The sequence below is a fragment of the Desulfovibrio litoralis DSM 11393 genome (assembly GCF_900143255.1).
Lineage (GTDB): Bacteria > Desulfobacterota > Desulfovibrionia > Desulfovibrionales > Desulfovibrionaceae > Frigididesulfovibrio_A > Frigididesulfovibrio_A litoralis.
In genome coordinates this window covers 1-115,343 of record NZ_FRDI01000007.1, presented here as the reverse complement: position 1 = coordinate 115,343, position 115,343 = coordinate 1, and the positions used below count along the sequence as shown (strand labels likewise).

At 37.1% G+C, this 115,343-nt stretch carries 89 protein-coding genes, 3 tRNA genes and 1 pseudogene (1 of these 93 running past the window's edge); 63 read left to right on the top strand and 30 right to left on the bottom strand.

The genetic code is table 11. The annotated features are described in order from the left end of the window. The 4 genes in view from BT999_RS08380 to BT999_RS08365 are tightly spaced (at most 9 nt apart) and all read left to right on the top strand, a layout consistent with a single transcriptional unit that may run on beyond the window. Positions 1-1,302 carry the 3' portion of a class I SAM-dependent DNA methyltransferase gene (locus tag BT999_RS08380; RefSeq protein ID WP_072697336.1) on the top strand. It extends 189 nt beyond the left edge of the window, so 1,302 of the gene's 1,491 nt are visible here — the last part of the coding sequence; the start codon falls outside the window, past its left edge; its stop codon occupies positions 1,300-1,302. After that, the gene (locus BT999_RS08375) at positions 1,302-3,065 is read left to right on the top strand and encodes a restriction endonuclease subunit S (protein WP_072697335.1); all 1,764 of its coding nucleotides are present in this window, start codon (positions 1,302-1,304) and stop codon (positions 3,063-3,065) included. Before BT999_RS08380 ends, BT999_RS08375 begins: the two co-directional genes overlap by 1 nt. A gap of 9 nt (positions 3,066-3,074) precedes the next feature. Next, entirely contained in the window at positions 3,075-4,643 is a 1,569-nt protein-coding gene (locus BT999_RS08370; RefSeq protein WP_072697334.1) for an AAA family ATPase, read from the top strand. Then, positions 4,643-5,452, top strand: coding sequence for an HNH endonuclease family protein (locus tag BT999_RS08365; RefSeq protein ID WP_072697333.1), 810 nt, complete (start codon positions 4,643-4,645; stop codon positions 5,450-5,452). Before BT999_RS08370 ends, BT999_RS08365 begins: the two co-directional genes overlap by 1 nt. 447 nt (positions 5,453-5,899) lie before the next feature. On the opposite strand, the gene BT999_RS08360 is transcribed toward BT999_RS08365, so the two are convergent. The 9 genes and pseudogenes from BT999_RS08360 to BT999_RS08320 form a co-directional block, all read right to left on the bottom strand. Then, positions 5,900-5,976, bottom strand: a tRNA-Arg gene (locus BT999_RS08360). A gap of 167 nt (positions 5,977-6,143) precedes the next feature. After that, positions 6,144-6,530 carry a RidA family protein gene (locus BT999_RS08355; protein WP_072697332.1) on the bottom strand — a complete coding sequence of 129 codons (387 nt, stop codon included), beginning with the start codon at positions 6,528-6,530 and terminating at the stop codon, positions 6,144-6,146. Between the two features lie 317 nt (positions 6,531-6,847). After that, positions 6,848-6,913: pseudogene (locus BT999_RS12740) on the bottom strand ((Fe-S)-binding protein); the annotation flags it as partial. Between the two features lie 80 nt (positions 6,914-6,993). Continuing rightward, positions 6,994-7,773, bottom strand: coding sequence for a molybdopterin-guanine dinucleotide biosynthesis protein B (gene mobB / locus BT999_RS08345; protein WP_072697331.1), 780 nt, complete (start codon positions 7,771-7,773; stop codon positions 6,994-6,996). 1,006 nt (positions 7,774-8,779) lie between these two features. Further along, entirely contained in the window at positions 8,780-9,622 is an 843-nt protein-coding gene (locus BT999_RS08340; protein ID WP_072697330.1) for a DUF6544 family protein, read from the bottom strand. Between the two features lie 51 nt (positions 9,623-9,673). Then, positions 9,674-10,912, bottom strand: coding sequence for a heme b synthase (ahbD, locus tag BT999_RS08335; protein ID WP_084650659.1), 1,239 nt, complete (start codon positions 10,910-10,912; stop codon positions 9,674-9,676). 3 nt (positions 10,913-10,915) lie between these two features. Beyond that, positions 10,916-11,899: a porphobilinogen synthase gene (gene hemB / locus BT999_RS08330; RefSeq protein WP_072697329.1), complete on the bottom strand. Its 984-nt coding sequence runs from the start codon at positions 11,897-11,899 to the stop codon at positions 10,916-10,918. Positions 11,900-12,075: 176 nt separating this feature from the next. After that, the gene (locus BT999_RS08325; RefSeq protein WP_072697328.1) at positions 12,076-12,885 is read right to left on the bottom strand and encodes an AMIN domain-containing protein; all 810 of its coding nucleotides are present in this window, start codon (positions 12,883-12,885) and stop codon (positions 12,076-12,078) included. 111 nt (positions 12,886-12,996) lie between these two features. Further along, complete coding sequence (locus tag BT999_RS08320; protein WP_072697327.1) at positions 12,997-13,524, bottom strand: nitroreductase family protein; 528 nt, start codon at positions 13,522-13,524, stop codon at positions 12,997-12,999. Between the two features lie 159 nt (positions 13,525-13,683). Between BT999_RS08320 and BT999_RS08315 the strand changes: the two genes are divergently transcribed. Beyond that, positions 13,684-14,286 carry a DedA family protein gene (locus BT999_RS08315; protein ID WP_072697326.1) on the top strand — a complete coding sequence of 201 codons (603 nt, stop codon included), beginning with the start codon at positions 13,684-13,686 and terminating at the stop codon, positions 14,284-14,286. A 234-nt stretch (positions 14,287-14,520) separates the two neighbouring features. Here BT999_RS08315 and lolA read toward each other — a convergent pair whose 3' ends face one another. After that, on the bottom strand, positions 14,521-15,210 hold the full coding sequence (gene lolA / locus BT999_RS08310; protein WP_072697325.1) for an outer membrane lipoprotein periplasmic chaperone LolA: 690 nt from the start codon (positions 15,208-15,210) through the stop codon (positions 14,521-14,523). Between the two features lie 505 nt (positions 15,211-15,715). On the opposite strand from lolA, the gene BT999_RS08305 reads away from it, so the two are divergent. The 10 genes from BT999_RS08305 to BT999_RS12530 all read left to right on the top strand — a co-directional run bounded on the left by BT999_RS08305 (position 15,716) and on the right by BT999_RS12530 (position 26,332). Then, complete coding sequence (locus tag BT999_RS08305) at positions 15,716-17,233, top strand: TolC family protein (RefSeq protein WP_072697324.1); 1,518 nt, start codon at positions 15,716-15,718, stop codon at positions 17,231-17,233. 13 nt (positions 17,234-17,246) lie between these two features. Continuing rightward, entirely contained in the window at positions 17,247-17,882 is a 636-nt protein-coding gene (locus tag BT999_RS08300) for an L-threonylcarbamoyladenylate synthase (RefSeq protein ID WP_072697323.1), read from the top strand. A gap of 292 nt (positions 17,883-18,174) precedes the next feature. Continuing rightward, positions 18,175-19,008: an amino acid ABC transporter permease gene (locus BT999_RS08295; protein WP_072697322.1), complete on the top strand. Its 834-nt coding sequence runs from the start codon at positions 18,175-18,177 to the stop codon at positions 19,006-19,008. 271 nt (positions 19,009-19,279) lie between these two features. After that, positions 19,280-20,647 (top strand): amidophosphoribosyltransferase, encoded by a 1,368-nt coding sequence (gene purF / locus BT999_RS08290; RefSeq protein WP_342741879.1) that lies wholly within the window; start codon positions 19,280-19,282, stop codon positions 20,645-20,647. A gap of 2 nt (positions 20,648-20,649) precedes the next feature. Beyond that, on the top strand, positions 20,650-21,651 hold the full coding sequence (locus BT999_RS08285) for a KpsF/GutQ family sugar-phosphate isomerase (protein WP_072697320.1): 1,002 nt from the start codon (positions 20,650-20,652) through the stop codon (positions 21,649-21,651). Between the two features lie 235 nt (positions 21,652-21,886). Then, positions 21,887-22,276, top strand: coding sequence for a PDDEXK family nuclease (locus tag BT999_RS08280; RefSeq protein ID WP_072697319.1), 390 nt, complete (start codon positions 21,887-21,889; stop codon positions 22,274-22,276). A 34-nt stretch (positions 22,277-22,310) separates the two neighbouring features. After that, entirely contained in the window at positions 22,311-22,943 is a 633-nt protein-coding gene (gene tmk / locus BT999_RS08275) for a dTMP kinase (RefSeq protein ID WP_072697318.1), read from the top strand. Continuing rightward, positions 22,943-24,220, top strand: a complete 1,278-nt coding sequence (locus BT999_RS08270; RefSeq protein ID WP_072697317.1) for a radical SAM family protein — start codon at positions 22,943-22,945, stop codon at positions 24,218-24,220. Before tmk ends, BT999_RS08270 begins: the two co-directional genes overlap by 1 nt. A gap of 351 nt (positions 24,221-24,571) precedes the next feature. Continuing rightward, on the top strand, positions 24,572-25,111 hold the full coding sequence (locus BT999_RS08265) for a hypothetical protein (RefSeq protein WP_072697316.1): 540 nt from the start codon (positions 24,572-24,574) through the stop codon (positions 25,109-25,111). Between the two features lie 468 nt (positions 25,112-25,579). Continuing rightward, positions 25,580-26,332: an Sbal_3080 family lipoprotein gene (locus BT999_RS12530; RefSeq protein WP_072697315.1), complete on the top strand. Its 753-nt coding sequence runs from the start codon at positions 25,580-25,582 to the stop codon at positions 26,330-26,332. Between the two features lie 106 nt (positions 26,333-26,438). On the opposite strand, the gene BT999_RS08255 is transcribed toward BT999_RS12530, so the two are convergent. The 3 genes from BT999_RS08255 to BT999_RS08245 all read right to left on the bottom strand — a co-directional run bounded on the left by BT999_RS08255 (position 26,439) and on the right by BT999_RS08245 (position 31,326). After that, positions 26,439-29,540, bottom strand: coding sequence for a hypothetical protein (locus BT999_RS08255; RefSeq protein WP_072697314.1), 3,102 nt, complete (start codon positions 29,538-29,540; stop codon positions 26,439-26,441). Between the two features lie 9 nt (positions 29,541-29,549). Then, the gene (locus tag BT999_RS08250; RefSeq protein WP_072697313.1) at positions 29,550-29,990 is read right to left on the bottom strand and encodes a hypothetical protein; all 441 of its coding nucleotides are present in this window, start codon (positions 29,988-29,990) and stop codon (positions 29,550-29,552) included. Positions 29,991-30,144: 154 nt separating this feature from the next. Further along, positions 30,145-31,326, bottom strand: coding sequence for an efflux RND transporter periplasmic adaptor subunit (locus BT999_RS08245; RefSeq protein WP_072697312.1), 1,182 nt, complete (start codon positions 31,324-31,326; stop codon positions 30,145-30,147). Between the two features lie 473 nt (positions 31,327-31,799). Between BT999_RS08245 and BT999_RS08240 the strand changes: the two genes are divergently transcribed. From BT999_RS08240 to rlmD, 12 genes are all read left to right on the top strand, one after another. After that, on the top strand, positions 31,800-33,257 hold the full coding sequence (locus tag BT999_RS08240) for a sigma-54-dependent transcriptional regulator (RefSeq protein ID WP_072697311.1): 1,458 nt from the start codon (positions 31,800-31,802) through the stop codon (positions 33,255-33,257). A 110-nt stretch (positions 33,258-33,367) separates the two neighbouring features. After that, positions 33,368-33,586 carry a translation initiation factor IF-1 gene (gene infA, locus BT999_RS08235; protein WP_072697310.1) on the top strand — a complete coding sequence of 73 codons (219 nt, stop codon included), beginning with the start codon at positions 33,368-33,370 and terminating at the stop codon, positions 33,584-33,586. A gap of 175 nt (positions 33,587-33,761) precedes the next feature. Further along, positions 33,762-34,262, top strand: a complete 501-nt coding sequence (locus tag BT999_RS08230) for a DUF456 family protein (protein WP_072697309.1) — start codon at positions 33,762-33,764, stop codon at positions 34,260-34,262. 52 nt (positions 34,263-34,314) lie between these two features. Next, complete coding sequence (locus BT999_RS08225) at positions 34,315-35,415, top strand: adenine nucleotide alpha hydrolase family protein (RefSeq protein WP_072697308.1); 1,101 nt, start codon at positions 34,315-34,317, stop codon at positions 35,413-35,415. A gap of 112 nt (positions 35,416-35,527) precedes the next feature. After that, a complete protein-coding gene (gene cobM / locus BT999_RS08220; RefSeq protein WP_072697307.1) occupies positions 35,528-36,289 on the top strand; it encodes a precorrin-4 C(11)-methyltransferase in 762 nt (253 codons plus the stop codon). A 126-nt stretch (positions 36,290-36,415) separates the two neighbouring features. Beyond that, complete coding sequence (locus BT999_RS08215; protein ID WP_072697306.1) at positions 36,416-37,777, top strand: bifunctional cobalt-precorrin-7 (C(5))-methyltransferase/cobalt-precorrin-6B (C(15))-methyltransferase; 1,362 nt, start codon at positions 36,416-36,418, stop codon at positions 37,775-37,777. Positions 37,778-38,295: 518 nt separating this feature from the next. Continuing rightward, positions 38,296-38,538 carry a carbon storage regulator CsrA gene (gene csrA / locus BT999_RS08210; protein WP_072697305.1) on the top strand — a complete coding sequence of 81 codons (243 nt, stop codon included), beginning with the start codon at positions 38,296-38,298 and terminating at the stop codon, positions 38,536-38,538. Beyond that, on the top strand, positions 38,511-38,969 hold the full coding sequence (gene fliW / locus BT999_RS08205; RefSeq protein ID WP_072697304.1) for a flagellar assembly protein FliW: 459 nt from the start codon (positions 38,511-38,513) through the stop codon (positions 38,967-38,969). Before csrA ends, fliW begins: the two co-directional genes overlap by 28 nt. Positions 38,970-39,026: 57 nt before the next feature. Further along, positions 39,027-39,653, top strand: a complete 627-nt coding sequence (locus BT999_RS08200) for a UbiX family flavin prenyltransferase (RefSeq protein WP_072697303.1) — start codon at positions 39,027-39,029, stop codon at positions 39,651-39,653. Positions 39,654-39,695: 42 nt separating this feature from the next. Then, a complete protein-coding gene (locus tag BT999_RS08195; protein WP_072697302.1) occupies positions 39,696-40,079 on the top strand; it encodes a hypothetical protein in 384 nt (127 codons plus the stop codon). Between the two features lie 208 nt (positions 40,080-40,287). Beyond that, positions 40,288-40,363: transfer RNA gene (locus tag BT999_RS08185), tRNA-His, on the top strand. Positions 40,364-40,562: 199 nt separating this feature from the next. Further along, a complete protein-coding gene (gene rlmD / locus BT999_RS08180) occupies positions 40,563-42,152 on the top strand; it encodes a 23S rRNA (uracil(1939)-C(5))-methyltransferase RlmD (RefSeq protein ID WP_084650656.1) in 1,590 nt (529 codons plus the stop codon). A gap of 104 nt (positions 42,153-42,256) precedes the next feature. Here the strand turns inward: rlmD and BT999_RS08175 are convergent, their stop codons facing one another. After that, entirely contained in the window at positions 42,257-42,889 is a 633-nt protein-coding gene (locus BT999_RS08175; RefSeq protein ID WP_072697299.1) for a hypothetical protein, read from the bottom strand. Between the two features lie 114 nt (positions 42,890-43,003). Between BT999_RS08175 and BT999_RS08170 the strand changes: the two genes are divergently transcribed. Both BT999_RS08170 and cbiD read left to right on the top strand, forming a co-directional pair. Then, positions 43,004-44,308, top strand: coding sequence for a BPL-N domain-containing protein (locus BT999_RS08170; protein ID WP_084650655.1), 1,305 nt, complete (start codon positions 43,004-43,006; stop codon positions 44,306-44,308). Positions 44,309-44,313: 5 nt separating this feature from the next. Next, on the top strand, positions 44,314-45,732 hold the full coding sequence (gene cbiD / locus BT999_RS08165) for a cobalt-precorrin-5B (C(1))-methyltransferase CbiD (RefSeq protein ID WP_072697297.1): 1,419 nt from the start codon (positions 44,314-44,316) through the stop codon (positions 45,730-45,732). 62 nt (positions 45,733-45,794) lie between these two features. Here the strand turns inward: cbiD and BT999_RS08160 are convergent, their stop codons facing one another. The 5 genes from BT999_RS08160 to BT999_RS08140 all read right to left on the bottom strand — a co-directional run bounded on the left by BT999_RS08160 (position 45,795) and on the right by BT999_RS08140 (position 48,796). Further along, positions 45,795-46,478 (bottom strand): FlgO family outer membrane protein, encoded by a 684-nt coding sequence (locus BT999_RS08160; RefSeq protein ID WP_072697296.1) that lies wholly within the window; start codon positions 46,476-46,478, stop codon positions 45,795-45,797. A gap of 59 nt (positions 46,479-46,537) precedes the next feature. Then, on the bottom strand, positions 46,538-46,810 hold the full coding sequence (locus BT999_RS08155) for a hypothetical protein (protein WP_072697295.1): 273 nt from the start codon (positions 46,808-46,810) through the stop codon (positions 46,538-46,540). 11 nt (positions 46,811-46,821) lie between these two features. Beyond that, a complete protein-coding gene (locus BT999_RS08150; protein WP_072697294.1) occupies positions 46,822-47,685 on the bottom strand; it encodes a FlgO family outer membrane protein in 864 nt (287 codons plus the stop codon). A 289-nt stretch (positions 47,686-47,974) separates the two neighbouring features. Next, complete coding sequence (flgM, locus tag BT999_RS08145) at positions 47,975-48,280, bottom strand: flagellar biosynthesis anti-sigma factor FlgM (RefSeq protein WP_072697293.1); 306 nt, start codon at positions 48,278-48,280, stop codon at positions 47,975-47,977. A gap of 102 nt (positions 48,281-48,382) precedes the next feature. After that, on the bottom strand, positions 48,383-48,796 hold the full coding sequence (locus BT999_RS08140; protein WP_143145516.1) for a DVU0524 family FlgM-associated protein: 414 nt from the start codon (positions 48,794-48,796) through the stop codon (positions 48,383-48,385). A 527-nt stretch (positions 48,797-49,323) separates the two neighbouring features. Between BT999_RS08140 and BT999_RS08135 the strand changes: the two genes are divergently transcribed. From BT999_RS08135 to BT999_RS08110, 6 genes are all read left to right on the top strand, one after another. Beyond that, complete coding sequence (locus BT999_RS08135) at positions 49,324-49,956, top strand: Maf family nucleotide pyrophosphatase (protein ID WP_072697292.1); 633 nt, start codon at positions 49,324-49,326, stop codon at positions 49,954-49,956. A 210-nt stretch (positions 49,957-50,166) separates the two neighbouring features. Then, positions 50,167-51,156: a UDP-N-acetylglucosamine 4,6-dehydratase (inverting) gene (pseB, locus tag BT999_RS08130; RefSeq protein ID WP_072697291.1), complete on the top strand. Its 990-nt coding sequence runs from the start codon at positions 50,167-50,169 to the stop codon at positions 51,154-51,156. A gap of 2 nt (positions 51,157-51,158) precedes the next feature. Further along, positions 51,159-52,301, top strand: a complete 1,143-nt coding sequence (gene pseC, locus BT999_RS08125) for a UDP-4-amino-4,6-dideoxy-N-acetyl-beta-L-altrosamine transaminase (RefSeq protein WP_072697290.1) — start codon at positions 51,159-51,161, stop codon at positions 52,299-52,301. Between the two features lie 56 nt (positions 52,302-52,357). Beyond that, complete coding sequence (locus tag BT999_RS08120; protein ID WP_072697289.1) at positions 52,358-53,338, top strand: nucleoside recognition domain-containing protein; 981 nt, start codon at positions 52,358-52,360, stop codon at positions 53,336-53,338. 3 nt (positions 53,339-53,341) lie between these two features. Continuing rightward, positions 53,342-54,523, top strand: coding sequence for a lipid-A-disaccharide synthase (lpxB, locus tag BT999_RS08115; RefSeq protein WP_072697288.1), 1,182 nt, complete (start codon positions 53,342-53,344; stop codon positions 54,521-54,523). A 95-nt stretch (positions 54,524-54,618) separates the two neighbouring features. Next, the gene (locus BT999_RS08110) at positions 54,619-55,857 is read left to right on the top strand and encodes a glycosyltransferase family 2 protein (protein ID WP_072697287.1); all 1,239 of its coding nucleotides are present in this window, start codon (positions 54,619-54,621) and stop codon (positions 55,855-55,857) included. Between the two features lie 68 nt (positions 55,858-55,925). Here BT999_RS08110 and BT999_RS08105 read toward each other — a convergent pair whose 3' ends face one another. Beyond that, a complete protein-coding gene (locus BT999_RS08105; RefSeq protein ID WP_072697286.1) occupies positions 55,926-56,741 on the bottom strand; it encodes an SPOR domain-containing protein in 816 nt (271 codons plus the stop codon). A gap of 70 nt (positions 56,742-56,811) precedes the next feature. Further along, entirely contained in the window at positions 56,812-58,476 is a 1,665-nt protein-coding gene (argS, locus tag BT999_RS08100) for an arginine--tRNA ligase (protein ID WP_072697342.1), read from the bottom strand. 571 nt (positions 58,477-59,047) lie between these two features. Here argS and rplM point away from each other — a divergent pair. The 12 genes from rplM to BT999_RS08040 all read left to right on the top strand — a co-directional run bounded on the left by rplM (position 59,048) and on the right by BT999_RS08040 (position 73,393). After that, on the top strand, positions 59,048-59,482 hold the full coding sequence (gene rplM / locus BT999_RS08095; RefSeq protein WP_072697285.1) for a 50S ribosomal protein L13: 435 nt from the start codon (positions 59,048-59,050) through the stop codon (positions 59,480-59,482). A 41-nt stretch (positions 59,483-59,523) separates the two neighbouring features. Continuing rightward, a complete protein-coding gene (rpsI, locus tag BT999_RS08090; RefSeq protein WP_072697284.1) occupies positions 59,524-59,916 on the top strand; it encodes a 30S ribosomal protein S9 in 393 nt (130 codons plus the stop codon). A gap of 360 nt (positions 59,917-60,276) precedes the next feature. Further along, a complete protein-coding gene (locus tag BT999_RS08085) occupies positions 60,277-61,467 on the top strand; it encodes a branched-chain amino acid ABC transporter substrate-binding protein (protein ID WP_084650654.1) in 1,191 nt (396 codons plus the stop codon). 155 nt (positions 61,468-61,622) lie between these two features. Then, positions 61,623-62,528, top strand: a complete 906-nt coding sequence (locus BT999_RS08080) for a branched-chain amino acid ABC transporter permease (protein ID WP_072697283.1) — start codon at positions 61,623-61,625, stop codon at positions 62,526-62,528. Next, positions 62,525-63,565 (top strand): branched-chain amino acid ABC transporter permease, encoded by a 1,041-nt coding sequence (locus BT999_RS08075; protein ID WP_072697282.1) that lies wholly within the window; start codon positions 62,525-62,527, stop codon positions 63,563-63,565. The genes BT999_RS08080 and BT999_RS08075 overlap by 4 nt, the downstream gene beginning before the upstream one ends. A gap of 2 nt (positions 63,566-63,567) precedes the next feature. After that, on the top strand, positions 63,568-64,332 hold the full coding sequence (locus BT999_RS08070) for an ABC transporter ATP-binding protein (RefSeq protein ID WP_072697281.1): 765 nt from the start codon (positions 63,568-63,570) through the stop codon (positions 64,330-64,332). 65 nt (positions 64,333-64,397) lie between these two features. Then, positions 64,398-65,114: an ABC transporter ATP-binding protein gene (locus BT999_RS08065; protein ID WP_072697280.1), complete on the top strand. Its 717-nt coding sequence runs from the start codon at positions 64,398-64,400 to the stop codon at positions 65,112-65,114. Positions 65,115-65,155: 41 nt separating this feature from the next. After that, complete coding sequence (locus tag BT999_RS08060; RefSeq protein WP_072697279.1) at positions 65,156-66,607, top strand: sigma-54-dependent transcriptional regulator; 1,452 nt, start codon at positions 65,156-65,158, stop codon at positions 66,605-66,607. A gap of 413 nt (positions 66,608-67,020) precedes the next feature. Beyond that, positions 67,021-69,234, top strand: coding sequence for a diguanylate cyclase domain-containing protein (locus BT999_RS08055; RefSeq protein ID WP_072697278.1), 2,214 nt, complete (start codon positions 67,021-67,023; stop codon positions 69,232-69,234). A 168-nt stretch (positions 69,235-69,402) separates the two neighbouring features. Further along, on the top strand, positions 69,403-70,689 hold the full coding sequence (locus BT999_RS08050; protein ID WP_072697277.1) for a transglycosylase SLT domain-containing protein: 1,287 nt from the start codon (positions 69,403-69,405) through the stop codon (positions 70,687-70,689). A gap of 50 nt (positions 70,690-70,739) precedes the next feature. Next, on the top strand, positions 70,740-71,357 hold the full coding sequence (locus BT999_RS08045; RefSeq protein ID WP_072697276.1) for an OmpH/Skp family outer membrane protein: 618 nt from the start codon (positions 70,740-70,742) through the stop codon (positions 71,355-71,357). A 308-nt stretch (positions 71,358-71,665) separates the two neighbouring features. Beyond that, the gene (locus tag BT999_RS08040; RefSeq protein WP_072697275.1) at positions 71,666-73,393 is read left to right on the top strand and encodes an L-lactate permease; all 1,728 of its coding nucleotides are present in this window, start codon (positions 71,666-71,668) and stop codon (positions 73,391-73,393) included. A gap of 377 nt (positions 73,394-73,770) precedes the next feature. On the opposite strand, the gene BT999_RS08035 is transcribed toward BT999_RS08040, so the two are convergent. Further along, positions 73,771-75,600: a peptide-binding protein gene (locus BT999_RS08035; protein WP_072697274.1), complete on the bottom strand. Its 1,830-nt coding sequence runs from the start codon at positions 75,598-75,600 to the stop codon at positions 73,771-73,773. 202 nt (positions 75,601-75,802) lie between these two features. Here BT999_RS08035 and BT999_RS08030 point away from each other — a divergent pair, with 202 nt between their 5' ends. The 5 genes from BT999_RS08030 to BT999_RS08010 all read left to right on the top strand — a co-directional run bounded on the left by BT999_RS08030 (position 75,803) and on the right by BT999_RS08010 (position 88,066). Further along, complete coding sequence (locus tag BT999_RS08030) at positions 75,803-79,021, top strand: DEAD/DEAH box helicase (RefSeq protein ID WP_425429661.1); 3,219 nt, start codon at positions 75,803-75,805, stop codon at positions 79,019-79,021. 389 nt (positions 79,022-79,410) lie between these two features. Then, on the top strand, positions 79,411-83,013 hold the full coding sequence (locus tag BT999_RS08025; protein WP_072697272.1) for an AsmA family protein: 3,603 nt from the start codon (positions 79,411-79,413) through the stop codon (positions 83,011-83,013). Positions 83,014-83,173: 160 nt separating this feature from the next. Continuing rightward, entirely contained in the window at positions 83,174-83,530 is a 357-nt protein-coding gene (locus BT999_RS08020) for a response regulator (RefSeq protein ID WP_072697271.1), read from the top strand. An 11-nt stretch (positions 83,531-83,541) separates the two neighbouring features. Continuing rightward, entirely contained in the window at positions 83,542-86,304 is a 2,763-nt protein-coding gene (locus BT999_RS08015; protein WP_072697270.1) for a PEP/pyruvate-binding domain-containing protein, read from the top strand. Then, positions 86,294-88,066, top strand: a complete 1,773-nt coding sequence (locus BT999_RS08010) for a dephospho-CoA kinase (protein WP_072697269.1) — start codon at positions 86,294-86,296, stop codon at positions 88,064-88,066. The genes BT999_RS08015 and BT999_RS08010 overlap by 11 nt, the downstream gene beginning before the upstream one ends. A gap of 1,461 nt (positions 88,067-89,527) precedes the next feature. Here BT999_RS08010 and BT999_RS07995 read toward each other — a convergent pair. Next, positions 89,528-89,617: transfer RNA gene (locus BT999_RS07995), tRNA-Ser, on the bottom strand. 129 nt (positions 89,618-89,746) lie between these two features. Between BT999_RS07995 and rfbC the strand changes: the two genes are divergently transcribed. From rfbC to BT999_RS07980, 3 genes are all read left to right on the top strand, one after another. After that, positions 89,747-90,307 (top strand): dTDP-4-dehydrorhamnose 3,5-epimerase, encoded by a 561-nt coding sequence (rfbC, locus tag BT999_RS07990; protein WP_072697266.1) that lies wholly within the window; start codon positions 89,747-89,749, stop codon positions 90,305-90,307. A 20-nt stretch (positions 90,308-90,327) separates the two neighbouring features. Next, the gene (locus tag BT999_RS07985; protein ID WP_072697265.1) at positions 90,328-91,098 is read left to right on the top strand and encodes a UPF0280 family protein; all 771 of its coding nucleotides are present in this window, start codon (positions 90,328-90,330) and stop codon (positions 91,096-91,098) included. An 89-nt stretch (positions 91,099-91,187) separates the two neighbouring features. After that, entirely contained in the window at positions 91,188-91,520 is a 333-nt protein-coding gene (locus tag BT999_RS07980; RefSeq protein WP_072697264.1) for a hypothetical protein, read from the top strand. A 226-nt stretch (positions 91,521-91,746) separates the two neighbouring features. On the opposite strand, the gene BT999_RS07975 is transcribed toward BT999_RS07980, so the two are convergent. After that, positions 91,747-91,977 carry a hypothetical protein gene (locus BT999_RS07975; protein ID WP_072697263.1) on the bottom strand — a complete coding sequence of 77 codons (231 nt, stop codon included), beginning with the start codon at positions 91,975-91,977 and terminating at the stop codon, positions 91,747-91,749. A gap of 314 nt (positions 91,978-92,291) precedes the next feature. Here BT999_RS07975 and priA point away from each other — a divergent pair, with 314 nt between their 5' ends. Continuing rightward, positions 92,292-94,703, top strand: coding sequence for a replication restart helicase PriA (gene priA / locus BT999_RS07970; RefSeq protein WP_072697262.1), 2,412 nt, complete (start codon positions 92,292-92,294; stop codon positions 94,701-94,703). A 157-nt stretch (positions 94,704-94,860) separates the two neighbouring features. Here the strand turns inward: priA and BT999_RS07965 are convergent, their stop codons facing one another. The 6 genes from BT999_RS07965 to BT999_RS07940 form a co-directional block, all read right to left on the bottom strand. Then, on the bottom strand, positions 94,861-95,097 hold the full coding sequence (locus tag BT999_RS07965) for an FmdB family zinc ribbon protein (protein ID WP_072697261.1): 237 nt from the start codon (positions 95,095-95,097) through the stop codon (positions 94,861-94,863). A gap of 34 nt (positions 95,098-95,131) precedes the next feature. Further along, on the bottom strand, positions 95,132-95,746 hold the full coding sequence (locus BT999_RS07960; RefSeq protein ID WP_072697260.1) for a D-sedoheptulose 7-phosphate isomerase: 615 nt from the start codon (positions 95,744-95,746) through the stop codon (positions 95,132-95,134). Between the two features lie 101 nt (positions 95,747-95,847). Beyond that, the gene (locus BT999_RS07955) at positions 95,848-97,779 is read right to left on the bottom strand and encodes a PAS domain-containing sensor histidine kinase (protein WP_072697259.1); all 1,932 of its coding nucleotides are present in this window, start codon (positions 97,777-97,779) and stop codon (positions 95,848-95,850) included. 185 nt (positions 97,780-97,964) lie between these two features. Continuing rightward, a complete protein-coding gene (locus BT999_RS07950) occupies positions 97,965-98,888 on the bottom strand; it encodes a D-alanine--D-alanine ligase family protein (RefSeq protein WP_072697258.1) in 924 nt (307 codons plus the stop codon). Then, positions 98,854-99,513: an HD domain-containing protein gene (locus BT999_RS07945; RefSeq protein ID WP_072697340.1), complete on the bottom strand. Its 660-nt coding sequence runs from the start codon at positions 99,511-99,513 to the stop codon at positions 98,854-98,856. The genes BT999_RS07950 and BT999_RS07945 overlap by 35 nt, the downstream gene beginning before the upstream one ends. Positions 99,514-99,568: 55 nt before the next feature. Then, complete coding sequence (locus BT999_RS07940) at positions 99,569-102,619, bottom strand: ATP-binding protein (protein WP_072697257.1); 3,051 nt, start codon at positions 102,617-102,619, stop codon at positions 99,569-99,571. Positions 102,620-102,979: 360 nt separating this feature from the next. Here BT999_RS07940 and BT999_RS07935 point away from each other — a divergent pair, with 360 nt between their 5' ends. The 7 genes from BT999_RS07935 (at position 102,980) to BT999_RS07905 (ending at position 115,281) form a co-directional block, all read left to right on the top strand. Next, complete coding sequence (locus BT999_RS07935; protein ID WP_084650652.1) at positions 102,980-104,368, top strand: sigma-70 family RNA polymerase sigma factor; 1,389 nt, start codon at positions 102,980-102,982, stop codon at positions 104,366-104,368. A 28-nt stretch (positions 104,369-104,396) separates the two neighbouring features. Continuing rightward, complete coding sequence (locus BT999_RS07930) at positions 104,397-106,313, top strand: tetratricopeptide repeat protein (RefSeq protein WP_072697256.1); 1,917 nt, start codon at positions 104,397-104,399, stop codon at positions 106,311-106,313. Positions 106,314-106,469: 156 nt separating this feature from the next. Next, positions 106,470-107,570, top strand: a complete 1,101-nt coding sequence (locus tag BT999_RS07925; protein ID WP_072697255.1) for a zinc-ribbon domain-containing protein — start codon at positions 106,470-106,472, stop codon at positions 107,568-107,570. 31 nt (positions 107,571-107,601) lie between these two features. Then, on the top strand, positions 107,602-111,024 hold the full coding sequence (locus BT999_RS07920; protein ID WP_072697254.1) for a DUF2339 domain-containing protein: 3,423 nt from the start codon (positions 107,602-107,604) through the stop codon (positions 111,022-111,024). 26 nt (positions 111,025-111,050) lie between these two features. Beyond that, positions 111,051-112,649, top strand: a complete 1,599-nt coding sequence (locus tag BT999_RS07915; RefSeq protein ID WP_072697253.1) for a DUF3999 family protein — start codon at positions 111,051-111,053, stop codon at positions 112,647-112,649. 188 nt (positions 112,650-112,837) lie between these two features. Further along, positions 112,838-113,044, top strand: coding sequence for a hypothetical protein (locus BT999_RS07910; protein ID WP_072697252.1), 207 nt, complete (start codon positions 112,838-112,840; stop codon positions 113,042-113,044). Between the two features lie 191 nt (positions 113,045-113,235). Next, positions 113,236-115,281: a methyl-accepting chemotaxis protein gene (locus tag BT999_RS07905; protein ID WP_072697251.1), complete on the top strand. Its 2,046-nt coding sequence runs from the start codon at positions 113,236-113,238 to the stop codon at positions 115,279-115,281. Positions 115,282-115,343: the final 62 nt, after the last annotated feature.

Here is a 115,343-nt window from a genome sequence, read left to right as displayed (position 1 = left end):
GATGGACTACTTGGATTTTATCAGGAGATGCTTACTCACTTGGGTGCATCCGTTGAAAATGAAGTTATCAAAGCAATTTATGCATTTCCAACGACTGTTTTCTCACACTCTGAAAATCTAAAGGCGGTAATAGAGGGCATTTCAAAAATAGAATGGCATCAGGTGGGTAAAGATGGCTTTGGTGATCTTTACAGTGGCCTGATTGACAAAAGTGCTCAGGATACACGTTCTGGCGCAGGACAATATTTTACCCCCCGCCCACTAGTTGAATCGATTACAAGATTAATTCAACCAACCGTGGGAGAACTGATTCAAGACCCAGCAACAGGTAGTGGTGGTTTCTTAGTTGCTGCTGATGATTATATTAGGCGAACGGTTTCTCAAAGTGCATACCAGAAAAACGTTCCTAGGTACCAAGGGGTGGAAATTGAAAAAAATACTCGTCGGATTTGTTTGATGAATACGTTTTTGCATGGTCTGGATGCAAATATTATTTACGGAGATGCACTGACAGATGATGCCACTGAATTGGATCTTGCTGACGTGATAATGGCGAACCCGCCATTTGGTAATAAAGCAGGAAGTAAGCGCCCTTTGCGTAAGGATATTCCGTTTCCCAGCACAAATAAGCAGCTCGCATTTTTGCAGCATATTTATTTAGGACTTAAGCCTGGTGGCCGAGCTGCCGTTGTACTACCAGATAACGTGTTATTTGAATCAGGTATTGGAACCGATATACGTCGCGATTTGATGAACAAATGCGACTTGCATACGATTTTACGATTACCAACAGGTATTTTTTCCGCTCAAGGTGTAAAAACTAACGTATTGTTTTTTACAAAAGGCAGTGTAATTGATAAATTTCAACGAGAAAGCTGTACCAAAAATGTTTGGGTATACGATCTGCGTAGCAATATGCCAAGCTTCGGCAAGCGCACACCGTTTGATGATGAGCATTTACTGCCGTTTGAGAACGTGTATGGTGAAAGCCGAAATGGTCAAAGCTTGCGCCAAGAAGGCGAATATAGCTTTAACGCAGAGCAAGTAGAAGTGGCTCAGGCCGATGAGAACCAAGGTATAGACGATCGTTTAGCCCATAGCCGTTGGCGTAAGTTTTCACGAGAGTGGATCCATGCTCATAAAGGCGACTCACTCGATATTAGTTGGCTGAAAGATGAGGATAGGTTAGAATCCAACAACCTGCCAGAGCCAGAAGTATTAGCCCGTGAAGCTAAAGACGAATTGGAAATGGCATTAAGTGAGCTAGAAGAATTATTAACTGTGCTAGAAGGTGTGCATTGATGAGAGCATTGTACCCAATCGAATGGATAAAAGTTACTTGCGAAGATATTGTTGTAGACCCTAAGTCTGATATTGTGGATGGCCCATTTGGCTCAAATTTAAAAGCATCAGAGTATGCTAATGTTGGCGTGCCTATAGCTCGTATTCAAAACGTAAAAAGATTTAATTTTGTAGATAAAAACATAAGCTTTGTCACTCCTAAAAAAGCTTATGAATTGAAGAGGCATAGCTTTTTTAGTGGCGATATTCTTATTACCAAATTAGGGTCTCCGCTAGGCCTTGCTTGCGAGGTGCCCCAACATTTTAAGTCCGGCATAATCGTCGCTGATATTGTTCGTCTACGACACAACAAAAAAATTTGCTTAACATCTTATTTAGTTTACTTAATAAACTCAGAAGTTGTAATAAAACAGATCGAAAAGCATGTGAAAGGTACAACTCGCCCAAGAATTAATTTGGGGGTAATCCGTGGTTTAGATTTACCACTCCCACCTCTAGCCGAACAAAAAGTCATTGCTGATAAACTTGATACTCTGCTGTCTCTGGTGAAAGATATCCAAATCCGCCTTGCACGCATTTCATTCATCATAAAACGCTTCCGCCAATCGGTGTTAGCTGCTGCTATGAGTGGGAAGTTGACGGAAGAGTGGCGAAAGAATCACAGTTACCATAGTGCTTCAAATGATTTCACAAAAATAAAGGAACAAAGAGACTCGATAGTTGTGGGCAAAAGCAAAATGCCTCAAAGTCATTTGTTTTATGAAGAGTATCAAGTTCCTCCCAGTTGGATTTGGGTGTCACTTGATTCTTTAACTTACCAAATAGTGGATGGAACTCATCATACGCCGAAGTATACGGAGAGTGGCATACCATTTATCTCGGTAAAAGATATAAAGAAAGGGAAAATCGATTTTTCAGATACGAAATTTATTGATAAAAGAGAGCATATTGAGCTGTCAAAACGTTGCCCTGTAAAAAAAGGTGATTTATTATTCACCAAAAGCGGAACGATTGGGCGCACTGCAATAGTTAATACGGACAAAGAATTTTCGTTATTTGTCAGTGTAGCCTTGCTCAAGCCAGCCTCTAGCTCAGTGAATATGAGATTTATTGATATGGCACTGCAAAAATGGACTAATGAGATTGATGTGTCTAGCAGAATAGTAGGTTCAGCCATAAAAAATTTACATCTTCGAGATATGAGAGTTTTAGCAATCCCATTTGCCCCTCTGGAAGAACAGGCAGAAATAGTTCGCTGTGTTGAAGAACTCTTTGCCTTTATCGATAATATTGAACAAAAAAATAATGCAGTACTAGGCCGTGTCAACAACCTCACTCAGTCAATTCTAGCTAAAGCCTTTCGCGGTGAACTTACTGCTGACTGGCGAGCCGCCAACCCTGATCTAATTAGTGGTGCAAATAGTGCCAAAGCGTTACTAGAAAAAATAAAATTTGAGCGAGAGGAATTAAAAAAACAACCCAAGCTAAAACGCATTACAGCAAAAAAACAGGTAGGTGAGAGCATGAGCAAACAAATTATTGAAGTCGCTGTGGCATTAAAAAAAGCTGGTAAGCCACTAAGTGGACAGCAACTTTTAGCTGCATCAGGTTACCCAAGTGACAGCAACACCGAAGAGTTAGAGCGATTTTTTTTAGATATTCGTAAAGCTTTAATGTATGATAGGTCTATAGTAAAGCTAGAGCGTAATGTCGATGATAAACAGGATTGGTTTTCACTCGCTAAGACATCCACACAAAGTTAAGGATAACCTATGAAAGTTGATAAACTGCATATTCGTTCACGTTTTAAAAACCTTGAAGACGTTGTGGTACACTTTGATGAAAAGAACCTAATGACTGTTTTGGTCGGGTGTAATGGCTCTGGTAAATCCAATGTGCTAGAGGCTCTGGTGGCGATATTTCGCAATCTTGATTTGGGCGAGGCTCCTCCGTTTTCTTATGAATTGGTTTATCAACTTGGGCAATCCTGCGAATCCAATTTACATTCTAACGAAAGCTGGCTGGAGATAACGGTTGACGCTGATCCGAATCGCGAGAGTTTGGCTAAACAGTATATAATAACTGTTCGTGACCTGCTAGCCAAACAATCAGGCGACTTGTTAAACGAAAAACCAGAAACTCAAACGGTACCTTTCTCCAAGGTAAAACGAGATAAAGATGGCAATGCACTCTACTTACCAAAATATGTATTTGCATATTATTCTGGGCCAAGTGATCGACTAGAAAAATATTTCAAAAAACACCGCACTGATTTCTACCGTCGTCTACTTGACGGGGATTTGGATTTAAAAGGCGATATACGCCCCTTGTTTTATGCAAAACCCCATCATAGCCAGTTTGTTTTATTAGCATTTTTCTTGAACGAGCAAGATAGCGATGAAAAAGACTTTTTGCGGAAATATTTGGGTATTGAAGGTTTAGATAGTATTCATTTTGTAATGCGCCAACCGGGTTGGGCTAAAGAAAAAAGTGAACTATTCTGGGGTGCTCGTGGCGTTGTTCGACGTTTTCTAGATGAACTTATTAAATGTAGCTTGTCCCCTGTGAAAGTTACACGCCCAGAAGATATCTCGTTAACCGGCAACAGCATACGCAATGAATTTTTCCATTTATTTTTACCAAATGTAGATGCCTTGCGTGAGTTCGCTAAAGGTCTAAGAGCTGATGAACTATTCAAAATGTTGGAAAGCACGCTACTTTCTGAGATCATTTCTGAAGTTAACATTAGAGTGAAGGTTTTAAGTAGCGAAGAGCCTCTCACCTTCCGAGAGCTTAGTGAAGGGGAACAACAATTGCTTACCGTACTTGGCCTCCTCAAATTTACAGGTGGCAAAGACTCATTATTTTTACTCGATGAGCCAGATACCCACTTAAATCCAGCATGGGCAGTTAAGTACCTAAAATTTTTAGATGATTTTGTGCCTAGCCCTAAAGTCAGCCATTTGTTAATGGTTACTCACCATCCTCTGGCTATTGCTGCACTGGAAAAAGAGCAGATACAAGTTATGAAGAGGGATGATAAATTTCAAATTCACGCAAGCAAGCCAGAGGAAAGCCCTAGAGGAATGGGAATTAATCTCATACTGCGTAGTGATATGTTTAATCTACAAACGACACTTGATGATAATACTAATCAAGATCTCATCAATAGAAATAAACTGGCTGCAAAAGAAGAAAAATTGACTGAAGAAGAAAACATAGAACTTGCTCTGCTTAATAAAAAATTGAGCCCGTTAGGTTTCAACTTTGCAACTGATGATCCAGATTACCAAGATTTTTTACTCAAAAAGTATTACTCAAAATCAAAAGAGGATGCCTAATGCGCTGGATCTGCAAAGCTGATATTGAGGAATGTTTAACTCAGGATTGGCGCGATAAGGCCGAACAAGCAAAAGCAGAGCTACTTGCTACGCCGGATAAGGAAGAGAGAAAAAAAATATTAAAGAGTCCAACCTCATCTGATATTTGGCGTGAATTCTACAAGTTAGTACCTGCAACATTAAAGAATAAATGTTGGTATTGCGAAGCAGAGGAAATCCGATCAGACATGCCCGTTGACCACTTCAGACCCAAAAATAAGGTTGAGGGTGAAAATCAGCACGAAGGATACTGGTGGCTAGCGTTTGAGTGGGAAAACTATCGTTGTGCCTGTACATTCTGTAACAGTCGTAGAAATTTTGATGAAACTCAAGGAGGTAAAGGATGCCTATTTCCTCTTGAAAATCCTGAGCAGCGAGCGTTTACTCCCACGGATCAAGCTAAACTAAACATAGAGCGCCCTAGTTTTTTAGATCCGTTTAATCCATACGATGAAAAACTACTTTGGTTTGATAACGATGGATTTCCAGTGTCAAAGCCCGAGGCGAATGAAGAACAAAAAACAAAAGTTAACAACTCGATCGACATATTTCATTTACATGAAGCACGCATAGTGCGAGCACGAAATATAATACGCTTGGAAGTAGACAAGCAGGTTAGAAGAATTAAGAATAAGGACGGTATCACAGAAGCTACAATGCAACTTAAGCGCATGGTACGAGATACTGAAATGCTCTCTCGAGCTGCAGTTGTTTATTTGCGTGCTCACAGAGATCTGCAAGAAGTAAGGGATATTTTAGAATTGGATTAAGTGGTTTCCAGGGAAGATAGGCAACCAAAAGACTACCTTTGCCATTGTTACAATGCCGATATTTATAGTAAAGTGCTTTTTAAAGAAGTTTTATATCCCGCATACATTAACTCATCTGTACATCTTTTGTAAACAAATCCAGAATGTTGCATTTATATCTTGGCAACTGACTATATAGTATCACTTTATTACGGTAATCCTCCCCCCATTAGTATCTTTTAAAAGTAGAATTTTCGACCAGGTTATAAAAATGGTTAGGAATGCATTCATCTAGCCTTTAAAAACGCATAAATATAAATAAAACACCATTAGACATTTTTATCTTGTAGTGAGAAATAGATTAGAAAAAGGGTTTTTATAAGTCCATATATCCCATCTGGTGTTGGGAATGGTGTTGGGAAGAAAAAATAGCTTACCAGAGATAATCTGGTAAGCTATTGATTTAATTGGTGTGCTCGCCGCGAATCGAACGCGGGGCCTACAGCTTAGGAGGCTATCGCTCTATCCTTCTGAGCTACGAGCACATGAACAAAATATTTTATTCTCAAGTATCATGATTGTCAATTTAAAAAGTTTTGTTTTGAAGAAGATAAGTTAGTTAAACAAATCTTTTAGTTATAACCATTGTTAAGGGCGTAAAAAAAGAGTGGCGATAAAACCACTCTTTTTTATTTTTTAAAGTTTTAACTAATTAGCAACATTTAGTCGCAGCAGTTACTTCAATTTCAACAGTTCCACCTAAAGGTAAAGCCGCAACCGCAACGCAAGAGCGAGCAGGATAAGGAGCGGAAAAATACTTAGCATAAACAGCGTTAACCGCCGCAAAATCACTCATATCAGTAAGATATACGGTAACTTTAACAACATCAGAAAAACCTAAACCAGCTTCTTCTAAAATTGCTTTAACGTTTTCAAGACAACGAGTTGCTTTAGCGGAAATATCGCCTTCTTCAAGCTTCCCAGTTTGAGCATTTAAAGGTAGTTGACCTGAGGCAAATAAAATTCCATTTGCCAAAATTGCTTGTGAATATGGACCAACAGCAGCCGGAGCCGCTTTGCTTTCGATAACTTTTTTCATATGAATCTCCTGTTTTTCGCAAATCAATAAAACTTATAAATGTGCGTTATATTCTGTTTAGGTATATTAACATTTTTTATAAACTTGTCTAGTTACCTTAAGGTGTGTTATATTAAATGGTTATCCAGAGAAACATCTTTTTATAAGGTTTTGTTTAAGCGAATAACTAAATCAGCGTTTGGGTCATAGCCTTTTAGCTCTACGGCTACCGATTTGAGCATTCCGCCCACTAAGCGAGCCATAAATGGGTTGAGGGCGATTTTTTGATCATTGGCATATATTTCTACGCTTTCAGTATTTAAACTGGGACAGTCTTTTGTTGTTTTAACGCCTTTAACAATTTGAGAGGCAAAAGTGGCACAAGACTCAAAGCCACAAGCGCCACAGTTTAACCCCTTTTATAAACTTGTCTAGTTATCTAAAAGCCTGTTATATCAGTATATTGGACTGGAGGAAACTTTGTTTATAATGGTTTATTTAAGCGAATAACTAAATCAGCGTTTGGGTCATAGCCTTTTAGCTCTACGGCTACCGCTTTGAGCATTCCGCCCACTAAGCGAGCCATAAATGGGTTAAGGGCGATTTTTTGATCATTGGCGTATATTTCTACGCTTTCAGTATTTAAACTGGGGCAATCTTTTGTGGTTTTAACGCCTTTAACAATTTGTGAGGCAAAAGTGGCACAAGACTCAAAGCCGCAAGCCCCACAGTTTAACCCCGGCAAGATAAAAGATTTTTCCCAAACTAAATCCGCTAGTTGTTCAAAGTCTTTCGCTTCGCTTTGTGGAGTAAGCTCAAAATGAGCTACTTTTTCAAAGCAGTTTAATAAAGGTTTTTTTCGTAAAGTAGCGATAGTTTGTCTGGTTGAATTTGTACTTTCATCAGTTTTTGCACCTGACAATTCATTAATTTCTTCGGCTTCTCTTAAACAGACTATTCTAGGTAGCCAAGTAGCATTTTTGTTACCTTCGACTAAAAGAATATCGGCTTTTATAAAAGGGATAAGTTTTAATAAAGGTAAAAACTCACCATAAAAAATGGCACTTTCATCTGCTCCAATTCCAATAACATCTCGCCCCGAAGCTTGAAAGCGGGCAGTATCAGTATTTTCTTTATCGAAATTATGGTGCGTATGTTTAGCAATAGCTACTTTTAAGCCTTTTTTTTCTAAAGCTTCGGCGAGTTTTAGAGTGGTAGTGGTTTTGCCTGAATTTTTATAACCGACAATGGCGATGGCTTTCATTTGGGTATCCTTTGAATCGAGTACATTAGTTTGACTTTTAACAAGATATTTTTTTAGATTATTCTGTTATAATTATTTTAGCAATAAATAAGGGATAAAAACTAAAGTTAATGTTAGTGAAGAACATTATAATTATATTTAAAGTTTATGCTCCCACGAAATCAGCCTTTGTTTGAGCAGTCTCCAACTATATGTAATAATTATACTTAATTATTAAAATCTATTTAAAATTCTATGCTCCCACGAAATTTATTTTAGTGGTCGCCTCCGGCGGGCAAGGGCTTTATGTGAAGCCCTTTGCAAACCCCACAACAGGGCTTTCGCCCTGTACCCTCAAACGCATCACGCATTAGTTGATGCCTGTCGGCATCAAAAGTTTGAACGCACCATAGTCCCTTTTAACGGCAATTATAATTCCAAGTTTTTTGTGAAAATTAAGATAATTTCTTGTATTTATTTTTGATATTACAATTTTTTTAAAGTAATACTCTCTATTACCTTTATGATGTTTTAACTACTAAAAGGAATATGGTAGCCAAAGCGGAACTGGTTATTGTAAGATGCCAAAACGAAGTTGCCAATAAAATAAACCAAGATGCGTACCCACTTTTGATGCCGACAGGCATCAACTAATGCGTGATGCGTTTGCGGGGTTAAGGGGCGACTAGCCCCTTATGGCGGGAATGCAAAGGGGAAAACATTTTCCCCGTGCCCGTCGGAGGCGACCAATAAAATTAATTTCGTGGGAGCATGGGGTTTAAATAATAAAGTTATAATAAAAATGTAATTTTATTATAGGAATTGGAGACGACCGAAGTAAGGTTTATTTCGTGGGAGCATAGAGTATAAATATAATTGAATAATAAAAATGTAATTTTATTATAGGAATTGGAAGCGACCAAACGAAGTTAATTTCGTGGGAACATTGGATTTTTTTAATAAAATAGATTATAATAAAAATGAATTGTAGACACCAAACGAGGTATATTTCGTAGAAGCGTAGATTTTAAATATTATCATCATAATGAACGGTAATTTTATTTGCATCAAAATACACTAAATCACCATCTTTATAATGCCAAATCGCTTTTATGGTGTTTGGGAAATATATACCAGGATTTTCGCTAAAGTTTTCGTAAATAGCAGACCATTTGACCCGTTGAACACTGCCATCTGTTCCGATATTTGTTCTATCGTCTGTTGTAAAAGATTCAATAAATCCTTTATCATTAAATGTAAAAATACCACTCGCCGAAAGGTCTTTATAGTTTATTGTCGCTTCAACTTGAGTATTACTTATTGGCTTCCACGTGATGTATTCGCTCAGCATAGAAGATGGAATGAAAAAACATTCTGCCAAATAGGTTAAGAGTTGGCTTTTATCCATTTCTCTTCCCGTTTGGTTAAATAAAACAACTACTTTTCCCATAACACCTTTCATAAAACCTATGCCATTTTGGGTGCTGTCATAAACTTCAAAGGGAATTCCAAAAACAGAGGTTTTTATATATGCGAGCCTTACCGGTTCATCAGCAAAACTCCAAAGCGTATAACTAACCTTCATCGGCGGTTTGTTTATTGAGCTTTGTAACGAGGCGGCGGGCATGTCTATTCTCACAGATGACATCTTAGTTTTTCCTAAGTATCCACAAACTCTAAAGTAATTTTGAACGAGTGTAGGCAAATGTGCTATATCTTGTTCTGTAATACTTTCTGTTTTTAGCTTGAATTTATTAGAATAAATATCGATGTCATTGTGAAAATTGTTTTTTGTTTTAGAATATGGAATATTAAAAAAGATAAGAATACCTATTATTAATAATATAATAAAGTATAGAGTCCAGATCATTTTTCGTTTTCCTTGAGAAGATGAAAAAAATAATAAATTAATAGATGTTACCTACAACTTATGTCTTGGAGGAACATAAGTGCATAAAGGTTCGGCGGCGAGATGATCGCCCGACATGGAATACGCTCTCGCACGGCAACCACCGCAGACTCTGTGGTATCCGCATACACCGCATTTACCTTTGTAATCAGCAGGGGTACGAAACTCTTTAAAGTGTTTTGAATTACGCCAGATTTCAGGGAATGGTGTTTTTCTGACATTTCCACAATCTAACTCAAGATAACCACAAGGTTGTACTTGACCAGTATGACTAATAAAACAAAAGCCCGTTCCACCCAGACAGCCACGAGTAAAAGCGTCCATGCCGAAGTTTTCGGCGTTTACTTCAACATCTTCTTCTTTAGCACGCTGACGCATAATGCGATAATAATGCGGTGCACAAGTGGCTTTAAGGTGCATTTTAGTTTGTTTTCTAAAATCATAAAACCAATTTAAAACAGATTCATATTCTGTTGGCGTAATTACTTGGTCAGCTAATCCGGCCGCACGCCCCATCGGAACAAGCAAGAAAATATGCCAAGCGACGGCACCTAATTTATCCGCTAGATGAAAAATATCTTTAAAATTAGCGAGGTTATTTTTGGTTACAGTCGAGTTAATTTGAAACTCAATACCCGCTTCTTTTAAATAGCTAATACCTCTTAAAGCTTGTTCAAATGCACCTTTTTCGCCTCTAAATTCGTCATGGCTTTGAGCATCAGGGCCGTCGATAGAAATAGAACAACGCTGCACCCCGGCGGCTTTCATTTTTTGAGCCGTTTCTGGGGTAATTAAAGTACCGTTTGGTGCCATAACGCAACGTAACCCTTGGTTGTTGGCGTAGCTTATTAATTCATAAATATCAGGGCGTAACATAGGTTCGCCGCCCGTAAAGATAATAATAGGATTACCCACTTGTTTAAACGTATCAATCAGGGCTTTGGCTTCGGCAGTATCAAATTCGCCGGGATATGGTTCTCTATGAGCTTCCGCACGACAATGTTTACAAGCGAGGTTACAAGAACGAGTTACTTCCCAAGCGATAAGGCGTAAAGCGGGAGTACCGTCTTCTAACGTTTTAGCTTGAGAACCGGCTAAATGGCTATGTTGTGCGTGAGGGTGTGCTTGTCCATGTGGGTGAGAGTTATGTGCTTGATTCCCATGAGCATGTGGACATTTTGGGCTGTCCTGAGTTTTTTCTGAGTGATCTTGTGTATTGATTGGGTGGTGAGGAGATGAAGGGTGAGACATTTTTTATTTAACCAAGCCTTTTAAGAGTAATTCTTCGGTAAAGTAGTTTAAAATTAAGCTTGCTCCGGCTCTTTTTATGCCGATAAGCGATTCTAATATAACAGCTTCTTCGTTAATCCAGCCTTTTTCTGCGGCCGCTTTAATCATGGAGTATTCTCCGCTGACTTGATACGCCGCTAGGGGCAGGCTAAAATTATCGTGCAACAAGCGCAATATGTCAAGGTAAGCACCAATGGGCTTAACCATCAATATATCGGCGCCCTCATTCACATCAGCTTCCGCCTCTAATAATGCTTGGCTGGAATTTGCAAAATCCATTTGGTAGCTTTTGCGGTCGCCTGATTGTGGTGCTGATTCGGCGGCTTCTCTGAATGGGCCATAAAAAGAAGAGGCATATTTTACGGCATAAGACATAATCGCTAAGTTTTCAAAACCCTGTTGGTCTAGTGCGTGGCGAATAGCGGCGACTCTGCCGTCCATCATATCAGAAGGTGCTACAATATCCGCTCCTGCTATTGCGTGTGATAAAGCGACTTTACTTAACAACTCAAGAGTCGGGTCGTTTAAAACTTCACCATTAGGAGAAAGAACGCCACAATGCCCATGAGCAGTATATTCACACAAACAAACATCAGTAACTACAATCAGGTTAGGAAACTCGCTTTTAAGTGCTTTAACCGCACGTTGAACTATGCCTGTTTCTAACCAGCCTTGACTACCACAACTGTCTTTAGTTGAGGGAATGCCAAAAAGAATACAAGCTTTTAGTCCGGCTTTAACCGCTTTTTCAACACGTTTGAGCAGAGAATGAATGCTGTATTGTGCCTGCCCCGGCATTGAATTAATGGGCTTATAAAATTCTTTTTCGGCTACATCAGCAACAAAATAAGGCATTATTAAATCATTTGAACTTAAGCTGACATCTTGCATCAGCGTTCTTAAAGCTTGGTTGCGTCTTAAACGACGACCACGATAAAAGGTATTCATAAAATTATCCTGTTGAGATTAAGAGAGTATACTTAAAGCATTATGATTAACCTTAATTATTTTTATTTCAAGAGAAAATATTGGAAGAATTAAAGATAATTTTTTGCTTTTTGTATATTCAAAATATCAGGATAAAAGTTTGAATGTTTTCAAGTTGTTAATAGAAAAATTAAAAGTTATTTTTCTTCTATGTATATTTCCAATAATCCGGCTTTATTATTTTTTGCCTGTACTTTAACGGCAGCATTTAAGTCTAAAACGAGGCGATAACCTTTTTGTTGTTTGCCTATTCTCGCACTTTTAATAATGCGGTTATTGGGAACAGACGGTACTGTTAAATTTTTAACAGGTTCGGGAAAATCAACAACTAAACGGTCGGGAGCGGTTAAAGTAAACCATTTTGTTTCAAAGCCACTGTCGGCAACAACTTTTAACAACATTCTTTTATCGGCAAAGTGTATTCCAATTTTTTCAATTTGAGCCGGTCCGCTGTTGCGAGTATTTTTAGTGGCGTTGTCTTCTTTTTCTGTCTTTGCTTTATCGGGTTCTTTAACTTTTATCGGCTCTGTTTTTTCAGGTTCTTTATAAACTGGGGCTGTTTCTGTTTTTTGAGGTTGAGTTGTTTGAGCTTGTGTTTGAACCTGTGTTTGAACCGGTGGAGTAGTCGTTTGAGCTGTTTGAGTTTGGGGTTGCGAGGTAAGGCTATTTTGATTTGTGCTATTATAGGCGGTATTAAGTGTGCTTGTCATATTTGCCGGCGGAGTGGTTTCAGCGCTATGAATAGTGGAAGGCGAAACCGTAGAGTTTGTATTTGTATCAGCCGGGGTCAAAGGAATAGAATCAAGCGACGTTGTCAAAGCGGTTGTATTTTGTTGAGTAACGAGTGTTGGCTCAGGAGAACCGGAGTAAAGTATTTGATTTACCACAACTAAAATCATGGCTAAAAACAAGACTGATAAAATTAAAACTACAGCATTTTTATTCATAATCATCCATCCAAAAAATATTTAACTAGCAATATATTGATACACTAAATAACTTTATTTTTCAATAAAATTTAGAAAAAATCTAAAAATAATTTTATGTGTGTTATCTTGCTAAAATATAATAAATTTCTTTTTCTTTCTTTGGATATTACCAAACCTTTTGGCGGGTTGCCAAACTCTGGCCTCGGTGTTGGCGATAGTGAAAAAACTAAGCGGAAGAAGGTGGTGAGGCAGTGAAAAATTTTCTATATACCCCCTACATCTTTCTATATTTGGATATATTCCCGTCCAAAGCATTCCAAAGGGGCTGTGTTCGGTTTTGTGTATAAAGTTTTGAGCGACTATTTGATAATCTTCTTCAAGTTTCTCAAAATTTTTTGTTGTGCGAGCGTCAAAACAAACAAGCACAGACAAAGGGTCATATTTTGCCAAAGGAAGATAAGGGTTGAAACCGGGTATTCTTATTAATTGTTTTTTATTATAAATTGTAATATAATACCAATCAGCTTGATTGCTTTGAAGGGTAAGCTCCTTTACTTGAGAGATTAAGTTTTCTACAAAGTTGCAAAGTTCAAAATTGATTTCTTCCGTTGCTTCTTTGCTTGAGTAAGGTTGGTGAGCGTTTTTTTCTTTTAACATATTGACTCTTAGCTTATGGTTGTGATGTGGTTATTGTTATTAACTTATTTTTTAATAGGTTGCTAGAGTTTTCATAAGATAAATTGAGTTGTTTTATTTATCGAGTTAAAGGAAAGAAATAATTTACCTTATTGTTAATTGTAATAAAGGGGAAGTTTAATGACAAATATAGAAGAAGTTTTAAAAGCGTTAAATACCTATGGCTATTGGGTGATTTTAGGTGGAACTTTTTTAGAAGGCGAAACTATAGTGATTATTGCCGGTTTTTTGTCGCAACAATATCCCGATATTTTTAAGTGGTACTGGGTCGCTTTAGCGGCTTTTATCGGAAGCGGAATCAGCGATCAACTGATGTTCAGTCTTGGGAAATTTAAAGGACCTTGGTTGTTGCAACGCTTTTCTTGGATTAACAAAGGTGCGGAAAAAGTTTTGCCTATTATGATTAAACATGAAACTCTTTTGGCTTTTGGTTTTCGCTTTGTTTACGGGGTAAGAAACGTAACTCCTATTTGTTTGGGAACGGGCGGAATGCGTTATCTTAAATTCCTGCTTTTAAATATTACCGGCGGAATAGTTTGGGCCTTGTCTTTTGTAGGTATCGGCTATTTTTTCGGTGAAGTCATCAGTCAGTTTTTAGAAGAGAATAAACACGCCGGAATAATTGCCGCTTCTGCTTTAGTTGGATTATTTATGTTAATTTGGGGTGTGCGTAAAATTATGGCACATAAAAAGAAGAAAAAAGCCCCAAAAGCGAGCCAATAAAATAATAGATTCAATTAAGTAAAATCAATAAAATATAAAAAGCCCCCTAACTATAAAATTAGAGGGCTTTTATTTTTTATTATTTTAAGACCATTGCAAAACTCCGTTTTGCGTACTTTGCATAAAAAGTCTTAAGCCACAAAAACCACTCATTTTACAGGGAAATTATTTGTGGTTTTTGGAGTGTCTTTCTAGTGAAAGCCACTTTGAGCCTATTGTGCAATAGTCTCATTTCTACTGCATTAATGGTTTTTGAGTTGTTTTTGCGTCTGTTCTGTCTTCTATGTGAGCATCTTTTGGCGGAGAAAATTGAAACTCTTTGTCTTTAATACTTGGGTTTATTTCTTGGTCTGTAAAAGAAATATCATTTTCATTCGCATAAAAGTCCATTATTCTAAAGCGGCGAATTATCGAAGAGCTTTTGTCGACCCAGATAACGCCTTCGACAAATGCTTGAACCGGTTCATGTGGATAAAGTCTTAACTTAACCAAACCGTTTTCCATTCCTTCGTCTTTAATCTCAAAGTCTTGATCCAGTCTTGCCAAACCTGTAATAACTCGAACTATGCTTTTAGGGTCTTTAACGAGGTCTAAAGAATATTTATAAGCAACCTCTTCATCAGGAAAGAAATTCCAAATTTCTTTGTCTGTTACCAATAAAAGTTCAGGAGACGGCATAAAAGTTTCCCAACGTACAAGCAAAGGCTTTTTAAATTCTATAATACCGGTACGTTCTTCTTTGTTTCCGCTTTCTTTATGGAAAAGAACCTGTTTAAAGCTTGCCTTCATACTTTTCATGGAATCATATTTTTTTTGAACGTCTATTGCGATTTGTTCCGCCCCAAAAGAGTTTTGAGGATAAATCGCAAAGCTAAATAAAAAAACAGCCAAACAACAAGATAATACTTTATATAGATTGTACATATCGGCTCCGTTGAGATTATTGAATAAAACACAATAAAATGTTTTCTACTTTAAGACCATTGCAAAACTCAGTTTTGCGTGCTTTTATCATCGTTCTATGCTCTGTATGCACATAGCATAAAACGTCTTAAGTCACAAAACCCACTCATTTTACAGGAAAATTATTTGTGGTTTTTGGAGCGTCTTTCTCGCGAAAGCCACTTTGAGCCTATTGTGCAATAGTCTCACTTTGTTTTCTTAAGCCATAGTTTTTTTGCGGTCAACAAGTTTAATTAAGTTAAAATTCAGATTTATTGTTTTTCTTTTTATCTCTTTGATTTATCTTGTCTATTTAGTTTAAATATTATTACTCCGATTTGTTGTGTTGTCTTTTATAATAAAGTTATATACACTATTTAAAATTTTAAAACAATTTATTGTGGATATAGCATTGTCTTTTACGATAAAATTATATATTGATATATTTTATATGTGTTTTTTGTTTAATATTAAGGAGTTCGTTCGTATGTTGTTGATTAATAAAAAGAATATTACAAAATTTTTGTTGTCTTTTGTCATAGTATATACAAGTCTTTTTTTGTTTTCATTTTTTTCAGTCGCTTATGCCAATGAACCCTTGATTAATTATGAAGACGCCGAACTTGGCGAAAAAGAATACGAAGCCGAATATAAACAGAAAAAAAACAAACGAAAAAATTTTACTCCTGTAACGCCTCCGTCAAGTACAAAAGTTTCGTCTCTTGGCGTTGATGAATATGATATGGAAAGGGCGGTTTTAAGAGCCTTAAAAGAAAACCCCAGTGTAAAAGCCAAAGAATCAGCGGCTCTTTCATCAGAACAGGCGAGAAAGGCGGCACGCAGTGCCTTTGGCCCGGTTTTTTCAACATCTTACGGATATACTCAAGTTCAACACCCCCAGCGTATCGGCGGAATGGAAAGAGATGATGCGGTTTTTACTTATTCTGCTACGGTTAGCCAAAACCTTTTTGCCGGTTTAGCGACCTTATCGGGTTATAGAAAATCAGAATTACTTAAAGAGAGTGCGGAAGCCGATAAAAATAGAAATGATATTCAACTTATTCTTGATGTGCAACAGAACTTTCTTAACCTTTTTAAAACTCGTGAAAATATTCGTAGTGCTCAAGACTCTCTCGAACGCTTACAGTCTCAGCTTAAAGTTTCGGAAGCCTTTTATGACGTCGGTTTACGCCCTCGCTTAGACGTTTTGCAATCAGAAGTCGATGTTGCGGCTGCCGAAGATATTCTTTTACAAGCTAAACAAGCCGAAGAAACCATAATTGCCAGACTTGATACTTTGCTTAATATTAATATTAAAAATCAGGTAAACTATGTTGGTTCATTAGCCAAAGTGCCTTTTCCTTTTTCTTTGGAAGAGTGTTTGGAAAGAGCCTATAGACAACGCCCTGATGTTTATATCGCACAAAAAGCGGTTCAGATTTCAGGCGAAGATACAAGACTTGCGGCGAGTGGTTTTTATCCACAAGTTAATACAAGTTGGAGTTGGCAAACAGAAGGAACGGGCATGGCGGCGGCCGGTTCGGCAAAAAATCCCAATCGTTACAGTAATTGGCAACTTGGCATTCAGGCCGACTGGAATGTTTTTGAATGGGGCAGAACTTATTACACTTTTCGCCAACAAAAATATTTAGAAGGTAAAGCCGGAGCAGAACAGGCAAGCCTTCATAATGAAGTTGCTTTTGAAATTAAATCAAAGTTATTACAATTAAATCAAGCCAGTAAGCGAATAGATGTTTCTCGCAAGGGGCTAACTCAGGCCAGAGAAGCTTATCGCATGGCGGACGCAAGACACCAAGCTCAAGTTGCAACGATTACCGACGTACTTGATGCACAGTCTAAATTGAGTGCGGCTGAGGCGTCTTATACCTCTGCCTTGGCTGATTACGCTATTGCTGTTGCCAATCTGTATGCGGCTATGGGCGAAAAACACCCTGATCTTTCTGTTGCGACACAAGCAATTTTGCCGCTTAAGTATCAAGATTAGTTAGATTAACTTTATGTCTAAAGCTCTTGATTTGGATACAGCTATCACAGCAATGCGTTCGGGCGAACTTGTGGTATATCCGACTGAAACTTATTTTGCTTTGGGTTGTATGTTCAATAATGTAAAGGCGTTGGAAAAAGTTTTTGCATTAAAAAAACGCCCCTCAACTTCTGCCTTGCCTCTGATTATTGGAGATATGAACCAGTTAGAAACGCTTACAACCAAGCTTCCTTCTGCTTTTGACTCTTTTTTAATGAAGTTGGAACTCTTCTTTTGGCCGGGAGCCTTGACCGTCTTGTTCCCTGCTCATGCAAGGGTATCTTCATTAATTACGGCAGACAGCGGCGAGGTTGGCGTTCGCCTTAGCTCTCATCCACAAGCAAAAGAATTGGCAAAACGCCTTGGTCCTTTAGTGGCATCAAGTGCAAATTTTAGCGGAGAAAGTCCGGTGATTGATCCGGAAACTTTAGCTCCGGAACTTTTAAATGCCACAGCCGGATATATAATTCCCAGGCCAAAACCTGCGGGTTTAGCCCCTTCTACAATTATTCGTCCAAATGGCGATGCAAGCGAATTTGAAATTGTACGTTGCGGAGTTGTTACGCCTCAGCGTTTAAAAGCCGCCGGTTTTATTGTTAAAGACTATTGAACAATAGCTTCATAGTAGCTTTTGTTAGAGAAATACTTAAAAACACTAATTATTACTTGTAGTTGCTTTGTCTGTCAGTGTGAAACAAAGGGGAAATTTAATTTTCCTGTAAAATTAATAGTTTCGTGGCGTGAGGCATTTTATGCTATCAGGTACAGAATCATAAAATGATAAAAAAGCATGCAAAACGAAGCTCTGCAATGGTCTTTGTTCGAGTAAAATAATCCGAAATCTTATCGGTTGAGCGTAAAAAATACTTGCTATCTTATCTGCTATACCTCACAATATTGAAATGGATTTTTTTAATAACTCAAAAAATGTTAGACGGCGAAATAAAGCCTCTTTTCTTGATTGGCTTTTATATTGTCTCATGTTGTTTTTATCCGGTTATCTCTTTATTTACGGAGCCTTGGAAAGCGGATATCGATGGCACTGGCAAAAAGCGTTTGGCTATCTTGCGGAATATAATTTTTCAACAGATGAGTTTTATTTTAAATTTGGTCTGTTGTTTGATGGTTTGTTTGTTACTTTTGAACTTTCGTTTTGGGCGTTTTTGATTGCTTTTGGAATAGGGATTTCAAGTGCTTTACTGCGTTCTTTTGCCGGTCCGCTTTGTCGCTTGAGCGTTTTTTTGTATGTTGAATTAATTAGAAATACCCCTTTGTTGGTTCAACTTTATTTAGCTTATATGGCATCTTATTATTTTAATGTTTCGGGTTTTACCGCGGCGGTTGTGGCTCTTGGTCTTTTTGAAGGGGCTTATATTTCTGAAATTATGCGGGCCGGTTTGGGTGCTGTTTCTAATAGCCAGCGAGAGGCCGCCTATAGCCTTGGATTAAACAAGGTACAAACCGAACTTTTAATCGTGTTTCCACAGGCGTTTAAAATTTCTCGTCCTGCTTTATTAAATCAGGCGATTACCTTAATTAAAGACAGCTCTCTGGCTAGTGCCATTGCTGTTATGGAATTAACTAAAACAGCACAAATTATTGTTTCTGATACTTATCTGGTTTTTGAAATTTGGCTTTTAACCGCTTTTTTATATTTGTGTGTTGCTTTTCTTTTAGAACAAGGTTTAAAGCTGAAATTACGAGAGCCTTTTACAAAGAAGTTTTCTGTTATGTGAATGCAGAATCTAAAACTATGAGAAAAAAATATGGTTTTGCAATAATCTTAATTACAGAGCTAAAGACCAACAAAAAATTTTATTGCCAATCAGGTCATAGAACAGTATAAAAACAAGGTGCAAAGAAAAAAAAGAACTCTAAACAGAGTTTTGTAATGGTCTTAATTTGGACGAAGTGGCATTTTTTAATGCAAGTGTTGTTAACTACATCACTCTTTGAAATACTCAAAGTTTTCATGTGAGTCAGATGGTATAAATATAGGGGCTGATGATGAAAGAATATTGTGGCATAATGGGTGTATATAATCATACAGAGGCAACAAAGTTAGTTTATTTCGGGCTTTATGCACAACAACACAGAGGGCAGGAAAGTGCCGGAATAACTGCATGGGACGGAACCAAAATCAGCGATAAACGTGTTTTTGGTTTGGCATCAAGCAATTTTACCGAAAATGATTTTATTTCCAACCTTAAAGGTCATATCGCCATCGGACACGTTAGTTCCAAACCTGAAAAACAGGCGTTTTTAAGCTGTGTAGACCCCTTTATTATTAAGTATAAAGGAACGACCATGGTGGCGGCTCTTAACGGGGGGTTAACTAACTCTCAAGAGTTGCGTGATCTGCTTGAAAATGACGGCGGTGTTTTGCGAAGTGATTCTGATAGTGAATTATTCCTACACCTTATTGTGCGAAATTTGCATACAATGTCTGAGGAACAAGCTGTTTTAGCGGCGGCTCGCCAATTAAAAGGTGCGTTTAGTTTTCTTTTAATGATAAAAAACAGAATTTATGTTGTGCGTGATACTTTTGGATTTAAACCCTTAGCCTTGGCACAATATGGAGAGAGCATCATTATTGCGTCAGAAACTTGTGCTTTTGACTTGATAGAAGCTAAATATATCCGTGATGTTGAACCCGGCGAAGTCTTGATTATTGATGAAAAAAATATGCGAAGCCTTTGGATTGATGAAGATATTCCGACTGAACAACGCAAAAGAGCCCATTGTATTTTTGAGTTTGTTTATTCCGCACGCCCTGATTCCCTAATTTTCGGGCAAAATGTTTATATGGTAAGACAGGCGTTGGGCATGAAATTAGCCCAAGAACACCCTGTTGATGCTGATTTGGTTTTACCGTTTCCGGATTCGGGAATTTATAGTGCCGTCGGTTTCGCCAAAGGTTCGGGCTTGCCTTATGAACATGCAATGATTCGTAACCACTATGTTGGGCGTACTTTTATTCAGCCAACTCAAAATATGCGTGATTTTAGCGTTAGGATTAAAATTAACCCCGTGCGTGAAGTAATAGAAGGCAAACGTATTGTTATTGTTGACGATTCAATTGTGCGTGGAACAACTATGGATACTAGGGTTAAAAAACTGCGTGAGCTTGGTGCAAAAGAAATTCATTGTCGCATAAGTAGCCCGAAAGTAATTGCGTCTTGTCCTTATGGTGTTGATTTTGCTTCTAAAGGTGAACTAATCGCTTCAAAATATTCAACAGATGAAATTAGACAAAAACTTGGGCTTGATTCTTTAGGTTATCTTTCTATTCCCGGCATGTTAGAAACTTTAAATAGACCTAAAGATTACTGCACTGCCTGTTTTGATGCAAATTATCCTTTGAAATGGAGTTAATTATGAATGATATAATAAAAAAAATTGATGATGAAGAAATAATTTCTATCGGAAAAGAAGTTTTACAAGCGGAAATAGACGGTATAAGCCTAATGCGTCAACGTTTGGGGCGTTCTTTTGCTGATGCTGTTAATTTATTAGCCTCTTGTGAAGGGCGTGTTGCTATTACCGGTCTTGGAAAATCAGGTTTGGTCGGGCGAAAAATAGCCGCAACCTTGAGTTCAACAGGTACACCCGCTTATTTTATGCACCCGGTTGAAGGGGCTCATGGTGATTTAGGTTCTATTTTAGATAAAGATGTTGTTGTTGCTATCTCTAACTCCGGTAAAACTGCGGAATTATTGGCGATAATGTCTCCTTTGCGACAAATTGGCGCAAAAATCATTGCCTTGGTGGGTAACCCTCGTTCTCCTTTGGCTGATTGTGCGGATATTTTTATTGATGTCAGTGTTGCTAAAGAAGCTTGTTCTTTAAACCTCGCTCCGACGACCAGCACAACAGTTACTTTGGCGGTTGGTGATGCCTTGGCGGTTAGTCTTATGAAAACAAAAGATTTTACCGATGCTGATTTTAAACGCTTTCACCCGGGTGGTGCGTTAGGTCAACGTTTAAAAATGCACGCCCGTGAAATTATGAATACGGAAAAATTACCTATTGCCAGTGAAGACAGCTCGCTTGGTGAGGCTCTTGCCGTGCTTGATCGTGGTAATATGGGGGCTGTTTTTATTCTTGACGGAAGTCGACGTTTGGTTGGTATTTTGACCGACGGCGATGTTAGAAAAAAAATGGTGCATGATGGTTTAAATTTATTAGCACCAATCAGCAGTATGATGACTCAAAACCCTCGTGTTGCCAAAGAGACTGATTTTGCTGCCGAACTTTTAGACCTTATGGAACAAAAAGCCATTACCGTTTTACCCGTTGTTGATGATGCTCACCGCTTGATCGGCATGTTGCATATTCATGATATTTTGGGTAAAGGGCAATTTAAGTTTGCCGGTTAATTTTATTTAAGGCTATATTTTGTTTATATCAATATGATTTGGTATAAATAAAGTATAGCCTTAATTGTTTTATCTTGAGACTATTGCCCAATAGGTTCAAAAAAATATGAGTATAAAAGCCACAGGCGGGCTTCGGGGTATCCCTTGAAACAAGGGGAAATTTAATTTTTCTGTGAAATGAGTGGTTTTTTTGCCTTAAGATGTTTTATACTATGTGTATACAGCACCTAAAGCGATGAAAAAAGAACGCAACAAAGACAATATTAAAGACAAAAGAAGAATGTTTGCTACTGAATTAGCAGAAAATGAGCAAGCTCTCATTTTAGACTTTTTAGAACAAAATAAAACTTTGATTGTAGCAGATATTTTAAAAGGGCGTGGAAAATTTGCTGCTGAATGGATGTTGGTAATATTCTCTAAGGACATTAATAAATGGGCATTATTGCCAATAAATATAGTTATCAATCATTATATCTCAGACGAAGTATCAATCACCCAAAAAGGTAATTTCAAAATAGGAAAAATTACTATACAAAGAAAAGGCGGCGATAGTGGTCGTGAGACTGCAAAAATGTTGCAATTTAAAATGAACCCGGCAGAACTTTTTAACCTTTCTTTTAACTAAATATTTTTTATTCTTTAACGTTTATAGGTGTGATATGTTTATTACTTTTGAAGGCATTGAAGGAGCGGGAAAAAGCACGGCTTTAAAGCTTTTGTCCGCATACTTTGTAGATAATGATTACGAATATGTCTTAACCAAAGAGCCGGGTGGTTCTGAGCTTGGAAAAGAGTTAAGGCGTATTTTGCTTGACCCTAAAACAGGTAAACTTTCTTCGAATACCGAATTGTTTTTATATTTGGCGGATAGATCCGAACATGTCGCCAGTTTGATTACTCCTGCGTTAGAGGCGGGCGTAATTGTGCTTTGTGATCGTTATGTTGATTCGACTTTGGCTTATCAAGGTTTTGGACGTGGTTTATGTGTTACGGAACTCAAAGAATTAAACAAAAAAGCCACAAATAATCTTGTGCCTGATTTGACTTTTTTATTTGATTTAGAACCTGAAATCGGTTTAAAACGTGCAAGACAACGCAATCAACTAGAAAATACCGAACATGAAGGACGCTTTGAAGCCGAAGAACTCGCCTTTCACAAGGCTGTGCGTAATGGCTTTTTAACTCTTGCCTCAGAAGAGCCAAAGCGTTGGCGTGTGCTTGATGCGACTAAAACTCCGGGTCAACTTGAAAATGAAATTATTCAGCATTTAGAAACAGCAGGTATTATATAATGGCAGCTTCTTCAATCCTTCCACGTTTAGTTGTGGCTGATGCCCGTGGTAATATTTATGACCACCCTGATTTATTGATGATGGTTCGGCGAGGTAATGAATTTGCCATTCCTCGTCCTAATGAGCTTATGCCCTTGCCTGATGAGAGCGAATTATTTCTTTTACCTAAACGTCGCCCGCTTGGTTTAAACCCCGATACAGGCGAAATGGTCAGTTTATTTGAAGACGGCGAGTTGGCAGTAGCGGCTTTTGCTGCCCCTGCACATACGTTTAATGGCTTAGCCGCCTATAAAAGCGAAAAAGATGCACCGACCTTGCCTTTATTCGCTTATGGGGCTGTTGGTTTTGATAATGATCGTTTTTATGTTGCCGCAAAAAAGACTGATGAGAGTAAACGCCAAGTCTTTGCCGGGGTAAAATATGAAACCATAAAAAAACGTGCCAAGGCTTTAGTTGAAAAATATCCGCAAAATCGCTTGATTCAACATTTAATGGAAAAATGTGCTTTGACTTATGCCTGTCCTGCGGCTCGTAACTTGGCGTTAGGGCGTTATGAAGCTCCTTTACCGACGTCTAAGGTGTGTAATGCTCGTTGTGTTGGCTGTATTTCTCAACAAGAAAGCGGTTCAAAAATTTGTGCAACCCCTCAAAATCGTTTGCAATTTACCCCAACAGCTTTAGAGCTCGTTGAAGTTATGGAACATCATTCCAGCCAAGAAAAGAAAGAACCTATATTTTCTTTTGGTCAGGGGTGTGAGGGTGAACCCTTAACCGAAGCCCCTTTGTTAGAAGAAGCTATTAAACTCTTTCGTTCAAAAGGCGGAAGAGGCACAATTAATGTCAATACCAATGCGTCTATACCAATGGCGGTTGAAAGATTAGCAAAGGTCGGATTAAGCTCGATAAGAGTGAGCATAAATAGTTTAAGACCCACAACTTATGAGCGTTATTATCGCCCAAATGGCTATACTTTAGATGATGTTTGTCAAAGTATCAAAGTTGCCAAAGAACATAAGCTTTTTGTTTCTTTAAACTTATTGTTTTTTCCGGGAATTACTGACACCGAATTGGAATTTGAAGCTTTATTGGCGTTAGTGGAAAGAGAAAAAATTGACCTTATTCAAATGCGTAACTTAAATATTGACCCGGAACTTTTCTTAAATTTATTGTCAGGGTTAGAATTTGGTCCTTGTATGGGTTTAAATAATTTTTGTAAACGCTTAAAGAAGTTTGTTCCTGACTTAAGTTTTGGATATTTTAATCCTTATGTTGGTTAGCGTGGAAAAAGTAACTTATTGAGACTATTGTATAATGGTCTCCTTGTGGCTTTCGTCAAAAAGACACTCCAAAAGATAGGAATAAGTACACTAGGTTGGCGTTGCCAGCCAGCACGAAACAAAGGTAAACAAGGTAAACAAAGGTAAAATTTAATTTTCCTGTAAAATGAGTGGTTTTTGTTACTTAAGACTTTTTATGTGATGCACTTACAGAACATAAAACGATAAAAAAAGCACGCAAAACTAAGTTTTGCAATGGTCTTACATTGATATTTATTTTTGCATATGTTAGCATTAATATTCAATGATGTATTTTTTTTGAGTAAAAATCAACTTTTAACGGGAGTTTGTATGTTAAAACATTTTCGTCTTTTAAGCCTTTTGTTTTGTTTGGCGTTAACAGCTTGTGTTACTACAGCACCAAAATCAGCGAATTATTCCCAACTGCAAGCTTCTTTTGCTGACTCTGCATGGAATGGAGCTACAATTCCGTCTGGTGAAGTTTGTAACAAATTTAACTCAAGACCGGGTAACGCCCCTTCTATAAAAGTATCAAATATTCCTAATACAACAGTACGTCTTGAACTTAAATTTAGTGATGAAACGGCAAGAGCTGCTTTCAGAAACGGTGGACATGGCATAATAAGTTATACATTACCAACGGCTGGAATGTCTGAAGTAGTAATACCTTCATTCCCGGGTCAAGTAAGCAATTTACCTCCTAACTTTCAGATTGTACGCAATTTTACCTCAGAAGCATGGGATTCCGGAACAGGCTATCTTCCTCCATGTAGCGGAGGGAAGGGCAACCTTTATACCGTTGTAATCTCAGGGTTTGACGCTCAAGGTTCGTTGACCGGTGAAGTAAAGCTTAAAATGGGACGCTATTAAAAAAATCGCACTATAGTTTGTATATAACATATTGTAATTTAAACAAAAAAATAAAACACTATTCTTTATGGGTAGTGTTTTATTTTTGGGAAAAAAGAGAGTTTATATCTTGAATTAATTAGATAAAATCCAATAAAAAACTTTATCTGGCGTTTTAGATAACTATTATTTATTATGAAATGTGTTGTTTAAATTTAAAAAATATAGAAAATGAAAATAATGCAATTATTAAAAATACACTCAATCTACCTCTAAAAAAATACTTATAATTGTTTTGGTCTTAGGTTTGGGCTTTTCAATCCAACAATTTTTTCACTCTAATACCCAGACAGAAGGTAAAGCTATAACAAGTATTGCAAAATGTATTTGAATTAAATATATTAGAGGTATCTATACTCTCTCAACACTATACAACTTAGTTTAAGAAATTAAAAATGGCGTAATTTAGCCGTTTAAGGAGTACAAACAATGTCTAAAGCTTTTAAATTGAGTTTTCTTGTATGCCTTTTATTTCTTACTGCTTGCAGTATTAAACAAACTGTTGAACCCATTACAGTGCAGACTGATAAAACTATTTGTATAGTAGAAGACCCAGACGTAAAAGAGGGGTTTTTACAAACATACCAACAGGTTTTACGTGAACGAGGTTATTTTTTTAAAGTAGTTCACCAAGGAGATAGCCTGCAGAATTGTGCAATCACCTCAACATATACAGGGTTATGGCGTTGGGACTTAGCGCTTTACCTTGCTTATGCACGAATAGAAGTACTCCAAGATGGACGACGTATTGGCCTTGCGGAATATGATTCGCTCAGTGCTGGTGTTAATATGGGCAAATTTGTTAGGGGTGAGACAAAAATTAGAGAGCTTGTAGAAAAACTCTTTCCTCCTCTTCACACCTTACAAACAACAGCTAACCCAGAACCGTCAACTATAAACAAGGCTGAACTAGTTGTAGGCGGATATTCAGCGGAACGCAATTTAGTTGCTGATGACCAACGTGTTTTTGACCAAGTCTTACAATCGGCTGCTGCTGTAGAATATACACCATTGAAAGTTTCCACTCAAGTTGTTGCCGGTACAAACTATAAGTTTTACACCAAAGCTAAGACGATTACGCCAGAACAGAAAACATCTTATGTTTATATCTATGTTTTTAAACCCTTAGGCGAAGATAAGCCGATACTCACAAAAATTGAGCCAGTTGAACTTAAACAATAGAAATTTTTATTTATAAGGCACAAAACCATTGATTTTAAAGAAAAAGTAAATTTTTTATCTGTTTTTCTCTAAAAAATACACTAAAAATTTTTGGTCTGGACAATTTTTATATAATATTCAGTTTTGTTTTTAAGTGTAAATTAATACCGGTTAGTTTTTCCATATCTTCTAAATATTCTTTATAAAAGCCTAGATAAAATGATAACGCTTTGGAAAAGTTTTTTCCTACCAAACCGTCAACAAAAAGCCTTGAAATCTCTTTTTCTCTGATTAAAACAAGCTGACTTCCGGCAAAAGTCGTACGTTCTTCATCAGTCATTTCTTCCACCAGTTTAGCCAACATTGTTCTGGCTCTAGGTTGGTACATCCAAAAATACATTAAATCTAGGGCATTAACGATAATTATTTTTTCAAGCCCCGAAGCTTCCGTGCCAAGAGAGTGCATTAACTCTTTAGGTTTTAACAACAAAGCAAAAACTTCTTTATCCGGGAAAAGTAGCTCTAACTTTGCCATACACTTAAACAACTCTTTTAGTTTGGCATTATAATCCCAACGTCTTAAACGCAAGTTGTTGACAGCATCGGCAAAACCTTCTACTCCGCCGGCGATAGTATCGGAAGCGGCTTTTGAAATAACCGCCGACCCATAGTTAACCACCAAAACAGCCTCATTAAACTGTATTAAAACCAAAAAGTTATAGATGATAAAGTTATACAACATTGCGACCGGAACAGCCAAAACACTACGAAAAATATTGCCGTATATTGCTTCTTTCGGAAGCCCTCGATAAATATTATGGGCTGTAATATAAGCACCATTAGCCGCCGAAATAATACTAAAAACCAAAATCGGGTTATTGCTGACCGTTAGGTTAAAGTTATCTTGAAGAATATAACTGCGGATTACAAGCTCTAATAAAGGAACGGAAAGACCGCTATAAAAAAGAGAATCACAAATTCTGTTCCAACTGACATAATCATTCCAACGCAATAAAGGAGAGCGTTTAATTCCTCCGCCGCCAAGAACAGATTGCAAAATATTTCTGAAAACAGTAATCGCAAAAAACATGGGGGCACCAAGCCAAGCAATTACCCACCAGTCTTGAGTATATAAAAAACTAAATAAAGCCGCCAAAAACCCAACTGATACTTTGATTATATTTGCCAAAAAAGTATTTGTATATTGGAAATCAGTTTCAAATTTTTTTAGTTCAGGCTCTTTAAAATAAATACCGTTTTCAACAAGAGTGGGGTTTCCGCCAAGAGTGGCAATATTACCCTTGTCTTTAACATAGTGTGCCGTTTCGAGTTTTGATTTCCATTCGTGTATTTTACGGTACGCAAAAAAAGAAAAACCCGGTAACTTTCTCAACAAGCTCGTTAAAAAAACACCAAAAGGTAAAATATTTGCAGGAAAATATTTAAAGATAAAATAGACTTGGGCTTTAATTGGTAGTAAGGAACGTGTATTCTTTTTTATGCTGTTAACAATATATTTTTGAGAGCGTTTGGGTAAAGTTTCCGGAAAGACTAAGCCCATTCCGTGGTTCTCTCTACCCCTTCCTATAGAGTCTGTTCCCATTGTTGTCATAAGCGGAGCATCTCTATAATAGTCTTGCAATTTTGGGATATTTCTTAAAATACTGTTAAAGTGTTGGCAGCGTGAGTTTTGTTTTTCATCAAGACAATCCCCTTGCGTTTGAAGAATAAAACGAGTTAAACGCTTAATCGCAACGGCACTACCCGTATTAATTGCTTGTTGTAAATCGCTAACGGCTTGAAGCCTTGGTAAATCAGCCTCTTTATATTCCTTAAGATTAAAAAGCTCAAGATGGGTAATCATTCCCTCACAATCATAAAGCAACTCTAAAACATCAGCATCATTTAAACTACAAAGGTTTAAGATAATGTTTGTTTTTCCGTTGATGTTGTTGATCCAACCGGCTAATTTTTTAGGACTTAAACTTAATAGTTCGGGAACGTCATCACCGGTTTTCGGCAAAGTCGGATTAGGCAAATCGCTGTTTTTTTGCGTACACAGCCAATTTTGAATAATATCGTTTGTACTTAATCTATTTATTTCATCACAAAGTTTTCTTAATCTGCGATTTTCTTCTTGGCTGTTGTGGGAAATTTTATTACGCAACTCGGGCAATTTATTGCTGAACGCCGTCAAGATTTTTTGTTTAATCAATTCGCTGAGATGTAATAACGAGGCTTGTCCGCCGCCAATAAACTCAAGAAACTCTTGAGGGCTAATAAGCTCTAAGTTTATTCCGTAACACTTTTCTATTTCTGCCTTATGTTGAACATTATAGCGGTTAAGCAACATCAAAGTATGATCGGTATAATATCTTGAGGCGGCTTTTCCTTCCTGCATGATATGCCGCACCGGCGGATTATTTAAAAATTCGATTAAGTCTCGCTCTTCCGAGATATGTCCAAGTTCCCAGATCAGACTTATATATCTTTTATAAAATACGGCACGATACTCTATTCCTATCCGCACATTAATATTTATAATTTTAGCGGCTCTAAGCAATTCTTGAGCGGCCGCCACTTCGATATAATTATAATATATAACCGTGAGCGTTCTAATCCCTTTGATCCATGCGTCCATTATCAGGTGGGTCGGGGTTTTTCGTCCTTTACTGTTAGAGTCGTGTACATGATGATCAAAGGTAATTTGATCCCAAGTTTCAGGCATTTCCACTAAGTGATAATAAGACAACAAAGCTCTAATTTCTCGCCTGCGTCCTGAAACAGCCTTTCTAAAGTTGTTTGCCAAACGCAATAGTTTTTCGCTATAAATATTTTGATCTTGGTCGCTTATATCATCAAACGAACGCACCAAATCTTTCATGATTTGAATTAAGACTCGCCCGGTATTATAGCGAAAATTTGTAGAATCGCTGTATAATACTTCATCATGAAGTTCTTTTAACGCCGTTAACCTATCTTTTATTTTCCCTTGTTCCAAAGAATAAAGTAGCTGTATAACCGAGTTGGCTATACGAATTTCACGAGATAACGCCAGTTCTTTGATACCGTGAGGGTGCAAACCGCTTTCAAGCAGTTTTGGCGTTTTCTTTATTCTGTTTATATCGTTATCAAAAAACTTTTTTTGTTTTTTTTGTGCCAATACTTGTTGAACCATTTGTAATAGTTCATAATCTTGAGCGTCATAAAAAAATACTGATTTTGACATGGCGATATTTTATTGTTTTGGGTTTAAAGTAGAAAGCTGAGCTTGCATATAAGCACTGATTGCGGCAGTTAGCTCCGGGTTATTATTGGGCAATTGTTGTTCGGATAAATCTTTTTTTATTTCTTTTTCCATGCGTGCTGATTCCATAAACATTAAATAAACGAGAATGATCGCAGCCTCATTGTCTTTTGTAGGTTGACAAAGTTCAATAAGCTGTTGTTTGGAAACGGTTTCAAGCATTCTCTCGGCACATTGTTTTGACCATTTCAGGTATAAAGCTTGAGAGAGTTGAGGAATAAGAGAGCTAAGTTGTTTAAGTTGGTCTTCGCTGATATTGGGCATACTTAAAGCCAAAAAGTCATATAGGGCTTCCGTTCTCTGTTTTTCTTCTTTATAAACGGTTTTTAAAATAACTTCTTGAATATGTTGGCTTATTTCTGTTTCTGTCATATTACCCTCATTCCAGCCTATCTGTTAAAAACAATGACACACACCGTAACTTGTTTTTGGGCGAGTGTCATTATTTTTTCACATATTAATATCAAAATCAAACTGAGATAAAATTAAAGTTTGTTGCTGTTCTTAAAAAACGTAGCGGTCATAGTTATTTTTTTTGCATGGCTTTATATACCGCATCAGACGCCGGAACCGCTATGGCTTTCGCTCCGGGTCTTACTTTTTGAAAACCTTCGACAATAAGTTGGTCTCCATCATTTAACCCCTCGGAAACAACAGAGCGATTTCCGATATTCTTTAAAATTTTAAGCATGCGAGCCTCAACCACGCCTTGTTTATTAACGACCAGAGCGATTGAGTTTCCTTTATTATCTCGGTTTATACCTTGTTGAGGGGCTAAAATTGCTTTTTCGTCCGTTCCTTCTTCTAAAATCGCCCTGACATACATACCGGGGAGCAAGTCTTGATTGGGGTTTGGAAAGATCGCCCTTAAAGTAATTGCCGAAGAAGCCGGGTCAACCGTTACATCGGAAAATTGCAAGGTTCCTTCATGTTCATAAGGCGTTCCGTCTTCGTATAAAAGGCGAACTTTTGCTTTTTGGGCATTATCGGCAACACTAACCAGTTTTCCCGAAGCCAAGGCTCTTTTAAGGCGTAACATGGCTGTGCTTGCCTGTGTAATATCAACATAAATCGGGTCAATTTTTTGAATTGTTACCAATGCATTAGTTTGATTTGCCGTAACCAAAGCCCCGGCGGTTACTTCCGACTTACCTGTGCGTCCGCTGATTGGTGCGGTTATTTTCGTATAGCTTAAATTGATTTTGGCACTTTCCAAAGCGGCTTTAGCAACCCCAACTTCCGCTTCGCTTTGATTATAAGCCGACATAACATCATCATAATCTTGATTGCTGATTGCCTTGCTTTGTAAAAGTTCTTTATAGCGTTTGGCTTTTGGCTTTGCGGCGTTAAGGTTAGCAACCGCTCTCGCCAGATTTGCCTTTGCACTATCATAAACGGCTTGATAGCTTGCGGGGTCTATTTGATATAAAACTTGTCCTGCCTTAACTTCACTACCTTCGGTATAAAGTCTTGCCTGAACTATTCCGCTAACTTGTGGTCTAACCTCGGCAATCAAAAAGGCGGAAGTACGCCCGGGAAGTTCGGTCGTAAGAATAAGCGGTTCTTGGCGAACAACGTAAACCCCAACTTCAACAGGTGGTCTTTCTTCTTGTCCAAAAGCCAGTTGTGAATTTGCATTTACAAAAACGATTGTACATAAAAAAATCGCAAATAAAATCAGTGTTGATCTATTAAAAAAGTATATCATAAAAAACCTTTCAGTGAGTAATTTTTTGTTATTGTGTAATTTTAATTGTCTTGTGTCAAGTTTGAAGGCTGTTTATCGCAAACAGAAAGATATTTGAACAAAATTATTCTTAAACCTTATATTGCCATATATCAATATATATTGTAGCATAATATAGTTTTTTATACTAAAATAAGACCATTACAAGGCTTTGTTTTACGTTCTTTTTCGTCTTCATATACTCTGCTGATCCAAAATGTAAAAGGTCTTAAGACACAAAAAACAAGCAATTTTACGAAAAAAAATAATTTGATTTTATATTTTAAAGGGTTATATCCATGAAAAACCTCAAACGTTTATTGCCAGGCAAAGCCGAACTAGCCTCTTTATTTTGTTTTTTGAGTGGATTCATGGCAAAATCCACTTAGAAACTATTGTGTAATAGTCTCTAAGTCAATTTAAGTTTAACAACCAATTTTTAACGCATAAAAAAGATGAAAATATTAATTGTTGACGATAACGAAGCTAGTTTAACGAGCTTAAAACTTGTCTTGAGCGACCTCGGGCACACTATTGTTGCTATGGACAAACCCGTTGAGGCGTTGGCTCACGCCACCTCTGAGTTTTATCCTCTGATCATTACCGATATAAGAATGCCTGAGATGGACGGTTTGGAGTTATTGACCGCTTTAAAAGAACACCCGGTGAGTAAAGACAGCGACATTGTTCTTATGACCGGTTATGCTGATACTGAAACGGCTATTGAAGCCTTACGCAGAGGGGCATATAATTACCTGCACAAGCCGATAAATCTTCAAGAATTGATGGTTGTTACCGAAAAAGTTGCGGAACATCAAACCTTACGCTTTGAAAATAAAGATTTGAAACAGAATATGGAGCAAAGGGTAAGCGAAGCTACCGCCAGTCTACGTCAAGAATATGCCAAAATCAAATCAAGGCTTCAAGCGGTTGAAGGTATCGGAGATATTATTGTTGCTTCACAAGCAATGAAAGATATTTATGACCAGACTCAAGTTTTTCATCAAAATCCTAGCGTTCCCGTCTTAATCGAAGGGGAAACAGGCACGGGAAAAGAAATTATTGCCAGACTGATTCATTATGGACAAAATGGCTCAACCAAACCTTTTATTGCGTTAAACTGTTCCGCCATGCCCCATGAACTTTTTGAAAGCGAGCTTTTCGGATATGAAACGGGAGCTTTTACCGGCAGTCGTGTGGGCGGAATGGTTGGAAAGCTTGAACTAGCGGAAGACGGAACTTTGTTTTTAGATGAAATTGCCGAAATGCCTTTGAGTTTACAGCCAAAACTTTTGAGAGTCTTGCAAGAACGTAGTTTTTATCGTTTGGGCGGCGTAAAAAAACGAGAGTTTAAAGCCCGAGTTATTTGTGCCGGAAACAGAGATATGGCAAAACTTGTGGAAAAAGGTACGTTTAGAAGAGACTTGTATCATAGGTTGCGGGTCGGGCATATTGTTTTACCTTCTTTAAAAGAGCGCCCCGAAGACCTTTTTGTTTTAACAAACTTTTTTTTAGAACGTGAAAATAAAAGAAAAAGAAAAAATTTTAAAGGTATAAGTCAAAACGCAAGAGAGCTTATTTCCTCTTATCCTTGGCAAGGTAACATTAGAGAGCTTGAAAACGCTATAGAAAGAGCCGTTTTGTTAAACGACGCTTCTTTATTGGAAGCAGAACACCTTGATTTTTTAGAAAACACACAAAGCGAAAAGCAAAACAAAAAGCAAATAGATTCAAATAATGATCAAATATTATTAAATAATAAACTTGAACTTCCCGAAACCTCGTTTAACCTCGAAGCTCATATTAACGAAATTATTCAAGCCGCCTTGGACAAATTTGAGGGAAATAAATCAAAAGCCGCCGCTTATCTTGGAATTTCTCGTTACGCTTTAATGCGTAAATTGCAAAAATAAACGGCTTATTATAGTTTGACAAAATAATAATAATCCCTATAATTCAGAGATTAATAAAAATATAAATTGATTATTTAATACATTACTTAATTGATAAAACAGGAGTTTACATGGCGAAAGAAGATGCCATTGAAGTTGACGGCGTTGTACAGGAAGCATTACCAAACGCAATGTTCAGAGTTGAGCTTGATAACGGGCATGTGGTTTTAGCACATATCTCAGGAAAAATGCGTAAGTTTTATATTCGTATTTTACCCGGAGATAGAGTGAAAGTTGACCTATCGCCTTATGATTTAACTCGCGGACGTATTACTTATCGCTTAAAATAGACAAGGCTTTGAGTTTTTATAAGTGGCTTATTATCAATATTTTTTATGGTAAAAGGCTTTTCTCCTTTTTTAGTTTCTCAATAAAAAATAATATGTTAATTACAACGTAATAGCAGGCACTTTTAAAATAAAATTTGCTTGTTGTGATGTTGTATTTTTCGTTTGGAAGATTATTATGAGCGTTTTTTTTGCGACTATCTTTTTTGTTATCTTGATTATCGCTTATTTGCTAAATATTTTAAGCTTGCCCGGTAACTGGGTTGTTATCGCCCTGATGTTATTATGGTTTAGCTTAACATCTTGGACGTTGAGTACAAACTTTTTTATTGCAACAATAATTGCTGCCACTATCGGTGAAGTATTAGAATTTATTACTCAATATTTTGCTTCAAAGCGATATGGAAGCTCTGGTTCGGGGTCTCTCGGTGGTTTTATCGGCTCTATAGTCGGTGCTGTTTTGGGTGCCGGATTTTTACTCGGTTTTGGAGCTTTATTAGGAGGCTTGGCGGGTGCTTATCTTGGCTGTCTGGCTGTGGAAATGTTTAAAGACCGCCCTATACACGAAGCTCGCGAGGCTGCCTTTGGAAACTTTTTGGGTAAATTCTTCGGGCTTTCTCTAAAACTTGCTTGCGGAGTTTTTATTTTACAACGTTCTTTTCAAGTATTGTTTGCTTAAACTCCCCAAAAACATCCTTGAAATTATCGCAACTTAATTTTCTTTTTTTATCATGACAAAAACACAAAAATATCACGCTGTCTCTCTGTTTTCAGGAGGCTTAGACAGTATTGTCGCAACAAGAACCATCATGGAACAGGGCTTATCGGTTCTTTGTCTGCATTTTTATAGCCCATTTTTCGGTAAACCACATAAAATTAAAGAGTGGGAACGCCTCTATAAGCTGAAAATTAAAACCATTGATGTCGGCGATGAATATGTCGAAATGCTTTTAAATCAGCCCAAACACGGCTTTGGTAGCGGGCTAAACCCTTGTGTTGATTGTAAAATATTGATGCTTTCCAAGGCAAAAGAAATTATGGAAAACTTGGGCGCAGAGTTTATTATTTCAGGAGAGGTGGTCGGACAACGCCCGATGTCTCAACGCAGTGATACCTTGCATATAATTCGTAGAGACGCAGAGGTTGAAAATATACTCTTGCGTCCTTTATGTGTTCAAGCTTATAAACCAATAGCCGCCGAAGAAAGCGGGCTAGTTAACCGCGACCTTTTACATAAATTTTATGGTAGGGGGCGCAGTGATCAAATAGCCTTGGCGAAAAAGCTCGAAATTACAACAATTCCTAATGCTGCCGGCGGTTGTTTGTTGACGGAAAAAGAAAATGTTAAACGTTACAGATATTTAATATCTCGCTTAGGAAAACCCCAAAGCAGTGATTTTTATCTGGCGAACCTCGGTCGCCAATATTGGTATGATAAAGCTAAAAGCCATGAAGAGAATCAACTTTTGGACTATAAATTTCCGGTTTCGCTCACGTTTGAGACCGATCAATGGTTTTGTGTCGGGCGTAATCAATATGATAATCAAGATATTTTAAAATATCTGACTGATGCTGATCTTTTGTTTAAAATAGTGGGTTTTGCCGCTCCGTTAAGTGTATGTCGACTTCTTGGCGAAGAAAACTTAAGCGACCTGCAAAAATTAGCGAGTTTTGCCCTAACTTTTTCACCAAAAGCCACAGCTTGGTCAAAAGAACATAATAGCCCGATAACAGTTCGTATTTTAACTAAAAAAGAAGTAGAAGAGGCAAGGAAAATTTCCGAACACATGCCCGGCGGACGTGAATTTTTGGTTTATCCTTTGGGTAATTAATTTTTCTGGTAAAATTAGAGTTTTTTTATGGTCTTAATGAGGTATGCGAATTATATTTTAACGCTTACTTTTTGCAAAACAATTTATTATCTTCAAAGCTAAGTATAGAGAGATGTTAAACAATAAAGTTTATTTTATCGGAGCCGGTCCCGGAGACCCCGAACTCATTACCGTAAAAGGGCAACGCCTAATTCAACAGGCTGATTTAATTATATATACAGGTTCGTTGGTTCCTAAAGAAGTTTTAATGTGGGCTTCGCCGAAAGCAACGGTTATTAATTCCGCCTCGCTTGATTTAAACGAACTTTGCAAGCTTATGATAAACGGAGTCAAAGAGGGCAAACTTGTCGCCAGAGTGCAAACGGGCGACCCAAGTTTATATGGTGCAATTCAAGAACAAATTAGTGAACTTAATCGGGCAGATATTCGATGGGAAATTGTTCCGGGTGTAAGTTCGGCTTTTGCCGCCGCCGCAGCAGCAGGTATTTCTTTTACCTTACCCGAATTAACTCAAAGCCTTATTTTTACACGTTTGGAAGGACGCACTCCAAGCCCTGAATCTGAACAGTTACACCTGCTTGCACAACATAAAACCAGTATGGCAATTTATCTTTCGGCGGGGCATCAAAAAAGATTGAAAGAAGAGCTAAAAAAAGCCAAACTTCCCGACGAAACGCCAATTATTGCGGTTTATTGTGCGAGTCAACCAGAACAAAAAATAATTTATACCACGCTCTTAAACTTGGAAGAAGACACAAAAGATTTGGTTAAACAAACTATCTTTTTAATACTTCCCGCTCATTTAAAAGAAAAAGAGGCCGCCCTTTCTCGCTTGTATGCCACCGAATTTCAACACGCTTTTCGGCAAAAATAAGCATTTTTAACGTCTTAAGCTCGCCCTTATTCTAATTATAAATATTATTTGTTGTAAAAGCTTGATATTCTATAATAAATTTATTATAATATCTTACTTTAATCGCCTTGTAGCAGTAAATAATATATGGAAAAAAATTATATTTGTGTTGTCGGACTGGGGGTCAAAAATTCTAAATTGGGTTGCCACCCCGATTTCTCCGCCGTTGCGTCAAAAATTATTGCGGAAGCAGATATTTTGGCGGGCGGACGTGAACAGCTAAGTTATTTTGCAAATCACAGTGCCGAACAAGTTGTCATGACAAAAAATTTAAACGGTTTTTTTTCAACTTTAGAAGAACACTATAAACAAAACAAAAAAGTTGTCGTATTGGCAGACGGCGACCCTTTGTGTTTTGGGATAGGCACACGCATTAAAGAATATTTTGGTCTTGAAATGGTAAAATTTTTTCCAAATATTTCAAGTATCCAAGCTTTGATGGCGTTTTTAGGGTTAAACTTACCTGATTTAACTTTTGTCAGTTTACACGGACGCAACAGTTGGAACGAATTTGATATTGCTTTAAATACCAATAAAACCATAGTGCTTTTTACCGATAGATTTTCTACACCTAAAGTTGTGGCAAATTATATGCTTGAACGTGGTGCAGACTGTTTTATTTGTCATGTTTGCGAAGAGCTTGAAGAAACAGCTCAAGGTTTTATACCCAAAAAATATTTTAAGGCATCAGTCATTGAAACCGCACAAAACAACGATTTTTTGCACGTGGAAAGTATAACGGGTTATGCATGTAAACGTATTTTGGTTTTTGAACCAACACCGAGACAGGAGCTTCGCCCTACTTTGATTCCGGGGCAGCCAAGCTATATGTTTGCATCATATAAGACAGCCGTTATGTCAGGTTTTATGACCCGTAACGTTGCTTGTTCCATTTTAAGACCGGAACCGCAACATCTGGTTTGGGACTTGGGAGCCGGTTCGGGCGGTATGTCTATTGAAATTGCCGCTCATGTTCCACGCGGTCGGGTTATTTCCGTTGAGAAAAAAACCGAACAGCTGGCAAACCTTTATGAAAACCGAAAAAAGTTTACGGCAACCAACCTTGAAATTATAGAGGGAACTTTTCCCGAGTGTTTAGTTTTGCCTACTTTTCTAAACCAACCCGATAGAATTTTTATCGGCGGTGGTTTTGGTCCAAACAATTGCAAAAACAAAGAAAACGCTTTCGTTTTATTTCGTAAAATTTGGGATTGCTTAAAAGACAATGGAAGGCTGGTTGCTACTTGTGTTTTGCTTGAAACTCTGATTTTATTGCAAGAATGCTTTAACGAAATTAATGTAATCCCCGATGTTTTTAATATAAACACGAGCCAAGCTTTGGCCCTTGCCGGGGGTATGCGTTTTGTTGCCGATAACCCCGTGTTTATTGTCGCCTCAACTAAAATATCAACCCAACAAGACGACCCTTTATCTCATAGGGCATATTAAGAGCCAAGGTTATTACAAAGTATTTTTGAAATAAGAGTATTGTAAGGCTCCGTTTTGCGTACTTTTATCATCGTTTTATGCTTTGTATGTGCATAATATAAAACGTCTTAAGCCGTAAAAACACTCATTTTACAGTTTTTTCTTTTTTTGGGAATATTCCCGAACCACGCCCCGCAAGCTTCTTTCTGGCACTAGCAGGCAAAGCCAGCCTAGTGTCATATTATTTCGAGGGTTTCACCCCCGAACCCCCAAATCCACAGGCAGGCAAAGCCTACCTGTGTCTTTATCTCTCGTATTTTTTTTGCTGAGACTATTGTGCAATAGTCTAAAAATATAAAAACCGAATGTAATGCTGTTTTATTTCAACAAAAAACTCTTTTTACTTGATAAAATCTGTAAAACGGCTATCTTATTCAAGAACAATAAAATGTTTCATAACGGTCAAAAAATCAAAATAGTTTAACTATCTTATTAAACTTATATTGTCGTTAATTTTATAAATCAAGGCTAAGCTAATAATGTTGATTCTAACCCGTCGTGCAGGAGAGAGTATTTTTATCGGTGATGATGTTCATATCACCATTCTCAGCGTGCATGGCAAACAAGTAAAGCTCGGTTTAGAACTGCCCCGTGATATGATTGTATATCGCGAAGAATTATATCAAAAAATTAAAGAAGAAAACCGTTCAGCACTTGAATTTAACCCTTCTGACCTTTTGGAAGCTCCCGAATTATGGCAAACAGCAACAAAAAAGAAATAGAAACCAGATTAGGCAAAAGAACTATTACCTTAGATAAAATAATTACCTTTCCGCGTGGTATTATCGGGTATGAGGAAAAAAGAGAATTTACTCTTTTACAACTTAAAGAAGATGCACCTTTCTTGCTTTTACAAAGCACGGAAGACTCACAGCTTGGTTTTTTGGTCTGTGATCCTTTTAGCTTTTTTAACGATTATCAAATAAAAGTCGGTGATGCAGAACAACTTTTATTACAAATAGAAAGAGTTGACCAAGTCGCCGTACTTTGTACGGTTACTATTCCCTTAGGTAAACCCGAAGATATTTCAATTAATTTAAGCGGCCCGATTTTAATTAACCACGAAGCCCATATCGGGTTGCAAGTTCCACAGGTAGAAACTAAATATCAATCAAGAATTTACCTGAATAAACTAAATAAACTAACAGATTAATCGGCTTAACAACCGCTAATCAACAATATTCTTAATCTGACGCAAATTGGGTTTGCCATGCAAAAAATCATAGTCGGTGTAAGCGGTGCAAGCGGAATGCCTTTTGCTTTTTCCTTGTTAACCTCTTTAAAAAAACTTGATATCCAAATCCACTTAATTGTCTCTGACTCTGCGAAACAAGTTTTAGCTCTTGAACACGACCAAGATTATACCGAAGACAAACTAAAACAACTGGCAGATTGCGTTTACTCAATTAATAATATGGGGGCGGCGATTGCTAGCGGATCATGGGGATATTCCAATAAAGCAAAAAATCAAGGCTCTTGTTTGGGAATGGTGATTTGCCCTTGCTCAATGAGTTCTCTGGCAAGTATCGCCCACGGAATAAACTCAAACCTTTTACACAGAGCCGCCGACGTAACCTTGAAAGAAAGACGTAAATTGGTTCTTGTTCCGAGAGAAACCCCTTTTTCTAGCCTTCATTTAGAAAATATGTTAAAATTAAGTGGGCTTGGTGCTGTAATTATGCCACCTTGTTTGGCTTTTTATACCCAAAAACCTCAAAGCGAAAAGCAAAAATCAGATAATAATCAAGAGCTTAATGACTTGATACAAAACTTTTCCGGGCGTGTTTTAGATCAATTTGGCATTGAACACGACCTTTGTTCTCGTTGGGGTTTATAAAAATCAAAAAACAATTAAGTATGATTGACAGGAGGCGAAAAAATGTCTCAAACAGCTTCTGAAATGATTTTAAGCTTTATTTATAGTCCTGAGTTGAGTTATAGCGAGCTTTTAGAAACCGAAAGCGTTTTAAAAGAAGAGTTGGCGGAATTATTGTCTAAATATAATGCCTTTCACCTGCTTTATGAAACAAGCGGTGATACTTTTAAGGTGCAATGTTCGTTTAATGAATACAACACAGAGTTTTGCAGAGAGTTTGCCCGTGAACTTTTAGAAATTTTACACCAACAAATAGAAGCAAAAATAATTTTTGTCGATAAAGAAGCTCATAGCGTTATTGCTTTTACGCTCTTTAATCATAATTGTGAGGAATTACAGCTAAATATTCCGCACAGCAAGAGTTTTGAGGCTTTATTGGTAAAATAGCCAATTTTTTGTTATTATTAATAAAAAGAGTATTTCAAGACTAGGTTTTATGTCCTTTTGCATCTTTTTATGCGTAGCATAAAACGTCTTAAGCCACAAAAAAACTAATTTTACAGGAAAATTAATTTTTCCCTTGTTTATTTGCCAAAAAAATATCCGAAAAAAGTTTGACATTAATTTTATTATTGTGTAAAAGATGTCTCTTATGGCGGATGTAGCTCAGTTGGTAGAGCACCTGGTTGTGGCCCTGGTTGCCGTGGGTTCAATCCCCATCATTCGCCCCATATTTTACCCCTACATTGTTTAAACGTTGTGTAAAAACAAGCGTTTATAAAAATGTAGGGGTTTCGTTATATTTATAATGCAATTCAAAAGACAAAAATAAACTTTATTAGAGTTGAATAAATATACTATAATTAACACTTAAATTTTTTTTAATTTTAATTCCCTTTAAACCTTGTTTCCCAAACCGCAAAGAGCAATATGATGAATATAACTACTGAAAATAAAACAACAACGCTTCAAATAAACGATATGATAGAACTTGATATTACCGCTTTGGCAGTAGGCGGACGTGGCGTTGCCAGATATAACGGCATGGTTTTTTTCGTTGAGCAAGCTCTTCCGGGTCAAAAAGTTTTGGCAAAAATCACCGTTCTTAAACCCAGAATGGGCGAAGCAGAGCTTATGCAGGTTATTAAACCAAGCCAACATGAAAGCGCTCCTTTATGCAAGCATTTTGGAGCTTGCGGTGGTTGCGACTGGCAAACACTTGAATATAATCAACAATTATTCTGGAAGAAACAAATATTTATTGACTGCTTAACTCGTATTGGTAAATACACCAACCAAGAAATAGACAAGCTTAATCTACAACTACCTTTGGCTTCTCCAAAGCGTGAATTTTTTCGTAACAAAATGGAATTTGCCTTTTCCGAAGCTTCCAACAACACACAGAATGAACAGGGCGAACAAGATGAAAAGAAATCACGCCCTTTAGTCGGTTTAAAACAAAGATTTTCACACAACGTGGAAGAAATTACCGATTGCAAACTCCAAACGCCTTTGACCATGAGAATTTTGGAATTAACCAGAGAATGGCTTGATGAAGAAGTTAAAAAAGGGCACAGATTAAACGCTTGGGTAGAAAATTTTGATAAAAAAAATAATTCAAAACATTACCCTAAACAAGATCATGCCAAGGCTCAAGCCTTGTTGCGCCATTTGGTCGTGCGTGAACCCGAGTTATGTTTGCAAACAGAACAAGCTGAACAAAAACAATGTTTGGTCGAATTAATCACAACTCCGTTTCATCTTAGAGAAGCAAGTTTATTTAAACGCTTAGGGCTTAAATTGCTTAATGTTTTAGCCCAAGAATATGGCGATAGTTTAAGCTTTGGCTTTATCCATTCCGTGCGTGCCGACAAAGCCTCTGTTGCCCAAGGTGAAAAAATCGTCCAAAGTTTTGGGACTTTGCTTTTAAAAGAAAAACTCGGTGATATAACTTTACAGTTTGACGCTCGTTCTTTTATGCAAACCAATACAGGTCTTAGTAATCTGCTTATCAACAAAGCCAAAGACTTGTGTCTGGATTTATTGCCAAGTTCGGCGGTAATTTGGGACTTATATTGCGGAGTCGGAACTTTTGCCTTAAGTTTTGCTCAGGCATTTCAAGAAAAAAACTGTTCTTGCGAAATATTTGGAATGGAACTCGCTCCGGCCTCTATTTTTCATGCCAAAGAAAACGCAAAAAACAATAATCTCGATAACTGCACGTTTTTACAGGCAAATGCTGAAACCACATTAAAAAATAAAAAGCTTTTAAGCTCTTGGACAAAACCTGACTTAGTCTTTTTAGACCCACCTCGTACAGGTATAAAAGAAAGTCTTTGTCAAGAATTGCTTCAGCTTGCTCCGCAATATATTTGTTGTGTGTCTTGTTATCCTGCCACTTTAGCCAGAGACTTAAATCATCTCAAATCAAAGTATACGCTTGTTTCAGCCGAAGTTTTCGATATGTTTCCTCATTCAAGTCATCTTGAGAGCTTGGTATTATTAAAACGCAAGATTTAAGGGTTTGAAACTATTAAAGAATAAACGCTAGTCGGTTTTCTAAAAAATACTCCAAAGCTTATGCAAAATAGAGTGTTGCAAACGTTTTGGCTTAAAAAAACTTTTTATAAACCCGAAACAACAACCAAGTCATTATCGTCTAAAAAATTCAAGGCTGTTTTTAACTCTTCGAGAGTCAATTTTTTATCATCTAACAAAATTTGTTGATAGTCTTGAGGCTCGGCATCATTAATAAGTTCTTTCAAACGCTTGGCTTCCAAATATATTCCTTTTTTCAAAAAGTGAGAATAAAGACTCTGGGCTAAACCAAAAAGAGCTAACTCTATTTGAATGGTTTCGTTTGCGAAACGGTTTTGGTGTAACCCCTGGTCTTTGCCCTGATCCTTGCTTGAGCTTTGCCCTGAATTTTGCCCTGAGTTTTGCATTGTCTCTTGACTTATCCCAGAACGATAGTCTTTAAGCGGGCTTTTTCGTCTCATGCAAATACCTGAAATTCCGGGTAAACCGTCTGCCAATACAAGACGATTATCTTCATATACAAGGTTTAGGGTTAAATCGTCTAAGGGGTGTCCTTGCAAAAAAACCGCTTCTATGTGTTTTTCAAGATACTTCGGGGCGAGTGAAAAGTCTTGGGTGATAACCTGGTACGGAGTTTTCCCCGCAATTATTTTAACTTTTACCCCTTTTTGAAAGAGTAGTGGAATACGCCAATCTGTGGTCTCTAAAGCTAATTTCATGCCACGATCCTTTTTTATTTAAGTTCAGGTTATACTTGTTTATTTCAAACTATATGATTAAGATAGAAAACAAGTTAAAAGTTTGTACTGAATACGGCGCGTAGGAGAATAGTTTTGTTTGAACCGTCAAAATGTTGGGTTTTGTGGGACGCATCGCAACTTTGGGGAATCTTGGTGATCCACGCCCTCAAAGCCTTTGATATTCCCTTTAGAGTTGTCTCAATAAAAGAAATAACCCAAGAATTGAACTCTGACAAGAGACCAAACTTATTAATAGTTCCCGGCGGAACAGCCAGATTAAAAAGCCAAGCTTTGGGTCAAACAGGTAAACAGGCGATCTTAAGCTTTGTTGCAACAGGCGGAAATTATTTAGGTTTTTGCGGTGGAGCCGGGCTTGGTTTAAACAATAAAAACACTTTGGGGCTTTGTCCTTGGGAACGTGAAACTATCGCCGACCGTTTGCAACATTTGGTAAGTGGCTATATGCTCACTGATTTAAACCATCAACATGAACTTGTTCCCAAAACAATAAAAAACGCACCTGACGCAAGCCAAACTTGTTCCCCATTACCGATTTGGTATCCCGGACGCTTTGGAACAAACACAAGCCACACAAATTTCAATCAAAATAACCCAATAAACCAATCAAAAGTTGAAGTTCTCGCCGCTTACAATAGTGCCGGACCAGATTTCAGAGTCGCCGACCTCGCTTTAAGCTCTCTTCCAAAAGGGACTTTACAGGCTTGGGAAAAAGAATACGGAATTTGTATCGGTAGCGGTTTTATGCAACAGCAACCTTGTATTGTACATGGAAAATATGGACAAGGTTCTTATACTTTAAGTTATAGCCACTTGGAAACGCCGGCTTCCCCCTCGGCAAATCTGTTTTTTTCACATCTTTTGGAAAAACTAGCCGAGTTAAAAGTAGGGCAGAATATTATAGAAAAATGGAATATCGCCGAAATGCCACTTGTTTGGCATGAAAAAACATTGGAAAAAGCACGGTTGATAATCCAAGATTTATTTAATTTGGGTTTTGAACATTATCTCTTTTACGAGCGTTCAAGTTGGCTTATTGGTTGGAAAACCGGAATACCCGGAGCAAATATGAATAACCTGCGAATTGCTTTGGCGGTTTTATTATCAGAAGAACCCAGTCAAGCCATGTTGAAAAAATGGTCTGAGTTAAAACACGAATTTGAAACCGATTTGGAATTATTTCATAAAAACGTTACGCATCTTTTATTGGCTGAACGCCTCGCCGGAACTTTAGCAAAAACTGCCCCCGAAGCCATACGTTTAGCAGAATTACAGGCAAAACGCCTTGAACTTTTCGGCCACCCCATGGAAGGCGGAGGTTTATATTTAAAACTCTGGACTAAGCTTGACGCTCTTTTGCGTGCAAAATGGATTAACTAAAGCTTATGGAAAAAAACTCGACTCAACCCGCCAAAAAAGACACCACAAAAAAAAATAAAAAAAACTTGAAAGAAGGTTTTACTACGGGAACAGCGAGTTCTGCCGCCGCCGGAGCCGCCGCTTGGGCTTTGTTTTATCACAAACAACTTAAGGAATATCCAACTTTAGTTCCGCCTTTTACTCTAAAAAAAGAGGAAGTTTTTAAAGAGCAAAATCATTTTGTATATATTCCGGCAAATGAAAAGCGTTTAACAATTCCTATTCATAAGGTTCACTGTGAAAATTTGGAAGATGGAACTTTTATCGCTTCGGCAACTGTTGTTAAAGACGGTGGTGATGACCCTGATGTAACTCACAATGCCAAAATAGAGGCAAAAGTTTTTTTGTTTGAGCTTGATTTAAAAGCTACTCCTGCGGAAAATTTAGATAAAATACAACAAAAAGCCGAAAAAAACGGAGCTAAAAGTCGCCCGATCTGTTTAGAAAACAATATATTTCTATTTGCAGGAACAGGAGTCGGCATTGCAAGCTTGCCGGGTTTACCGATTGAGGTCGGAGAACCGGCGATTAACCCTGATCCCCGCATGCAAATTGCGGCAACTCTGAGCGAAGTTAGAGACTCTTTTTTTACAAACGACAAAGCTCAAGACAATCAAAGAGAACACCAAGAAGCTTTCTCAAGCTTGGTGGCGATAATCAGCGTTGAAAACGGCGAACAAATCGCAACAAAAACACTTAACCCAAAGCTTGGCATTGTTGGCGGAATTTCTATTTTAGGCACAAGGGGAACGGTTAAACCCTTTAGCCATGAAGCTTGGGAACATTCAATAATACAGGCACTAAAAGTAAATAAAGCCCTCGGTGCGGAAACTGTGGTTTTGTGTACGGGCAGACGCAGTGAAGAACTTATCCAAAAAAAATACCCGGAATTAATTCCTCAAGCCTTTATTCAAGCCGCCGATTATGTCGGTTCGGCGTTAAAAGAGTCTGCCTCACAAGGCTTTAAAAAAATAGTTTGGGCATGTTTCTGGGGTAAACTAGTTAAATTAGCTCAAGGTTTTGAAAATACTCACGCCCATCGTAATAACTTGGAATTAAACTTTTTAACCGATAAGTTAAGTTCTATCATCAAAGAACCAATCAATAGTCCTGATGAAATGGCGTGCAAACAAGACCTTAAAATACTTGAGCAAAAAATAAAAACTGCCAATACGGCAAGAGAAGCTCTTGTCTATATTAAAGAAAGCAACCAAGATATTGCCAAAAGGCTTATTGAATTTGTGGGATCATCTGCATTTAACCATGCCTCAAAAATAATTTTTTCTGAAAAAAACAAAAATAACCTTGCTTTGAACTTTGAGCTAATTTGTTTTGATTTTGACGGAACTGTTTTATTTCAACAAGAAAAGTCGTTCATGAATTAAAATCGTAAAAAAAGCCACAGTAAAAAAATACCGTGGCTTCTTATATTTTTATTTAATCAAAATTATGGTTTGGAAGAATCAGCTAAAGGCAGTCTTGTTAAAACAGACGGCATAATTGCAGCTCCGCCTCCGTCTCTATTCACCAAAAGCCCTCTGGCTTCTTGATCTAGAGGAATAGTAACAGTCGCCATACCCAAAACTTCATTTCCGTTTGCTTGCACCATTCTTACATTAAAGCGGATATTGTTACGAGTAGTCGTATAAGTTCCGACTAAAACGCCCATTACATTCGCTCTATTGGAACGTAGCAAAGAAGCTTTACGAGATAGTATCAATTCTGTTTTTTCCGGATCAATCAAAACATTTGACCCCATACGCACGTCGTTAACGTGGTAACCGGCTTGAACAAACCAACGAGCCATTTCTTCGGCAACTTGACGAGATAAGGGGTTTGTTTGTTCCAAGTTATTAATATCGGCAGGTACGGTAACAATCATTGAAAAACCGTCTGCTCCGCCGCCTTCAGATTTACCCATACCGCCTGAAATTTGGCGGTCTATTTGTCTTGCCAACGCTGAACCGGCTTTAGGAACTATTCCAAAATTTGGAATTTCCTGCATGGGAGCATCAGTTGCTCCTACCTTTTGAACATTGGTTAAAATCAAATAAAATCCCATTGTTACACAAAGTATTGTAAAAATTCCCAGTGCCAAATAAGATGTTCGTGAAGATGAGAAAAAAGACATATAAAACTCCGCTGATTGTTCGTTTTTTTTTGAACGCATTAACAATTTTAAGACATTTTTTAACGCATTGTTTTAATCATAAGGTCAACAGAATGTAGTTCTTCTGCTAATAAATCATTTAGATCAGGGTTACGATTTGCACTAAGTGCGAGCAAGTAATGTTCTTTTGCCAATTCATAACGCCCTTCTGACGCAAAGGTTCTGGCTCTTTCAATATTGGTAACCGTTTCAGGGCTATAAGGCAGCGATGTTAAGTTGTTCGGAGTATTGGAACAAGCCGTTAAAAACATCAAACAGCTTAACCCTAGAATTAATAAGATTTTTTTATACATTGGTTGCTCCCTTAATGAATATCCTGACCAAGGTCAAAAGGACTAGACGCATTTGGTGTTGTCTGTTTTGGGGCCGGTCTTGGAAAGGCTCTTATGCCAACGCCCACCGCCTGAGCACTACTGCTACGTCTTGCGATCATTGCACGGCTCACCGGAGTTTGTTCAAAAACCAAATTAGCAGAGCGAATAATTGACTGCGTTTTTCCGTCAACCAAACTGGCGTTCAACATTACCGCATCTTTCGTGGAAAAATAATTACCTACAACAACAAGCGTATTTGCTCTATTGATTGCTTTAGTTTTCTTACGACGAGATAAAGCCCTTTCACCAACTCCCTCTGTCATGCGAATACTTTTATCTAGGCGATATTCTTTAACATTCATTCCACGTTGATTAAACTCAAAAAATAGTTGTTCGGCAATATAACGCCCAAAAGACGAAGTCATATCAAAATTATCTTGAGTAACAAAAGCCGTTGGTAAAATTACGCTGTTTTGTAAGCTTGATGGTAAATCTTGAGTTAATTGTTCCGCTAACTCTCTTACTTTTAACTTAATTTCACGGGCATCAATATATCTTGGGTTGAGTGGTTTAATTTCCTGACCGGGTTGAAATAAAACTCCGCCCCTGCCATCAGGCAAAAAGTAACCGGTATAGTTTCTATCTATAATATTCGCCGTAGTCCTTACTCCGTTTATATGAGCACGAACGCTACCGTCTGTGCTGACCACGGCACCCGGATCAACTTGAGTTCTGTCTCCGCTTTGTACTTGTTGCCCGGAAGAACCAAAGACCTCGGTTTGTGCTGAAACTTGGCTATTAAAAGGCATCAAGACAGAACATAAAATCATTATTTTCAAAAAACTGCTTCTCATTGTTACTCCTTGATTCTGCTATATTATCAACTAATATAGTGTGGGGCTGTTTAACGATTGCATTTAAAATTGATACAATCATAATAAGTTTTTTAAACTGTCTTTATACGCTTATTACATACTTATTGTATTGATGTATAAAACACCTGCCAAATCAACAAGGCAGTTTTTACCCCTTTGTCAAAACAAAGCAAAAATAATGCCAAAAAAAAACTAACGCAACCATTTAAGTTAAAATAATCTAAAACTTAAAAAGCGACGTTAGCTTTAAAATAAACAAAACAAAAAACTATATCTTAAAAAGTTCGGCTTCTTCAGTTAATAAACGTTCGGCTATCTTTTTAGTATCAACAGTATAAGTTCCATCAGCTATTTTTTTGCGAATTGCTTCAACTTTTGCTTCCCTGACTTCGGGTGCACTCATAGCAGCTTGAAAAGCTTCGGTACGCAAACGACCTTCGCTCGATAAACTTACTTTATCGCTTGAGCCTGAGTTATTTGTTTTAGCTTGAGCAGCTTTTCTTTGTTGCAATTCCATTTTTTCAAGACTGGCACGCAACGGACTAAATTCATTGATATAATTTTTGATTTCCATGATACACCTCCCCAGGTGAAATCAACTCGTGATCAGAACAAATTTTTGACAAGTAAAATATGTAAAAGCAAATTTAATACCAAGCTGGCAAATGGTTTTAAATCATAGCATTGTAGCATTAACTTTTTCGAGAGTAATTCTCCACAAACGATCTAATAAATTATGTTTCGCATCAAAGTTTAAAGGCGTATTGCCTTCGGGTGTTTCTTGTAATACTTCAATATCATAACCAAGCGGAGGGAACTTAAAGGTAAGTCTAAGACCAACTTCTTTTTCAAGAGTTTCTCGAACTTCTTTTACAATAGAATTTTCGTCTCCCGCCATTAAAATATTTTCAATAATCTCTTTTGCCACCCTTTCAACAAGCTGTCTGCGTTTTTCTTGCTTAAGCTTAACGTCATCTTTTATCTCTGAACCATATAAGTCATTGCGATAACGAGCAATACGACGACCATTAATCAACTGGCGATCATAATGTTGTAACATATTACGAATATAGAACGACTTATTTTCCACGTTAAACTTCTCCTTAATCTTCTTATCGTCTCCTCATATTAAAAACTTTAGGGCAAAATAATAAAAAAATCAGAAAAGTTTAGGAACAAAAATCATATCGTCAACTCTCTCAAAAATATTAGACCAAAATAATAAAAAGCAAAAGTCTTTATTAACAGAAAGAACAGAAATAAAGGCTATTGCTTATATTTGTTTAATAGTGCATTATAGATTCAAGACTATTTCGCAATAGTCTCAAAGTGGTTTTTGTGAAAAGACACTTCAAAAAACACGCATAAAGAAAGCGAATAGAGCTTTTCGGATAGTTTACCCGTGTATCTCAGAAAATATAAAATCAAATTAATGCCTGTAAAATTAAATTTTTGTGTCTTAAGAGCTTTTATGCTATGTAGATACAGGGCATAAAACGATTACAAAAATACAAAAAACCAAGTTTTGCAATGGTTTTTATTCAGCTAAAATACAATATTGCTAAGTAAAGCCTTATTATTTAAACGCATAACAGACTAAAAACAAAGGATAAAAACATGTTGACTCTTTTAAAAAACAATATGCCAATAGTCTTAGCCTCCGGCTCTTTAAGACGCAGAGATTTTTTAAATAATCTGGGTCTTAAATTTAAAGCAATAGCTCCAAGAACCGAAGTTCTTCCAAATATAAACGAAGAGGCCACAAGTTATTCTATTCGTTGTTGCACCGAAAAAGCCAATTATGTTTCAGAGGATATTCAAAGATCAAACCTCAGCAACAAAGAAGAATTATTACAAGCAGCTATTATTTCCGCCGATACACTTATTCATTATAATGGAGAAATTATCGGGAAGCCAACAAGTGCTGAAGACAACTATAATATCCTTTGCAAACTCGCAGGCAACACCCACGAAGTCATCAGCTCTTTTGCTATTCTTCTCCCCAATAAACAGCTTATTACCAATTGTGATATTACAAAAGTTACTTTTTGGGATTGTCCTAAAGAACTTTTGCGAGCTTATGCCAATAGCTCTGAGGGAATGGACAAAGCCGGTGGATATGCGATACAACTTGGCGGTGCTTTTTTAAGTTCAAAAATCGAAGGTTCAATCACAACCGTAATTGCCATGCCACTCTCAAAGCTAGTCAAATCGCTATTAAAACATAATATTGTAAAAACCGTAGTATAATCTTAAAGAATTTAGCAAAAACAAAATATAATATTTATTTTTTCTCACACAAAAATAAATATACTATTTATGTTGACTAGACCAATAAATATTATAAAGATGTTCAACGTGCATCAAGAAAACTGTTTATTTTATAATAAAAAGTCTTTAAAGTATTTTCTTGTTTTCAATAGTTAAGTTTTTTACATTTATATAATAAGGATAAAATCTATGTTAAACAATGCTTCTATTTTAATCACAGGTGGAACAGGCTCTTTTGGAAACGCTTGTGTCGAGGCAATTTTAAATAACTATAAGCCAAGAAGGCTGATTATTTTCAGTCGAGACGAACTTAAACAGTTCGAAATGAACCAACGCTTTTCAACTGCAGATTATGATTGTTTGCGTTATTTTATCGGTGATGTAAGAGACAAAGAAAGAGTCTCTATCGCTTTGAAAGACGTTGATGTGGTTATTCATGCCGCCGCAATGAAACACGTTCCGGCTTCCGAATATAACCCAACCGAAGCGATTAAAACCAATATTGTTGGTGCTACCAATATTATTGATGCCGCTTCCGAACGTGGCGTTTCTAGGGTTGTTGCCTTAAGCACAGACAAGGCTGTTAACCCGGTTAACCTTTATGGAGCAACCAAGCTTTGTTCCGATAAGCTGTTTGTTGCCGCTAACGCTTATACCGGCTGTAAAACAAAATTTTCAGTGGTGCGTTACGGAAACGTTATGGGCAGTCGCGGTAGCGTTATTCCTTTTTTTGCCAAGAAAAAAGCCGAGGGCGTTTTACCTATTACCGACCCACGCATGACCAGATTTTGGATCAGCCTCGAAGACGGCGTTGAACTCGTTTTAAATACCGTTAAAAACGCTTTTGGTGGCGAAATTATGGTTCCTAAAATTCCTAGTATGAATATTATGGACTTGGCGGAAGCAATGGCTCCGGGTTGTCCGACTAAAATTGTCGGTATAAGAGCGGGCGAAAAAATACATGAATGTATGATTCCGGCTGAAGATTCTCGTCATACTGTTGATATTGGACAATATTACGTTATCTTGCCCGATACGGAAATCTTTAATTATCAAGGCGATGCCAAAAATGCACCAAGAGTTTCCGAAGGCTTTGAATATGATTCAGGCACAAACGATTGGTGGCTAACAATTGAAGAAATGCGTACTTTGTTGACAACTATGGGATATATTAAATAAATATGAGTGATTCATCTAGCCTACCCTTTATTCCATACGGAAAACAATGGATTGACGAAGACGACATTTCTGCCGTGGTTGAAGTGTTGCGTTCAGATTGGCTCACAACCGGACCAAAAGTAACAGAGTTTGAAAACGCTGTTGCCGCTTTTTGCGGAGCAAAACACGCCGCGTCTTATGCCAACGGAACAGCCGCCTTACACGGGGCTTTGTTTGCCCTTGGTATAAAAAAAGACGACGAGGTAATCGTTCCAACTCTGACTTTTGCCGCTTCTTCCAATGCCGTTTTATTTCTCGGTGCAAAACCTGTTTTTGCCGATGTTGACCCTGATACTTTGCTTATTGACCCTAAAAAAATAGAAGCGTTGATTACGCCCAAAACCAAGGCGATAATCGGCGTTGACTATGCCGGTCAACCTTGCGATTGGGTCGCCCTTCAAGCTATCGCCAAAAAACATAAGCTAAAACTTTTGGCTGATGCTTGTCATTCTATAGGTGGAGAGTTTAACTCTAAAAAAGTCGGAACGTTAGCAGATATAACGGTTTTTAGCTTTCACCCGGTCAAACAACTGACTACGGGCGAAGGCGGAATGGCCCTGACTGATTCCGATGAATATGCCGAACGTTTACGCCTTTTTAGAGGGCACGGCATCACTAGCGACCACCGCCAAAGAGAAAAAACAGGGGCGTGGTTTTACGAGATGCAAGAACTTGGCTATAACTATCGCCTAACAGACATACAATCAGCTTTAGGTCTTTCACAGCTCAAAAAACTACCTGCTTTTTTAAAAAAACGTAGAGAACTCGCAAAATATTACGATCAAGCTTTTTTAGGTTCAGAAGACATAAAACCGCTTAAAACCGATAAAAATGCCTTGCACGCATATCATCTTTATGTTGTGCGAGTGCCTGAGCGAGATAAAGTTTTTAAGATATTAAGAGAAAGAGGCATAGGTTGTAACGTCCATTATATCCCCGTTCACCTTCACCCTTACTATCAAAGAGAACAAGGCACAAAAATTGGTCTTTGTCCTGTTGCCGAAGAGGCATACGGAAAAATAATCACCTTGCCTTTACATTACAGCCTAAGCGAAAAAGACCTTGAAAGAGTAGTCTGCGAACTTAAAAACGCTATTAAAGCTTAACTCTATTTCATAAAACCCTTTACCAGAAGTGGAAAATATCCACCGCCTACTATTAAATGAATAGCTTATTTTCCACTTCTATCCGCATTTTTAAAGAAGAGACACGACATAGTTTAAGAGTTTTTTATAAATTAGTAACTATGGTCTTACCCGTTATTATTTTAGTTAAAATAGCCACCGAACTGAAACTGATAAATTATCTTGCCCTGCCTTTAGAACCAATTATGAGTTTTGTTGGGCTTCCTAAACTTATGGGTTTAGTGCTTGCAACAGGTATGATCGCCGGCATTAACAGCTCTATCTTACTCTATATAAGTTTAATGCCCGAACTTGGTCCGGTTAGCGTTGCTGATATTTCAGTTTTTTCGGTGATGCTCCTAATTGCACACGGCTTACCCGTTGAAGGTCGCGTTTCGTCTTATTGCGGGTTTAATTTTTGGCGACACGTTGTTTTGCGTTTGAGCGGGGCTTTAAGCGCCGGTTTTATTTTACGCCAAATTTATACTTATACGGGCTACGCTCAAGAACCTGCCAAATTATTTTGGAATATTTCAACTCAAAACAGCTTTTCGGATAACCCTTGGATTCTTTGGGGAATCTCTCAAGCCAAAAGTTTTTCTATCATGTTTGTTGTAATTTGGCTTTTGATTGTAATAATGCGTATTTTAAAAGAGCTTAATTTACTTCAACTGCTCAACGGAACCGTTAGTCCGTTTTTACGCCTCTTGGGCATAAGCAAAAACGCTTCAAGTATTACTGTTATAGGAATGCTCGCCGGATTACTTTATGGTGGCGGTTTAATTATGGAAGAGGTGAGAAAAGGGCAGGTCGATAAAAAAGACGTTTTTGCCGCCATGTTTTTTATGTCGCTGACCCATTCCATTATCGAAGACACTGCCTTGCTTATGTTAATCGGTGCTGATTTTTATGGCATTTTTGTGTTTAGAATATTATTTTCATTTATTTTAACAGCTGTTTTTATGCAGTTTTTCTCCAAAAAAAATGGAAATAACACACTGGCAACTTCATCGAGTTAAAATATGTCTGTTGAAAAAGATAAAAAAGCGCCAAAAATCTGGATCAATGCGGGAGAAGTTTCCGGAGACATTCACGGAGGGGCGTTATTAACCGCTCTTTTAAAAAAAAATAATAAGATACAAGCCGTGGGCATGGGCGGAACAGAGCTTGAAAAAGCCGGCATGAAAAACTTGTTTAGAGTAGAAGAACTCTCTGTTATGGGTTTTGTGGAAATCTTTGCAAAACTGCCTAAAATTTATTCATTGTTAAAAAACATTAAAAAAGCCTTAGAAGTCGAAAAACCCGATTTATTAATTTGCATTGACGCACCTTCGTTTAACTTTAGGGTTATTAAAATAGCAAAACGCCTTAATATACCTGTTGTTTATTATATTAGCCCCAAAATTTGGGCATGGGGAGCAAAAAGAGCTTTATTCTTAAAACAAAATGTACGTCGCATTCTTTCAATTTTACCTTTTGAACCCGAGTTTTACAAACGCTTTGACATGGAAATAGATTATATTGGTAACCCGTTGGTTGAATTAGTAAATTTTAAAGAATTAAAAGATATTCCAACGCTGAAAAAACGTATAGGTTTATTGCCGGGTAGCCGAGAAAAAGAAATTAATACCTTAATGCCTCGCTTTGCCGCCGCCGCTGAAATTTTATACAAGCAAGATACCAAACTTAATTTTCATTGTGTAGTTGCCCCCGGAATAAATCCAAATAAAATTCAAGAGTTGTGGAATAAAAACGGCGGGTTAAATATCACTTTAACCTTGCATGACTCTAATTTGCGTTATGAATTTATTCGTTCTTGTGAATTTATTATCGCCGCCTCAGGCACGGCAACTTTAGAAACAGCTCTGCTTCAAGTGCCTACGATAGTAACTTATGTGGTTTCGCCTTTGACTTATTTTTTAGGTAAACGTTTTGTCAAAATAAACTATGTCTCTCTACCTAATTTGATTTTAAACGAAGAAGTTTTCCCCGAACTTTTACAAGAAAAATGCCTGCCGGAAAACTTGGCAAAGGTTGCATCAGTCTGGCTCGAGGATAAAGAAAATTTTCAGACTCAAGATTCATACAAAATATTAACTCCTACCGAAGTTAAAAAGAAACTGCAAAACTTAGCTCTTTTACTTGGTGATGAAAACGCATTAGAAAGAGCTGCTCAAATAATTGCCACAGAATTAAAGCTTTAATCTAGCGTTGTTTTATTCTTTGACAACAGATATAACAAATAATATATTAAGATTATTATATTTCTATAACCCCAGAAATCTCAATTAGTTGTTCTATGTTTGAATATTCAATTATTATACCTGTATACAATAAATACCAACTTACTCATGATTGCTTGCTCAGTTTAAAAGACTGTATCAAACACGACAATTTTGAAGTGATTGTCGTTGACAACGCCTCAAGCGATGAAAGCGAATGCGAAATTCCCAAACTCGGAACAAAACTTTTTTCGCAACGTTTTACTTACATACGCAATAATGAAAATCGTAACTTCGCAGGAGCTTGCAATCAAGGGGCAAAAGTTGCAAAATCTGATTTTCTTTGCTTTTTGAACAACGATACGATTATGACCAATGATTGGGATCAACCTTTGCTTCATGCACTCAAAACAGAAGCAAAACTTGGTGCGGTTGGTCCTGTTTTGCTTTATGCCGACAATACTGTTCAACATATTGGAATTACTGTTAAACCTCAAGGTTGTATCAGTCATTTTTATCGTTTGTTTCCGGCGGAACATAAAGTTGTAAAAAAAAGAAGAAAACTTAATTTTATTACGGCTGCCGTTTTAATGATTCATAAAAATAAATTTTTTGCTGCCGGTGCTTTTAATGAAGCATATAAAAACGGTTTTGAAGATATTGAGTTGTGTTTTAAATTACGAGAACTTGGTTTTGAACTAAGCGTTATTCCCGAGTCAACGGTTTATCATTTAGAAAGCCAAAGCCCCGGTCGTAAAGATAGCGAGCTTAATAATGCTAACATTTTTAACACAAATTTTCCGATTATTCCCGTAGACTGGCAAAATATTTTATTGGACGACGGCTATCTTTTTTCCCTTAATGAAAACTTTTATATGGATATTGATATTCCAAAAGAACATATTATTTACTCTCAAAGTCTACAATGCCAAACGACAAATGACTTAGCAAGTTTACTGGAAACAGAACCTTATTGGCAAGAAGGTTATACTCATCTTGCTAATATATTTGAAGAACACAAAGATTTTTATAGAGCCTTAGATGTATATAAAAAACAAAGCTATTTTGTTTTGAACCAAGCTCTAATTGACAATGCGAATAAAATTTTAGCTAAATTGGACAAATCAACAACCCAATCGTTAGTAGATATATCGTCTCTTGACAAAGAGCTCTTAAATTCTCACAAGCCGGAACGTATAAGAGCAATATATAAAACAATAATGACAGCTCTCGAGAAATATCCCGATACAAACTTAAAGGCTTTGATAAAAGAATGGCGTAAAAAATATGGAGTAAAATATTTAGCTCAACAATAAAAAATAAAACCTCAAAAAAATAAAATAAAACCTCAAAAATATATATCTTTTTGAGGTTTACTTATAATTTATGATGCGGGTTTTTTATCTCGCATTATGATACGAGTAATCTTGATTTTAGCCAGAGCATCTTTTAATGCTTGAGTTTCGTCGGGTGTTCCCACAAAATCTACCAATATTTTTATCCAACCGTCTTGACGTTCAAGCCGTCCCTTAATTCCGATTCCGGAAATTTGTTTTAAGGCTTGCTCCGCTTGGCTCTGATCTTTTGAAGCGGCAACTTGATAAACATAATGGAAACGAGGTTCAGAAGTGGAGACTTTAGGTTCCGGCGTTTTAGACTCAGGTTTTTTATTCGTCGTATTTTTCTTGTCTTCAATCTGGTTCAAAGCCTGTTTAATTACTTGTTGATTTTGAGCTTCAGCCAATTGGTTCTTTTTTAACTCTTCTTGTTGAACTTTGTTTGCTTGGTCCAAGTTATTATTGACTTGGGTTTGCTTTTTAGGGTCGGGTATAACAACAGGCAGGTTCTTTACAGGTTGAACAGGTTTGTTTTGTGCAACGCTTTGGCTAGTTCCCGTGGGTTGTCCATCTTTTAAATCGTCGCGAAACTGTAATTCTTCGGCTTTAATAATGCCGTCAGAATTTTTTTCAACAACTCGAAGAGGCGTGTTTTCGGTATTATTTGTGTTTTGAGAAAGCCCAACGGCAAGCTGAGGAACGTTTTCAGCGGGATTGTAGCCACGTCCTAAGATAATGCCTAAAATAAAAGCCCAAACAATACAAGCCAAAATAGAACCGACAAAAGAAATTAAGCCCGACAATGACAATTCAAAAGCATAACGCTTTCTTCCGTTTTCTACAGTTCTTTTAAAAAAAGCCATAACAAACCTTGTTTATGTTTTAACAAACAAAATAATTAAAAGTCTTACTCACAACTAGACAACAAAAAAACTACATACTCTCAGGAGCAGTTACGCCTAATAATTCTAAGCCATTTGCCAAAACTTGTCTTACAGCATCAAGCATGCTCATACGAGAAAGAATCAAGTCTTTGTCTTCTGTTTTTAAAATAGGATTATTGGCATAATAGCTGTGTGTTGCTCCTGCTAAATCCAACAAAAAATGGCTGATATGGTGAGGTGAAAGAGTCTTGGCAGCGGAACAGGCAACCTCTTCCCAAGCTGCGATTCGACGCAACAAAGAAAGTGCATCATTATCATTTAACATTGCATGATATTTAGGCGAAGCAATTTCTTGCAACTCAAAATTCTTTTCTTCTGCTTTCCTAAACAATGCCTTAATACGGGCATGAGCATATTGAACGTAATATACGGGGTTTTCCATAGTGCGTTGTTTGACCAATTCCATATCAAAATCAAGCGGACTATCGCTTTTTCGAGAAAGAAACATAAAGCGCGCCGCATCAACGCCAACTTCGGTTAAAACATCGGCGAGAGTTTCAAACTTTCCGGCACGAGTAGACATGGCAATTTGTTCACCGTTTTTCAAAAGGTTGACCAACTGAACCAAAACTACGTCAAAAGATTCCGCAGGTTTTCCCAAGGCTTCAACCGCCGCTTTCATGCGAGGAATATAACCATGATGATCAGCACCCCAAACATCAACAATAAATTCAAAACCACGCTCATATTTATTATGATGATAAGCAATATCAGAGGCAAAGTAAGTTAAAGAACCATCATTTTTAACTAAAACTCTATCTTTTTCATCGCCATATTTTGTAGAGCGAAACCATAAAGCACCGTCTTTTTCATAAGCTTCGTCTCTGGTTTTTAGTTCATCAAGAGCCTTTTTTACTGCTCCGCTCGAAACTAAAGACAGTTCAGAAAACCAAATATCGTGAAATACTCTAAAATCAATCAGGTCTTGTTTAATACCTGCCAAAATACTGTCTTTGGCATATTCAAAGCAAAGGTCTTCTGCTTTATTACGCTCTAACTCTAAAATTTCAGGCTGTTTATCTAATAGCTCTTTAGCTAAATCAATAATATATTCGCCTTTATACCAGTCTTCGGGAAGTTCGGGGTTTTTACCCGCAAGTTCTAAAATACGCACATAAACGGAAGTTCCCAATAAACGCATCTGGCGACCGGCATCATTAATATAATATTCCGATTCAACATTAAAACCCGAAAAACGCAAGACTCGGGCGAGAGAATCACCCACAGCCGCACCGCGTCCATGTCCTATATGCAAAGGGCCGGTCGGGTTAGCCGAAACAAATTCAACCTGAAATTTGCGATTGCGTCCATAGTCTGAACGCCCGTAACCGTCTTTTTCTGCTTGAACTCTTGCAATAAAACTTTGCCAAAAACTTGGTTTAAATTTTATATTTAAAAAACCGGGGCCTGCAATATCAATATTTTCTATTTCAGGTTCAACTTCTTTAATTTTTTCAACAAACAAAGTTGCCAAAGTTCTTGGTGCTTGTTTTGCTTCTTTCGCTAAAACCATAGCAATATTTAAAGCCAAGTCTCCAAATTTTTCATCTTTCGGAGCTTCCAAGGTGATTTTATCAGACCAATTATAGCCAAGGTTCGCCACCAATTCTTGAAGTTTTAATAAAAGATGGTCTTTATAAGAATAGGTACGCATATTTTCATTTAGACAAAGTTTGTTGTCGTTATTCATTTTCATAATTTATTTAAGCAAGTTAGAGTTTAATTGAAATAAAAAGTTAAAATAGTATCAAAAACATCTTTTAAAGATATACTAATTTTTAAAAATTGAAAAGTACAAACACTCCACTTTTTTTAAACAAACACAAGAAAAAGTATAAAGCTTTAAAACTCTTTTTTTAGATTAAGCTTTAAAGTATATAAATAAAATTATTGCAATATAAACAGTCTGTTACATAAAAACACCAAATTAAAACATATAATAATGGTTTTATCAAAAATAAATTCATAAAAAAGCTTTTTTCTACTTGTATTTTATTTTATTTTAGGCTAAGTATCCTTTTTCAGGAATTTACATTGCTGTTTTGAGTATTGTTTTTTACCTCTCGATACAAGGTTTGCTCTAAAAAATATTATCATGTAATTTCGGACTGATAATATGGGCGTTATGAAAACAAAAACAAGGCTAAACGGCTACTGCTTAATCGATAACAATAATAAAAGTAAATAAGGCAACTTACAGCCTAATGAATAGGAGTTTTCCAACAATGAAGACTTTCACCCCCACACCTAAAGACATTAAGCGCGAATGGTTTCAGCTTGATGCTCAAGACAAAATTTTAGGTCGTCTTGCGTCCCAAATAGCCCACCGCCTCCGCGGTAAACACAAACCAGAATTTGCCACTCATATGGATAACGGCGATTTTATCGTAGTTGTTAACTGCGAAAAAATTAAAGTTACCGGAACAAAGATGGCAGATAAGTCATATTATCGCTATAGCGGTTATGTTGGCGGGTTGCGCGAAACAAAACTTCACAAAATGCTCGAAACTAAGCCGGAAGAAGTATTACGTCAAGCCGTGCGTGGAATGCTGCCTAAAAACAGTCTCGGAAAAGCCATGCTCAAAAAATTAAAAATCTATGCGGGCAATGAACATCCTCATACCGCTCAAAACCCCAAAGAACTTGTTTTACCTTACTAAACAAGTTATAACCAATTTTTGAATTTATAGCGGAGTTTAAAATGTCCAACGAATTTAATTACGGAACCGGTCGTCGCAAAACTGCTACTTCTCGTACCCGCCTTTATAAAGGAAGCGGAAAAATAGAAGTAAACGGCAGACCTTTTGAAAATTATTTCACTCGTAAATCCCTTCAAATGATCGTACGTCAACCGCTCGTATTAGCTAAGTTGACAGATAAATTTGATATTAAAGTAAACGTAAACGGCGGCGGAATCAGCGGTCAGGCAGAAGCCGTTCGTCACGGCATTTCTCGTGCCTTGCTTGATTACGAATTGGAATTACGCGGTATTCTTAAAAAAGCCGGCTTTTTAACTAGAGATTCTCGTGTTAAAGAGCGTAAAAAATATGGTCTTCGTGCTGCTCGTGCACGCTACCAATATTCAAAACGTTAAGAATTACGTTTATTATTGGTTTTACTCAAAAATCTTATTTTTTAAGTTTTTTGTGCTTAAACAAATATAAAGAAATATTAAAAGGTCAGGTTTATGCCTGGCCTTTTGTTATATAAAAAGCTCGAAAGTTATACTTATAAAACCAAAAATTTAAACTAATTGGAAGATATTTCTATTTATTGACAAAATAAGGTTGCCATTTTTTAAATTTTTAAGCAAAATAAACTTTTGGTTAAGCGTCAAACTATGCCACAATGCGTTTATGGCAAAACATAAAAAACTTACTAATGATTAAAGCTATAGTCATTGTTGACTTTTTTAACATTATTAAACGTTTATTTTAAACGACAGGAGACAATCATGGACAAACAGTCAGTTTACCACCTTAACTTAACAGCAATAAAAAACTTTTTTTGCTCAGGTTTGAGTCTTTTTTTCTTAGCGTTTGCCCTTGTCGGCTTTTGCCTGTCTGCTCCGGCTTATTCCAAAGACGAACCCATTAAAATCGGCTTGATGTGTGCTTTAACCGGTCCTTTCGCCAGCGAAGGACAAGATATGAGAAATGTGGTTCAAATTTTAGCAGACGAACTCAACAAAAAAGGCGGTATTAACGGACAAAAAGTCGAAATTATCGTAGAAGACGATGCCGGCGACCCTCGTAGTGCGGCATTGGCAGCTCAACGTTTGTCGACAAAAGGCGTGAGTGCCGTAATAGGAACTTATGGTTCTGCTGTTACCGAAGCTTCTCAAAATATTTATGATGAGTCTGAAATCGTACAAATTGCAACAGGTTCGACTGCTATTCGTTTAACCGAAAAAAATCTTCCGCTTTTCTTCCGTACTTGCCCAAGAGACGATGACCAAGGGGCTGTTGCCGCCAAAGTTTTAAAAAATAAAGGTTATAAAAAAGTTGCTATTTTGCATGACAATTCATCTTTCGCCAAAGGTTTGGCAGAGTCGGCTAAGCCTGAAATTGAAAAAGCCGGTATAGAAATTGTTTTTTATGACGCAATAACCCCGGGCGAACGTGATTATACCACCATGCTCACTAAATTAAAGTCTATTGACCCCGATGCTATCTTTTTTACCGGATATTATAACGAAGCCGGAACAATGTTGCGTCAGATGATGGAAATGAAGTGGAAAGTTCCTTTTATCGGTGGCGATGGTGCAAATAATACTGATTTAGTTAAAATTGCCGGAAAAGACGCCGCCAAGGGTTACGCATTTTTATCACCTCCAATGCCTCAAGATTTAGATTCTCAAGATGCTAAAGAATTTATTAGTGCTTATAAAGCAAAATATAACGCCCTGCCTAGTTCTATCTGGTCTGTTTTGGCGGGTGATGCGTTTAAAGTTATTGTGGAAGGAATTAAAGCTAAGGGAACAAACTCTAAAGAATTAGCCGCCTATTTGCATAATGAATTAAAAAATTATCAAGGTTTGACCGGACCTATTTCTTTTAGCGAAAAAGGCGATCGTATCGGTGATTTTTATCGTCTGTATGAAGTGAATGCCGACGGCGTATTTATTTTACAACCGCCTTTATAGACTATTCAGCTTTAAAATCTGTTTTGCAAAATTTGGGGGAGAAAGTCCCCCAAATATTATTGTGTGGCTTGCTTTTAATATGCTGACTGCTTTAAAATACTTATACTGTTAATTTAAAAGCTGTTTTGCTAATATCTTAATGACTCAGGATTGAAATGGAAGAATTTTTTCAACAACTAACCAACGGACTCGCCGTCGGCGGAATTTATGCCTTAATTGCTTTAGGCTACACTATGGTTTACGGTGTACTCCGTTTGATTAACTTTGCCCACGGAGACCTCTTTGCTTTAGGGGGCTATTTAGGATTAACCCTTATTTTGTCTATGGGAATATCCGGAGACGTAGGTAGCTTTTACGGAATTTTATTAATCATTGTAATGGTTATGGGTTTAGTTGCCGTTGCGGGATATTTATTGGAACGAGTTGCCTATAGACCCTTACGCAACTCAAGCCGCCTCTCTGCGGTTGTTTCTGCTTTGGGTGCTTCTATCTTCTTGCAAAATGCGATCATGCTGATTTATGGTGCAAAGAACCAAGTTTATCCTAGCGATATTCGCCCAAATATGGCGTTTAGTTTGTTCGGAATGGATATTCCCGTTGTACGCATACTGATGTTTGTTTCTTCCATTCTGTTAATGCTGGGTTTATACTTTTTTATTCATCGCACCAAAACAGGTTCGGCAATTCGAGCTGTTGCAATTGATCAAGGTGCTGCCAAGCTTATGGGGATAGACGTTAACAAAATTATTGCACTCGTTTTTATGATCGGACCTGCTTTAGGCGGAGCCGCCGGGGTTATGGTCGGTCTGCTTTACGGGCGTGTTGACCCGGCTATGGGTTGGGGTTATGGCTTAAAGGCGTTTACCGCCGCAATTATTGGAGGAATAGGCAATATTCCCGGTGCTATGTTAGGCGGTTTTTTATTGGGAATAATAGAAGCTCTCGGGGCTGCTTATATTTCTAGTGCTTGGAGAGACGCTATCTCTTTCGGAGTTTTGATTTTGATTCTTATAGTGCGTCCGACGGGGTTATTAGGCGAGAGGGTTGCTGATAAATTATGAGTCAAATATTTAACAATCAAAAAATATTATACGCCGGTTATATAATTTTTTGGATCGGTATTTTACTCTTTCCACAGCTCACAAGTGCTTATCATACCGATGTTTTAAACAGTGTGGGAATGTATATTTCTTTGGCTTTGTCTTTAAATTTAATATTGGGACAAAGCGGACTTTTCCATATGGGGCATACGGCTTTTTATGCTGTTGGTGCTTATGTAACGGGAATTTTGGCGACTCAATACGGCTTTTCAATTATCCAAACCCTTCCGTTCGCCGGGATTTGTGCCGCTATATTGGCTTTTTTATTGGCACGCCCGATTATCCACTTGAGAGGCGATTATTTTTTAATCGTAACTATTGGAATTGTTGAAATAGTTAGAATTACCCTGACAAACGATATAGGCGGACTTACCGGAGGGGCAAACGGGATTTTCGGAATAGCCAAACCAGTTTTATTTGGTATTAAAATATCAAAGACAATTGATTTTTATTATCTTATTTGGTTTTTTGTTGGGTTAAGCATTCTTGTCTTTGCCTCTTTGAATAACTCTCGCTTTGGGCGAGCCTTAAATTATATCAGAGAAGACGAAACCGCAGCAGCAGGTAGCGGAATAAACACAACCAACTATAAGCTTTTGGCGTTTGTCATCGGTGCGTTTTGGGCCGGTCTTTGCGGAACTATCTTTGCGTCTAAAATGAGTATTATTTCTCCGGGTTCTTTTTCTTTTGACGAATCGGTTAAATTGTTTGCAATTGTTATTTTAGGTGGATCAGGCAGTATTAGGGGAGTAATTTTGGGGTCTTTTTTAATTATTGGTTTGCCTGAATTATTTAGAGACTTGGAAAGTGCCAGAATGTTGTTTTTTGGTCTTGCTATGGTTGTGATGATGATTTTTCGTCCTCAAGGACTGTTGCCTGAACGTATGCGTAAATATAACGTAAAAAATTTAGTCGGTATTTTTCCTTGTATGATCTCACTCAAAAACCGCTTGGACACAAACGCTCAGCGGACTCAAACGATTCAGGAAAAGGTCTAATAATGAGCTTACTTGAATTACAAAACGTTAGCAAAAAATTTGGCGGACTAATTGCCGTCAACTCTGTTTCCTTTACTATGGAAAAAGGTAGTGTTGTTGGTTTAATCGGTCCAAACGGTGCGGGAAAAACAACCGCCTTTAACTTGATTACCGGAAATTACAAGCCCGATAACGGCAATATTTTGTTCCAAGAAAAAAATATCTCTGGGCTTGAGCCATATCAAATTGTAAAACTCGGTATAGCACGCACCTTTCAAACTATTCGCTTATTTTCAAAAATGAGTATTTTGGATAATGTGCTTTCCGGTTGTCATTGTCGCATGAGTTCGGGCATTTTTTCTTCTCTTTTTAAAACACCTTCTCAAAAAAAAGAAGAAAAACGAGCGATTGAAAAAGCTATGCAAGAGTTGGCTTTTGTCGGTTTAGATTCACAATATGACAATAAGGCAAAAAACCTTTCTTACGGAAATCAACGCCTGCTTGAAATAGCCAGGGCCTTGGCAAGCGACCCGAAACTTTTGATTTTAGATGAACCGGCAGGCGGAATGAATGATCAGGAAACCCAAGCCTTGATCGGTTTAATAGAAGCTATAAAACAAAGAGACATCAGCGTTTTGTTGATTGAACACGATATGGGGCTTGTGATGGAAGTTTGTCAACATTTAATCGTTTTGGAATATGGTGCCGTGATTGCAGACGGAAAACCGGAAAAAGTTCGCAACGACCCGGCGGTTATCGAAGCTTATCTTGGCTCTGATGACGACTAACTATTTAAAAAGACTTCATTGTTTTTCAAACTTATATTTTACTTAGATTTAAAAATGATAATATTATGAACTTAGAACTGAAAAACCTTCATGTGGCTTATGGAAATGTTGAAGCCTTACACGGTATTAACTTGCATATAAATATGGGAGAAATCGTTACTATTCTTGGGGCAAACGGAGCGGGTAAAACCACGACCTTAATGAGTATTAGCGGTTTGGTTAAGCCAAATAAAGGGGAAATTCTTTTTGATAACCAAGCCCTTCATTCACTTCCAAGCCACGAAATAGTTAAACGAGGAATCACTCAATCACCCGAAGGACGCAGAGTTTTTGGAACAATGAGCGTTATTGAAAATCTTAATCTGGGTGCTTTTACTTCTCAAAATATCAAAAAAAATACTCAAACTTTAGAATGGATTTTTCGGCTCTTCCCACGTTTAATGGAGAGAAAACACCAACTGGCAGGAACCTTGTCAGGCGGGGAACAACAAATGCTCGCTATCGGTCGTGCCTTAATGGGAAACCCAAAAATTTTGTTATTGGACGAACCTTCTCTTGGCTTGGCACCAATTTTGGTACGCTCAATTTTTTCAACAATTAAAGCAATCAACGACGCCGGCGTAACCGTTATCTTAGTCGAACAAAACGCAAAAGCGGCTTTAAAACTTGCCGATAGAGGTTATGTTATGGAAGTCGGCAAAATTGTAATGGAAGATAAGGCGTCAAATTTATTGAAAAACCCTGATATCCAAAAAGCATATTTAGGCGGAACAATAAAATAACTCAAAACTTTTAAACCAAGCTTTTCCCAAAGGAAACAACCATGCAAAAAAATACTCAACATATTCTCTTGGTTGATGATGATGCCGGACACAGGGGCATGTTAAAAATGATGCTTGGTTCTTGGGGTTATAAAGTTACCGAAGCTGAAAACGGGCAAAAAGCCTTGGATTTTATTTCCGCCTCAACAAACTCCACAACAAACGCAATGCCAAATATCGTCTTAATGGACATTAGAATGGCACAAATGGACGGAATCACGGCGTTAAAACATATAAAAAATAGCTTGCCCGAACTTCCCGTGATTATGATGACGGCTTATTCTTCGCTCTCAACGGCTGTCGAAGCCTTGCGTCTTGGGGCTTACGATTATTTAAACAAACCGTTAAATTTTGACGAGCTTAAACTTAGCCTCGAACGAGCCTCGGAACATACTCTCTTAAAAAAAGAAAATAAAAAGTTAAAAGAATCATTACAAATACTTGATGATGAAGAAGACTTACTTTTTCCCGAATTAATCGGAAATTCAAAAGTAATGCGAACTTTAAAACAATTTATTTTAACGGTTGCTCCGACCGAAGCAACTATTTTAATAGAAGGTGAATCGGGAACAGGAAAAGAATTAGTCGCAAAAGCTATTCATAGTGCCGGTTTAAGAAGCAAAAAAGAATTAATATTGCTCAATTGTGCTGCTTTATCCGAAAACTTATTGGAAAGCGAACTCTTCGGACACGAAAAAGGTGCTTTTACCGGTGCTGACAAAAAACGAGAGGGGCGTTTTATTCAAGCCAACGAGTCTACAATTTTTTTAGATGAGATTGGGGAAATGCCGCTTTCGCTTCAACCAAAGCTGTTACGTGTTTTGCAACAAGGCGAAATCCAACGAGTTGGAAGCGATCAGCTTTTGAAAGTTGATGCCAGAATAATTGCGGCAACAAACAGAAACCTTTTAAACGAAGTCAAAGAAGGCAAATTTAGAGAAGATTTATATTTTAGATTAAACGTAATTAATCTTAAAGTTCCCGCCTTAAGAGAAAGAAAAGAAGATATTCCCTTACTTGCCTCTTATTTTCTTAAAAAATTCTCGGAAAAAAACAACAAAAACGTAACAACAATAAACCCAAAAGCTTTGGAGCTTTTAAGCTCGTATCATTGGGCCGGGAATGTCAGAGAATTGCAAAACATTATAGAGCGTGCGGTTATTTTAACACCGCCAAACTCAAACGAACTCGATATAAAAGTCCTTCCACCGCAATTTTATAATGAGAATAAAGAAACCAATACTCTTAAGATTTCTGAAACATTATCGAATTTTAACAGCGAAACTCAGGGTTCGCTAACAGATTTGTCTTTGGCAACAATAGAAAAACAGGCGATAAGAGAAAACCTTAAAAAGTATGATGGAAATCGTAGCGAAGTCGCCAGAATATTGGGCATTACTCGTTCCACTCTATTAAAAAAAATAAAAGACTATAATTTGACAGAAAACGAATAAAGATCAAAAAACTTTCAGTTCGGTTTTCTCATAAATTACCTGTAAGTAATTTAACGTTGTGTTTTGAAAATATATTTTCTAAAAAATTCAAAAATTGGCAATATTTTCCGGTGCAAATCTATATTTTTTATACTATAATATGTTCGCAAGATATAATACTAATTGCAATTTGATTTTTATACAATAAAAATAGGCTGTTATCTTGTGTTTAAGTGTTGTTAAAAAATAAATATTTTGGCAAGTATTTTGCAAAAAATATTCAAGCAAAAGAGTATATCATTACCTGCAAAAAAAGTTTCAAAAGAACCACAAAATATCATAAAATAATTTTACACACCCTTTATTTTAGTATAGTAAAAAAAGAATTGCAGTATCTCAAATAAGATTTTTATCCGCAAACAGGAAAAGCCGCTATGAACAAAAAGTTAAATATAGAAGCGACACCAAATCTATTCAGCAGTTCAAAACGTGAAACAAGATATCTAAACCTTAACTTGTTGCCTTGTGCTGTATTTATTTTAGATCACAATCTGTTTTGCGTTGACTGTAACTTAAAAGGGCTTGACTTTCTAAGCTTAATCGCAAAGCGTTCGGTTCAATATAATGAGTTGATAAAAAATAATCAAATTAACCCCAAAGCTTGGGCAAACTTTTTACCTGATAAAATAGAAAAAAAATTTAACGACTTTTTTGAACAACACAAAGATTATTTAAACAGTAAGAAATTAAATTTTTCTGAATTGATAAAAATCAAAACGCCTTCTTTTACAATTAAAATAAACAAAGAACTAAACGTAAAGCTAACTTTTTTATTAGGTTACAAAACTCTTGTTGTTGCCTGTGAATATTTAAGTTCACAAAATCAACAACAAATAACTACGCTTATTAACGATGAAAAAAACATTTTTTGTGCCTATGAACTTTCTTTAAACGTAGACTCAATACATCATTTAGAGACAAACCCTGACTTTCCGCAAATTCCATATATCTCACTTAACGACCTTTATCACAGCATACACCCTGATGATGCTTTAAATGCTGTCTTTTATATCTTTCAAAGAGCCGATAAACAGCTTACTTCTGACCTAAAATATCGCATAAAAAACAACGCCGGCAAGTGGACTTATGTTGAAGACAGCCTGCTTGACTTTACCTACGAGAAAGGTTTAACGCATGTCGGAGCTTACAGCCTTATACGCGAAATAGAAGAAAAACCGAAAAAAATGGAAACATTTATCGGCTCTTCCAACTGTCTTGCCACACAAATTTTAGAATATACGGTTGACGGACTTTTTGATTGGAACGTAAAAAACGGGCTAATACAATATTCCGCTCAATTTAGAGACCTTTTGGGTTATGAAGCCACAGACTATACAAACAAAGACAACCTTTGGCGTTCTATGATTCATCCAAATGATATTCCAAACCTGAGAAAACAGAGAGCGGCTTGTATTTTAGGAAGAAAAGATTTTTTACAACTAGAGTGTAGAGCCAGAAAACAAGATAATACCACAATCTGGCTTCGTTATAAGCTCAAAGTAATTTCAAAAAATAAAAACGGAATTGCAACACGCTGTGTCGCCTCAATTACCAATATTAACGAACTAAAAAACAACCAGCGTATGCTTTCGTTATTATATAATATTACTGCTGCCGCTGATGATGCCAAAACTTTTTCCGAGCTTTATCGTTCTATTTACGAGGCGTTGCCTTCAGAAAGCGGAATGGGCTTTGCTATCGCCATTGTAAACGAAGATGGCAATGTGGAATTTCCCTCAAGTTTTGATAAAGACTTGATCTATGGTTTACACACCTGTAACGAGTGTGTTTTAAGAGATTTTATTAATGAAATTCTTGAAAAAAAGAAACCGCTAAGCTCAAAAGCGTCGGGACGAACAGTAAAAGAAACAAAATGTCGTGTTCGTTGGTATTATTTAATGGGAACACCGCTTATTATTAACGAAGACCAATGTATCGGAGCTTTAATTTTCTATACGCATGAAAAAAATCATACTTTTTACGAATATGATTTTAGCTTGATGAAAATGCTTGCTAACCAAATCGCCAGCACAATAGGGCGAAAAAAACACGAATTTAACTTATCACTTTTGGCTTTAAAAGACCCTTTAACCCAACTTGCAAACAGAACCTTGTTACAAGAAAGAGTTCATTTTGGAATAGAGCGTATGAAGCGTAACCAAGATTATCTGTGTGCAATACTCATGCTTGACCTTGATCACTTTAAATTGGTTAATGACAAATACGGACACGGAGTCGGCGACGAACTTTTAAAGAAAGTTGCTAATTTTTTGGTTAAACAAGTCAGAGGGGTTGATACGGTTTGTCGCTTGGGCGGAGATGAGTTTATTATCTTTTTGGAAAATATTTTTAGCCCCGCTGAGGCTATCTACGTTGCCGAGCGTATCCTTCACGGGTTAAAAGAACCTCTAAAACTCACTAAACACGAATTGAAGGTTGAAACCAGCATAGGTGTTATCCCTGACTTAAGAGCATATGATAACCTCAACGAAATGTTACACGACGTAGATATTGCCCTCTATAGTTCAAAGCAACACGGACGGAACCGTTATGAAATATTTAATAAAAATTCAATTCCGGAAGAATAATTGAAAATATTGCTTTTTTAAAAAGTTGGATTAATAATTGCAAAGAAAGACATCAGCTCAACCAGTTTTTGAAAAACTCGTTCAATAAAAAAACTTCATCTTATTTATTAAGAGTTTATAAGAAAAAAACACTGTTATTTTTTTGACAGACAAAAAAGGTTACACAAGATGTCTCAGAATTTCAATTATCTCAATAAAAAATCCCTTTTTGGTTTATCAGAATCAGAACTTCAAGATTCGTTTTCTAACAAGATAATAACCGCTACAAAAAACTATATAAATGCAATATACTCCTTGGCGAGTTTATTGTTTATAATTATAAGTTTTTATCTTTGGCGTGTTGCCGTTTTGGTTTTTCTTTTTTTGCTTAGTGTTTGGGCTTTAAGCTTATCTTTTCAATTTATTGAAGAAAAAGATACATGGATAGCGGAAGCACCAATCAAATTAAATTATATAAACGTTTACCAAGATCAAGATTTTGATTATATTGCCGACTTTGAAAAGTTTGGAACACGCCCTTGGGCTAAACGCTATGTTATCAATAATGATAATATCATCAACTTTCAGTCTGAGTTAAACCAAAACATAGCTCAAACGAAAAATTTAAACAAACTTATACCGCTCGGGCTTTCCATAAAACAAGGCGAAGTCGTTTTATACGGAACTCAAAGCACACTCACCACGCTTCTTCCAAGTGATATTAATATTTTGCCTGAATATACTCCGCTTAATCGTTTTGAAACAAATTCCGCCAATAAAGAACTATTGAAAACAGAGCAATTGATAAATTCACCGCAAGATACTTTTTTGTTAAGTGAGCCTTATTTTTTACAGAAAGTCTATCCAAACCTTGGAATATACTTTCTAAATCAATGTAAAAAGACAAACGCTCAAAGAAAAACAATAGGCTATCGCTATTCTTATCAACCTGAATTTATTTTGTCCGGTTCTTATAAAACCACAGTAGAAAACAGCGTTAAAAAATATGGATTATCATCAGGTTTAATTTATTCCATAATGCGAACAGAAAGCAACTATCGCCCCTTTGCCGTAAGTCGTTCAAACGCTCAAGGTTTGATGCAACTTATTCCTCATGCCGCCGGGGCCGAGGCTCATCGCTTTTTAACGGGAAAAAAAGAAGTTCCGGGAACGGAGATTCTGTTTGACCCAATAAAAAATATAGAGTACGGTGTGGCGTATGTACACCTTTTGTTCTCTCGCCATTTTCATGACATTGAAAATAAAAAAAGTAGGGAACTGTGCGTAATCGCCGCCTATAACGGAGGACCAAACGCAATTTGGCGTAGCTTTAACCCAGAGCGGGAAGAAGCAATAAAAATAATAAACGGTCTTACACCAGAGGAAGTTTATCAACATCTAACCACAAAACTAAACAGGCTCGAATCACGTTTATATGTTGATAAAATTTTAAACGGAAAAGAACAAATACAATAATAGCTAACCTATTATCTATATTAAACTCACTATACATCGGAGAAATCTTCATGACAAAGCTAACAAAAATCGTTTTAAAAACTCTTTTAACGGTCGCCGTTTTAACTCTATTAACAGGTTGTAGCGACGATAAATCAGGTTCAGCTCAAAAAGCTCAAACCAATGCTACCGCAACAACTAGCCTAGAACAAAAAATTGCTGTCGGGCTTGTAGATACTGACCGCGTATTTACTAGTAGTGAAGCCGGAAAAGCCGCAGTTAAACACCTTGAAACCATCGCCGACAAATTGCAAAAAGAATTTATAAAATTACAAGAAGAAGTTAAAGGCAAGGAAAAAGATCCGGCTACCGTAGAAAAATTCCAAACAGCCGCCGCTAAACTTGAAGAAAAGTTTAAAGCAGAAGAAGAACAAGTAATGGCAAGTATAGAAAAAACCTATCAAGCTACTCTTGATTCTGTTCGTAAAAGCGAAAATTTACAGATAGTTATCGCTAAAGCTCAAGCTTTGTCTTTTGAAGCCGAACGTGATATAACCGATAAGGTTATTGCCGAAATGAATAAGCACAACCTCACTTTCACAGAGCTTAAATCAGAAAAAGAGGCTGAAAAAGATCAAGACGCTCAGTCAACAAACAGTACAAAAAAAGAAACAAACTCTACTAAATAAGACCATTGCAAAACTCCGTTTTGCGTGCTTTTATCATCGTTTTATGCTCTGTGTAGACATAGCGTAAAACGAATTAAAACACAAAAACCACTAATTTTACAGGAAAATTAAATTTCCCTTATTCGTGATTTTTGAAGTGCCTTTCTGGCGAAAGCCATATGGAGACTGTTGTTTAATAGTCTCCAAATAATAAGCTCAATTAAAACGATAAAGTATAAAATAAGCACAAAGCACACCGCATTTGTGCTTTATTTTTTTCTAAATATATACTAAGTAGGGTTTTAATATATATTATCGGAGGTTGATTTATGACTTTAGCTTTAACAGCAATGCTACCTATAATTGTAGCGTTAATACTAATGGTTGGTTTAAGAATGGGTGCTGCCAAAGCGATGCCTCTCGCATGGCTTACCGCTGTTGGCGGAGCATTTTTAGTTTGGGGTTTACCTATAGACTATATTGCCGCTTTATCAATTCAAGGCGTTATTTCGGCAATTGGTGTTTTAATTATTGTTTTTGGTGCTTTGTTAATTCTTCATACCTTACAATATTCAGGCGGTATGGAAACTATTCAATACGGAATGCAAAACGTAAGTAAAGATATGCGAGTTCAGGCTATCATTATTGGTTATATGTTTGCAGCCTTTATTGAAGGTGCCGCCGGTTTCGGAACTCCTGCTGCTCTTGCTGCTCCTCTCTTATTATCTCTTGGTTTCCCTCCGTTGGCTGCTGCTGTTTTATGCTTAGTTTTTAACTCATTCCCTGTTACTTTCGGTGCGGTCGGAACTCCGATTATCGTTGGTTTTGGAAACTCGCTTGGCACACCTCTTATGAAGGATTCCCTAGTAAGTAAGTTGCTTGCGGATGTCGGTTGGACAAGCAACGACGCTTTCTTTAAAGCCATTGGCGAAGTAGCAACCTTTATGCATGGTCCGATGATCTTTATCTTGCCTATTTTCATGCTTGGCTTTATTACTCGTTTTTATGGTCCTAAACGCTCTTGGTCCGAAGGTTTTGCCGCTTGGAAATTCTGTGTTTTCGCCGGTTTTGCCTTTGCTATTCCATATTTTGCTTTTGCTTGGCTTGTTGGGCCTGAGTTTCCATCTCTTATTGGTGGATTAATTGGTCTTGGTATTATTGTTTGGGGTGCTAAAAATAATATCTGTATGCCTACTGACGGAACTTGGACTTTTGGTGATTCTAGCAAGTGGGAAAAAGACTGGACTGGCGAAATCGCTTTTACCGGTAACACCACTTTTAAAGCTCACATGAGCCAAACTATGGCATGGTTACCTTATGTTCTTATTGGTGCTCTCCTTGTTATGACTCGTATTAAAGACCTTGGTTTAAAAGCTTGGTTAAATACAAACGGTGTTATTGAAGTTACGAATATTTTAGGCTTTGCAACAGTTAAAGAAAAATTGACTTTATTATACCTTCCGGGAACAATTCCCTTTATGTTGGTTGCTGTTTTAACCATCTTTTTACACCAAATGTCTGGCGACAAGGCAAAAGCCGCTTGGATAGATACCATCAAAAAGATGAAAAACCCAACTATTGCTTTAATGGCTGCCGTTGCCTTAGTAAAAATCTTCCAAGGTTCAGGCTTTAACCCGACTCCTTTGGAAGCAGGGCAAACAGCTCTTCCTTCGATGCCTTTGGCGTTGGCTGATTTTATCGCTTTATATCTTGGTGGCGTATGGCCTTTATTTGCATCTTTTATCGGTGGTCTCGGTGCTTTTATTACCGGTTCAAATACCGTATCAGATATGCTCTTTGGTCAATTCCAATGGGATATGGCTGTAAAACTAAATTTACCAAAAGAAATCATTCTTGCGGCTCAAGCTGCCGGTGGTGCTATGGGTAACATGATTTGTATCCACAACATTGTTGCGGTTTGTGCGGTTGTTGGTCTTGGTGGACGTGAAGGGGATATTCTTAAAAAGACCTTCTGGCCATTCTTGCTTTACGGTACTGTAGTTGGGATAGTCTGTTTCACGCTGATTGCAATCGGCTATAGCGTTATTCCTCATTAATACCTAACTGATAAAGCTAAATAACCTTTGAAAAGTGTCGGCATTTTGTCGGCACTTTTTTATTTGTGCGACCAAGTTAAGACCATTGTAAAACTCCGTTTTGCGTACTTTTTCATCATTTTATGTGTATAATAAATGTCTTAAGTTACAAAAAACAAACTTATTTTACAGGAAAATTTAAAATTTCCTTTGTTTCGGGATACCACGAAGCCCCGCAAGTTTCTCACAGCTCACGGCAGACAAAGCCAGGCTAAGTGGTTATTCGTGTTTTTGAGTGTATTCACAAAGGAAGCCTCTTTAAGACTATTGTGGAATAATCTTAAAGTGCGACCGTAATAAGTAAAAAAATATTAGTCTTATCCAACAAGAGCAATAAGCTACGGCTGTATGGTATAGCGTTGTAAATTCTTAGGTACCCACCAACGTTCAAAGTTATGGGTGAGGCCTGCTGGTGAGGGTTTAATGTCTTGAAAACGCGCATCAATAATTGGTAGGCTATACGGTACGAAAAGGAAGCAATAAGGCTGATCTTCGTGTAATATTTCTTGAAAACGATCATAAATTACTTTACGTTTTTCTTGATCCAAGGTGCTACGCCCTTCTTCGAGTAATTTGTCAACCTCAGGGTTTTTATAATTAATAAAATTCAAACCGCCGGGTTTTGCTCTTGATGAGTGCCAAACATCAAAAAGATCAGGGTCTTGAAGTATGTTCCAACCCAAAATGACTGCGTCAAAATTACCTTTGTTGACAAATTCTTTGATAAAAGCAGCCCATTCAACCGTACGAATTTTTACCTCAATACCTACTTTTTTGAGTTGATGTTGAATAATAATAGCGGCTTTGGTGCGTTGTTCGTTCCCTTGGCTAAGTAAAAGGGTAAAACTAAAATTTTTTCCGTCTTTATCCAAGATTCCGTCTTTGTTGCTATCTTTCCAACCGGCCTCGCCCAAAAGTTTTAATGCCAAATCTGGGTCATAAGAATAATCTTTAATCTGATCATTATAGACCCAAGTTCCCGGCTTATATGGCCCTATTGTAGGAAGCCCCTGAGCCAACAATACGCCGGCGAGCAAGTGATTTTTATCAATTGCCGTGGTGATTGCTTGACGTACTTTTTTATCGTTAAATAAAGGATTGTTTAAATTATACCCCATAAAAGTATAACCGAAAGAAAGATATTCAAACTTCTTATAGTTTTTTTCCCATTCTTTTGTATTGGTTTGGTGAAGTTTCTGTAATGGGGTTAGGTTCATCATATCTATTTTTTTTGCTTTTAATTCCAAAAACATGGTAGAAGGATCAGGAATAACTCTATAAGTTACACCATCAAGATAGGTTCTTCCCTCAAAAAATAAAGGGTTGCTTTTTAGAGTTAGGTTTGAGCCGGCCTCCCACTTTGTTAAGGCATAAGCGCCGTTTCCTTTGGGTTTTCGCCCAAAGCTTGCGTATTTATTAGCGAGAATTTGAGCTCTGGCGGCCGCTTGTTTTTCGTCTAATTCAGATACTTTTAGTGCGTGTTCTTTGGTTTCAAGTAAATGTTTTGGCATCATACTGCTCATCCAAGTAATCAAAGAGCGTGCAAAAACTTGATCGTAGCGTACTTCAAAAGTATATTTTCCGGTTTTTTTAAAGTCTTTAATCACTAAAAAATCTTCGGCATACGCAGTTGCAGTTTGTGGGTCAACCATGATATTATAAGTAAATTCAACATCATCAGCCGTAAACTCAACTCCGTCTTCCCACTTTATCCCTTCTTTTATTTTAAAGCGCAACAGCTTTCCGTCTTCAAGCACTTCAAAGCTCTCAGCGGCGGAAGGAACTATTTTAAGGTCTTTGTCATATTTTAATAAAGAGATAAACAATAAAGAGGCAACTTCGTGCGAGGGGGCATCTTGAGCAATAAAAGGCAAGAGGTTTGAAGGCTCTCCGGCAATGCTCAAGATAATTTGATCTCCAAACTCAGGCTGAGATTGAGCTTTGAGTGTTGCATGATAAAAAAATAAAGAAAAAAATAAGCATAATACAGCAAAGAGTTTTATGTTTAGCTCTATATTTTTTATGTGTGTATATATATATTTAATATGTTTTCTTAAATAAAAGAAAGAGGAACGTACTTTTACTTTTATATTATCTATATTATTTTTCTGTGAGAATGATATATCATGTTTTTTATAGATGTTATATATGCTTTCTTGTTTTATCATTTTCTTCCTCTTGCCCTTGATAATTTATTGTTATGTGATTATACTATAAAGATTAGTATTGTCCTGATATGCTTTTTGACTTTAATTGCGTTTTAATTTAGCTATTATGATACACACATTTTGAAAAGTCGATACCTTTTTCCTTTTTTATTTAATAAATCTATAAATAATATCAATATATAATTTGACCTCAACTCTTGGTATTCAAATGACGAATGAATTGCTTGCAAAAGAATTGCTCAAAAACTTTCTTGAAAACGATGTTATTGATTACGTGCTCGAACGTGCGACATCAATAATTAATTCAGGTGGTTTACAAAAAATAAGTCTTAAAAAAGATGACTCCCACTGGGAAATAGACGGAAGCGTGCATGAAGACGGCTTGCAAGTCTATAGCCCTCAAATTTCTTTGTTTTTAAATGAAAATAATCTTAGTTATTCTTGTAACTGTGATAATTCTTTTTCGGGGATTTGCGACCACGTTACCGTTATTGCCAAAAAAATGTTTGATTCGCTTAATACGGTTAACGAAACAGAAAAAACCCTGCCAACAACCCAAGGGGACTGGCGACAAAGTTTTAGAGCTTTTTTTGTTCCGGAACACGAGCCGGAAGCCGGGCAATATTATTTAATTTTTCGTTTATATGCGGAAATGGGGCGTTTACAAGTTGCCTTTTTTAGAGGAAGGCAAAATAAATCAGGCCTGTCTAATGTTCATTCCGAAGTTACGCTTGAACAACTTATTAATAACCCTGATTGGTGTGAACGTTCGCCTGAGTTGCCGATAGTGGCAAAGCAAATTGGTCAATATTCCGATTATTACGGTCATAAGGTTGAAGTTCCGGCGGGGTTGATTAACTGGTTTTTAGGGGCGATTCAAAAAGAATATTTCTTATTTTGGGAAGATAGCGAAAAAACTTGTCGTATTTCTTCTCGCCCCGTTCAGCTTAAAATTAGTCCACAATTTAACTCGGAATCTCAACACCTTGAATTTATCTTTTTTCTTTGTCGTCAAGATAAAAAGCCTATTGAAGTTAAAGATATAAACTCTGTCTTTATCGGACATTGCCCTATGTGGCTTTGTTCTCAAAAAACTTTTTATCAGCTTGAAACCTCGCTTCCTACTGCGTTCGTGCGTGAACTTTTAACAACAAAACCCATTGTTTCGCATGAAAATATTTCTGAGTTTTTAGATCGAGTTTGGTCTCGTATGCCTGCGACTGATGTTTATAAACAAGACGAGTTTTTAACAAAAATAATGCCGATTTTCGTTCCGGCTGTTTATACTCCAAAGTTGTTTTTAGACGAAGAGGGAAGCCTTCTGACTCTTGAGATTCAAAATGTTTATGAAACGATTCATGGTGAATTTTTTATGCCCGGTCCTAACCCTGATTTTCAGACCGGAAGTTATGCCTTTGAAGGTGCAACTTATTTAATTCGTCGCCATCAAGAAGAAGAACAAACCTTAATAGACCTTTTGACTGAGATGAATTTTCAACAACGTAGTCAAAAGCTTTGGTTTTTGGAACCGGAGGAAGCGGTTAGTTTCTTACTTGAGGCTTATCCCGGTTTGGTGGAACAGTATCGTGTTTATGGTGAAAAAAATCTTAGCCGTTATAGAGTGCGTTTTTCTGCTCCCGTAATTTCCGCCGAACTTAAAGCCGAAGAAAAAGATAAGTGGTTTAATCTTGATATTTCTATTGAATATGAAGGTCAGAATGTTGAGCTTGAAAAAATCTGGAAGGCATGGAGCGAAGGGAAACGCTATGTTCAGCTTAAAGACGGCTCTTATGCCAGTTTACCCGAAAGTTGGTTAGAGCGTTTAGGTCATAAGCTTGAGGCTTTGGGGCTTGACCCTGCGAAACCGCCAAAGAATAAATTTGATCACTTTGAAGCACCGGTTTTAGACAGTTTGTTAGATGATTTTCCTAATGTCAAAACCGATGAATATTGGGTTAACCTAAGAGATAAACTACGTTCTTTCAATGAAATTGAACAGGTAGAGCCACCGGTTGGTTTAAATGCCGACTTAAGAGCGTATCAACTTCAGGGTGTTTCTTATTTAAACTTTTTACATGAATATGGTTTCGGTGGTATTTTAGCCGACGAAATGGGGCTTGGGAAAACAGTTCAAACTTTGTCTTTTATTCAACGCATGGTTGAAACGGGACATAAAGGTCCAAACCTGATTGTCGTTCCTACTTCTGTTTTGCCTAACTGGGAAAGAGAAGCGGAAAAGTTTGTGCCTGAGTTAAAACGTTTGATTATTTATGGTGCCAAGCGAGGAAGCTTAATTCACAGTATCGCCGAATATGATTTGGTTATGACGACTTATGCGTTATTAAGAAGAGATTTGGAAGAACTGCAAAACTTTGAATTTAATTCTATTATTTTAGATGAAGCTCAAAATATCAAAAATCCGAATACGATTACCGCAAAATCAGTCAGAGAAATAAACGCTCGCCATCGTCTTTGTTTGTCGGGTACTCCGATTGAAAACAATCTTTTTGAACTTTGGAGCCTCTTTGAATTTCTCATGCCGGGATTTTTAGGAGCACAACACGCATTTCAACGCGGCATAGTCAAACCGATTAAAGACGGAGACGATCAGGCGTTAGACTTTTTACGGACTCGTGTTCGCCCATTTATTTTAAGGCGTACTAAAAATGAAGTGGCGAAAGACCTTCCGCCGAAGATAGAAAATACTTATTACTGTGCCTTAGAAGAAGAACAGGCAGAACTATACGCTATTTTAGCCAGAAAGCTGAAAGAACAAGTTTTAAACACCGTAGAAGAAAAAGGACTCGCCAAGAGTCAGATGTCTATCCTCGATGCTTTATTGCGTTTACGCCAGATTTGCTGCCACCCCCGCTTGTTAAAGCTTGATATTCCGGGTGTTTCAACAAACCTTCCCTCAGGCAAGTTTGAAGCATTTAAAGATATGATTGTTGATATTGTTGACGAAGGGCATAAAGTCTTGGTCTTTTCTCAATTTGTTCAGATGCTCCATATTATTCGCTCTTGGTTACAGATTAGCGAGATTCCTTTTTGTTATCTTGACGGGTCTTCCAAAGATCGTTTTGAACAGGTCGATAAGTTTAATAACACGCCTGAAATTCCTATCTTTTTAATTTCCTTAAAGGCAGGGGGAACAGGTTTAAATTTAACTAGTGCCGATTATGTTATTCACTATGACCCTTGGTGGAACCCTGCTGTTGAAAATCAGGCAACAGACCGTGCACACAGGCTTGGACAAACCAAACAGGTTTTTGCCTATAAACTTATTTGTCAACATACTGTTGAAGAAAAAATATTGAAATTACAAGATATGAAACGTGGTGTTGCCGATGCAATTATCCCCGGACAAGAAACATGGAAGTCTCTTACTCGTGATGACCTTGAAATGTTATTTGAAATTTGATGGTTTTTAAGATACCTTTCTGTTGTCTTGTTTGATATTTACGGATATATTATTTATAGGCTAGCTATTTTGAACGGATTCTTTAGTCTTACCTTAAGAATAACGGCATAAATGTTCACCGAGTAGAGATTGTTGCATAATAGTCTCTAAGTGGCTTTCTTTAGAAAGACGCTCTAAAACACGAATATACGAATAAAGACACGCCTGCCGGTGGCCCTTGAGACGCTTGAGAAACTTGAGAAAATTTGGGGGATTCGGGGGCTTGTTTGAAACAAAGGGAAAATTTAATTTCCCTGTAAAATAAGTGTTTTTTTGACTCAAAACGTTTTATGCTATGTGTATACAACACATAAAAAAGATGACAAAAGTACGCAAAACGGAGTTTTGCAATGGTTTTGAGTATGTGGCAAAACTTTAAATTATTTATACGAACTTTAATAAAACTTACTGTGTGGCTTGGCATTTGTGCTGTGTTACTGAGTATTTTTGTTGATTCTCGTTTTTTATCCGAACGTATTGCCGGTGCTTTAAGTAAAGTTAGCGGGTTAAAGTTTACTATTTTAGGTCCGGCTCGCTTTACCCTTATTTCTTCGGGGCCGGGTATAGAAGTAAGAGGTATATTAATCGAACAACCCTCGGGGTTTAAGTCTACTGTCTCTTTAATCAGAATTCCACGCTTAAATTTAAGAATAGACTTAGTTGCTTTATTGACGGGTTCGGTCAAGCTTAAAGAAGTTTCGATTTATAGACCGAGAGTTTATGCCATTGTTAACGAAAATGGAGAAAACAGCCTGCTTGCGTTGATAAAACAGCTTCAGGTTCAAAACACGCCTGATTATGAAAAATCAAATTTAAAAGAAACTAATAGCTCTTCTACAAATTTTCTTTCTTCGACTAATTCTAGCTCGGTAATGCTAAATGCAGGGCAAAATGCAACACAACTAAGCACAAACTCTACTTTGTCTGTCATACAATCGGGTATTGCTCAAAATGCAACAATTGCTCAAAACACTCAGAATGCAACTATTAAGGCAGATACCGATACGCTTGAAGCAGGCACAAACAAGACGGAGTCATTCACCTCTCCAGATATAGATCTGCAAGATAGGATAGAAATGAAGCTTTATGCCTTGTTAAAACCGATTTTGCCAAGCTTGGACAAGATAGAAATTAATAAAGGGCGTTTTTATTTTGAAAGCACAAAAACAGAGTGGTATGATGTTAATGACTTAAATATTTCTTTTAGTATTACAGACCAAGATGACGACAAGTTTCCTCAGCTTGCGGAATTAACAATTGAAACTGATTTAAAAATGCCTGCTGAGGTCGTGGAACAACCTGATTCTCCACCTATAAACTTTACACTTGATACAAAACTCAGCCTCCCTTTTGCGTTGCAAGATCAAGAACAAGGCAAATTAAAGTTAAGTTCGCCAAAACTCTCGCTTAACCTCTATTCAGATAAATATTCAAGTCCAAAAGGCTCTATCTTTGGGCGTTTGAGATTAGGCTTGGACGCAGATTTAAGTTTGACCGATCAAAGTTTAAATATTTCAAAACTTGAAGTCAATGGCGATGGATTAAGTGCTTACGGACATATAAATGTTTATAATTTATTTACTTTTACTCCGCTTACTATCGTAGAGTTGTCGGTTAATAATTTCAGCTTAACTCGCTGGCTCGGTTTTACGCGTAAACTTCCAAACGGTTTGCAACATACTTTGAACAAAGCCGGCGGAAATGTTAATGCTCTAGGGGTTGGAAGCCACTTTGCGTTTTCCTCAGATAATATTAAGACGCCATATGTTAAGATTAGTGGTCTTGGTATTGTGCCTAACTTTTTGAAACCCTCTTTATATTTAAGTTTAAATACCGATTTTGTTGATGCAAATAGGGTTATTCCCGATCTTTCACCTTCAGAAAAACAAGGTGGTTATAAAGAGCCGCCTCCTTTAACCTCTTTACCGCCTTTGCCTTTTTTCGGGCCTAACTCCAGGGTTTCAGATTTTGGTGAATTTCCTTTTAATATTTTGATTTTTGCCAAAAAAGCAAAGGTAAATTTATTTGATATTGACACTATAAAAGTACGCATATTTCCGGATATGACTAAAAAATTAGTCGCTTTAAATGCTCAAGTGGGTAATGTTTATGGCGGAACGGGGGTGGTGGATCTTGATCTTACCAAAGACGTTGTAATTAGAGCCAAATTGCAAAATATTAATACCGAACCTATGACTGTGTTGTTGTCTGATGTGGTGAATACTAAAGGTAGGGCAAACCTAAACTTTAATGGGCTATTGGTTGGAAAAGTTGTTACTGCTGATGCAGATTTGCAGAATGTTGATCCGTTTAAACTGGTTATTATTGGCGGGGGAGATATTAAGAAACAGGGAAATAAGTCAAGCTTTGGAGATATGGAGTTGCCTTTCGCAAGGCTTTTAGTCAGTGCAAAAAATTTACGCATAGAAAATATTAAACGCATACTTAATTTAAGCGGCGAATTGACTGCGGATATTCAAGGTCCTTTTGATATTGGCGGGCTAACCTTTAATCAGTTTGTTATAAAAAAAGCTAAATTTAATACGCCTGTTTTAATGGATTTAGAAGCTCAGAAGTTTACTAAAGTTGAAAATATAGATTTTGAAACCTATTCTCGTGGAACCTTTAAAAGTTTTGAACAAGAACGCCCGCTTAATATGGGCTTGCGTGGAATATTAAATCTTCAACTAGAGAGAAAAGGGCTTAGCCTCGATAAAATGAATTTAAGCTTGTTTAACTCTACAATCACCGGAAAGTTTAAAGCCGAAAGATTGTGGGGGAACAGAAGCCTTAACGATAGAGGGCAAGTTGTTAATACTGATACTGTTTACGATATGAGTTTGGGCTTTAAATCTAATAAATTAAGAGACTTTTTAGACGGAACCGGGCTAAATTCCGGTCTTGGGTTAGCCGTTCCAAAAAATGAAAAAATGTTAAATAACCTTGACTGTTCTGCGGATATTAATGCTAAGGGTGAAGCCCTTAAAATTAAAAATATGCAAGGCAAGTTAGATTTGACGCCTTTTAAATTTGACCTTGAAAAAAAGGTGCTTGGTTCGGCTGATGCGAATAACAAACTTGCTCCAAAATATGACTGGAAGCTAAGTTTAAGCTTGGGGTCTTTTAACTTTGATGATTATAGAGAAAAATCAAAGCCTGAATCAGAAAACAAAACAAGCGAAAAACCCAAAGCAAAGCCTTGGAATTTTACTCCACTATATGAAAATAAAATACAGGCAAGTTTAAATGCGGAACATTTACGCATTTTTAAGCTCGACTTTAACAATCTTAAGGCTGATCTTTCGGTGGCTGATGGGCGAATTAACTTAAAACCCGTTAGTTCAAAATTGTATGACGGTCATTTTAAACTTGATCTAAGCTCAAAAGTTGAAAACAACGCTTTGGTTAGTGCTTTAAATATAAATGCGGAACAGGTTAATGTTTCAAGATTTATGATCTCTTTGTTCGAAAAAGAATATGCAACAGGCAAGATGTTTTTAAATACCAATCTTTCCGGGGTCGCAAAAAGTATGGACGATATTCCGTCTGGTGTTTCCGGTCCTTGGAATATACAGTTTAAAGACGGGCAATATTTTACTGATCCGCCAAACGTTAATGACACTAAAAAACGAAAAAGCAGCGGAACTTCTTTTAGTCTTGCGACTGCAAGCGGAGCTATGACTAACGGTGTTATTAAAACAGATAACTTTAAACTTAATTCCGGTTTGCTCGAAATGAACGGTAGGGCAACAATAGACTTAAACAAACGCACAATTGATACTCGCATTAATGTTATTGTAATTAAAGGCCCGACTATTCCCGTAACCGTAACCGGTTCGCTCTCAAACCCCGAAGTTTCCGTAAAGGGTTTACAAGCTGTACCGACTTCCGTATTTCAAATTACTAAAAGTGTATTAACGTTACCTTTGCGTATTTTTGGCTATGAAGATTAAGATTATGTTGAGGTTATAAGCGTTTTAAGTATATTTGTTTGCGATTTTGTCTTGCCGTAAAAAAATGCTTTTGGTATAATACTTTTCAAAATCTTTATTTGTCTTGGTTTGTTTAGATATAATACGGTTTAAATAACTGCATAACAAAGGCAGGGGTAGAATGCATATATTAATGATTGATGATGAAAGTGAATTTTTAGAATTGATGCAACAACGCTTTGAAAAGCGTAATATAGCGATTACTACTTTTACCAGTGGTTTAAAGGCGTTGGATTTATTGAAAAAAGAAGAGTTTGACGCCGTGGTCTTAGATGTTAAAATGCCTGAAATTGACGGCCTTGAATTATTAAAACGGATCAAAGTATTAAAACCTGATTTGCCTGTCGTTGTCTTATCCGGTCATGCGGGAGTTAATACGGCGTTATCTGCCGTTGAAACCGGTGCGGCTGATTATATTATGAAACCTGTTGCTATTAACGACTTAATTTTTCGTTTAAACGAAATAATAAAACATTAAGCAGAATATTTATGTCTATATTTAATCAGCTTTTATCTTTTTTTGATTATAAAAAAAGAAAAACAGAAAAAGAAAGGCGAAAGTCGGCCGCCGTTGAGGCATTAAAAGATGCCTTTAACGCTCGTTGCAAACAGTTTCGAGTTTTGCTTTCCGCCAATAAACGCGCATTAGAAATTATGGCAGATATGGAAGCAAGATTATCGGGAGAAACTCCCTTTGATATGAGTTATGTCCGTAGCCAAACCACACAGGTTAGCATTAACGTTTATCGTATGATTGAAGCGTTAAATACCTTGGCAGGTGATGCGTATCTTGATCTGTTTAACCGTTTTTCTTTAATCAGCGGTGATATTCTCAAAGTAGTTGAAGCAAAAGCAAACCAACCGCTTAAAGCCAACGCCCCTTTGATTATTCCTTTAAACCAAGCCGGCGTCGATTTAATTACTGAGGTTGGAGGAAAAATGGCAAATTTGGCAGAAGTCGCCAAAAGCTTACATTTTTCCGTGCCTGATGGTTTTGTTGTTACAGCGAGTGGTTATCGTGAATTTGTGCGTCATAACGGCTTAAGAGACGAAGTTAGACGTTTGATTCAAAGTGCTAACGCTAAAGAATTGGACGAAGTTTTTGCTTTGAGTTTAAATATTCAAAAACTCATTAAAGAGGCTGTTTTTCCTCGTGCGTTGGAAGTACAGATAGAACAAGCAATTGCCGAATTGGAAAAAAAATATCCAAACGCCAAATTTGCCGTGCGTAGCTCGGCTTTAGACGAAGACGGCGGAGAAACCTCTTTTGCCGGTCAATATACTTCCGTATTAAATGTTTCCCCTAATGATGTGATTAGAAAAGTAAAAGAAGTTTTTTCAAGTAAATATAGCGTTCAGGGAATTACCTATCGCGCGAATCACGGTTTGGTTGACGAAGACGTCCCTATGTGTGTTGGTTGTATAATTATGGTTAATGCCTTAGCCGGCGGGGTTGCTTATAGTCGAAACCCTATGTGTGCCAAGGCTGATTACGTTGTAATCAACTCTAGTTGGGGCTTGCCTAAAACTGTTGTTGACGGCGATACGTCTCCTGATGTGTTTAGCGTAAAAAGACCGTCTAAGTTAGACCCAAGCAAGAGCTTGGAAGAACAATTTAGCGTTTTAAAAAGAAGTATCGGTAATAAAGAATATAAACTTATTTGTTCGGAAAACGGTTTGGAAAAAATCACTCTGGACGCTGAAACCGCTGTTGCTTCTTCTTTGACCGATGAACAAATTTTTATGTTGAGTAAGATTGTCGTAGAGGCGGAAGAGTTTTACGGAGTCCCTCAAGATGTGGAATGGGCAATTGATTTAAACAATAATATTATTATTTTACAAAGCAGACCTCTGCCAAAGGCAAGAGAAGAAAGCGAAGAAGCTTTTAACCCGGGCTTACCTCTTTTATCAGAAGGCGGAATTACCGCCAGCCCCGGAATAAGCACGGGCGTTGTGCGTATTGTACGTTTAGAGTCTGATATTCTTGAATTTCCCACCGGAGCTGTTTTGGTTGTACACCAGGCACATTCTCGTTGGGCTGTGCTTTTATCCAAAGCTTCGGCAGTTATCGCCGAAACCGGGGGAGCCGCCGGACACTTGGCAAGCGTTGCCAGAGAATATGGGATTCCCGCGGTTTTTAACGCAAATGGAGTTTTGGCAAAATTGCAGAACGCCGATAAAGTTTATCGTGCATATCAGGCTGAAATAAAAAATAATAAAGATTTAGACCAACTACCTTCGCCTCCTGATGCTGCCTATGTTACCGTTGATGCTTTTGCTGCGAAAATATATCAAGGTAAAGCGGAAAATATTCCTGTGGTGAGTGAGGGTGAACGGCTTTTACCTGTTTTATCAAATAGTCCTGTTTATAAAACTTTAGCCGAAGTGAGCGAATTAATCATTCCTTTAAATTTATTGTCGCCAAATACGCCTGAGTTTGCACCGGCTTTTTGTCAAACCTTGCATGATATTACACGTTTTTGTCATGAAAAAGCGGTTACGGAATTTTTTAATACAAATTCAACCGATCACTTGCGTGCCGGGAAACAGCTTGTTGCCAAACATAAATTGCAATATTGGATTATTAATCTTGGAGACGGTTTTTACGAAGATGTTCCGACAAAAACCGTTGATATCTCAAATATTGCCTCCTTGCCTATGTTGGCTTTATGGCACGGTATGTCGGCTGTTCCTTGGGCGGGTCCGCCCGCTACAACTTCGGTTGGCTTTATGGCGTTAATGGCTGAAAGTGCGATTAATCCTGAGCTTGAACTAAGTAGACAAGGTAATAATTCTATGTCAGCTCGTAATTATTTCTTGATTAGTCGAAATTATTGCACGCTTCAGGCTTCGTTTGGCTATCACTTTTGTACGGTTGAGGCTCAAAGCGGAAAAAATGATGTCGAAAATTATTTGAATTTTCACTTTAAAGGCGGGGCTTCAAATTTGGCAAAGCGTAAAGCAAGAGCTAATACCTTAGGTGAGGTTTTGAGCCAATTGGGCTTTATGGTCGATATTAAACAAGACGCTCTTTTTGCACGTATGGAAGAGGTTTCGGAGCCGCATTTGTTTGAAGCACTTGTTGCCGTTGGACATATTATTGTGCATTCTCGCCAAGCGGATATAGGTCTTGGTAGCGAGGCGGGCGTTGTAAACTTTAGAGAAAACCTGCAAACGGGTTTAGGGCAATTAACGCCTTTTGTTCCACCTGAGAAAACGAAAATAACAGCATCTGAATTAAATGGACAATAAAGAAGTTTCTTTCTCCGTATTAAAAGCGACAAAACGTTTAGATATTTTTTTGGCGGAACAGTTAAATCTTATACAGAAATATACTGTTTCACGGGAAAAAATTAAAAAAGCGATTTTATCCGGACAGGTCAGCGTAAACGGACAACTTTGTTTAATTCCGAAACAGGCTTTGCATGTTGATGATTTTGTTTGTTTTAAACCTGAACTTACGGAAAGTTCTTTAGTTCCTGAAGCCGGTCAGCTTGAGATAGTAGCTCAAGTTGGTGATATTCTTGTTGTTAATAAAGAGGCGGGGCTGACTGTTCATCCTTGTGAAAGTCAAAAAGAAAATACTTTGGTTCAGCGTCTTTTAAACGCATATCCTCAATTGGCAAAAATGGAAGGCTTGCGTCCGGGAATTGTTCATCGTTTGGATAAAGACACGAGCGGGCTTGTGCTTGTTGCTTTGTCCGAGCCTATAAGCTTGGCGTTAAGCCGTGCTTTTTCAGAGCGTAAGGTGCATAAAAAATACTTGGCTTTGGTTTATGGCGAACCAAAAGGTGAGAGTGGAACGATTGAACTTCCGCTTGGACGAGACCCGAACTTTAAAACACGACGTGCCGTTTTACCCTTAAATAAAGGCGGAAAAGAAGCTTTGACTTATTGGAAAAAGCTTTGGGTTGAGCCATCTGGGCTGTTTAGTTTAGTCGAAGTTGAGATCGTTACAGGGCGTACTCATCAAATTAGGGTGCATTTTAGTGCGATCGGACACCCCTTGCTGGGCGATAAAGTTTATGAAAGCGAAATTGTAAAAGCTTATCAAGCCAAACAAGCGGCTTTTAAAAAAGTTAAGCGTCAAATGCTCCATGCTTGGCATATAGAATTTGAATATCCAAAATTATGTGCGAAAACGCACGAATGTTCTTCTTTGAATAGTCAGGATAAAGAGGAAACAGGCTTAAGTTCTTTTAATGTCTCTCCACCGAGGGATTTTATTGAGGCTTTGACTGCGTGTGCCAAGCGACCTTGGCGGGTTATTTTAACAGGTTCGGCAGGAGCGGGGAAGAGTACTGTTTTACAGGCTTTTGCGAAACGTGGGATAACTATTTTTAGTGCTGATAAAGTCGTTAGTGAATTATATCAACCTGATAACGAAGGGTGGCTTTTAATAGACAAGTTATATGGTGGGCGTTTTACACGTATTTATGAAAGCGATGAAGAATTAAGCGAAAAAAGTTTTTATGACTTTGATAAAAAAGCTGTAGATAAAAGAAAGCTCTTTGATTTCATTAAACAAAACCCAAAGGTAAAGCGTGATTTAGAGGAGTTTGTACACCCTTTAGTGAAACATGCTTTGGAAAATTTTTGGAATAAATCAGCGATGTTAGATGATGATGCTTTATTTTCTGTTGCTGAAATTCCTTTGTTTTTTGAAGCTAAACAAATTTTTGAAACGTTTACAGAGCCTTGTCAAATAATGCAAACGCTAACATTAGACAAAAAAACAATTAAAACTCCATATCAGCCTATAATTATTAGTGTTTGTTGTGATAAAAAGATTAGGGAAGAGCGTTTAAAACGACGTGGATTGTCGGAAGAAGATATTGCGTTGTTCACCTCTTGGCAGTGGGACGAAGAAAAGAAAAAAGAAAATTCTGATTTTGTTGTTGAAAACTCCGCCGGGTTAGCAGAGCTTGACTGTGCTGTTGATAATATATTTAAGCAAATCAGGTTATTAGATGAAGAATATCTTGAATCTGTCAAGGCGTATATTCCTCAATAGATTGTTTTTAATTCCCGTGCGAAACCGCACAATTTAAAGATGTGTTCGCTTAAAATCGCACAGTATGGTTTTTGTTGTTTGCGTAGCTTGAGTTTAAAATAAATTATTTCAATATGTTATCATTGTTGATTTTTTGGCACGCTTAATGCTTAATAGAAAGTAAGTTTTGATACATTGTCCCTAACCTTGGTATCAACTTCTTTCTTTCAATTTCAGCTTGTCCCCCTAAATAAGCTTGATTCTCTCCTGAAAGAACAAAGCCCGAACAATAGCCGTTTGGGCTTTTTGTTTTTTTGTGTTTTACTGTTTAATTTTTTTCAGTGTGTGTTTTAGAACGTCAGGCATTAGTTCTTTTCCGTGCGAAATCGCACGATTTAAAGATGTGTTCGCTTAAAATCGCACAGTATGGTTTTTGTTGTTTGCGTAGCTTGAGTTTAAAGTAAATTATTTCAATATGTTATCGCTATTGTTTTTTTGGCACGCTTAATGCTTAATAGAAAGTAAGTTTGATACATTGTCCCTAACCTTGATATCAACTTCTTTCTTTCAATTTCAGCTTGTCCCCCTAAATAAGCTTGATTCTCTCCTGAAAGAACAAAGCCCGAACAATAGCCGTTTGGGCTTTTTGTTTTTTTGTGTGTTATAAATAGTGCTTATGCTCGTTGAAAAAATGTATTGAAAGCTATTTTAAATTTTTAATTCATAGATTATATATAATAATATTTTCACCAAAAATGAACCTAGCTTTTCATAAACAGCAAGGAGAATCATAACTAATAAAGTTATATTAGTAAGATAAATAAAAGTTAATTGTTTTCGCAACATCAACCAAAGAGTTCCGGATATCAGCAATGTAAAAAACATATATACCGGAATTCTTGTAAGGATAATTTTTTGAACTAAATCAGAAATTATGATGACAACATCAAAATAATAATATGATGTACTATTTCGAAGCAATCCGTAGTATTCTAATGCTTTCAACGCAATTAATACAAAGAATAAAGCGAATGTGAGTTTTCGAGAGTTCAGATCCATTGTGGTACTACCCATTTATTTAAGCGTAAGTACATTGTTCCTAAATATATGGCAAGCATTAGCATGACGATTATATACGCAAGAGTCAAAAATAAATATAATTGAGCGAAGAATTGTAATAAAGTATTGCGTTGTGTTTCTGAACTTTTCCACAAAGCTCTTAATAAAATCAGGAGTAAGGGCACTCCGATGCCTGTTAAGACGAAGCCTAGTTTGACGTTAAAAGAGTCAGCATATGAAATGAGTTGTATATAGGCATAGTGGAGCAGAACCACCACCAAAAAAGTCAGCCACAGTGGTTTTTTACCTTTTAAAAAGTCTGATAACATGAAAGCTTTCCAGAATAAAAAAGTAATAAAAAAAGGGCAACTTGTTCGGTTAATATTATACCTAGAAAAGTTGCCCAAAAATTTGCTAATAAGCTGGCGGAAGGGGAGGGATTTGAACTCTCGGAGGGCTCACACCCTCAACGGTTTTCAAGACCGCCGCATTAAACCGCTCTGCCACCCTTCCGAACTAGCAAGAAATTACCTACTGTATTTTTATATGTTTGGCAAGAAAAAAGTAATATTTTTTTAATTTTTTTCTTTTAGCTTTAAATTTTTTGAGTTATAAACGATTAAACGAGTCAGGAGTGAATTCATGTTTATCGAAAAAACCCCGATTGAAGATTTAGTTATCTTAAAACCAAAAGTGCATCTTGATGAAAGAGGCTTTTTTTTAGAGTCATTTCGTCAAGATATTTTTGAAACGTTATTAAAAGGTACAAAATTTGTACAAGATAACCACGCTCTTTCCGTTGAAGTCGGCGTTTTAAGAGGGCTACATTTTCAGTTGCCGCCTGCGGAACAAGCAAAGCTGATTTGGGTTACTCGTGGTTCGGTGTTTGATGTGGCTGTTGATTTGCGTAAAAATTCAAAGACTTACGGAAAGTGGTTTAGCGTTGAGTTAACGGCGGAAAACTTTTTGCGTCTGTTTATTCCTCGTGGTTTTGCACACGGATATATTACTACGAGTCCAAATACCGAATTTATGTATAAAGTCGATAATTATTACGCCCCTAATTACGATTCCGGAATAGCTTGGAACGATCCTGATTTAGATATTAGTTGGCCGTCTTTGCCATCGCATTTATCTGAACCTATTTTGTCAGAAAAAGATAAGAAACAACAAGCGTTTAGAACTTTTCAAAGTCCATTTTAGCCACTGAAATATTTTATTGTATGTGTCAAAAAAGAGACTATCGTTCGCTTTCCGGGAAAAACGCCGAGTTTAAATTTCAGGTTGTTGTTGAAGAAACTGACCTTTGGGTGAGTCTTGGCGGGTTGCGTCCTAAATTTTTAGAAGCGGGACTTTTTCTTGCTCAAACAAAATGCGAACAGCTTGTTGCACAGCGAGTTTTAGAGTTGCGAGCGGAAATTCAAAATACAATTTTATTGCAACCTGAGTTTAAAACTAGTTTAGTACCTGTTGTTTTGGGTTTTGATGGCTCTGATTTGATTAAAGAAATGACGAGTGCGTCCACGATTATGCAAGTTGGTCCTATGGCGAGTGTTGCCGGGGCTATTGCCGAAGCGGTTGCCAGGGGGCTACATCAATATTTTACTGAAGTCTTGGTGGAAAATGGTGGCGATACTTTTATGTATTGTGAAAAAGAACAAACTGTTGCCTTGCTTACCGACCCGGCAGAGCAAGCGAGTATTGGGGTTTTAGTAAATCCTTGTGATAGTCCGGTTTCTTTTTGTGCTTCGTCGGGAAAATTTGGACATTCTTTAAGCTTCGGAAAGAGCGATTTGGCGGTAATTCGGGCAAAAAACGGTGCTTTGGCTGATGCTGCCGCGACTGCTGTTGGAAATCGTTTAAAAAAAGCTAAAGATGTGAATTCAGTTTTGGCATATGTACAAATCCTGCAAAACCGAGGCTTGGAAGGTGTCTTTGTGTTGTGTGATGGAAAAATCGGAGTTTGGGGAAATATGGAGTTAGTAGCGTTATAGATATAAGGGCATTAACAACGCTGACGTCTCTGTTTTATAGCGGATTTTAAACAAGCGTTAGGACTTTAGATGTTTGGGGAAAATTTAAAATGATATCACGGACTTGGCATGGGGTAGTTCCTGTAACTCAAAGAAACGCATTTAAAGAATATTTAGACCAAACGGGTGTAAAAGAAGCTATTGAAATTGATGGCAATCTAGGTGCTTATATACAGATTGCAGACCAAAATGAGTATAGTCATTTTTTTCTTTGCACGATTTGGAATACATGGGAAGATATTTTACTTTATGCAGGAAAAACACCTTATATAGCCATTACTTATCCTGAAGACCAACGATTTGGTTTAATTTCAGACCCTATTGTCATTCATCAAAAAGTGTATACTTGCGAGAACCCTTTTATAGAAAAGGCGCTGTGGTAATTATTTTGTTGCCGAATAGTATAAGCATTTTAAAATCCACAGGGGCATATCCAGCCTAGACCGCTTTATAGAACTCTTAACTTATAAAAAAACACTCGCTTTATAAAAAAAACTAGACGTAAAAAAAGAGCCACTTTTTTAAGGTGGCTCAAATATGTATATTTTATGGGTTATATTCCCTTTCAGCGTAGTGAGCTGATTTTATATTTAATCTTACGTTTTTATGTTAGTCCCATTCGCCCATGGGCAGACCGGCAAGGACAATATCTTTTTTGGGCCCTCCGAAAGCCAAGAGGCGTAAAACCTTTGCCTCCGGTGCATCAACAGTTGTTGTTGAGCCAAACCTTAAATTTTCTGGAGCCAATCTCTCAAGCAATGTGTACATTGGAGAAATCATCATTAAACCAAGTTCTCTCAGTGAAGTAAAGAATGAGTTTAGTAGAGATAAAATGTTCATAACAACCTCCTTATAGAGAAGTACTGAGAATTAAAATTTTATGAGATACTTTTTATACCTTTATAAAACTAATCTTTTTATCCTTAACTTATATATAAACATAAAAATCAAGTTTGTCTAGTGTTAAAGTGATTTTTTTGTAAATATTTTTTATTTTAATTAACATACTGATATTTATTGTAATATTTTTTGATTTTAAGGGTTGTTGATTAATAATTTGTCTTTATTCCGGTTTTATATTAAGATATTTTTTTAAATTCTTGTAAAATAACGTTGTAATTTTGCAAAAAAATCTCTAATTGGTTTTATCTATTTTGAATACAGAACAGCCCGTCTCTTTAATCGCCGAGGTCGCGTTACTTTCTCCGCCTTTTGTTACTTTAAGCTATAGCCTGCCTAAGGTTTTTGTTCCAGAATTTTGGAAGGTAGGGCAAAGGGTGGTCTTACCCCTTGGTAGTGGCGTCAGGATAGGCGTTTTACTCGCTTTAAAACCCCAAACAGAAATAACCAATAATTCTCAAACCAAAGATATAGTGCTTAAAGATTTAATTTGGTCTTTAGATAAAAAAAGTTTTTTTTCAGAATCTTATCTGCGTGTTTTAATACAACTTTCCCATCGTCTCTTTTTACCGATAGGTCAAATTTTAGCTTCTGTTTTGCCGATAGGTTTACGCTCTAACCAGTTAAAACTTTGTGTTTTTAACGGTCAAAAGCCCAAAAAATATACTTTAAAGGAGCTGCGTTTTTTTGATGAAGAAACTTATCGCAAGCTTGCTGAATTGTGGGCGAGCGGTCAGGGAGGAATTATCGAGCGTAATATTAATACGCTTGAAAATGAACTTTGCGAATTGTGTGTTGATCCGCCTTGGGCGGTGCGTCCTTCGGCAAAACGCCAAATTGCTTTACTTGAATTGTTGTGGGAAAATGGTGCGTTAAATCGTAAAATTATTCAGGATAAATTAGGGGCGGAGGCAAACGAAAGCCTCAAACGCCTAAGTGAACTTGGTTTTGTTAAAGTACGCCCTGCTCAAGGAGAAGAGGCTGAGGCCGATGAAATTCAGAAAATATGGGAAAAAGTTCCATTAAACGAAGAAGTTTCCGCTTTTGAGTTGACCAATGCTCAACAAGAAGTTGTGGATAAACTTAAAGATTCCCTAGATACTCACCAGAGAAGTTCTCATTTATTACACGGTATTACCGGAAGCGGAAAAACCGTTGTCTATTTGGAATTATTGAAACATTGTTTGGCCCAAGGGCGTTCCGTAATCTTGCTTGCTCCCGAAGTTGCCTTGGCGATTAAACTAAAGAACGATTTGCAAAAACGTTTTCCGCAACAAAAGATTATTTTATCACATGGTTATCAAACTCCAACTTTGCGTGAATCGATTTTCCGCCAAGTTTCCGAAGCTCAAGAGGCTTTGGTGATTATTGGAACACGTTCTTCGTTATTTTTACCTTTGAAAAATCCGGGTTTAATTATTTTGGACGAAGAACATGATGCTTCTTTTAAACAAGACGAGGGTTTGGTTTATCAGGCAAAAGAGTTGGCTTATGCGATTGTACAAGAATATAACGCCATGCTTTTATTGGGTTCGGCGACCCCTGATATTAAAAGTTTTCAGGCAACCAAACAAGGGCGTTTAACTCTACATTCTTTGCCGGAACGTGTTGGCGGAGGAACACTTCCACAGGTTGAGCTTGTGGATATTCGCCATTTAACGCCGACTGATGGAATTTTGGCAAAACCGAGCCAAGAGGCTTTGCTTGAAACAATTAATAAGGGTGAACAGGCTGTTATTCTTTTAAATCGCCGTGGTTATGCTCCGTTAATTTATTGCATGCAGTGTAGTGAACCGATAAAATGTCCGCATTGCGATATTGCTTTAACTTATCATAAAGCCAGAGAGCGGGTGGTTTGTCATTATTGCGGTTATAATTATGCCTTTCCCGCTCCTTGTCCGACTTGTAAGAGCTTGAATTTTGTACCTTTTGGAGAAGGTACGGAGAAGCTGGAAGAAAGTTTGAGCGGAATTCTTCCGCCTGATGTAAAAATTTTGCGTCTTGATCGTGATAATGCCCGTAGAGCCGGGCGTATGGAAGAAATTCTTGCGGCTTTTGCACGAAAAGAAGCCCAAGTTTTGGTCGGAACTCAAATGCTTTCAAAAGGGCATCATTTCCCTGACGTTACTTTAGCCATTGTGGCTGATGCTGATTTAGGGTTGAATTTACCTGATTATCGGGCGACCGAGCGTAGTTTTCAGCTTTTTGTACAAAGTGCTGGGCGTGCCGGACGTGGAAGCAAGGCAGGCAAAGTTTTAATTCAAACTCGAAATCTCAACCATTATTGCTGGGATTATGTCAAAAGTACCGATTTTAGCGGTTTTTTTGAAGTTGAATTACAAAAACGCAAACGTATGAAATATCCGCCTTTTACAAACTTGGCGTTAATTCGCTTAAGCTTTCCGGTAGAATGGAAAGAAGGCTATAAGGCAATGGAATTATTTGCTGAAATTTATAAAAAAGAGGCTGAGACTCTTGATGTTGCCGTGCTTGGACCTGCTCCTGCTCCTTTGAGTATGTTAAGGGGCAGAAGACGTTATAATTGTTTATTAAAAGCTCAAAATTGGCAACATATACGTCGCATTTTTCAAGTCGGTTTACAAAGTAACCCTTTTAAAGACAAGATCCGTATGCATCTTGATTTAGACCCTGTGAATATGATGTAGTATTTTTTTGTGATTAAGATGTTTATATCTTGGGAGTATAGATATAAGCACTTAAAAAAATTAACATATTGCTTTGTGATAAAGCAAAATCTGATAACACAACCGACTTGCATTATCAGATTTTTTTATTAACCAGTAAAATTAATAACTTGATTTTCTAACAACTTGAACAGTCTCCTCCGCTACAACCACCACACTTGCTTCCTCCGCCAGAACTTGGGAAAGTAACGGTTTGACCGGCTCTTGATGGGCCGGGAACATTAAATTGTGCCATTGAAATAAGCTTTTGACAAACGTTATGCTTACATTTCGGACAAGGTGGAAGATCATTTCCAAACACTAATTCTTCAAATTCATTTCCGCACTTTTCACAACGAAATTCAAAAATAGGCATATAACCCTCGATATTTTTATTGATTTTATAATTGTTACAAATATGGCTCTAATAAAAGAGCGTTTTCAAAAAGATAATAATCAGTTAAACGACAAAGTAAATGTTCTAAAGCAATATGTATTTCTTGTACGAGTGCTGTGTTTGCTTCAGGTACATTAAATAAATAATCACAGACACTTGCCATTTTTCCGCCTGTGTTTCCGGTTAGACCGACAACGAGCATTTGTTTCTCTTTGGCTACTTCAATCGCTCTTAAAACATTTGTACTGTTTCCCGAAGTTGAAATCGCAAAGAGCATATCGCCTTGATTCCCTAAGGCTTGAACCTGTTTGGAAAAAATTTGCTCAAAGCTAAAGTCGTTACCTATTGCAGTTAAAATTGAACTATCGGTTGTCAGTGCAATCGCAGGCAGAGGGGGGCGATCGAGCTCAAAACGGTTTACAAACTCGGCGGCAAGGTGTTGAGCATCAGCAGCACTTCCCCCGTTTCCACAGAGCAGTATTTTATTCCCTCCGGCAAGACACAAGGCGGTTTCTCGTCCAACCGTTTTGATTAATTCTCTATTTTCTCTAAAAAATAACTCTCTTAAGTTCATGCCGGCTTTGGCGTGATGGTCTATCATTTCTAAAATAATATTTTCAGCAGGCATATTAGCTCCTAAGATTTAATACAAATTTCTTTTTTAATAGCGTAAGTTTGTTTATTAATCAAGGTTATTACAAGGTCAAACAGATAACCGCCAACAACGCTTTATTCTTGATTATCTTTTATAGTCCATGTAATTTGGAATAGACTTCCTCTTTTTTCTTGAAATTCAGGTAGGTTACTTTCATTAATCAAAGGACTTTGAGTCAGGTCTTGAGCAATTATTTCAGCCCCCCAACTTTCTACAAAAGTATGTACAATTGAAAGACCAAGCCCCATGTTTTGCGGTGTTACGCTTGAACTGAAAAATGGGTTAAATATTTTGTCTTCGTCGCCTTTAAGACCCGGACCATTATCGATAAATTGCAGAATAATTTGTTTGGGTTCGGCAAGACAATATGATCTTACAAGGATTATTCTGTTTACGTCTTTTGGGGCATTGAGCTTTGAGAAAGCGTCTATAGAATTTTTTATAATATTTAAGAAAACTTGTTCAAGTTGTACCTTGTTGGCTAAAACAAAAGAATTTTCAGCGTCTATGTGGTTAATTAGTTTGATGTTTTGTTGGTTTAATTGTTGAGATAAAAGTTTTTTTACTTCATGAAAGCTGTGTTCCAAAGAAGCAAGTTCAAGATCGGGAATTTTTTCTTGTAGTGCCAAGGCTCTCATGTTTGAGATAATTGCTTTTATTTTTGAGGCTTCTTTTAAGATAAGGTCTAGTCTTTCTTGAATTTTATCAGGGCTCAAGTCTTTTTTCTGTTCAAGTAAAACCTTTAAACCGGCACTGTAAAGATGAACAGCCGAAAGGGGTTGATTAATTTCGTGGGCTATTCCGGCGGCAAGTATGCTTAATCCCTCAAGTCTTTTAACTTGGGCAAGGCGATATTCCACTTTTTTTCTTTCGGTAATGTCGTCGAGCATGGCGATAACGGCTCTAACATTTCCTTTTGGGGTTTTTATTGGTAAAAAGCTAAGACGAAAAAATTTTTGTTCATTGTTTATAATAAGAGAAGTTTCGCATTCATGATTTTCGGCGGTTTCAAAGGTTAAACGCACGGGGGAATCAGGGCTGTTGGGGTTGTGGAGTTTTTCATCATGAAAAAGGTTGAAAAAAGCCTTACCTCTTGAGGCGTTAGAACCGAACCATTCTTGTAGGCGTAAGTTGCTTAAACCGATTAATTGGTTTTTTCCCATTACTGCTAAGCCGAGCGATAAATTATCGGAAACGGTTCGATAGCGTTCTTCGCTTTGGTTAAGGGCGACTTGAGTTTTTACATCTGAAGTAATATCAAGACCGACTTGAAGTAAAAGTTTGTTATTGTTTAAATCATCAAAAGGATAAGAATAAACTCGAAAGGCACATGGTCTGTCTTTTGGTGACCAATCGGTTACTGAAACCGTTCCGGTCTTAAAGGCTTCAAAAGGGTTGCAAGGCGTGCAGGTATTTTTGTTTTGCTTCATTATTTCGTAACATTTACCGTTTTTTATTGAACCGAAATAATTAGAAAAAGCCTTGTTTGCAAAGACAATATTGTGATTTTGATCAATAAGCACCACATAGCCCGGGATATGATCAATTATATTTTTAAGTTTATAATAATCGTTGGAATTTTGACTTTCTTTGGGACAAGCCGATAAAGTCGCAATAACTTTATAAGAGTTGTGAGTTTGTGTGTAAATATTTCGTGTTGAAACTTGAATAAAAACAGGCTGTTGTTCTTTATCTAAAAAAGTTAAAACAAAGTTACTGATGCCGTTATTGTTTTTTTGAATCAACAAAGCACTTTCTATGGTAACTAAATTCAAATGACTTGATAACGATTGAAGCAACAGTGCGTAAAATGTATCTTTATCCCAGTTGGTAAGCGATAAAATAATCGAAGCGGCATAAGAATCAAATAAATTATTTGCCTCTTGCAACTCAAAAAGCTGATTTAAAAAAACTTGCACGGAAGTCGGAATATTAGCGATCTTTTGCAAGTTGCCAACTTGTGCTGTTGATATGCCTTTAGTTTTTGACGAAACTCGGTATCTCATTTTTGACTCTTATTCTTTATCATATTAAAGACCGTTGTAAAATTCCGTTTTGCGTTCTTTGTTATCTCTTATGCCCTGCTTGCACATCGCATAAAACGCCTTAAAGCACAAAACTCACCAATTTTACAGGAAAAATTAATTAATTTTTTATTTCAGGTTGAGCCTATTATGTAAAAGTCTCATATTTATTTGAGATATTGTTTTTTTCTTAAGCCCAAATCAATTAATTTTGAAACCAAAGCGTCATAATCTAAGCCGATAGCGGCGGCTTCTTGTGGAATTAAACTTGTGGGAGTCATTCCGGGCAGTGTGTTGACTTCTAAAAGCCAGAGTTTTTCGTTTTTGTCCAAGATAAAATCAGCACGACTATAATCGCTTAAACCGAGTAATTTATGAGCTTTAAGAGTAAGAGCTTGTATTTCTTCGGTAAGCTCTTTGCTAATTGGTGCGGGACATATTTCTTCGGCTCCGCCTTTGGTATATTTACTTTTATAATCAAAAAAATCAGAGTTGGCGATTTTTGGGCGTATAAGGATAGGGGGAAGCGGGGTCTCGTCTAAAATTCCGCAAGTTATTTCAACGCCTTCTATATTTGGTTCGACAATAAATTCTTTTGGGCTGTTTAAAAGCGTATCCAAGCTGTTTGCTAATTCTGTTTCGTTATTGATTTTAGCAAGTTCGAGACTTGAACCGCCTGTGTTTGATTTTATAAAAACAGGATATTCAAAAGTCGGACGCCAATTTTTTTGGGGTTTGGTGCTTAAAAGCTCCCAATCTGCGGTTGGAAGGTTCGCATGGCGAAACAATTCTTTTGCGGCGGCTTTATTTAGAGCCAAAAAAGAACCGGCCGGATTACTGCCTTGATAAGGACATTTTAATGCTTCGAGCATGGCTTGGATAAGCCCGTCTTCTCCCGGACAACCATGTAGGTTGATAAAGGCAAAATCTTGATTTTTAACGGCTTTTGTTAAACCGTTTAGTGAAATTTTTGGGTCAAAAAAGGTTACTTGATGTCCAAGACGCTGTAAGGCTGATTTTATTCCCACAGCTCCCGATAAAGAAACATCACGTTCGCTAGACCAACCGCCCGCTATTAAAAGAATATTCATTGAGGTTTACTCCAAAACGTTCGCTCAAGGCTTTTTCTAAATCAGTACCTTGTTTTTGTGATAATTTTATGCGTTCGATAATTTCTTTGGTTTTTCCGTATCTGTTGATTAAATCGTCATAACGTTCTTCAAGACTGACGATTTGGTGATGTTTTACTCTTTTATCGGCATAAACAATAATTAAGGGCATAAGCCAAGCATCTTCAAAAATGTTTGGGGTAAAAGGCCAATAAACATGATGTAAAACCGCCTGACCGATACGATGGTTTCTTGTTTCTTTAATGACCCAAGACGCTCCGAGTTGAGCATGGCTTCCGCCGAACTGAATACAATAATGTTTTGCCAGATCGTGTAATAAGGCGGCGGCGTGTATTTCGTCAAGGTTGATCTTAATATTTTGTTCTTTAATTATTGTGGCGATTGTGTCGGCTACTTTGGCAACACTTGTGCTGTGCTCTTGAATATGCTGAGGCATTTCATATTTTTTCCAAAGTGAAAAACACTCTTCGTTGGTAGGGAAAAGACCGGTTGAAGGGCTTTGGCTACCGGTATAGTTATATTTGTTATAGTTAATTGCAAATATTTTTTCCGGAAGGTTTGTTCCAAGATAAGTATTTTGTGGCATATGTTTTATTTCTTGTAAAAGATGAGAGAAACCCTGAATAAAATCGAGGTGTTGTTTATTGTTGTTTATAACTACTATATTTGTCAATCATTTTTAAGATTTCTGCTTTATGGTAAGGTTTTGGAATAAAATCGTTACAACCCGCCATAAACATGCGTTCTCTTGCCTCCGGCAGAACATGAGCCGTAATCGCCAAAATCGGAGTTTGCGGTAACCCTTGTTCTTGTTCCATTGCTCTTAGAATGCGTGTTGCTTGATAACCGTCCATTATTGGCATTTCAATATCCATAAAAATTACATCAAAAGTATGATGTTTAAAGGCTTCTATGGCTTCCGCCCCGTTATGTGCTTCTACTAACATATGATTGGTAGAACGCAAGTAAAGAGAGAATATTTGTCTGTTGTTAAGGTTGTCTTCAACATGCAGTATTTTAAGCGGAGCTGTTCGCTCTGTTGCCGCTGTTTGTCCGTAATCTGTGTTGAAATCTGTGTCGGCTGTAAAGAGCGAAGCCAGATATTCCGGTAGTTTTGCTTCTTGTTTTAAAGGCGGCGTTTCATAGCGTATTTGAGGTTGTTGATCAAAGTTAGAGGCAGAGTTACTTGGTGGAATATTGGGAGACGCAAGAGTATTGATAGGAACGCCAATAGTTTGAGTTACTTCTGTTTGTATGTTTGAGCTGTATTTATTTTCGTTTGTATTTTGCAAAGCCAACTCAGGAATCATTTTAGAGCCGTCTTCCAAGGTATCGGGAAGATTTTCCAAGCGTAAGACCACCTGAATGCAAGTTCCTTTTTGTTCTTCGCTACTAAGCGAAATGTTTCCGCCCATCATATCAATTAGAATTTTACAAATAGACAAACCAAGCCCTGAACCGCCAAATTGTCTTGCGGTTGAGGCATCGGCTTGGGTAAAGTCTTCAAATACTTGAGCCTGTCTGTTTTGCGGAATTCCTATTCCCGTATCTGAGATCGTAAAGATAACCGTACTTGCACCGATTTCTTTTGGTGCATTTGTGTCGAGTTTAACGTCAAGGGTAATATTGCCAACGCTAGTAAATTTTAGGGCGTTTGCCAAAAGATTGTTAATAATTTGTCTTAATCTTAAAGGGTCGCAAGCCACTTTTTGTGGTAGATTTGGGTCAATATTAACAATAAAGTTAAGACCTTTATTGCTTGTGAGGAGGCTAAATTGTTGTTGTATGTCTTTTATTAATTCTTTTAGGTCTACGGCTATTTTTTCAAGTTGCAGTTTTCCTGATTCTATTTTGGAAAAGTCAAGAATTTCATTAATTACACCTAAAAGATTGGTTCCGGCATTTTTTAAAATAGAGTTGTATTCTGTTTGTTCCTCGTTTAGCCTTGTTTCAGACAAAAGCTCAGCCATTCCGATAATAGCGTTAAGCGGCGTTCTTATTTCATGGCTCATGCGTGCTAAAAACTGGCTTTTTGCCGTGCTTGCCGAGTCTGCTACTTTACATTTGTTTTCTAACTCACGCATACGCATTTTTTCAGAAAGGTCAGTAATCGAACCTTCGTAAACAGTTTGGTTATTTGTACTGTTTTGCCCTTTAATTTTAATAATTATATTAACGTGTATAGGCTCTTGATTTTTACGCAACAAGTTAATCGTATTAATATAAAGAGAAGTGTTTTGAAGATTGGTTCTTATTAATTCCCACTCTTTGATCCCTGAATAAAGATGGCGACTAAGCGATTGAGTTTCTGAGATCAACTGTTCGGGGTTGTCGTAACCTAACAAAGCCGAAAAGCTTTTATTAACCCTAATAAGTTCTCCATTGGCATTAATATGGAACAACCCTTGCGGTGCATCATCAAAGATTTGTTCATAGTTTTGTTCGGCGAGGTCTTTATCGTGGGTTAATTTTTGTATGATGTCTTTACTTTCAGTAAAATCTAAGAGTAAAGCATTTTTTTCTCGAGAGGAATTTTCTATCTTTTGTTTTAGCTGTCCAACCAGAGCGATTACGTTTTGTATTTGATAGTAAATAGCACCAAGGCGTTTTTGCCCTTGATAGGTTTCCCAGGCTTTTGTTATTCCTTCAAGTGAATCAATTGTACCGACTAAAACTTTGGCACAAGCGTTATGAATTGCGTTTAGCGGGGTGTTTACTTTTCGTGTATTATAAGCTCCGATTAGAATGACGATAAAAGCTAAAGCTGTGGCAATACTTAAAAACAAGATAAAAAACGGTGCTTCGTTTGGTGTTAAATTATAATCATAAGTTACCAAATAGCCGATAATATTTTTGTTGTCGTTGAAAACAGGGCCGTAATTGACCATTACTTGAACGCCGTCGGCATCTTTTTCGATAAGCTGTATTGGTAAATTACTCGAAACAATTGTTTGAGGAATGTTTATTGGTAATGCAAAAGGCAGTTGGCTCGTGGTGGTTTGGTTTGAGTTTGTTGTTGTATTTGCTTGATAGCTACCGTTAAATGCTTCCGGCGTCATTACGTTTACTTTTACATCTGTGAGTTTTTCCAAAGTATAGAGCAATTCCGGAGATATTTTTTCATAAATAAACAAATAGTTAGTGGCGTTACCTGTTTTGTCGAGTTTAATCGGCTGTGCTACTTGAAAATAATTTTGGTTATTTATGCTGACTATATCAACAATATCTTGGGCGTTTTTCATTTGTTCCAAGACTTTTGGAGTAGTGGAAACGGCTTGATTGGTTAATGCTGAAGTTATATCGGGTATTTCTCCGGCAAAGATTGTTTTTTTTCCGTTTTGATCAACAAGCTCTATATAGCTTGTATTTAAAAACTTTACACGAGAATCAAGCTCTCTTTGTAATTGAGAATATTTTTCTTTGCTTTGTTGTGTTACGTTAATAATTTTTGCAAGGTCTTGTTTTCGATATTCCAGTTTGGTTTGCAAAAATTTATTTGCAATATGCAATTGTGTAAGACCATTATTTTTAATAGTTTGTGTTTTATGTTCTTGGTTGGCATAAAAAGCCACACCACCGACAACAAGTATAATTAATACGGCTATTATGAAGTATGAGCGGAATATGGAATAACTTAAAGGAAAAGTATTTTTTGTTGCCATTAATTCGTCTTGGCTGATTTGGTTATACATTGTAGTATTATTCCTTTCTAAACAGATTTTATATCAGTTAGTTTTATTGTAATATAATATTATGAATTAGTCGACTTATAATTGATATTCTTTATGTACAACCTTCATACTTCTTGGTTGCAATTAGTTAGTGATTAAAAACATTGAAATATGTCGTGAAAAGTTGTAATATAAATAAGTTTTAAGCATTTTATCAAGATATGATCAAGCATTTTCAGTATAATGGTTTAAAAATATTTTCAAGATATTGTTTATATTGTGGAATGAGAATATTATTGTTTCTAATTTGCTTTAATCCTTAATGACTCAAGCTTGTATAAATTACTAAGTGCATTTTTTAAGCACGGGTAAGGACGTGATATGACAAAACAGTCGATTGTTCCAGCTGTAGCGGAAAATAAAATACCAAAAGCCCAAAAAACAAAAAAGAGCCAAAAAACGACTGTAGCGGTTGATATTTTGCCTGATTTACCAAAAGCTTCTCAAAAAGTTTCTAAAGAAAATGTTAAACCGCTTTTGACAAAGCCTGGGTCAGAGAAAAGAAAGCAAGACAATAAAACAAGCAAGGCTAAAGTCGAGCCGTTACTTGATATTGATAAAAGCGATGTGCCTGAAAATGAGGCTTATAAAGCCAAAGATAAAAAAAGAAAGAAAGCTCAGGTTGAGGCTCCACTCTTGTCAAAATCTTTGCCTAACACTTCGGAAAAACAAGAAAAATCTGGCATTATCGAGCCTGAACTTTTGGAAGAGAGCGAAGAAAACGATGATGAGGTAGAGTTAGACAGCGGTTTAGAGTTAAGCGACCTTGACCCGAGCGTTGATCTATTAAGCTTTCCTTCTGATTTGGAGGGAGACGAAGCCGTCTTGCCCGCTGTTCGCCTTGTGGCAAGCCCGATCATGCGTGATGCTTTAAATGCCTATATTCAGGCAATTAGCAAGTTTCCTTTGATTCACCCGGACGAGGAGCAAGAACTCGCAAGACGAGCTTTAAACAATGATCAAGAGGCTGCGTTTAGGTTAATTTCCGCCCATCTACGTTTGGTTGTTAAAATTGCTATGGAATTTCAAAGGCGTTGGATGCAAAATGTCCTTGATTTAATTCAAGAAGGAAATGTCGGTCTTATTCGTGCCGTTAATAAATTTGACCCTGAAAAAGGTATAAAGTTTTCATATTATGCCTCGTTTTGGATTAAAGCTTTTATTTTAAAGTTTATCATGGATAACTGGCGTATGGTTAAAATCGGTACGACCCAGGCCCAGCGAAAACTTTTTTATAATCTCAACAGAGAAAAACAAAAGCTCATTGCTCTTGGTTTTAACCCTGATAGCGAAATGCTTGCGAAACACTTAAACGTAAGCAAAGAAGAGATTGTTGATATGGAACAACGCTTGGATTCGCAAGATTCTTCTCTTGATTTAACCGTGAGTCAAGACGGAGAAGGTGCCAGCCGCATAGACTTTTTGCCCGCTCTTGGACCTGGGGTTGAAGACAGTATAGCAACGCATGAAATATCTTTGATAATACGAGATAAGTTGTCTGATATTTTACCGTTTTTATCCGAAAAAGAAGTATGTATTTTAAACGAAAGGCTATTGTCCGATGACCCGGTTACGCTCAGAGAAATAGGAGAGCGTTATAATATTACTCGTGAAAGAGTAAGGCAAATCGAAACGCGTTTATTGCAAAAACTTAAAGAGTTTTTAACAAAAGATATACAAGATTTTTCTGAAAGTTGGATAGTTGAATAATTTTTTTTAGTTACTTATAAGGATTGATATGAACTTTAAACTTAATATTCCGTTATTAAAGGGAATTTTTATTATAATGAGACGTGTGTCCGTTTTCTGTTATCTTTGCTTTACTTTGCTCTGTACAGTTTTTGTTTGTTCTTCTTGTGCAATAAGCTCTACAAACTCAACAAGTGCTACTTTACGTCCGCCGGTTGATTGGAAGTTGTCGCAAGATTCAGAAAGAATATATCAATTACTTAAGTTGTTTAGTGCTACAACAGAAAAAAATACGGAAGATGCCCTGAGTGCGGCAAGAACCTTATCTGAACTTAACCCAACCCCTGATATACTGGGAGAAGTCGCTGTTGTGTTGTTGATAAACGGACAAGTAGCCGAGGCTAAAGATATTGCCCTTTCCGGTTTAAAAAAAGCTCCGTTTGACGAGCGTTTAAATTATTTATTGGCAGAGATTTATACTCAAGAAAAACGTTATCAAGATGCTTTGGCCATATTATTGAATTATCAAAAAAATAATAAAAATAAAGCTGAGTTGAAAAATAAAAAGGCTGATAAACAAGAACAAATTAGAACAGAAAAAGAATTGCAACAAGAGATAGCAAGGCTTTATTTGTTATCGGGGTTTAATTCGGAAGCCGAACAATATATCCGCAAAATTTCACAACGTGGTCCTTTGTTAGACTATTATCTTGGGCAAGCCCTTTTTGCCCAGTCAAAAATTAATGAAGCGGAAAAATCTTTTTTAAGTTCAGTAGAAAAAGCTCCGAGTTTTGAACAAGCTTATTTGGCATTGGCAGCTTTATATGAAAAGCAAGAACGTTGGAATAAAGCCGCCGAGATGAGAAAAAAAGTTTTTGATTTTGATCCGGATAACGATAAGTATCACGGGGCGTTAATTTATGACTTACTACAGGCGAATGACTTTAAAGGCGTTAATAGCGTTTTAGACGGTTCTGTGCAAAATGTTGAGTTTTTATTAGATGTTGCCAGTGTTATGTATGCCAATAAACAATATGAACAGGCAGAGCTTTTGTTGAAAAACATTTTAAGCGGAAAGTATGATTCAAAAGAACAAAATGACGAGATGTCTGTAAAGCTGAATTTTGAACAAAGCAATCAGCAAAACAAAGAAAATTCAAAACAAGCTCTTGAAATTCCCGTGCGTAAAATAGACGCAAACTATTTACTCGGGGCTCTTGTCTATGAATCTAAAAAAGATGCCGATACAGCCTTAAAATATTTAAAACTTATTCCTCAAAACAGTAGGTTTTATCAGGGTAGCGTCAACTTGATTGTTTATATTCTGCTTAATCAAGGCAAAAAACAAGAAGCAATCGCATTTTTGGATAACTCCATTAAAGAAACGCCGAATAATTTATATTTTTTAAAAATCAAAACTGATATGTATATCAGCGATAAGGAATATCAAAAAGCTCTTGATCTTTTAAATAAAGCTCTTAAAGATTTTCCAAAAGATGTGGAATTGCGTTATTCTTACGGAGCGGTTTTGGAAGAAATGGGGCGTTCTGATGAATCGTTGGCAGTAATGGAAGAACTGGTTAAAGAATTTCCATTTTTTGCAGGTGCTTTAAACTATGTCGGCTATACCCTGACTGAACAAGGTAAAGACTTGGACAGGGCCGCCCAGCTACTTGAAAGAGCCTATGCTCAAGCACCCGATAACCCTCATATAATTGACTCTTTTGCTTGGGTCAAATTTAAGAAAAAAGACTATAAAAAAGCTTGGAATTTAATTAAACGAGCTGTTGAGTTATCGGGAAAAGATGCGGTTGAGTCGGTTATTTGGGAACATTATGGAATGATTGCCGAAGCGATGGGCGATAAAAAAGAAGCCTTAAAGGGATATAAAAGTGCTCTTGAGGCAAAACATGAGAAACCTGAATTTATTCAACAAAAAATAGACAACTTAAAAAAGAAACCGTAATTTTTGTTAAACTCTTGCAAAGATAAATTATTTGCCAATAACATTTGCGTTTAAAAACCTTTTTAGTTATTTTGTAAAAAATTCCTTTGGGTTAATTTTTGAGTGTTTTATTTAATAAAAATGATTTTTAACCTTAGCCTCCAATAAATAATAATTATGCATATTACTTGTCCTAAATGCGGTTTTTCCGCTGAAATTGATTTGAATAAATTATCTCCCACTGCTGTTATCGCCAATTGTCCCCAGTGTCAGAACCGTTTTCGCTTTAGAGAGCTTAATCAGGCCGATGAAGTTATAAATAATTCCGACCTGTCTGAACAGAATGTTAATCATGAAAACTCGCCTTTAAACAGAGACTTTGACGAGTCGGCAGAAAATAATGATTATGATAAAAATGCTCAACAGCTATTTGATGATAATCAACGTGCTCAAAACAAACGAGAGAATGAAGAAAAACAAAATAAAGCCAAGAGTATCTGGGACGAACTTGAGGCAGAACACGAACTTGAAGCCCAAAAACGCAAACAAAACAAAACGGACGAAGACGCTTGGCTTAATGCTCATAAACCAAACTCGATAAATCTTAAAAAAGAAAGCAAAATGAGCAATTGGCAACAAAAGCTTGGGTTAAACAATATAGATTATTCCAAAATTCCTTGGGAACACCCCGGCGAACTTGGCTATGCCGGTGCATTTTTTGAAACCTGTAAGCGAATAATCTTAAGCCCTTATCGTTTTTTTGAGGGAATGCAACCGATACAGTCTTTATTGCCTGCTTTTGCCTTTGCCTGTTTTTGGAAATTTTTTGATATGATTTTAACGGTTATTTATCACCCCGAAATATTTAATCGTTTAATAGAAAGTACCTCTTTAAAAGAAGCGGATACTTCAACGCATATTATTGGATCTGTTGTGGCGGCTTTTGTCGTGAGCGGAATGTTATTTGGAATTTTGTTGCTTTTTGCCTTGTTGTTAAGTTTAACCACACGTTTTATTGTAGGAAAACGCCCAAGTTTTTCTCAATGTTTTGCTATTGTGTGTTATCCGAATACTATTTTAATTTTATCGGTTTTACCTTTTACTATATTGATTTTACCTGTTTTTATTGTGAGTATGTTTTATCAGTTTGTGGCAATACATAAGGGTTTAAAGTTAAGCATTGGTGAATTTGCAAAAGTCGCCGGTGTTTTGGTTTTGTGTTTTGTCTTGTTTTTGATTGTGCTTCAGCAATTTGTTGCTTCATATATAACAATGTAGGGTTTTATACCTGATTGCCCAGAGGTGAAATGTGGATGAGTTGATTGGATTAGGCTTACTTTTTCTTTTCCTTTTTTGGTTGTTTCCGCTCCTGACTTTTTTGCGTCAAGGAACGACCAAAGAACTTATTGAAAAGTTGCTGTTCAAGTCTGATGCCTTGTGGTCAAGACAGGAAAAACTGACAAAAGAAGTTGAAGACTTAAATCTTAAATTGCAACAACTGATTGATAACCCTTCTGTTTTTAAAAAAGAAGGCTTTGTTGCTCCTGATGCTGAACAAAGAGCAAAACAACAATTTGAAGCGGCTCAAAAAGCTCAAGAGACTTATGCGTTTCAAAGCGAAGAACCAAAAGCACAAACTCAAGATTTTACAGTTGGGGCAAATTTACCGAACACAGTTCTTGAGTCTGAACCTGTTGCACAGGAAGAAATATTTCAAGTTGCGGCAAAGTCTTTTGATGAATTTAGTCATAGTTCAAACCTAGAAACTACTGATGATATTTTAAGCGACAATATCCAAGATAAAACTTTAGTCGCAGGCGAATACGCTTTAAACTCTGATTTAATCGTTTCTAAAGATGAATTAACTACAAACTCACCGACTATTGAAACAGAGAACGCTACTCAAGCCGAAACGTTTGTTATGCCTGAAAACGTGGAAGCTGTAGCGAGTGAAGAGCTTCCGGAAGAGAATAAAACTCAACATTTCACAGAATCGGTTTCAGCTCAAACGAATATATATCAAAGAAGACCACCACAGCCAACAATCTTTGACAAGGGGCTTGATTTGGTAAAACAACTTATTGATAGTGGTAACCACTGGGTTGTTTTGGGTGTTTTAATGTTGTTTATCGGTTTTGGTTTTCTCGCTAAGTATACAATTGAACTCGGTTTATATACGCCTGAATTACGCTTGTTGACTTCGGCTGTTTTTGGGCTTGGCTTACTTACTTTAGGTTGGCGTTTACGCAATAAAAGACGTGATTTTGCGTTAATTTTACAAGGTGGCAGTATTGGTATTTTATATATTACCGTTATTGCGGCAGTAAGGCTTTATGAATTTATTCCGTCTATTATGGGCTTAATTTTATTAGTCTTGTTTGCTGTTTTTTGTGTGTTGTTGTCAATTTTGCAAAACGCTCCCGCTCTTGCCCATATCGCTTTGGTTGGTGGATTTTTAGCCCCTATTCTGACTTCCAGCGGGTCGGGAAATTATGTAGCGTTATTTTCGTTTTATATTTTACTTAACTGTTCCGTATTTGCGATTACTTATTTTAAAAACTGGAACCATCTACATTTAAACGCTTTTTTATTTTCTTCGGCAATTGCTTTTCTTTGGGGCAAAGATAATTATCAGCCCGAAATGTATTATTCCGTCTTACCTTTTATCCTTTTTTACTTTTTATTCTTTAGTTTATTAACGGTTATTAGAGGTAAAAAATCAGGTTATGACAAAATTATTCAGCCAAACTCGCTTATTTTGTTTGGAACTCCGCTACTGAGCTTTTTGTTTTTAGCTTTTGTTGACCCTTCTATGAGATTGGAAGGAGAAACTAACCTTATTCTTGGTTTACCCGCTTTAGCCGTACAAACCCTTTTGATGGGGATCGTTTATGTGTTTATTGCCTTGAGGCTTTGGAGCCAAAGAGGGGCGAATGAAAAGGCTCATTGTGAAACTTTTTTAATTTTCGGATTGCTCTTTTTAAACTTAGCTCCGCTTGTAACGGTTATTAAACTTGATCTAGCCGATTTAAGCCGTATCCTTTGGACAGCTTGTATCCTTGGGCTTGAAGGTTTTGCCTTGCTCTTAACCGGAATAAAGCAAGAGCGTTTGTCTTTACGAGTTTTTGCTCATCTGGCTTTGGTTGCGAGTTGTCTCATGGTCTTTGGAAAATATCTCGGCTATGAATCAATTCCGAATATCGCCTTTTTAAATATTAATTATCTATGTTTATTGGTGTTTTTCGCTGTTCTGTTTGCAAGTTCTTATGCCCTTGATAAAAATCAAGCGAATTTACGCTTTTTTGAAACAAAACTCTCGGGTTTTTATTTTATTTGTTTAAGTGCTTGTTTCTTGTTAAGCGGTTATTTTGAAGGCATATATTGGCAACATACAAACCACTTGGGTTGTTGGGGTAATGACCTTATTATAGTCAGCATTGTTTTTTCAGTATTGGGACTTTTAGCCGGCTTGGCGACTTGGATTGTTTATAAAAAAATCTGGAGACGCGGTTTATATTTACAGCTTCTTCCTTATCTTTTTGCAAGCGTTTTAGCCTTGGCAAATCTTGTACACTTTTCTTTTTATGCAAATTATTGGGGCGAGAAAGATATAGCCGAATTTACCCCGTTTTTTGTCTTCATTGTAATGTTCTTCGGCATTCTTCTTTTTGAATATCTTTATGCGAGTTTACATCGGACTTTTAGCAAATCTCTTGTGCAAAACAACAACGAAGAGACAAATAACTTTTCCGTTTTGGAACAACGTTTGTCTCAGTTGCGTTTGATCATGTTTTTTGTAGCAGTTCCGTCTATTTACCAAGCGTTAATTTATTATATCAGTATAAACACGGAATTGTTGGCGGGTTATCATCTCATAACCTTAACTATAATCTTGCCTGTTTTTTGCTGTCTGATTTTATTAGGTTTAATGCATAAAAAAGAACAGTTTAAAACTTTTGGTTTTTATTTAAAACCCAAATATTGGTTGATTGCGTCCGCTTTTATATTGTTAAGGGCGATTATCCTCTTATATTACAGAGCGTTTTCGCAAGGTTTTGATTTGGCTGAATTTTACTTCCCGCTTATTAACCCGTTTGAACTTTCTATTTTATTGCTTGTATTTGGAATAGCGTTTTGGCTATCTGCCTTTGTTGATATCTATACAAACACCACTGATGCGGAAAGAAAAGAAAGCCCTTTAGTCGCAAGGGCTTCCGGGTTTGCCTTATTGGGCAAGAAATATTTTATACACTATTCATTTTTGGGTCTTGGACTTTTTCTCTTTATCCATGCGACCTTGGCAAGGTCATTGTATTATTTTTCAGGTGGCGAGGTTGCTTGGTATAGAATCTTTTCAAGCATAGAGTATCAGTCTTTACTCTCTGTATTTTGGGGAATGAGCGGACTCTTTGGAATGATTTTGGGCAATCGCCTTAAGATACGTTGGGTTTGGAAGATGAGTGCCGCCTTACTCGCTTTAGACGCCGTTAAACTTTTATTGGTTGACCGCACCAAAACAGACGGAATTTGGGCGATTGTGTCCTTTATTTTAGTTGGGGTTATTTTTATTTCGGCTACCTATTTTGCTCCTTTACCGCCTAAAAAAACGCTAAGTAAAGAAGATAAGCCAAGCGAACCGGATAATGCGGAAAATATAACTAACCTAAACCAAGAACAAAACTCCGGACAAAACCACGAACAAGATTCTGATACAAAACAAGACCTTAATTAACTTATGGGAAATAATAGGAAAGATAGATGATAAAATCAAGATTGGTATTTTTTTCTCTTTTTGTGGCTTGCTTTTTTACCGGGCTTTTATTGTCTGAAACTGCGTTTTCTCAAGAAAGACAATATGTTCAGCGTAAAAGTTCAAAGAAAACACAAGCGGTTCAAACGCAACCTATTCTTACCCCTAACGAGTTTAATGCTAATTTTGAAATTATTTCCGATAAACCAATTGAAGCCGGAACAATTCTTTCCTTTGACCTTGATAAACAAGTTTTATCAGCCGTTGAACGAGAAGACCTCGCTGATTTGGCAGTTTTTAACGCACAGGGACAAGTTGTGCCTTTTGGTGTTTTTGAACCGAAAGTAACTGATGAAACTTCTTTAAGAGAATATAAACTTAAGCTTTTTCCGGTATATAACAGCTATGATACTCGTCAATCAACGGATTTGCGGTTGTTGTATGAATTAAAAAGTGATGGACAATTAGTGCCACGTGTTAACCTTGGTGAACCGGAAACGCAACAAGAACTTGGCGGTTATATTTTGGTTCTGCCGGCTGATAAAGTGGCGTTGAAAAAACTAAAGTTTTTTTGGAAGGGTGATTATACCGGCGAAATCAGCATTGAATCTAGCTCTGACTTACAAAATTGGACAACGTTAAAAAGAAATGTTGTTTTGGCAAGGTTGTCGCAGGGTGATGACCTTTTGGAATTAAACGAACTCGAATTAGACTCTTGGTTAAATTCCAGATATTTACGCATTACTTTTCAGGGAAAAGCCTTCCCGTTAGACGAGGTGCTTGCGACGGTTTCGGCGGTTTATTCCAAAGAACCCGAGCTACATAAAGTGGCTGTTTCTCCGACTTTTTTTGTGGGACCTTTAGAAGAAAATGCTGAGAGAGAAGAAGGTAACGCTTTAGTTTTTGACCTTGGTGGTGTTTTCCCCAATAGTTCTTTTAATGTTAATTTCCCTGATTATGGATTTTTTAAAGGGGTAAAAGTTTATAGACGCAGTAGCCTTGATGAACCTTGGGTTTATGTAATGCGTACTAATTTTTACGCTATTAAAAACAATGGAGTAATTTTAAAAAATCCATCTTATTATACGCGTTATAAAGGAACTTTTTATGATCCTTCAAACTTGCAGGGGTCTGCCCGATACTGGAAGCTCGTGCCAAATTTACCGAGTGAAGTGTTGCCTGATAATACTGAAGTTGAAATAGAATATTTACCTCAAAAAATATACTTTTTAGCACAAGGTTCTGCTCCCTATATTCTGACAGCTGGGAATAAAAAGCTAGAGATTGAACCGAATATAGGCAGTTTGGTAAAAAATCTTGACCCTAATAACTTTCCTTCTGTTTCTCTTGGGAAAATGTTTAATCCTATTAAAGAACCACAAGCGAATCCTATGAAAAAAGAGGAATCACCAATCTGGTATACCTATGCTTTATGGGCTGTGTTGTGTCTGATAGTTGCCGGAATGAGCTATATGGCGTTTTCTTTACTGAGAAAAATGAATAAACCGGAAACGCTTCAGCACGATGAAACTATAGAGACCGATTTGAATAACGAAAAAATAGAACTTAATGATTCTGAGATAAACCCTGATAAAAAACAAGATTGATCGTATAACTGATTGTTTCGATGTTTTTTAAAGGTCTTTATTCTGTGGGGCTTCGGGGGTAAACCCTAGAAACAAAAGGGGAATTTAATTTTCCTGTAAAATGAGAGTTTTTGTACTCCTTTGTGCATGTTTATTGCAGTGAAAAAGAAAACGGGAATTTTTTTCAACAATTTTTAAGGAGTACAATCATGGAAATTCAAAATAACACGGTTAATTCTATTCAAGCTACTTTGGTTAATCACCCCAAAAACATCGAGAATTCTAAGGCAGATGAAAAATTATCCATAGAAACCAAAACCGAAGACAACGTAGCTCTTGGTTTTAATGCCGAAGAAATGAAATCTGCCCACACTTTAAACGAAGAAATAGTGGCTCGTTTGTTGGGTCTTATTTAATCTGTGCTTAAAAAATAGTTTGAATTAAAGTATAAGAGACTATTGTGCAATAGTCTCAGTATGATTTTATACAGGCCTCTTGCCTTTTGTCATGTATTATATTATAGTTAAGATAATATATATTTCTTTAATATATTATCTTTTGTGGCAGTGCTTTCTTAGACCTTTTACTTTTTTTGTAGGGTGCAGTGATGAAATTAGGTTTGCTTGGAAAAGTTTTAATACCTGTTTTAATTGTGATAACCTTTGTTACCGGTATCGGCTTCTATTGGTCTTATAGCGTGTCTAAAAACGCAATAGAAACAATAGTAATGGAAGAATTAGAGGCATTAAATGAATTATTGTCTCGCAATATTGATACTTTTGTAACAGCAGTACAAAGAGATTTAGATAATTTATCACACTTTTCTTTTATTACCGCCGTATTAAATGGCAATGCAAATAGCTTACCTGACCTTCAAAGATTGATTGAAAGATTTGTTACTGATTTTGTATATGCGGAAACAGTAGTCGTTGTAGATGATAAAGGCGTTGTTATTTCTAGCACCGATAAAAAAATACTTGGGCAAAGCCTCGCTAGTCGTGGTTATATTCAAACTGCCTTAAGGGGAACTGTTAGTGTTTCCGAAGTGTTTACTTCAAGTGCCAGTGGCAATACCGTATTTTGTATTGCTGTTCCCGTTGAAGTTAATGGGCGTACGGCGGGGGCTATTTTCGCTGCTGTTCCCGCTCATGTTTTTTCTGATGAAATGATTAAAAATGTGCATGTTGGTCAAGAAGGCTATCCTTTCATTGCTTCACAAAATGGAATTTTTTTAGCTCACCCGGTCGCCGAAAATATTGGAAAAGTCAATATTAACGATTTTGATTGGGGAAAAAAAGCAATGCAAATGAACGAGGGCAGTCTTAGCTATACATGGGAAAATGTTGATAAGGTTGTTACCATTCTTTTAAATAAAAAAACAGGTTGGCGTACTTTTTTCTCGATTGATAAAAATTATTTTGCGGAAAAAATAGCACCGGCAGTTAAATCTAGCGTTTTAGCCATGATCTTTGTATTATTTGTATTAAGTGTTGCAATGTTTTTATTATTGCGTTTTTATGTTTCTAGACCTCTTGGTTCGCTTGCTTTTGCTGCAAGACAAGTTGCAGGCGGAGACATAAATCTTAATCTTGATAAAATACAACAAGAGTTTGTCAATAAAGGTGAAATAACAGAAACTTACTCAAGTATAAAAGCCATGTTAAACTCGTTAAGAGAAAATATTGCTCTTGCTAATCAAAAAACCAACGATGCCGCACAGCAAACAGAACTGGCAAAACAAGCTACGGCTGAGGCAGAAAAAGCAAAAGAACTGGCAGAAAAAGCCAAGAGCGACGGAATGCGCTCCGCAGCTATGCAGCTTGAAGAGTCTATATCCGTTATTTCTTCTGCGGTTGATCGCCTTTCAACCCAAATAGCTACGTCTCAACACGGAGCGGAAGATCAATCTGCTCGAGTAAGTGAGGCGGCAACTGCGATGGAAGAAATGAACAGTACTGTAATGGAAGTTGCCAAAAACGCTTCCGCTACGTCTCAAGTTTCAAGCAATACACGAGAAAAAGCCGAAGAGGGCGTTCATATTGTTCAAAAAGTTGTTGAGAGCATTCGTAATGTTCAAAAACAATCAGTATCGTTAAAAGAAGATATGAATGTTTTATCAAACCACGCACAATCGATTAACCAGATTATGGGCGTAATTTCCGATATTGCCGACCAAACTAACCTGCTTGCGTTAAATGCAGCTATCGAAGCCGCAAGAGCGGGAGAAGCCGGACGAGGATTTGCGGTTGTTGCCGACGAAGTGCGTAAACTTGCCGAAAAAACAATGTCTTCTACCTCTGATGTTGGCAATGCTATAAAGAGTATTCAAGAGTCAGCGGTGAAAAATATGAAACAGGTTGATTTAACTGTTCAAACTATAGAAACAACCACCTCTCTTGCCGATTCCTCAGGTTCGGTATTGCAAGATATTCTTGGCATGGCAGATTCTACCGCCCTACAGGTGAGTTCTATTGCGACGGCAAGCGAAGAGCAATCTTCAAGTAGCGAAGAAATTAATCGCTCTATTACTCATGTCAGCGAAATAGCGTCTCAAACCTCACATACCATGAACGAAGCCGCTGATTCTATCGCTAGCTTGGCAACACAGGCTCAACACCTTCAAGAGCTTGTAAGGCATATGAAAAACAGCTAATCAACTATAAGTAATTGTTAAGAATATTCCAAACTGACTCGGGGCTGATTAATTTCATACAA

What these genes read in the sequence shown, in the direction of transcription:
- BT999_RS08200 (WP_072697303.1), top strand. Translation starts at nt 39,027, where the DNA reads ATGCAAAAAATCATAGTCGGTGTAAGCGGTGCAAGCGGAATGCCTTTT.
- pseB (WP_072697291.1), top strand. Translation starts at nt 50,167, where the DNA reads ATGTTAAACAATGCTTCTATTTTAATCACAGGTGGAACAGGCTCTTTT.
- BT999_RS07915 (WP_072697253.1), top strand. Translation starts at nt 111,051, where the DNA reads ATGATAAAATCAAGATTGGTATTTTTTTCTCTTTTTGTGGCTTGCTTT.
- BT999_RS08080 (WP_072697283.1), top strand. Translation starts at nt 61,623, where the DNA reads ATGGAAGAATTTTTTCAACAACTAACCAACGGACTCGCCGTCGGCGGA.
- BT999_RS07955 (WP_072697259.1), bottom strand. Translation starts at nt 97,779, where the DNA reads ATGAGATACCGAGTTTCGTCAAAAACTAAAGGCATATCAACAGCACAA.
- BT999_RS07985 (WP_072697265.1), top strand. Translation starts at nt 90,328, where the DNA reads ATGTGTCAAAAAAGAGACTATCGTTCGCTTTCCGGGAAAAACGCCGAG.
- tmk (WP_072697318.1), top strand. Translation starts at nt 22,311, where the DNA reads ATGTTTATTACTTTTGAAGGCATTGAAGGAGCGGGAAAAAGCACGGCT.
- BT999_RS08060 (WP_072697279.1), top strand. Translation starts at nt 65,156, where the DNA reads ATGCAAAAAAATACTCAACATATTCTCTTGGTTGATGATGATGCCGGA.
- BT999_RS08270 (WP_072697317.1), top strand. Translation starts at nt 22,943, where the DNA reads ATGGCAGCTTCTTCAATCCTTCCACGTTTAGTTGTGGCTGATGCCCGT.
- BT999_RS08105 (WP_072697286.1), bottom strand. Translation starts at nt 56,741, where the DNA reads ATGGCTTTTTTTAAAAGAACTGTAGAAAACGGAAGAAAGCGTTATGCT.
- BT999_RS08135 (WP_072697292.1), top strand. Translation starts at nt 49,324, where the DNA reads ATGTTGACTCTTTTAAAAAACAATATGCCAATAGTCTTAGCCTCCGGC.
- BT999_RS07910 (WP_072697252.1), top strand. Translation starts at nt 112,838, where the DNA reads ATGGAAATTCAAAATAACACGGTTAATTCTATTCAAGCTACTTTGGTT.
- mobB (WP_072697331.1), bottom strand. Translation starts at nt 7,773, where the DNA reads ATGAAAGCCATCGCCATTGTCGGTTATAAAAATTCAGGCAAAACCACT.
- BT999_RS08305 (WP_072697324.1), top strand. Translation starts at nt 15,716, where the DNA reads ATGTTGTTGATTAATAAAAAGAATATTACAAAATTTTTGTTGTCTTTT.
- BT999_RS08320 (WP_072697327.1), bottom strand. Translation starts at nt 13,524, where the DNA reads ATGTTAAAAGAAAAAAACGCTCACCAACCTTACTCAAGCAAAGAAGCA.
- BT999_RS08255 (WP_072697314.1), bottom strand. Translation starts at nt 29,540, where the DNA reads ATGTCAAAATCAGTATTTTTTTATGACGCTCAAGATTATGAACTATTA.
- BT999_RS08375 (WP_072697335.1), top strand. Translation starts at nt 1,302, where the DNA reads ATGAGAGCATTGTACCCAATCGAATGGATAAAAGTTACTTGCGAAGAT.
- BT999_RS08325 (WP_072697328.1), bottom strand. Translation starts at nt 12,885, where the DNA reads ATGAATAAAAATGCTGTAGTTTTAATTTTATCAGTCTTGTTTTTAGCC.
- BT999_RS08160 (WP_072697296.1), bottom strand. Translation starts at nt 46,478, where the DNA reads ATGTCTTTTTTCTCATCTTCACGAACATCTTATTTGGCACTGGGAATT.
- purF (WP_342741879.1), top strand. Translation starts at nt 19,280, where the DNA reads ATGAAAGAATATTGTGGCATAATGGGTGTATATAATCATACAGAGGCA.
- cobM (WP_072697307.1), top strand. Translation starts at nt 35,528, where the DNA reads ATGTTAAACAATAAAGTTTATTTTATCGGAGCCGGTCCCGGAGACCCC.
- rpsI (WP_072697284.1), top strand. Translation starts at nt 59,524, where the DNA reads ATGTCCAACGAATTTAATTACGGAACCGGTCGTCGCAAAACTGCTACT.
- BT999_RS08315 (WP_072697326.1), top strand. Translation starts at nt 13,684, where the DNA reads ATGACAAATATAGAAGAAGTTTTAAAAGCGTTAAATACCTATGGCTAT.
- BT999_RS08195 (WP_072697302.1), top strand. Translation starts at nt 39,696, where the DNA reads ATGTCTCAAACAGCTTCTGAAATGATTTTAAGCTTTATTTATAGTCCT.
- BT999_RS08295 (WP_072697322.1), top strand. Translation starts at nt 18,175, where the DNA reads ATGGATTTTTTTAATAACTCAAAAAATGTTAGACGGCGAAATAAAGCC.
- BT999_RS07905 (WP_072697251.1), top strand. Translation starts at nt 113,236, where the DNA reads ATGAAATTAGGTTTGCTTGGAAAAGTTTTAATACCTGTTTTAATTGTG.
- BT999_RS08265 (WP_072697316.1), top strand. Translation starts at nt 24,572, where the DNA reads ATGTTAAAACATTTTCGTCTTTTAAGCCTTTTGTTTTGTTTGGCGTTA.
- cbiD (WP_072697297.1), top strand. Translation starts at nt 44,314, where the DNA reads ATGGAAAAAAACTCGACTCAACCCGCCAAAAAAGACACCACAAAAAAA.
- BT999_RS08025 (WP_072697272.1), top strand. Translation starts at nt 79,411, where the DNA reads ATGGTTTTGAGTATGTGGCAAAACTTTAAATTATTTATACGAACTTTA.
- BT999_RS08020 (WP_072697271.1), top strand. Translation starts at nt 83,174, where the DNA reads ATGCATATATTAATGATTGATGATGAAAGTGAATTTTTAGAATTGATG.
- BT999_RS08040 (WP_072697275.1), top strand. Translation starts at nt 71,666, where the DNA reads ATGACTTTAGCTTTAACAGCAATGCTACCTATAATTGTAGCGTTAATA.
- rlmD (WP_084650656.1), top strand. Translation starts at nt 40,563, where the DNA reads ATGATGAATATAACTACTGAAAATAAAACAACAACGCTTCAAATAAAC.
- BT999_RS07965 (WP_072697261.1), bottom strand. Translation starts at nt 95,097, where the DNA reads ATGCCTATTTTTGAATTTCGTTGTGAAAAGTGCGGAAATGAATTTGAA.
- hemB (WP_072697329.1), bottom strand. Translation starts at nt 11,899, where the DNA reads ATGAATACCTTTTATCGTGGTCGTCGTTTAAGACGCAACCAAGCTTTA.
- BT999_RS08300 (WP_072697323.1), top strand. Translation starts at nt 17,247, where the DNA reads ATGTCTAAAGCTCTTGATTTGGATACAGCTATCACAGCAATGCGTTCG.
- BT999_RS08075 (WP_072697282.1), top strand. Translation starts at nt 62,525, where the DNA reads ATGAGTCAAATATTTAACAATCAAAAAATATTATACGCCGGTTATATA.
- BT999_RS08365 (WP_072697333.1), top strand. Translation starts at nt 4,643, where the DNA reads ATGCGCTGGATCTGCAAAGCTGATATTGAGGAATGTTTAACTCAGGAT.
- BT999_RS08050 (WP_072697277.1), top strand. Translation starts at nt 69,403, where the DNA reads ATGTCTCAGAATTTCAATTATCTCAATAAAAAATCCCTTTTTGGTTTA.
- rfbC (WP_072697266.1), top strand. Translation starts at nt 89,747, where the DNA reads ATGTTTATCGAAAAAACCCCGATTGAAGATTTAGTTATCTTAAAACCA.
- BT999_RS08110 (WP_072697287.1), top strand. Translation starts at nt 54,619, where the DNA reads ATGTTTGAATATTCAATTATTATACCTGTATACAATAAATACCAACTT.
- BT999_RS08250 (WP_072697313.1), bottom strand. Translation starts at nt 29,990, where the DNA reads ATGACAGAAACAGAAATAAGCCAACATATTCAAGAAGTTATTTTAAAA.
- BT999_RS08280 (WP_072697319.1), top strand. Translation starts at nt 21,887, where the DNA reads ATGAAAAAAGAACGCAACAAAGACAATATTAAAGACAAAAGAAGAATG.
- fliW (WP_072697304.1), top strand. Translation starts at nt 38,511, where the DNA reads ATGGCAAACAGCAACAAAAAAGAAATAGAAACCAGATTAGGCAAAAGA.
- rplM (WP_072697285.1), top strand. Translation starts at nt 59,048, where the DNA reads ATGAAGACTTTCACCCCCACACCTAAAGACATTAAGCGCGAATGGTTT.
- BT999_RS08065 (WP_072697280.1), top strand. Translation starts at nt 64,398, where the DNA reads ATGAACTTAGAACTGAAAAACCTTCATGTGGCTTATGGAAATGTTGAA.
- BT999_RS08340 (WP_072697330.1), bottom strand. Translation starts at nt 9,622, where the DNA reads ATGATCTGGACTCTATACTTTATTATATTATTAATAATAGGTATTCTT.
- BT999_RS07945 (WP_072697340.1), bottom strand. Translation starts at nt 99,513, where the DNA reads ATGCCACAAAATACTTATCTTGGAACAAACCTTCCGGAAAAAATATTT.
- BT999_RS08085 (WP_084650654.1), top strand. Translation starts at nt 60,277, where the DNA reads ATGGACAAACAGTCAGTTTACCACCTTAACTTAACAGCAATAAAAAAC.
- BT999_RS12530 (WP_072697315.1), top strand. Translation starts at nt 25,580, where the DNA reads ATGTCTAAAGCTTTTAAATTGAGTTTTCTTGTATGCCTTTTATTTCTT.
- ahbD (WP_084650659.1), bottom strand. Translation starts at nt 10,912, where the DNA reads ATGTCTCACCCTTCATCTCCTCACCACCCAATCAATACACAAGATCAC.
- BT999_RS08215 (WP_072697306.1), top strand. Translation starts at nt 36,416, where the DNA reads ATGGAAAAAAATTATATTTGTGTTGTCGGACTGGGGGTCAAAAATTCT.
- BT999_RS08175 (WP_072697299.1), bottom strand. Translation starts at nt 42,889, where the DNA reads ATGAAATTAGCTTTAGAGACCACAGATTGGCGTATTCCACTACTCTTT.
- BT999_RS08230 (WP_072697309.1), top strand. Translation starts at nt 33,762, where the DNA reads ATGAGCGTTTTTTTTGCGACTATCTTTTTTGTTATCTTGATTATCGCT.
- pseC (WP_072697290.1), top strand. Translation starts at nt 51,159, where the DNA reads ATGAGTGATTCATCTAGCCTACCCTTTATTCCATACGGAAAACAATGG.
- flgM (WP_072697293.1), bottom strand. Translation starts at nt 48,280, where the DNA reads ATGGAAATCAAAAATTATATCAATGAATTTAGTCCGTTGCGTGCCAGT.
- BT999_RS08035 (WP_072697274.1), bottom strand. Translation starts at nt 75,600, where the DNA reads ATGATAAAACAAGAAAGCATATATAACATCTATAAAAAACATGATATA.
- BT999_RS08285 (WP_072697320.1), top strand. Translation starts at nt 20,650, where the DNA reads ATGAATGATATAATAAAAAAAATTGATGATGAAGAAATAATTTCTATC.
- argS (WP_072697342.1), bottom strand. Translation starts at nt 58,476, where the DNA reads ATGCGTACCTATTCTTATAAAGACCATCTTTTATTAAAACTTCAAGAA.
- BT999_RS07960 (WP_072697260.1), bottom strand. Translation starts at nt 95,746, where the DNA reads ATGCCTGCTGAAAATATTATTTTAGAAATGATAGACCATCACGCCAAA.
- BT999_RS08245 (WP_072697312.1), bottom strand. Translation starts at nt 31,326, where the DNA reads ATGATATACTTTTTTAATAGATCAACACTGATTTTATTTGCGATTTTT.
- BT999_RS08070 (WP_072697281.1), top strand. Translation starts at nt 63,568, where the DNA reads ATGAGCTTACTTGAATTACAAAACGTTAGCAAAAAATTTGGCGGACTA.
- BT999_RS07930 (WP_072697256.1), top strand. Translation starts at nt 104,397, where the DNA reads ATGAACTTTAAACTTAATATTCCGTTATTAAAGGGAATTTTTATTATA.
- BT999_RS08055 (WP_072697278.1), top strand. Translation starts at nt 67,021, where the DNA reads ATGAACAAAAAGTTAAATATAGAAGCGACACCAAATCTATTCAGCAGT.
- infA (WP_072697310.1), top strand. Translation starts at nt 33,368, where the DNA reads ATGGCGAAAGAAGATGCCATTGAAGTTGACGGCGTTGTACAGGAAGCA.
- BT999_RS07980 (WP_072697264.1), top strand. Translation starts at nt 91,188, where the DNA reads ATGATATCACGGACTTGGCATGGGGTAGTTCCTGTAACTCAAAGAAAC.
- BT999_RS08355 (WP_072697332.1), bottom strand. Translation starts at nt 6,530, where the DNA reads ATGAAAAAAGTTATCGAAAGCAAAGCGGCTCCGGCTGCTGTTGGTCCA.
- BT999_RS08155 (WP_072697295.1), bottom strand. Translation starts at nt 46,810, where the DNA reads ATGTATAAAAAAATCTTATTAATTCTAGGGTTAAGCTGTTTGATGTTT.
- BT999_RS07950 (WP_072697258.1), bottom strand. Translation starts at nt 98,888, where the DNA reads ATGAATATTCTTTTAATAGCGGGCGGTTGGTCTAGCGAACGTGATGTT.
- BT999_RS08010 (WP_072697269.1), top strand. Translation starts at nt 86,294, where the DNA reads ATGGACAATAAAGAAGTTTCTTTCTCCGTATTAAAAGCGACAAAACGT.
- BT999_RS07975 (WP_072697263.1), bottom strand. Translation starts at nt 91,977, where the DNA reads ATGAACATTTTATCTCTACTAAACTCATTCTTTACTTCACTGAGAGAA.
- BT999_RS08015 (WP_072697270.1), top strand. Translation starts at nt 83,542, where the DNA reads ATGTCTATATTTAATCAGCTTTTATCTTTTTTTGATTATAAAAAAAGA.
- csrA (WP_072697305.1), top strand. Translation starts at nt 38,296, where the DNA reads ATGTTGATTCTAACCCGTCGTGCAGGAGAGAGTATTTTTATCGGTGAT.
- BT999_RS08370 (WP_072697334.1), top strand. Translation starts at nt 3,075, where the DNA reads ATGAAAGTTGATAAACTGCATATTCGTTCACGTTTTAAAAACCTTGAA.
- BT999_RS07940 (WP_072697257.1), bottom strand. Translation starts at nt 102,619, where the DNA reads ATGTATAACCAAATCAGCCAAGACGAATTAATGGCAACAAAAAATACT.
- BT999_RS08150 (WP_072697294.1), bottom strand. Translation starts at nt 47,685, where the DNA reads ATGAGAAGCAGTTTTTTGAAAATAATGATTTTATGTTCTGTCTTGATG.
- BT999_RS08045 (WP_072697276.1), top strand. Translation starts at nt 70,740, where the DNA reads ATGACAAAGCTAACAAAAATCGTTTTAAAAACTCTTTTAACGGTCGCC.
- lpxB (WP_072697288.1), top strand. Translation starts at nt 53,342, where the DNA reads ATGTCTGTTGAAAAAGATAAAAAAGCGCCAAAAATCTGGATCAATGCG.
- BT999_RS07935 (WP_084650652.1), top strand. Translation starts at nt 102,980, where the DNA reads ATGACAAAACAGTCGATTGTTCCAGCTGTAGCGGAAAATAAAATACCA.
- BT999_RS08240 (WP_072697311.1), top strand. Translation starts at nt 31,800, where the DNA reads ATGAAAATATTAATTGTTGACGATAACGAAGCTAGTTTAACGAGCTTA.
- lolA (WP_072697325.1), bottom strand. Translation starts at nt 15,210, where the DNA reads ATGTACAATCTATATAAAGTATTATCTTGTTGTTTGGCTGTTTTTTTA.
- BT999_RS08120 (WP_072697289.1), top strand. Translation starts at nt 52,358, where the DNA reads ATGAATAGCTTATTTTCCACTTCTATCCGCATTTTTAAAGAAGAGACA.
- BT999_RS08225 (WP_072697308.1), top strand. Translation starts at nt 34,315, where the DNA reads ATGACAAAAACACAAAAATATCACGCTGTCTCTCTGTTTTCAGGAGGC.
- BT999_RS07925 (WP_072697255.1), top strand. Translation starts at nt 106,470, where the DNA reads ATGCATATTACTTGTCCTAAATGCGGTTTTTCCGCTGAAATTGATTTG.